The 112139-nt window shown below is 70.2% G+C and carries 110 protein-coding genes and 2 pseudogenes (2 of these 112 cut by a window edge); 40 read left to right on the plus strand and 72 right to left on the minus strand.

Annotated elements, in window-relative coordinates:
- The 8 genes in view from nuoH to AB0G52_RS20245 are tightly spaced (at most 13 nt apart) and all read right to left on the minus strand, a layout consistent with a single transcriptional unit that may run on beyond the window.
- Nucleotides 1–1016: the 5' portion of an NADH-quinone oxidoreductase subunit NuoH gene (nuoH, locus tag AB0G52_RS20210; RefSeq protein ID WP_132890273.1), read on the minus strand. 349 nt of this gene lie to the left of the window's left edge; only the first 1016 of its 1365 coding nucleotides appear in the window; the start codon lies at nt 1014–1016; its stop codon lies off the left edge, out of view.
- On the minus strand, nt 1013–3517 hold the full coding sequence (locus AB0G52_RS20215) for an NADH-quinone oxidoreductase subunit G (RefSeq protein ID WP_361337625.1): 2505 nt from the start codon (nt 3515–3517) through the stop codon (nt 1013–1015). The genes nuoH and AB0G52_RS20215 overlap by 4 nt, the downstream gene beginning before the upstream one ends.
- Nucleotides 3514–4863, minus strand: a complete 1350-nt coding sequence (gene nuoF / locus AB0G52_RS20220) for an NADH-quinone oxidoreductase subunit NuoF (protein ID WP_207921788.1) — start codon at nt 4861–4863, stop codon at nt 3514–3516. The genes AB0G52_RS20215 and nuoF overlap by 4 nt, the downstream gene beginning before the upstream one ends.
- Nucleotides 4860–5726 carry an NADH-quinone oxidoreductase subunit NuoE gene (gene nuoE, locus AB0G52_RS20225; RefSeq protein ID WP_132890276.1) on the minus strand — a complete coding sequence of 289 codons (867 nt, stop codon included), beginning with the start codon at nt 5724–5726 and terminating at the stop codon, nt 4860–4862. Before nuoE ends, nuoF begins: the two co-directional genes overlap by 4 nt.
- On the minus strand, nt 5723–7045 hold the full coding sequence (locus tag AB0G52_RS20230) for an NADH-quinone oxidoreductase subunit D (RefSeq protein ID WP_132890277.1): 1323 nt from the start codon (nt 7043–7045) through the stop codon (nt 5723–5725). The genes nuoE and AB0G52_RS20230 overlap by 4 nt, the downstream gene beginning before the upstream one ends.
- Complete coding sequence (locus tag AB0G52_RS20235; protein WP_132890278.1) at nt 7042–7785, minus strand: NADH-quinone oxidoreductase subunit C; 744 nt, start codon at nt 7783–7785, stop codon at nt 7042–7044. Before AB0G52_RS20235 ends, AB0G52_RS20230 begins: the two co-directional genes overlap by 4 nt.
- Nucleotides 7782–8336 (minus strand): NADH-quinone oxidoreductase subunit B, encoded by a 555-nt coding sequence (locus AB0G52_RS20240; protein WP_055635348.1) that lies wholly within the window; start codon nt 8334–8336, stop codon nt 7782–7784. Before AB0G52_RS20240 ends, AB0G52_RS20235 begins: the two co-directional genes overlap by 4 nt.
- Nucleotides 8337–8349: 13 nt before the next feature.
- Nucleotides 8350–8709: an NADH-quinone oxidoreductase subunit A gene (locus AB0G52_RS20245; protein ID WP_007383963.1), complete on the minus strand. Its 360-nt coding sequence runs from the start codon at nt 8707–8709 to the stop codon at nt 8350–8352.
- A 766-nt stretch (nt 8710–9475) separates the two neighbouring features.
- Between AB0G52_RS20245 and AB0G52_RS20250 the strand changes: the two genes are divergently transcribed.
- A complete protein-coding gene (locus AB0G52_RS20250; protein ID WP_132890279.1) occupies nt 9476–10282 on the plus strand; it encodes a C40 family peptidase in 807 nt (268 codons plus the stop codon).
- 282 nt (nt 10283–10564) lie between these two features.
- The gene (gene def / locus AB0G52_RS20255) at nt 10565–11191 is read left to right on the plus strand and encodes a peptide deformylase (protein WP_361337628.1); all 627 of its coding nucleotides are present in this window, start codon (nt 10565–10567) and stop codon (nt 11189–11191) included.
- 21 nt (nt 11192–11212) lie between these two features.
- Here def and AB0G52_RS20260 read toward each other — a convergent pair whose 3' ends face one another.
- Nucleotides 11213–12547 carry a geranylgeranyl reductase family protein gene (locus AB0G52_RS20260; RefSeq protein ID WP_132890281.1) on the minus strand — a complete coding sequence of 445 codons (1335 nt, stop codon included), beginning with the start codon at nt 12545–12547 and terminating at the stop codon, nt 11213–11215.
- Nucleotides 12548–12595: 48 nt separating this feature from the next.
- Between AB0G52_RS20260 and AB0G52_RS20265 the strand changes: the two genes are divergently transcribed.
- Nucleotides 12596–13123, plus strand: a complete 528-nt coding sequence (locus AB0G52_RS20265; RefSeq protein ID WP_132890282.1) for a GNAT family N-acetyltransferase — start codon at nt 12596–12598, stop codon at nt 13121–13123.
- A 120-nt stretch (nt 13124–13243) separates the two neighbouring features.
- Complete coding sequence (locus AB0G52_RS20270; RefSeq protein ID WP_132890283.1) at nt 13244–13552, plus strand: PASTA domain-containing protein; 309 nt, start codon at nt 13244–13246, stop codon at nt 13550–13552.
- 15 nt (nt 13553–13567) lie between these two features.
- On the opposite strand, the gene AB0G52_RS20275 is transcribed toward AB0G52_RS20270, so the two are convergent.
- The 4 genes from AB0G52_RS20275 to AB0G52_RS20290 are packed head-to-tail and all read right to left on the minus strand — an operon-like array spanning nt 13568 to nt 18174.
- The gene (locus tag AB0G52_RS20275; protein ID WP_132890284.1) at nt 13568–14263 is read right to left on the minus strand and encodes a demethylmenaquinone methyltransferase; all 696 of its coding nucleotides are present in this window, start codon (nt 14261–14263) and stop codon (nt 13568–13570) included.
- A gap of 24 nt (nt 14264–14287) precedes the next feature.
- Nucleotides 14288–15517, minus strand: coding sequence for an acyltransferase (locus tag AB0G52_RS20280; protein WP_361337632.1), 1230 nt, complete (start codon nt 15515–15517; stop codon nt 14288–14290).
- A complete protein-coding gene (locus AB0G52_RS20285) occupies nt 15517–17760 on the minus strand; it encodes a glycosyltransferase (protein WP_361337634.1) in 2244 nt (747 codons plus the stop codon). Before AB0G52_RS20285 ends, AB0G52_RS20280 begins: the two co-directional genes overlap by 1 nt.
- Nucleotides 17761–17781: 21 nt before the next feature.
- Complete coding sequence (locus AB0G52_RS20290) at nt 17782–18174, minus strand: hypothetical protein (protein ID WP_361337636.1); 393 nt, start codon at nt 18172–18174, stop codon at nt 17782–17784.
- A gap of 353 nt (nt 18175–18527) precedes the next feature.
- On the opposite strand from AB0G52_RS20290, the gene AB0G52_RS20295 reads away from it, so the two are divergent.
- Entirely contained in the window at nt 18528–19454 is a 927-nt protein-coding gene (locus AB0G52_RS20295) for a chitinase (RefSeq protein ID WP_361337637.1), read from the plus strand.
- Between the two features lie 49 nt (nt 19455–19503).
- On the opposite strand, the gene AB0G52_RS20300 is transcribed toward AB0G52_RS20295, so the two are convergent.
- The 5 genes from AB0G52_RS20300 to AB0G52_RS20320 all read right to left on the minus strand — a co-directional run bounded on the left by AB0G52_RS20300 (nt 19504) and on the right by AB0G52_RS20320 (nt 25504).
- On the minus strand, nt 19504–19953 hold the full coding sequence (locus tag AB0G52_RS20300; protein WP_361337639.1) for a hypothetical protein: 450 nt from the start codon (nt 19951–19953) through the stop codon (nt 19504–19506).
- 7 nt (nt 19954–19960) lie between these two features.
- The gene (gene mqnC, locus AB0G52_RS20305) at nt 19961–21175 is read right to left on the minus strand and encodes a cyclic dehypoxanthinyl futalosine synthase (RefSeq protein ID WP_132890288.1); all 1215 of its coding nucleotides are present in this window, start codon (nt 21173–21175) and stop codon (nt 19961–19963) included.
- Nucleotides 21176–21247: 72 nt separating this feature from the next.
- Nucleotides 21248–21991, minus strand: coding sequence for an A24 family peptidase (locus AB0G52_RS20310; protein ID WP_361337642.1), 744 nt, complete (start codon nt 21989–21991; stop codon nt 21248–21250).
- A complete protein-coding gene (locus AB0G52_RS20315) occupies nt 21988–24999 on the minus strand; it encodes a BTAD domain-containing putative transcriptional regulator (RefSeq protein ID WP_361337644.1) in 3012 nt (1003 codons plus the stop codon). The genes AB0G52_RS20310 and AB0G52_RS20315 overlap by 4 nt, the downstream gene beginning before the upstream one ends.
- 154 nt (nt 25000–25153) lie before the next feature.
- Complete coding sequence (locus AB0G52_RS20320; RefSeq protein WP_132890291.1) at nt 25154–25504, minus strand: SsgA family sporulation/cell division regulator; 351 nt, start codon at nt 25502–25504, stop codon at nt 25154–25156.
- Between the two features lie 201 nt (nt 25505–25705).
- Between AB0G52_RS20320 and AB0G52_RS20325 the strand changes: the two genes are divergently transcribed.
- Nucleotides 25706–27160 carry a sigma-70 family RNA polymerase sigma factor gene (locus tag AB0G52_RS20325; RefSeq protein WP_361337646.1) on the plus strand — a complete coding sequence of 485 codons (1455 nt, stop codon included), beginning with the start codon at nt 25706–25708 and terminating at the stop codon, nt 27158–27160.
- Between the two features lie 24 nt (nt 27161–27184).
- Here AB0G52_RS20325 and AB0G52_RS20330 read toward each other — a convergent pair whose 3' ends face one another.
- The 9 genes from AB0G52_RS20330 to AB0G52_RS20370 form a co-directional block, all read right to left on the minus strand.
- A complete protein-coding gene (locus tag AB0G52_RS20330) occupies nt 27185–27646 on the minus strand; it encodes a pilus assembly protein TadG-related protein (protein ID WP_361337648.1) in 462 nt (153 codons plus the stop codon).
- A complete protein-coding gene (locus AB0G52_RS20335; RefSeq protein WP_361337650.1) occupies nt 27643–28071 on the minus strand; it encodes a TadE/TadG family type IV pilus assembly protein in 429 nt (142 codons plus the stop codon). Before AB0G52_RS20335 ends, AB0G52_RS20330 begins: the two co-directional genes overlap by 4 nt.
- A 2-nt stretch (nt 28072–28073) precedes the next feature.
- Nucleotides 28074–28520 (minus strand): TadE family protein, encoded by a 447-nt coding sequence (locus tag AB0G52_RS20340; protein WP_132890295.1) that lies wholly within the window; start codon nt 28518–28520, stop codon nt 28074–28076.
- Nucleotides 28521–28548: 28 nt separating this feature from the next.
- The gene (locus AB0G52_RS20345) at nt 28549–28815 is read right to left on the minus strand and encodes a hypothetical protein (RefSeq protein WP_361337652.1); all 267 of its coding nucleotides are present in this window, start codon (nt 28813–28815) and stop codon (nt 28549–28551) included.
- Between the two features lie 66 nt (nt 28816–28881).
- Complete coding sequence (locus tag AB0G52_RS20350; RefSeq protein WP_165939421.1) at nt 28882–29802, minus strand: type II secretion system F family protein; 921 nt, start codon at nt 29800–29802, stop codon at nt 28882–28884.
- On the minus strand, nt 29799–30797 hold the full coding sequence (locus AB0G52_RS20355; protein WP_361337655.1) for a type II secretion system F family protein: 999 nt from the start codon (nt 30795–30797) through the stop codon (nt 29799–29801). The genes AB0G52_RS20350 and AB0G52_RS20355 overlap by 4 nt, the downstream gene beginning before the upstream one ends.
- 6 nt (nt 30798–30803) lie before the next feature.
- Nucleotides 30804–32111 carry an ATPase, T2SS/T4P/T4SS family gene (locus tag AB0G52_RS20360; protein WP_132890297.1) on the minus strand — a complete coding sequence of 436 codons (1308 nt, stop codon included), beginning with the start codon at nt 32109–32111 and terminating at the stop codon, nt 30804–30806.
- A complete protein-coding gene (locus tag AB0G52_RS20365; RefSeq protein WP_361337657.1) occupies nt 32108–32947 on the minus strand; it encodes a hypothetical protein in 840 nt (279 codons plus the stop codon). The genes AB0G52_RS20360 and AB0G52_RS20365 overlap by 4 nt, the downstream gene beginning before the upstream one ends.
- A gap of 17 nt (nt 32948–32964) precedes the next feature.
- Nucleotides 32965–33714, minus strand: a complete 750-nt coding sequence (locus tag AB0G52_RS20370) for a hypothetical protein (RefSeq protein ID WP_361337659.1) — start codon at nt 33712–33714, stop codon at nt 32965–32967.
- Nucleotides 33715–34231: 517 nt separating this feature from the next.
- On the opposite strand from AB0G52_RS20370, the gene AB0G52_RS20375 reads away from it, so the two are divergent.
- Entirely contained in the window at nt 34232–34900 is a 669-nt protein-coding gene (locus AB0G52_RS20375; protein WP_361337661.1) for a hypothetical protein, read from the plus strand.
- Between the two features lie 18 nt (nt 34901–34918).
- Nucleotides 34919–35485 (plus strand): hypothetical protein, encoded by a 567-nt coding sequence (locus AB0G52_RS20380; protein ID WP_361337663.1) that lies wholly within the window; start codon nt 34919–34921, stop codon nt 35483–35485.
- 16 nt (nt 35486–35501) lie between these two features.
- Here the strand turns inward: AB0G52_RS20380 and AB0G52_RS20385 are convergent, their stop codons facing one another.
- From AB0G52_RS20385 to AB0G52_RS20410, 6 genes are all read right to left on the minus strand, one after another.
- Nucleotides 35502–36347: a hypothetical protein gene (locus AB0G52_RS20385; protein WP_361337664.1), complete on the minus strand. Its 846-nt coding sequence runs from the start codon at nt 36345–36347 to the stop codon at nt 35502–35504.
- A 43-nt stretch (nt 36348–36390) separates the two neighbouring features.
- Nucleotides 36391–36987, minus strand: a complete 597-nt coding sequence (locus tag AB0G52_RS20390; RefSeq protein ID WP_361337666.1) for a hypothetical protein — start codon at nt 36985–36987, stop codon at nt 36391–36393.
- Complete coding sequence (locus AB0G52_RS20395; RefSeq protein WP_361337668.1) at nt 36987–37640, minus strand: hypothetical protein; 654 nt, start codon at nt 37638–37640, stop codon at nt 36987–36989. The genes AB0G52_RS20390 and AB0G52_RS20395 overlap by 1 nt, the downstream gene beginning before the upstream one ends.
- On the minus strand, nt 37637–38476 hold the full coding sequence (locus tag AB0G52_RS20400; RefSeq protein ID WP_361337670.1) for a hypothetical protein: 840 nt from the start codon (nt 38474–38476) through the stop codon (nt 37637–37639). Before AB0G52_RS20400 ends, AB0G52_RS20395 begins: the two co-directional genes overlap by 4 nt.
- Before the next feature lie 66 nt (nt 38477–38542).
- Entirely contained in the window at nt 38543–39952 is a 1410-nt protein-coding gene (locus AB0G52_RS20405) for a hypothetical protein (protein ID WP_361337672.1), read from the minus strand.
- Complete coding sequence (locus tag AB0G52_RS20410; protein WP_361337674.1) at nt 39949–40269, minus strand: type VII secretion target; 321 nt, start codon at nt 40267–40269, stop codon at nt 39949–39951. The genes AB0G52_RS20405 and AB0G52_RS20410 overlap by 4 nt, the downstream gene beginning before the upstream one ends.
- Nucleotides 40270–40612: 343 nt before the next feature.
- On the opposite strand from AB0G52_RS20410, the gene AB0G52_RS20415 reads away from it, so the two are divergent.
- From AB0G52_RS20415 to AB0G52_RS20450, 8 genes are read left to right on the plus strand one after another with little or no spacing between them, the layout of a single operon-like run.
- On the plus strand, nt 40613–41275 hold the full coding sequence (locus tag AB0G52_RS20415; RefSeq protein ID WP_132890308.1) for a hypothetical protein: 663 nt from the start codon (nt 40613–40615) through the stop codon (nt 41273–41275).
- On the plus strand, nt 41260–42324 hold the full coding sequence (locus AB0G52_RS20420; protein ID WP_361337676.1) for a hypothetical protein: 1065 nt from the start codon (nt 41260–41262) through the stop codon (nt 42322–42324). Before AB0G52_RS20415 ends, AB0G52_RS20420 begins: the two co-directional genes overlap by 16 nt.
- Before the next feature lie 60 nt (nt 42325–42384).
- Nucleotides 42385–42687 carry a hypothetical protein gene (locus AB0G52_RS20425; protein ID WP_132890310.1) on the plus strand — a complete coding sequence of 101 codons (303 nt, stop codon included), beginning with the start codon at nt 42385–42387 and terminating at the stop codon, nt 42685–42687.
- A gap of 58 nt (nt 42688–42745) precedes the next feature.
- Complete coding sequence (locus AB0G52_RS20430) at nt 42746–43888, plus strand: enoyl-CoA hydratase/isomerase family protein (RefSeq protein WP_361337678.1); 1143 nt, start codon at nt 42746–42748, stop codon at nt 43886–43888.
- 9 nt (nt 43889–43897) lie between these two features.
- Nucleotides 43898–44566 (plus strand): hypothetical protein, encoded by a 669-nt coding sequence (locus AB0G52_RS20435; protein ID WP_132890312.1) that lies wholly within the window; start codon nt 43898–43900, stop codon nt 44564–44566.
- Nucleotides 44567–44602: 36 nt separating this feature from the next.
- Complete coding sequence (locus tag AB0G52_RS20440) at nt 44603–45493, plus strand: hypothetical protein (RefSeq protein WP_132890313.1); 891 nt, start codon at nt 44603–44605, stop codon at nt 45491–45493.
- 27 nt (nt 45494–45520) lie between these two features.
- On the plus strand, nt 45521–45655 hold the full coding sequence (locus AB0G52_RS20445; protein ID WP_361337680.1) for a hypothetical protein: 135 nt from the start codon (nt 45521–45523) through the stop codon (nt 45653–45655).
- On the plus strand, nt 45652–46353 hold the full coding sequence (locus tag AB0G52_RS20450) for a hypothetical protein (protein WP_361337682.1): 702 nt from the start codon (nt 45652–45654) through the stop codon (nt 46351–46353). Before AB0G52_RS20445 ends, AB0G52_RS20450 begins: the two co-directional genes overlap by 4 nt.
- Nucleotides 46354–46522: 169 nt before the next feature.
- Here the strand turns inward: AB0G52_RS20450 and AB0G52_RS20455 are convergent, their stop codons facing one another.
- The 6 genes from AB0G52_RS20455 to AB0G52_RS20480 all read right to left on the minus strand — a co-directional run bounded on the left by AB0G52_RS20455 (nt 46523) and on the right by AB0G52_RS20480 (nt 50376).
- Nucleotides 46523–46963: a hypothetical protein gene (locus AB0G52_RS20455; protein ID WP_361337684.1), complete on the minus strand. Its 441-nt coding sequence runs from the start codon at nt 46961–46963 to the stop codon at nt 46523–46525.
- A 104-nt stretch (nt 46964–47067) separates the two neighbouring features.
- Nucleotides 47068–47769, minus strand: coding sequence for a hypothetical protein (locus AB0G52_RS20460; RefSeq protein ID WP_132890315.1), 702 nt, complete (start codon nt 47767–47769; stop codon nt 47068–47070).
- Nucleotides 47766–48338: a hypothetical protein gene (locus AB0G52_RS20465; RefSeq protein WP_132890316.1), complete on the minus strand. Its 573-nt coding sequence runs from the start codon at nt 48336–48338 to the stop codon at nt 47766–47768. The genes AB0G52_RS20460 and AB0G52_RS20465 overlap by 4 nt, the downstream gene beginning before the upstream one ends.
- A 13-nt stretch (nt 48339–48351) precedes the next feature.
- Nucleotides 48352–49626 carry a putative T7SS-secreted protein gene (locus AB0G52_RS20470; RefSeq protein ID WP_361337686.1) on the minus strand — a complete coding sequence of 425 codons (1275 nt, stop codon included), beginning with the start codon at nt 49624–49626 and terminating at the stop codon, nt 48352–48354.
- Complete coding sequence (locus AB0G52_RS20475; protein WP_132890318.1) at nt 49623–49943, minus strand: hypothetical protein; 321 nt, start codon at nt 49941–49943, stop codon at nt 49623–49625. The genes AB0G52_RS20470 and AB0G52_RS20475 overlap by 4 nt, the downstream gene beginning before the upstream one ends.
- Before the next feature lie 130 nt (nt 49944–50073).
- Nucleotides 50074–50376, minus strand: a complete 303-nt coding sequence (locus AB0G52_RS20480) for a WXG100 family type VII secretion target (protein WP_132890319.1) — start codon at nt 50374–50376, stop codon at nt 50074–50076.
- Nucleotides 50377–50631: 255 nt separating this feature from the next.
- Between AB0G52_RS20480 and AB0G52_RS20485 the strand changes: the two genes are divergently transcribed.
- Nucleotides 50632–55203 carry an FtsK/SpoIIIE domain-containing protein gene (locus tag AB0G52_RS20485; RefSeq protein WP_361337689.1) on the plus strand — a complete coding sequence of 1524 codons (4572 nt, stop codon included), beginning with the start codon at nt 50632–50634 and terminating at the stop codon, nt 55201–55203.
- Nucleotides 55204–55216: 13 nt separating this feature from the next.
- On the opposite strand, the gene AB0G52_RS20490 is transcribed toward AB0G52_RS20485, so the two are convergent.
- A complete protein-coding gene (locus AB0G52_RS20490) occupies nt 55217–56902 on the minus strand; it encodes a serine/threonine-protein kinase (protein WP_361337690.1) in 1686 nt (561 codons plus the stop codon).
- 62 nt (nt 56903–56964) lie between these two features.
- Nucleotides 56965–57813 (minus strand): menaquinone biosynthesis protein, encoded by an 849-nt coding sequence (locus AB0G52_RS20495; protein ID WP_132890322.1) that lies wholly within the window; start codon nt 57811–57813, stop codon nt 56965–56967.
- A gap of 292 nt (nt 57814–58105) precedes the next feature.
- On the opposite strand from AB0G52_RS20495, the gene AB0G52_RS20500 reads away from it, so the two are divergent.
- The gene (locus AB0G52_RS20500) at nt 58106–58309 is read left to right on the plus strand and encodes a cold-shock protein (RefSeq protein ID WP_003992177.1); all 204 of its coding nucleotides are present in this window, start codon (nt 58106–58108) and stop codon (nt 58307–58309) included.
- 231 nt (nt 58310–58540) lie between these two features.
- Here AB0G52_RS20500 and AB0G52_RS20505 read toward each other — a convergent pair whose 3' ends face one another.
- Nucleotides 58541–59383, minus strand: a complete 843-nt coding sequence (locus tag AB0G52_RS20505) for an NAD(P)H-binding protein (RefSeq protein ID WP_361337692.1) — start codon at nt 59381–59383, stop codon at nt 58541–58543.
- Nucleotides 59384–59483: 100 nt separating this feature from the next.
- Between AB0G52_RS20505 and AB0G52_RS20510 the strand changes: the two genes are divergently transcribed.
- Entirely contained in the window at nt 59484–60182 is a 699-nt protein-coding gene (locus tag AB0G52_RS20510) for a TetR/AcrR family transcriptional regulator (RefSeq protein ID WP_361337694.1), read from the plus strand.
- 93 nt (nt 60183–60275) lie between these two features.
- On the opposite strand, the gene AB0G52_RS20515 is transcribed toward AB0G52_RS20510, so the two are convergent.
- The gene (locus tag AB0G52_RS20515) at nt 60276–62180 is read right to left on the minus strand and encodes an AMP-binding protein (RefSeq protein WP_361337809.1); all 1905 of its coding nucleotides are present in this window, start codon (nt 62178–62180) and stop codon (nt 60276–60278) included.
- A 283-nt stretch (nt 62181–62463) separates the two neighbouring features.
- A complete protein-coding gene (locus AB0G52_RS20520; RefSeq protein ID WP_361337696.1) occupies nt 62464–63747 on the minus strand; it encodes an acetyl-CoA C-acetyltransferase in 1284 nt (427 codons plus the stop codon).
- Between the two features lie 76 nt (nt 63748–63823).
- Here AB0G52_RS20520 and AB0G52_RS20525 point away from each other — a divergent pair, with 76 nt between their 5' ends.
- A complete protein-coding gene (locus AB0G52_RS20525; protein WP_361337698.1) occupies nt 63824–65134 on the plus strand; it encodes a 3-oxoacyl-ACP reductase in 1311 nt (436 codons plus the stop codon).
- A gap of 16 nt (nt 65135–65150) precedes the next feature.
- On the plus strand, nt 65151–65993 hold the full coding sequence (locus AB0G52_RS20530) for a MaoC/PaaZ C-terminal domain-containing protein (protein ID WP_361337700.1): 843 nt from the start codon (nt 65151–65153) through the stop codon (nt 65991–65993).
- Nucleotides 65994–66090: 97 nt separating this feature from the next.
- Here AB0G52_RS20530 and AB0G52_RS20535 read toward each other — a convergent pair whose 3' ends face one another.
- From AB0G52_RS20535 to AB0G52_RS20550, 4 genes are all read right to left on the minus strand, one after another.
- On the minus strand, nt 66091–66777 hold the full coding sequence (locus AB0G52_RS20535; RefSeq protein WP_361337702.1) for a TetR/AcrR family transcriptional regulator: 687 nt from the start codon (nt 66775–66777) through the stop codon (nt 66091–66093).
- Nucleotides 66778–66825: 48 nt separating this feature from the next.
- The gene (locus AB0G52_RS20540; protein ID WP_358981206.1) at nt 66826–67131 is read right to left on the minus strand and encodes a DUF4229 domain-containing protein; all 306 of its coding nucleotides are present in this window, start codon (nt 67129–67131) and stop codon (nt 66826–66828) included.
- A gap of 80 nt (nt 67132–67211) precedes the next feature.
- Nucleotides 67212–67736 carry a GNAT family N-acetyltransferase gene (locus tag AB0G52_RS20545; RefSeq protein ID WP_132890331.1) on the minus strand — a complete coding sequence of 175 codons (525 nt, stop codon included), beginning with the start codon at nt 67734–67736 and terminating at the stop codon, nt 67212–67214.
- 26 nt (nt 67737–67762) lie between these two features.
- Nucleotides 67763–68422, minus strand: coding sequence for a UdgX family uracil-DNA binding protein (locus AB0G52_RS20550; protein WP_361337704.1), 660 nt, complete (start codon nt 68420–68422; stop codon nt 67763–67765).
- 80 nt (nt 68423–68502) lie between these two features.
- Between AB0G52_RS20550 and AB0G52_RS20555 the strand changes: the two genes are divergently transcribed.
- On the plus strand, nt 68503–69237 hold the full coding sequence (locus AB0G52_RS20555) for a hypothetical protein (protein WP_361337706.1): 735 nt from the start codon (nt 68503–68505) through the stop codon (nt 69235–69237).
- Nucleotides 69238–69316: 79 nt separating this feature from the next.
- Here AB0G52_RS20555 and mqnE read toward each other — a convergent pair whose 3' ends face one another.
- From mqnE to AB0G52_RS20585, 6 genes are all read right to left on the minus strand, one after another.
- A complete protein-coding gene (gene mqnE, locus AB0G52_RS20560; RefSeq protein ID WP_132890334.1) occupies nt 69317–70480 on the minus strand; it encodes an aminofutalosine synthase MqnE in 1164 nt (387 codons plus the stop codon).
- A gap of 65 nt (nt 70481–70545) precedes the next feature.
- Complete coding sequence (locus AB0G52_RS20565; protein WP_030640941.1) at nt 70546–71001, minus strand: Lrp/AsnC family transcriptional regulator; 456 nt, start codon at nt 70999–71001, stop codon at nt 70546–70548.
- 62 nt (nt 71002–71063) lie between these two features.
- A complete protein-coding gene (locus AB0G52_RS20570) occupies nt 71064–71711 on the minus strand; it encodes a UbiX family flavin prenyltransferase (protein WP_361337708.1) in 648 nt (215 codons plus the stop codon).
- Between the two features lie 55 nt (nt 71712–71766).
- Nucleotides 71767–72339: a Uma2 family endonuclease gene (locus AB0G52_RS20575; protein WP_132890335.1), complete on the minus strand. Its 573-nt coding sequence runs from the start codon at nt 72337–72339 to the stop codon at nt 71767–71769.
- 46 nt (nt 72340–72385) lie between these two features.
- A complete protein-coding gene (gene mqnP / locus AB0G52_RS20580; RefSeq protein ID WP_132890336.1) occupies nt 72386–73288 on the minus strand; it encodes a menaquinone biosynthesis prenyltransferase MqnP in 903 nt (300 codons plus the stop codon).
- Nucleotides 73285–74742: a menaquinone biosynthesis decarboxylase gene (locus AB0G52_RS20585; RefSeq protein ID WP_132890337.1), complete on the minus strand. Its 1458-nt coding sequence runs from the start codon at nt 74740–74742 to the stop codon at nt 73285–73287. The genes mqnP and AB0G52_RS20585 overlap by 4 nt, the downstream gene beginning before the upstream one ends.
- Nucleotides 74743–74806: 64 nt before the next feature.
- Between AB0G52_RS20585 and AB0G52_RS20590 the strand changes: the two genes are divergently transcribed.
- Together AB0G52_RS20590 and AB0G52_RS20595 are read left to right on the plus strand one after the other, a co-directional pair.
- On the plus strand, nt 74807–75364 hold the full coding sequence (locus AB0G52_RS20590) for a TlpA disulfide reductase family protein (protein ID WP_361337712.1): 558 nt from the start codon (nt 74807–74809) through the stop codon (nt 75362–75364).
- 24 nt (nt 75365–75388) lie between these two features.
- Complete coding sequence (locus AB0G52_RS20595) at nt 75389–75655, plus strand: PLD nuclease N-terminal domain-containing protein (protein ID WP_132890338.1); 267 nt, start codon at nt 75389–75391, stop codon at nt 75653–75655.
- 18 nt (nt 75656–75673) lie between these two features.
- On the opposite strand, the gene AB0G52_RS20600 is transcribed toward AB0G52_RS20595, so the two are convergent.
- A complete protein-coding gene (locus AB0G52_RS20600) occupies nt 75674–76024 on the minus strand; it encodes a helix-turn-helix domain-containing protein (RefSeq protein WP_132890339.1) in 351 nt (116 codons plus the stop codon).
- 133 nt (nt 76025–76157) lie between these two features.
- Between AB0G52_RS20600 and AB0G52_RS20605 the strand changes: the two genes are divergently transcribed.
- The 3 genes from AB0G52_RS20605 to AB0G52_RS20615 all read left to right on the plus strand — a co-directional run bounded on the left by AB0G52_RS20605 (nt 76158) and on the right by AB0G52_RS20615 (nt 78708).
- Nucleotides 76158–76808, plus strand: a complete 651-nt coding sequence (locus AB0G52_RS20605) for an NAD(P)H-dependent oxidoreductase (protein WP_132890340.1) — start codon at nt 76158–76160, stop codon at nt 76806–76808.
- 113 nt (nt 76809–76921) lie between these two features.
- On the plus strand, nt 76922–77164 hold the full coding sequence (locus tag AB0G52_RS20610) for a chaplin (protein WP_132890341.1): 243 nt from the start codon (nt 76922–76924) through the stop codon (nt 77162–77164).
- A gap of 149 nt (nt 77165–77313) precedes the next feature.
- Nucleotides 77314–78708 carry a cytosine permease gene (locus AB0G52_RS20615; protein ID WP_132890342.1) on the plus strand — a complete coding sequence of 465 codons (1395 nt, stop codon included), beginning with the start codon at nt 77314–77316 and terminating at the stop codon, nt 78706–78708.
- On the opposite strand, the gene AB0G52_RS20620 is transcribed toward AB0G52_RS20615, so the two are convergent.
- Together AB0G52_RS20620 and AB0G52_RS20625 are read right to left on the minus strand one after the other, a co-directional pair.
- Nucleotides 78705–79709, minus strand: a complete 1005-nt coding sequence (locus AB0G52_RS20620) for a CorA family divalent cation transporter (RefSeq protein WP_361337715.1) — start codon at nt 79707–79709, stop codon at nt 78705–78707. The two genes, AB0G52_RS20615 and AB0G52_RS20620, sit on opposite strands and share 4 nt — an antisense overlap.
- Before the next feature lie 107 nt (nt 79710–79816).
- Nucleotides 79817–81166, minus strand: a complete 1350-nt coding sequence (locus AB0G52_RS20625) for a PucR family transcriptional regulator (protein ID WP_132890346.1) — start codon at nt 81164–81166, stop codon at nt 79817–79819.
- Between the two features lie 110 nt (nt 81167–81276).
- Here AB0G52_RS20625 and AB0G52_RS20630 point away from each other — a divergent pair, with 110 nt between their 5' ends.
- The 4 genes from AB0G52_RS20630 to AB0G52_RS20645 all read left to right on the plus strand — a co-directional run bounded on the left by AB0G52_RS20630 (nt 81277) and on the right by AB0G52_RS20645 (nt 86442).
- Nucleotides 81277–81735 carry a nucleoside deaminase gene (locus AB0G52_RS20630; protein ID WP_132890347.1) on the plus strand — a complete coding sequence of 153 codons (459 nt, stop codon included), beginning with the start codon at nt 81277–81279 and terminating at the stop codon, nt 81733–81735.
- Nucleotides 81728–82711, plus strand: a complete 984-nt coding sequence (locus tag AB0G52_RS20635) for a 2-oxoglutarate and iron-dependent oxygenase domain-containing protein (RefSeq protein ID WP_132890348.1) — start codon at nt 81728–81730, stop codon at nt 82709–82711. The genes AB0G52_RS20630 and AB0G52_RS20635 overlap by 8 nt, the downstream gene beginning before the upstream one ends.
- 93 nt (nt 82712–82804) lie before the next feature.
- Nucleotides 82805–84895 (plus strand): hypothetical protein, encoded by a 2091-nt coding sequence (locus AB0G52_RS20640; protein WP_132890349.1) that lies wholly within the window; start codon nt 82805–82807, stop codon nt 84893–84895.
- Nucleotides 84895–86442: a hypothetical protein gene (locus AB0G52_RS20645; RefSeq protein ID WP_361337718.1), complete on the plus strand. Its 1548-nt coding sequence runs from the start codon at nt 84895–84897 to the stop codon at nt 86440–86442. Before AB0G52_RS20640 ends, AB0G52_RS20645 begins: the two co-directional genes overlap by 1 nt.
- 72 nt (nt 86443–86514) lie before the next feature.
- Here AB0G52_RS20645 and AB0G52_RS20650 read toward each other — a convergent pair whose 3' ends face one another.
- From AB0G52_RS20650 to hemL, 8 genes are all read right to left on the minus strand, one after another.
- Complete coding sequence (locus AB0G52_RS20650; RefSeq protein ID WP_361337720.1) at nt 86515–86865, minus strand: SRPBCC domain-containing protein; 351 nt, start codon at nt 86863–86865, stop codon at nt 86515–86517.
- A gap of 25 nt (nt 86866–86890) precedes the next feature.
- Nucleotides 86891–87991, minus strand: coding sequence for a c-type cytochrome biogenesis protein CcsB (gene ccsB, locus AB0G52_RS20655; protein ID WP_361337722.1), 1101 nt, complete (start codon nt 87989–87991; stop codon nt 86891–86893).
- A complete protein-coding gene (locus AB0G52_RS20660) occupies nt 87988–89721 on the minus strand; it encodes a cytochrome c biogenesis protein ResB (protein ID WP_132890353.1) in 1734 nt (577 codons plus the stop codon). Before AB0G52_RS20660 ends, ccsB begins: the two co-directional genes overlap by 4 nt.
- Nucleotides 89722–89724: 3 nt before the next feature.
- On the minus strand, nt 89725–90498 hold the full coding sequence (locus tag AB0G52_RS20665; protein ID WP_361337724.1) for a cytochrome c biogenesis protein CcdA: 774 nt from the start codon (nt 90496–90498) through the stop codon (nt 89725–89727).
- Between the two features lies 1 nt (nt 90499).
- Nucleotides 90500–91090, minus strand: a complete 591-nt coding sequence (locus tag AB0G52_RS20670; protein ID WP_132890354.1) for a TlpA disulfide reductase family protein — start codon at nt 91088–91090, stop codon at nt 90500–90502.
- A gap of 66 nt (nt 91091–91156) precedes the next feature.
- Nucleotides 91157–92410: a hypothetical protein gene (locus tag AB0G52_RS20675; protein WP_132890355.1), complete on the minus strand. Its 1254-nt coding sequence runs from the start codon at nt 92408–92410 to the stop codon at nt 91157–91159.
- 133 nt (nt 92411–92543) lie between these two features.
- Nucleotides 92544–93227 carry a histidine phosphatase family protein gene (locus tag AB0G52_RS20680; RefSeq protein ID WP_132890356.1) on the minus strand — a complete coding sequence of 228 codons (684 nt, stop codon included), beginning with the start codon at nt 93225–93227 and terminating at the stop codon, nt 92544–92546.
- Nucleotides 93224–94552, minus strand: a complete 1329-nt coding sequence (hemL, locus tag AB0G52_RS20685; protein WP_132890357.1) for a glutamate-1-semialdehyde 2,1-aminomutase — start codon at nt 94550–94552, stop codon at nt 93224–93226. The genes AB0G52_RS20680 and hemL overlap by 4 nt, the downstream gene beginning before the upstream one ends.
- Nucleotides 94553–94829: 277 nt before the next feature.
- Here hemL and AB0G52_RS20690 point away from each other — a divergent pair, with 277 nt between their 5' ends.
- Nucleotides 94830–95504: a hypothetical protein gene (locus tag AB0G52_RS20690; RefSeq protein WP_207921793.1), complete on the plus strand. Its 675-nt coding sequence runs from the start codon at nt 94830–94832 to the stop codon at nt 95502–95504.
- 261 nt (nt 95505–95765) lie between these two features.
- Here the strand turns inward: AB0G52_RS20690 and AB0G52_RS20695 are convergent, their stop codons facing one another.
- From AB0G52_RS20695 to AB0G52_RS20705, 3 genes and pseudogenes are all read right to left on the minus strand, one after another.
- The gene (locus AB0G52_RS20695; RefSeq protein WP_361337728.1) at nt 95766–100775 is read right to left on the minus strand and encodes a hypothetical protein; all 5010 of its coding nucleotides are present in this window, start codon (nt 100773–100775) and stop codon (nt 95766–95768) included.
- A gap of 101 nt (nt 100776–100876) precedes the next feature.
- Nucleotides 100877–102200: pseudogene (locus AB0G52_RS20700) on the minus strand (tyrosine-type recombinase/integrase).
- A gap of 19 nt (nt 102201–102219) precedes the next feature.
- Nucleotides 102220–102519 (minus strand): helix-turn-helix domain-containing protein, encoded by a 300-nt coding sequence (locus tag AB0G52_RS20705; RefSeq protein WP_361337730.1) that lies wholly within the window; start codon nt 102517–102519, stop codon nt 102220–102222.
- A 466-nt stretch (nt 102520–102985) separates the two neighbouring features.
- On the opposite strand from AB0G52_RS20705, the gene AB0G52_RS20710 reads away from it, so the two are divergent.
- The 4 genes and pseudogenes from AB0G52_RS20710 to AB0G52_RS20725 all read left to right on the plus strand — a co-directional run bounded on the left by AB0G52_RS20710 (nt 102986) and on the right by AB0G52_RS20725 (nt 107558).
- A complete protein-coding gene (locus AB0G52_RS20710; RefSeq protein WP_361337732.1) occupies nt 102986–103219 on the plus strand; it encodes a helix-turn-helix domain-containing protein in 234 nt (77 codons plus the stop codon).
- A gap of 667 nt (nt 103220–103886) precedes the next feature.
- Entirely contained in the window at nt 103887–105059 is a 1173-nt protein-coding gene (locus tag AB0G52_RS20715; RefSeq protein WP_361337811.1) for a DUF3631 domain-containing protein, read from the plus strand.
- Between the two features lie 188 nt (nt 105060–105247).
- Nucleotides 105248–105865, plus strand: a complete 618-nt coding sequence (locus tag AB0G52_RS20720; RefSeq protein WP_361337734.1) for a plasmid mobilization relaxosome protein MobC — start codon at nt 105248–105250, stop codon at nt 105863–105865.
- Nucleotides 105862–107558: pseudogene (locus AB0G52_RS20725) on the plus strand (mobilization protein). Before AB0G52_RS20720 ends, AB0G52_RS20725 begins: the two are co-directional and overlap by 4 nt.
- On the opposite strand, the gene AB0G52_RS20730 reads toward AB0G52_RS20725, so the two are convergent.
- Genes AB0G52_RS20730 through AB0G52_RS20745 form a run of 4 tightly spaced genes read right to left on the minus strand, consistent with a single transcriptional unit; the run spans nt 107559 to nt 110581 of the window.
- A complete protein-coding gene (locus AB0G52_RS20730; protein WP_361337736.1) occupies nt 107559–108119 on the minus strand; it encodes a flavoprotein in 561 nt (186 codons plus the stop codon).
- Nucleotides 108116–108910, minus strand: a complete 795-nt coding sequence (locus AB0G52_RS20735; protein WP_361337738.1) for a WbqC family protein — start codon at nt 108908–108910, stop codon at nt 108116–108118. The genes AB0G52_RS20730 and AB0G52_RS20735 overlap by 4 nt, the downstream gene beginning before the upstream one ends.
- The gene (locus tag AB0G52_RS20740; protein WP_361337740.1) at nt 108852–109541 is read right to left on the minus strand and encodes a YdcF family protein; all 690 of its coding nucleotides are present in this window, start codon (nt 109539–109541) and stop codon (nt 108852–108854) included. Before AB0G52_RS20740 ends, AB0G52_RS20735 begins: the two co-directional genes overlap by 59 nt.
- Nucleotides 109538–110581, minus strand: coding sequence for a hypothetical protein (locus tag AB0G52_RS20745; RefSeq protein ID WP_361337742.1), 1044 nt, complete (start codon nt 110579–110581; stop codon nt 109538–109540). The genes AB0G52_RS20740 and AB0G52_RS20745 overlap by 4 nt, the downstream gene beginning before the upstream one ends.
- Nucleotides 110582–110700: 119 nt before the next feature.
- Here AB0G52_RS20745 and AB0G52_RS20750 point away from each other — a divergent pair, with 119 nt between their 5' ends.
- The 4 genes from AB0G52_RS20750 to AB0G52_RS20765 all read left to right on the plus strand — a co-directional run.
- Nucleotides 110701–111117 carry a hypothetical protein gene (locus AB0G52_RS20750; RefSeq protein WP_361337744.1) on the plus strand — a complete coding sequence of 139 codons (417 nt, stop codon included), beginning with the start codon at nt 110701–110703 and terminating at the stop codon, nt 111115–111117.
- 35 nt (nt 111118–111152) lie between these two features.
- Nucleotides 111153–111530, plus strand: a complete 378-nt coding sequence (locus tag AB0G52_RS20755) for a hypothetical protein (protein ID WP_361337746.1) — start codon at nt 111153–111155, stop codon at nt 111528–111530.
- Nucleotides 111527–111763, plus strand: coding sequence for a hypothetical protein (locus AB0G52_RS20760; protein WP_361337748.1), 237 nt, complete (start codon nt 111527–111529; stop codon nt 111761–111763). The genes AB0G52_RS20755 and AB0G52_RS20760 overlap by 4 nt, the downstream gene beginning before the upstream one ends.
- A 228-nt stretch (nt 111764–111991) precedes the next feature.
- Nucleotides 111992–112139: the start of a radical SAM protein gene (locus tag AB0G52_RS20765; protein ID WP_361337750.1), read on the plus strand. The gene runs 1013 nt beyond the window's last position; the window shows 148 of its 1161 coding nt (coding positions 1–148); its start codon is at nt 111992–111994; its stop codon lies off the right edge, out of view.

Genomic DNA, 112139 nt, shown 5'->3' on the forward strand with positions numbered 1-112139 from the left:
ACCGGGATGAGGACCTTCCAGCCGAGCTTCATCAGCTGGTCGTAGCGCACGCGCGGGAGGGTGCCGCGTACCCAGACGAAGACGAACAGCAGCACGACGACCTTGGCGACGAACCAGAGCATCGGCCACCAGCCGTGGTTGGCGCCCGCCCAGACGGTGCTGATCGGCCAGGGGGCCCGCCAGCCGCCGAGGAACAGCGTGGTCGACACGGCGGAGACCGTCACCATGTTGACGTACTCGGCGAGCATGAACATCGCGAACTTGATCGACGAGTACTCGGTGTTGAAGCCGCCGACCAGGTCGCCCTCGGACTCCGGCATGTCGAAGGGGGCGCGGTTGGTCTCGCCGATCATGGTGACGACGTAGAGGAGGAACGAGACCGGCAGCAGCAGGATGTACCAGCGGCCCTGCTGCTGGTCGACGATCGTGGACGTCGACATCGACCCGGAGTACAGGAACACGGAGGCGAACGCGGCGCCCATGGCGATCTCGTAGGAGATCATCTGCGCGCAGGAGCGCAGGCCGCCGAGGAGCGGGTAGGTCGATCCGGAGCTCCAGCCGGCGAGCACGATGCCGTAGATGCCGACGGAGGCGACCGCGAGGATGTAGAGCATCGCGATCGGCAGGTCGGTGAGCTGCATCGTGGTGCGGTGGCCGAAGATCGACACCTCGTTGTCGGCGGGGCCGAACGGGATGACCGCGATGGCCATGAACGCCGGGATGGCCGCAACGATCGGCGCCAGGACGTACACGGCCTTGTCGGCGCGTTTGACGACCACGTCTTCCTTGAGCATCAGCTTGATGCCGTCGGCGAGCGACTGGAGCATGCCCCAGGGGCCGTGCCGGTTGGGGCCGACGCGCAGCTGCATCCAGGCGACGACCTTGCGCTCCATGACGATGGAGATCAGTACGGTCACCATCAGGAAGGCGAAGCAGAAGACGGCCTTGATGACGACCAGCCACCACGGGTCGCGGCCGAACATGGAGAGGTCTTCAGCGGCGAGGAACGGGCTCATGCCTCCACCTCCTTGGGTGCCTCACCGGCGGTGGCCGCCGGGCCGATACGGACGAGGGCGCCGGGCTGCGTGCCGGTGTCGGAGGCGACACCGCCGCCCACCGAGTTCAGCGGGAGCCAGACCACGCGGTCGGGCATCTCGGTGATCATGAGGGGGAGTTCGACGGTGCCGGAGGTTCCGGTGACGGCGACGAGAGCGCCGTCCGCGACGCCCGCCTCGGCGGCCGTCGCGGCGGACAGGCGCGCGTGGGCCGCGTGCCGGGTGCCGGCCAGTGCCTCGTCGCCGTCCTGGAGGACGCCCTGGTCGAGGAGGAGCCGGTGTCCGGCGAGCACGGCCTCCCCGGCGGCCGGCCGCGGCAGCGGGGCGCCGGTCTCCAGCGGTGCGGAGGCCTTCGGCCCGTCCCAGCCGCCGAGCCGGTCCAGCTCCGCGCGCGTGGTGCGCAGGTCGGGCAGTCCGAGGTGGACGTCCATGGCGTCGGCGAGCATCTGCAGCACGCGCGCGTCGGTGGGTGCGAGCCGCCGGGTCATCTGGTCGGGCTTGACGGCGGCCTCGAAGAGGCGGGCCCGTCCCTCCCAGTTGAGGAAGGTACCGGCCTTCTCGGCGACCGCGGCGACCGGCAGGACGACGTCGGCGTGTTCGGTGACCTCGCTGGGCCGCAGCTCCAGGGAGACCAGGAAGCCGACGGCTTCGAGCGCCTCACGCGCGCGTGCCGGGTCGGGCAGGTCGGCGACCTCGACACCGGCCACCAGCAGGGCCGACAGTTCGCCGCGGGCGGCGGACTCGATGATCTGGCCGGTGTCCCGGCCGTGGCCGGGCGGGAGTTCCGACATGCCCCAGGCGGCGGCGACCTCCTCACGCGCGCGCGGGTCGGTGGCCGGGCGGCCGCCCGGCAGCAGCGACGGCAGCGCACCCGCCTCGATCGCGCCGCGCTCCCCGGCCCGGCGCGGGATCCACACCAGCTGCGCGCCGGTGGCCGCGGCGGCCCGTACGGCGGCGGTGAGTCCGCCGGCGACCGACGCCAGCCGCTCTCCGACGACGATGACCGCGCCGTCGGTGCGCAGTGCCTCGGCGGCCAGGGTGCCGACCTCCTCCAGGCCGACGCCGCCGGCGAGGGCGTCCAGCCACTCGGTCTCGGTGCCGGGCGCGGCCGGCAGCAGGGTGCCGCCGGCCTTCTGCAGGCCGCGCGTGGCGTGCGTGGCGAGCGCGTACACCTTCTGCTTGTGCTTGCGCCAGGCCTTGCGCAGCCGCAGGAAGACGCCGGGTGCCTCCTCCTCCGACTCGAAGCCGACCAGCAGGACGGCGGGCGCCTTCTCCAGGGTGGTGTAGGTGACGCCCGTGCCGTCGAGGTCCCGGCCGCGTCCCGCGACGTGTGCGGCCAGGAAGTCGGCCTCCTCGCCGCTGTGCACGCGCGCGCGGAAGTCGATGTCGTTGGTGCCGAGCGCCACGCGCGCGAACTTGCTGTACGCGTAGGCGTCCTCGACGGTGAGCCGGCCGCCGGTGAGGACGCCGGCCCGGGAGCGGGCGGCGGACAGGCCCCGCGCGGCGGCTTCGAGGGCCTCCGGCCAGGAGGCGGGTTCGAGGACGCCCTGGGCGCTCCGGACCAGCGGGGTGTCCAGGCGGTCCTTCTGCTGCGCGTACCGGAACGCGAAGCGTCCCTTGTCGCAGATCCACTCCTCGTTGACCTCGGGGTCGTTGGCGGCGAGCCGCCGCATGACCTTGCCGCGCCGGTGGTCGGTGCGGGTGGCGCAGCCGCCCGCGCAGTGCTCGCACACGGACGGCGAGGAGATCAGGTCGAAGGGGCGGGAGCGGAAGCGGTACGCCGCCGAGGTCAGTGCGCCGACCGGGCAGATCTGGATGGTGTTCCCGGAGAAGTACGACTCGAACGGGTCGCCCTCGCCGGTGCCGACCTGCTGGAGCGCGCCGCGTTCCAGGAGCTCGATCATGGGGTCGCCGGCGACCTGGTTGGAGAACCGGGTGCAGCGCGCGCACAGCACGCAGCGTTCGCGGTCCAGCAGCACCTGGGTGGAGATCGGGACGGGCTTCTCGTAGGTGCGCTTCCTGCCGTCGAAGCGGGACTCGGCGTTGCCGTGCGACATCGCCTGGTTCTGCAGCGGGCACTCGCCGCCCTTGTCGCAGACCGGGCAGTCCAGCGGGTGGTTGATGAGCAGCAGCTCCATCACCCCGTGCTGGGCCTTCTCGGCCACGGGCGAGGTGAGGTGGGTCTTCACGACCATGCCGTCCGTGCAGGTGATCGTGCAGGACGCCATGGGCTTGCGCTGGCCCTCGACCTCGACGATGCACTGCCGGCAGGCGCCGGCCGGGTCCAGCAGGGGGTGGTCGCAGAAGCGGGGGATCTCGATGCCGAGCTGTTCGGCGGCGCGGATGACGAGGGTGCCCTTGGGCACGCTGATCTCCACGCCGTCGATCGTCAGCGTGACGAGGTCCTCCGGCGGGACCGCCGCCGTTCCCCCCGAGGAGGGGGAACTCGTGGTCACGGTCATGCGTTCACCTCCGGGCGGTCCGCCCAGGCCGTCGACTTGGCCGGGTCGAAGGGGCAGCCCCGGCCCGTGATGTGCTGTTCGTACTCCTCGCGGAAGTACTTCAGCGAGGAGAAGATCGGGGACGCTGCGCCGTCGCCGAGGGCGCAGAAGGACTTGCCGTTGATGTTGTCGGCGATGTCGTTCAGCTTGTCCAGGTCGGACATGACGCCCTTGCCGGCCTCGATGTCGCGCAGCAACTGCACGAGCCAGTAGGTGCCTTCACGGCAGGGGGTGCACTTGCCGCAGGACTCGTGGGCGTAGAACTCGGTCCAGCGGGTGACGGCGCGCACCACGCAGGTGGTCTCGTCGAAGCACTGCAGGGCCTTGGTGCCCAGCATGGAACCGGCGGCGCCGACGCCTTCGTAGTCGAGGGGGACGTCGAGGTGCTCGTCGGTGAACATGGGCGTCGAGGACCCGCCGGGCGTCCAGAACTTGAGGCGGTGGCCGGTGCGCATGCCGCCGCTCATGTCGAGGAGCTGACGCAGGGTGATGCCGAGCGGTGCCTCGTACTGGCCGGGGCTCGCGACGTGGCCGCTGAGGGAGTAGAGCGTGAAGCCGGGCGACTTCTCGCTCCCCATCGACCTGAACCATTCCTTGCCCTTGTGCAGGATGGCGGGAACCGAGGCGATGGACTCGACGTTGTTCACCACAGTCGGGCAGGCGTAGAGCCCTTCGACGGCAGGGAAGGGGGGACGCAGCCGCGGTTGGCCGCGGCGGCCTTCGAGCGAGTCGAGCAGCGCGGTCTCCTCACCGCAGATGTACGCGCCGGCGCCGGCGTGCACGGTGAGGGTGAGGTCGAGGCCGCTGCCGAGGATGTTCTCGCCGAGGTAGCCGGCCGCGTAGGCCTCGCGCACGGCCTCGTGCAACCGCCGCAGGACGGGGACGACCTCGCCCCGCAGATAGATGAAGGCATGCGACGACCGGATGGCGTAGCACGCGATCACGATGCCCTCGATGAGGCTGTGCGGGTTCGCGAAGAGGAGCGGGATGTCCTTGCAGGTCCCGGGCTCCGATTCGTCGGCGTTGACAACAAGATAGTGCGGTTTGCCGTCTCCCTGCGGGATGAACTGCCACTTCATCCCGGTCGGGAAGCCCGCGCCGCCGCGGCCGCGCAGTCCGGACTCCTTGACATAGGCGATCAGGTCGTCCGGCGACATGGCGAGCGCCTTGCGGAGCCCCTCGTAGCCTTCGTGCCTTCGGTAGACGTCGAGCGTCCACGACCGGTCCTCGTCCCAGAAGGCCGACAGCACGGGTGCGAGCAGCTTCTCGGGGCTGGTGTCCTTGAGGTCGGGTACCACCGTCATCACTCCCCCTCCTCGGCGGCAGGCCCTGCCGGGTGCGACGGGTCGGAGGCCGAGGTCTCCTGCGGTGCGTCGTGGGAGCTGAGGTGTTCGGTCGGGGACGGCTCGTGCACCGTCCGGTCCGGCACCTCCTCCGGACCTCCGCGCGGGTGGACCACGCGCGCGGGCGCGGTCTCTCCCCTTGCCAGGCGGAGGCCCACCAGCGACGCGGGCCCCGCGCTGCCGCTCTCCTCGACGGCACCGGGCCGCTCGTCGGGGAAGCCGGCCAGGATCCGGGCGGTCTCCTTGAAGGTGCAGAGCCGGGCGCCGCGTGTGGGTTCGACGTCCCGTCCCGCGCGCAGGTCGTCGACGAGGCGCTTGGCGCTGGCGGGGGTCTGGTTGTCGAAGAACTCCCAGTTGACCATGACGACCGGTGCGAAGTCGCAGGCCGCGTTGCACTCGATGTGCTCCAGGGTGACCTTGCCGTCGTCGGTGGTCTCGCCGTTGCCGACGCCCAGGTGCTCCTGGAGGGTCTCGAAGATCGCGTCGCCGCCCATGACCGCGCACAGTGTGTTGGTGCAGACGCCGACCTGGTAGTCGCCGGAGGGCCGGCGCCGGTACATGGTGTAGAAGGTGGCGACGGCGGTGACCTCGGCGGTGGTGAGGTTCAGCATGTCCGCGCAGAACTGCATCCCGGTGCGGGTGACGTGTCCCTCCTGCGACTGCACGAGGTGCAGCAGCGGCAGCAGGGCGGACCGGGAGTCGGGGTAGCGGGCGATGACGTCGCGCGCGTCGGCCTCCAGCCGGGTCCGGACGTCGTCCGGGTACGCGGGGGCGGGCAGCTCGGGCATGCCGAGGCTGATGCCGCGCTCCGAGGAAGAGGTGGTCACCGGTCGACGCCTCCCATCACGGGGTCGATGGACGCGACGGCGACGATGACGTCGGCGACCTGGCCGCCCTCGCACATCGCCGCCATGGCCTGCAGGTTGGTGAAGGACGGGTCGCGGAAGTGGACCCGGAAGGGGCGGGTGCCGCCGTCGGAGACGGCGTGCACGCCGAGTTCGCCCTTGGGGGACTCGACGGCCGCGTAGGCCTGGCCGGGCGGCACCCGGAAGCCCTCGGTGACCAGTTTGAAGTGGTGGATCAGGGCCTCCATGGAGGTGCCCATGATCTTCTTGATGTGGTCGAGGGAGTTGCCGAGCCCGTCGGGGCCGAGGGCGAGCTGGGCGGGCCAGGCGATCTTCTTGTCGGCGACCATGACCGGTCCGGGCTGCAGCCGGTCCAGGCACTGTTCGATGATCCTGAGCGACTGGCGCATCTCCTCCAGGCGGATCAGGAAGCGGCCGTAGGAGTCGCAGGTGTCGGCGACGGCGACGTCGAAGTCGTAGGTCTCGTAGCCGCAGTAGGGCTGGGTCTTGCGCAGGTCGTGCGGGAGGCCGGTGGAGCGCAGGATCGGTCCGGTGGCGCCGAGGGCCATGCAGCCGGACAGATCCAGGTAGCCGACGTCCTGCATACGGGCCTTGAAGATGGGGTTGCCGGTGGCGAGCTTGTCGTACTCCGGGAGGTTCTTCCGCATCTTCTTCACGAACTCGCGGATCTGGTCCACGGCGCCGGGCGGCAGGTCCTGGGCGAGTCCGCCGGGGCGGATGTACGCGTGGTTCATGCGCAGGCCGGTGATGAGTTCGTAGAGGTCGAGAATCATTTCACGATCACGGAATCCGTAGATCATGATCGTGGTGGCGCCGAGTTCCATGCCTCCGGTGGCGATGCACACCAGGTGGGAGGAGAGCCGGTTCAGCTCCATGAGGAGCACCCGGATGATCTTGGCGCGCTCGGTGATCTCGTCCTCGATGCCGAGGAGCTTCTCGACGGCGAGACAGTAGGCGGTCTCGTTGAAGAAGGACGTCAGGTAGTCCATGCGGGTCACGAACGTGGTGCCCTGCGTCCAGGTGCGGAATTCGAGGTTCTTCTCGATCCCGGTGTGGAGGTAGCCGATGCCGCAGCGGGCTTCGGTGACCGTCTCGCCGTCGATCTCCAGGATGAGCCGGAGCACTCCATGGGTGGACGGGTGCTGGGGACCCATGTTGACGACGATGCGTTCGTCGTCCGCGCGGGCCGCGGACTGGACGACCTCGTCCCAGTCGCCGCCGGTGACCGTGTATACGGTGCCCTCGGTGGTCTCGCGGGGGGAAGCCTGTGACGTGCTCACGAGTACGACCTCCGCTGGTCCGGAGCCGGGATCTGGGCGCCCTTGTACTCGACGGGGATGCCGCCGAGCGGGTAGTCCTTGCGTTGCGGATGGCCCTGCCAGTCGTCCGGCATCATGATCCGCGTCAGGGCCGGGTGACCGTCGAAGACGATCCCGAAGAAGTCGTAGGTCTCGCGCTCGTGCCAGTCGTTGGTCGGGTACACGGAGACCAGGGACGGGACGTGCGGGTCGGCGTCGGGGGCGCTGACCTCGAGCCGGATCAGCCGGTTGTGGGTGATCGACCGCAGGTGGTAGACGGCGTGCAGCTCGCGGCCCTTGTCGTGCGGGTAGTGGACGCCGCTGACGCCGGTGCACAGCTCGAAGCGGAGCGCCGGGTCGTCGCGCAGGGTGCGGGCGACGCGGACCAGGTGCTCGCGTTCGATGTGGAAGGTGATCTCACCGCGGTCGACGACGGTCTTCTCGACGGCGTTGTCGGGGAGCAGGCCCTGCTCCTCCAGAGCGCCCTCCAGCTCGTCGGCGACCTCGTCGAACCAGCCGCCGTAGGGGCGGCTCGCCGGTCCGGGAAGGCGGATCGAGCGGACCAGTCCGCCATAGCCGGAGGTGTCGCCGCCGTTGCCGGCGCCGAACATGCCCCGCTGGACGCGGATCTCCTCACCGCCCTGCCCCCGCTGGCCGGGGAGGTTGTCGGCGGCCAGGTCCTTCTCGGGGTTGACCCCGTTGTGGCCGTTGGCGTCGCTCACCGCAGCAGCCCCTTCATCTCGATCGTGGGCAGGGCCTTGAGCGCCGCCTCCTCCGCCTCGCGGGCCGCTTCCTCGGCGTTGACGCCGAGCTTGGAGTTCTGGATCTTGTGATGGAGCTTGAGGATGGCGTCCATCAGCATCTCGGGGCGCGGGGGGCAGCCGGGGAGGTAGATGTCCACGGGGACGATGTGGTCGACGCCCTGGACGATCGCGTAGTTGTTGAACATGCCGCCCGAGGAGGCGCAGACGCCCATGGAGATCACCCACTTGGGGTTGGGCATCTGGTCGTAGACCTGCCTCAGTACCGGTGCCATCTTCTGGCTGACCCGGCCGGCGACGATCATGAGGTCGGCCTGGCGGGGCGATCCGCGGAAGACCTCCATGCCGAAGCGGGCCAGGTCGTAGCGGCCGGCGCCGGTGGTCATCATCTCGATGGCGCAGCAGGCGAGGCCGAAGGTGGCGGGGAAGACGGAAGCCTTGCGCACCCAGCCCGCGGCCTGCTCGACGGTGGTCAGCAGGAATCCGCTCGGCAGCTTTTCTTCGAGTCCCATGTCTAAAGGCCCCTCAGTCCCATTCCAGGCCGCCGCGCCGCCATACGTACGCGTACGCGACGAAGACGGTGAGCACGAAGAGCAGCATCTCCACGAGCCCGAAAACACCCAGGGCGTCGAAGGTGACGGCCCACGGGTAGAGGAAGACGATCTCGATGTCGAAGACGATGAAGAGCATCGCCGTCAGGTAGTACTTGATCGGGAAACGCCCGCCGCCGGCCGGCGTGGGGGTCGGTTCGATACCGCACTCGTAGGCTTCGAGCTTGGCGCGGTTGTACCGCTTCGGACCGATCAGCGTGGCCATGACCACGGAGAAGATCGCAAAGCCTGCCCCGAGGGCTCCCAGTACGAGGATGGGCGCATAGGCGTTCACCGCTCCTCGCTCCTCTCAGTCGGCACTGACTGGTGGCGGTTCGGCTGGGCTCACCTGCCTCGTCCGTCACACGAACCCCGCGCGTCCCGGGCGAAGATCGCGAACATGTGAAGCAGGTCACAAGCCCAACTGCCTCGCATCTTATGCCCGACGCTCTGTGATCTGCGACACGGGGTATTGCACAAGCTTTGTGATCTCCACCACCTGACGATCGATCATGAAGTCGGATGAGTAGTGATCTTCACACCCGAAGCGTTCACCTGATCACCAGAAGTGACATTTTCGCCCGTCGGCGCAGGCGGGAGGGGGTCCGAAGCGAGCGTCTCTATATCAAGAGAGTTCCCCTGCATGCAAATTGGCGATGGACCGAGCGTCCTGATAGAGGGCCGCGTTCACACATCAGAGGGAGGGGCGGAGCCCGGTGTGGACGCGTGCGCGCGTTCACGAACTCGGGCGGGCATCACTCCTGCCCCGATCCCCGCGCGAGACGCACCCCTCCCGGTGACCGTTCCGTGACCTCCGCCACATCGATGAGAGGGGTCCGAGAACGGGGGTTGGCCAACGACCCCAACCGATGGTAGGTCGCGGGCAATTCGGGCGTAATGGCGAAAGAACGTGATCACAGGCCTGATCACAGGCGTCCGCAATGTCCGTTACGGCGTCAATAAGGAAGGACACGCGGGTGATTTGGGGCCCCGATTGAACAACTGTGGCGCAGCACACGTTTCTTGTAGATATGAAGGAGCCCCTGATACCGGTTGTTCCCATGTCCCACACCGCTCACATACGCAGCCACCGGAAGCCCCGCCGCAGCGCGACGACGAACATCGCCGTGCGCGCCGGAGTTGCCAGTGGCGTCCTGGGCATGGCAGCGGCGGGCGCGGCGTCGGCGAGTGCCGCCGAACCCGTGACGCAGACGCTCGAACTGCCCATCCTGACGGCCGATGTGGCCACCCAGGTGGCCCAGTCCGCCGACGCCACGCAGCAGGCAGCCGCGAACTACTCCCTCCAGGCCGAGCGCGACGCGGCCGCCGCGAAGGCCGCGAAGCAGGCCAAGGCGGACCTCGCCGAGGCGAAGCAGAAGGCCGAGGCCAAGAAGAAGGCCGAGGAGGCCCGCAAGGCCGCCGCCGAGCAGGCCGTTTCGCGCAGTGCCGAGCGGACCACCCTCAGCGCCACCGCCGCGAGCTCCAGCAGCTCCACGAGCACGTCCACGGCGACCGGTTCGGCCGCCGCCGTGGTCGCCTTCGTGAAGGCGCAGATCGGCGACGCCTACGTCTCCGGCGGCACGGGCCCCAACTCGTGGGACTGCTCGGGCCTCGTGCAGGCCGCCTTCAAGTCGGTCGGCGTCAGCCTGCCGCGCGTCTCCCAGGACCAGTCGACGCAGGGCACCCAGGTCTCGCTGAGCAACCTGCAGCCCGGCGACATCCTCTACTGGGGCAGCGCCGGCAGCGCGTACCACGTGGCGGTGTACGTCGGCGACGGCATGTTCGTCGGCGCGCAGAACCCCTCCAGCGGCGTCGGGGAGCACCCGCTGTCGTACGACCCGCCGACCGGCGCGGTGCGGGTGCTCTGACCGACCCGAGCCAGCCGGACAACCCGAACGACTCGGGCATTTCACAAGCACGGTGAGGGCCGCAGCCGCTCGGGGGCAGCGGCCCTTCCGGCTTGTCCGCACGGGCCCCTGAAGGGGGCTCGCCCTGAGGGGGCTCGTCGCGTTCCCCGCGCGTCTCCCCCGGTTCTCCACAGGTGCCTCGCGGGGTTTTCCACAGGCCCGCCCGCGATCCCTCGTCTCCTGGGATCCTCGATGCGGGCCGCTCGCACGGAGCGGCCCGGGATGCGAGAAGGAGACACCGCGATGCCACGCGTCTTCGTCCAGGGCAACCCCGTGGACCACTACCCCCGGCACGCCCCCGAGGCCCGGCGCGGTTCGGTGCGCCGGATCACCGAGACCGGTGAGGACGTCCTGCACAAGCCGTGCCGGGACGTCACCGAGTTCGGGCCCGACCTCGCCGCGCTCGTCGACGACATGTTCCTCACGATGTACGTCGCCGACGGAGCAGGCCTGGCCGCCAACCAGGTCGGAGTCGACCTGCGGCTGTTCGTGTACGACTGCCCCGACGACGACGGTGTCCGGCATGTCGGACACATCGTCAATCCCGTCCTGGAGGACCAGGACCCGGCCGAACGGCGACTGCTGGACGACAGCGAGGGATGCCTGTCGGTGCCGGGTGCCGTCATGGAGGTGCCTCGGCCGGACCGGGCGGTCGTGCACGGGCAGGACAAGGACGGCAATCCGCTCACCGTCGTGGGAACGGGGTATTTCGCCCGCTGCCTCGCGCACGAGACCGACCATGTGAACGGACGCGTGTACCTCGACCGGCTCTCCCGGCGGGAGCGGAAGGAAGCGCTGCGGCAGATGGCGGACCGGCGCCAGGACGTCCACGCCCGCCGGTCCGCCGCCATCGAGGCGCTCGGTTCCTAGGGCCTGCCGACCTGGGCGCGGTCAGGCCTTGGGGGCCACCTTGCTCAGGCCGTTGATGATGCGGTCCATCGCGTCGCCGCCGGTCGGGTCGGTGAGGTTCGCCAGGAGCTTCAGGGTGAACTTCATCAGCAGCGGGTGGGTCAGGCCGCGCTGGGCCGCGATCTGCATGACCTTCGGGTTGCCGATGAGCTTCACGAAGGCGCGGCCGAGCGTGTAGTAGCCGCCGTAGGTGTCCTTGAGGACGCGCGGGTAGCGCTGGAGGGCGAGTTCCCGCCCGCCGGGCGTGGCCCGCGCGTGCGCCTGGACGATGACGTCGGCGGCGATCTGGCCGGACTCCATGGCGTAGGCGATGCCCTCGCCGTTGAAGGGGTTCACCAGGCCGCCGGCGTCGCCGACGAGCAGCAGGCCGCGCGTGTAGTGGGGCTGGCGGTTGAAGGCCATGGGGAGCGCGGCGCCGCGGATGGGGCCGGTCATGTTGTCCGGGGTGTAGCCCCAGTCCTCGGGCATGGATGCGCACCAGGCCTTGAGGACCTCGCGCCAGTCCAGTTCCTTGAAGGAGTCGGAGGTGTTCAGGACGCCGAGGCCGACGTTGGAGGTGCCGTCGCCCATGCCGAAGATCCAGCCGTAGCCGGGAAGGAGGCGGTCCTGGGGGCCGCGGCGGTCCCAGAGTTCCAGCCAGGACTCCAGGTAGTCGTCGTCGTGACGGGGGGAGGTGAAGTAGGTCCGGACGGCCACGCCCATCGGGCGGTCCTCGCGGCGGTGCAGGCCCATCGCCAGGGAGAGCCGGGTGGAGTTGCCGTCGGCGGCCACCACGAGGGGGGCGTGGAAGGTGACTTCGCGCTTCTCCTCGCCGAGCTTGGCGTGCACGCCGGTGATCCGGCCGGTGCGGTCGTCGATGACCGGGGCACCGACGTTGCAGCGCTCGAAGAGCCGGGCACCGGCCTTCTGGGCCTGGCGGGCGAGCTGTTCGTCGAAGTCGTCGCGCTTGCGCACCAGGCCGTAGTCGGGGAAGGAGGCGAGATCCGGCCAGTCCAGCTGGAGGCGGGTGCCGCCGCCGATGATGCGCAGGCCCTTGTTGCGCAGCCAGCCGGCCTCCTCGGAGATGTCGATGCCCATGGCGACGAGCTGCTTCACGGCGCGCGGGGTGAGTCCGTCGCCGCACACCTTCTCGCGCGGGAACTCGGTCTTCTCCAGCAGGAGGACGTCGAGGCCGGACTTGGCGAGGTGGTAGGCCGTCGTGGAGCCGGCTGGCCCCGCGCCGACGACGATGACATCGGCGGTGTTTTCGGAGAGGGGCTCGGTCACGACGGGGTCTCCCCAAGGCTCGAAATCTGCGTGCCGACGGGCACTGGACATGGGCAGTCTATTCAGCGGAACTGATCACCCGGCTGAAGGGCTGCCCCTGTGAACCGAGCTCTCCCCGCGGTACGGCTGCGTGTGCCCACGCACGAGGACGCGTTCGCCTGGCACCGGGCGTTCGACGACCCGGAGGTCATGGAGTTCTACGGCGGCAGGTCCGCGGAGCTGTCCGTCTACGAGGAGCTCACCGCGCGCCAGCGCCGGCACGACGCGGAGCTGGGTTTCTGCCTGTGGACACTGACCGGTGAGGCGGGGGAGGTCATCGGCTTCACCGGTGCGCAGCCGTGGGCGCCCGGCTGGGGACCGACGGGCGAGATCGAGATCGGCTGGCGGCTCGGGCGGGCCCACTGGGGGAAGGGGTACGCGACGGCGGCGGCGCTGCTGACCCTGGAGCGGCTGCGGGCGGCCGGTGTGCCGAGGGTGGTGGCGATGGTGCGGCCGGGCAACGAGCGGTCGGTCGCGGTCACCCGGCGCCTCGGGATGGAGCCTGCCGGGTCCTACCCGCATCCGCGGCTGCCGGAGGACGCGCTCTGCTTCCGGCTCGACCTGCGGGCGGCACCGCAGGGTCAGTGACGCAGAGTAACGATCTGTCACAGAAAGACACTTGGTGCTTCCGGCGGCCGCGAGTGGAGAGTTACCCTTCCAGTACCGCTGGGGGTGACATCTGTGTACATAACGCGCAAAACACCCGAAGTGCGTGTGCCACGGCTGGTCGGCCTGATGGCCGTGGACGCGCGCGAGACCGCCCAGGCGCGGGGGCTGTCCCTCCACGCGCCGGACCGGCCGGACTTCCACCTCACGGTCGTCGACTACGTCGTGCGCCAGTTCCCGCAGCCCGGTGCCGAGGTGCCGCGGGACTCGATGGTGTACGTGTGGTTCGACTTCGGTGAGGGCGAGGGCGGCGGGGGCGTGCGCGAGCCACGCGTGCCACGGCCGCCGAGCGGCGGGCTGCAACGGGAGCTGGACCGGCCGGGGGACGCCTTCGAGGTGAGCAGCCCCTGAGGCGCCGACCGCGGCTCAGGCCTCCTTGAAGCCGCGGTGCAGGGCGACGATCCCGCCGGTGAGATTGCGCCAGGCCACCTTCGACCAGCCCGCCCCGCGCAGCCGGGCGGCCAGTGCGGGCTGGTCGGGCCAGGCGCGGATGGACTCGGCGAGGTAGACGTAGGCCTCGGGGTTGGAGGAGACCGCGCGGGCCACCGGCGGCAGCGCCCGCATCAGGTACTCGGTGTAGACGGTCCGGAAGGGTGCCCAGGTCGGGTGCGAGAACTCGCAGATCACCACCCGTCCGCCGGGCCGGGTCACCCGGTACATCTCGCGCAGGGCGGCGTCGGTGTCCTGGACGTTGCGCAGCCCGAAGGAGATCGTCACGGCGTCGAAGGTGCCGTCCTTGAACGGCAGCCGGGTCGCGTCCCCGGCGGTGAAGGGCATCCAGCCGGTGCGCTTCTTGCCGACCTGGAGCATCCCCAGCGAGAAGTCGCAGGGCACGACATAGGCACCGGCCCGGGCGAACGGCTGGGAGGAGGTGCCCGTGCCGGCCGCCAGGTCCAGGACCTTCTGCGCGGGCCGCGCGTCGACGGCCCTGGCGACCTCCTTCCGCCAGTGCCGGTCCTGGCCGAGCGACAGGACGTCGTTGGTCAGGTCGTACCGTTCCGCCACGTCGTCGAACATCGAGGCGACTTCGTGCGGCTGCTTGTTCAGGGAGGCGCGGGTCACGCCCGCCATTCTTGCAGCACGCCCCTACGGCAGGAGCTTCGGCTTCTTCTTCGCGGCCACGTCCTCCACCCAGCCGCACAGCAGGACGAAGACCGCGATCAGGATCCAGCCGACGCCGAACATGAACCACTGGCTGTCCAACGGGAGCCACTTCTCGAACGCGGGCACGTTCCACATCTGGTCGATCAGCGGGACCGCGAGGATCAGGGCGATCTCGTGCCAGAGGTAGATCGTGACCGCCCGCGCGTTGAAGACGGTGACGGTGCGGTCGAGCCGCCTGAAACGGGTCAGCCAGGCGAAGTCGATGCGGAAGTACGCCTTCGCCCACATCAGCAGCAGCACGAACCCGGCCGACCAGAAGGCCTGGGCGAGGGGGTTCTCGTCCAGGTCGTAGGTGCCGAAGTCGGCCTGGTGCGAGAAGGCGTACCAGCCGCCGTACCCGAGCGCGGCGAGCGCGCCGACGACCACCGGGACCGGCTTCATCCGCCGGAGCACGCCGTCGCGGTGCGCGAAGCCGAGGATCCAGCAGAAGAGGTACGTCGACAGGTCCCACAGGGCGCTGCCGAAGCGGTTGTCGGGGCCGGCCCACAGGAAGTTCAGGACCAGGATCGGGGCCGCCGAGGCCAGCAGCACCGGGACCGGGGCCTTGCGGAAGATCCACAGCAGCGCCGGGGAGAGGAGGACGAACCAGAGGTACGTCCTCAGGTACCAGAGGATCTCCCAGGCCTGCTCGCCCCACGCGTTGCCCGGGGGGTCGCCGAGCGGCACGATCCAGTAGACGATCTCCCAGCCGGGCATCCAGTCGTGGATCAGCATCGCCAGGACGACGAAGAGACCCCAGAACCAGAACGGGGGCAGCAGGCGGCGCAGGCGGCTCTTCACGACCCTGGGCGCCGGGCGTTCCAGGGACTTCGCCATCAGGGTGCCGGCGAGGCCGAACATGATGCCCATGGAGGGGAACACCATGCCGCACCAGGCCCAGCCGAAGGTGTGGTACGTGACCACGCGGACGAGGGCGACGGCGCGGAGGGTGTCGAAGTAGCGGTCCCTCGTGGGGGGCCCGGGCCGAGGGGCGGTGTCCCTGGCGTCCGTCGCCTCGGCGCCCGGCGCAGCGGTCGCGGCCGGTTCCAGCTCCGGCTCCGGTTCCGGGTCCACCAGGGGGGTGTAGCCGTAGCCCTGCTGGTACGGGTGCCCCTGGTACAGGTCCTGCTGGTACAGGTCCTGCTGGTACGGGTTCTGCTGGTCCCAGGTCATCAGCCGCTCGCCCCCGCCGGGGTGCCGACCTCGCCGGTGCGCTTGAGTTTCTGCCAGCGCAGGCGGCCGCCGGTGAGGGCCGTGATGCAGGAGTGGATGAGGACCAGGTACATCATCTGACGGTAGGCGATCTGCTGGAGCGGCATCATCAGGAGGTAGCGGTACCGCTCCTTGTCCAGGCGGAACGCGTAGGCCGCGCAGACCAGTTGGACGCCGAGGACGGCGAGCCAGGCCAACAGGGCCGCCTCGAAGTCGACGAAGATCATGGAGTAGACCGTGAACACGTCGATGAGGGGAGCGAAGACCGGCGTGATGATCTGGAAGAGCACCACCAGGGGCATGCCGACCCGGCCGAAGCGCCCCGACGGCCCCTTGTCCGTCAGGGACTTGCGGTGCTTCCACAGGGCCTGCATGGTGCCGTACGACCAGCGGTAGCGCTGGGACCACAGCTGCTTCAGCGAACCCGGTGCCTCCGTCCAGGCCTTGGCGTGCTCCTGGTAGACGACCCGCCAGCCCGCGCGGTGCATGGCGATGGTGATGTCGGTGTCCTCGGCGAGGGTGTCCTCGCTCATGCCGCCGACCTGGAGCACCGCGTCCCGGCGGAACGCCCCGATCGCGCCGGGGATCGTCGGCATGCAGCGCAGCAGGTCGTACATCCGGCGGTCCAGGTTGAAGCCCATCACGTACTCGATGTGCTGCCAGGCGCCGATGATCGTGCCGCGGTTGCCGACCTTGGCGTTGCCCGCGACCGCGCCGACCTCGGGGTCGGCGAACGGCTGCACCAGCTGGTGCACCGCGTCCGGCTCGAAGACGGTGTCCCCGTCCATCATGACGACGATGTCGTACGTCGCGTTGCGGACGCCGTTGTTGAGGGCGGCGGGTTTGCCCGCGTTCTCCTGGCGGAGGACCCGGACGTTGGTCATGCCCAGTTTGTCGGCGGCGGCGCGGGCGATCTCGGAGGTGCCGTCCGTGGAACCGTCGTCGACGACGACGATCTCGATCGGGTGGGTGCTCTGCGCCAGCGACTCCAGGGTGTTGGCGATGCACTCCTTCTCGTTGTACGCCGGGACGATCACGCTCACCGGCCTGTTGACCGCCGTACCCCAGCTGAAGCGGCGTTTGTTGCGCTGTCTGTGGTGGCGCCGGGCGATGAGCAGCATCATCCCGAAGCGGCCCAGCACCGCGATGCCGACGACGAGGAGCAGGTAGGAGAGGACGGGCAGGGCCCATTCGGCGATCGCGACGGCCACGATGAGCGCCTCGCCCTCGTAGAGGGTCATGCCGGTGGCCGTGCGATGGGCGGCCTGGAGGGGCCGGACGGCGGTGTTCGGGGCACTCGCGTCGGCAGCCGCACGGTTCGCGGCGTTCTGCTCGATCACACCGCTGATGGTGGTGAAGGTGTAGCCCTTCGCCTTCATCTTCTCGATGTACGCCGGCAGCGCCGTGATCGTCTGCGAGCGCTCGCCACCCGCGTCGTGGAACAGGACCGACGCGCCCTCGTCCTTAGTCGGCGTGGCCCACTTGATGATCTTCGAGACACCCGGCCTCTTCCAGTCGTCGCTGTCGGTGTCGACGAAGACGCTGGTGTAGCCCTCCTTGCCGAGCCTCTGGTAGACCGGCCAGCTGTAGTTGTCGATGGCGTCCGTCTCCGAGGAGTACGGCGCGCGGAAGAGCGTGGTCGTGATACCGGCCGCGCCCGCCAGGGCGAGTTGGGTCTGCTGCATCTCGCGGTCGACCCGGGCGTTGCTCTGGTACGACAGGTCGACGTGCGTGAAGGTGTGGATGCCGACCTCGTTGCCCTGCTCCACCATCGACTTCACGATGCCCGGATAGCGCGACACCATTGAGCCGACCAGGAAGAACGTGCCCGGTACGTCGTACCGGTCGAGGATCTTGAGGACCTGCGGGGTCCAGGTGGGGTTCGGGCCGTCGTCGAAGGTGAGCGCGATCGTCTTGGAGGGGACCGAGACGGTGGTCGCCCGGCCGCCCCTGAAGGTGAGGATCGGCCCGCCGTCGAGGATCTTGTCGGGCACCTTGCTCGCGCCGGCGCCGGTGCGGACCCGCTGGTCGCCGCCGACCTCTGCGCGCAGATAGCCGTCGAGCAGCATCACGCAGGTCAGCGCCAGCAGGAGCAGCAGGGCGAGGATGACACGTGGTTTCTGCAGCGCCGCGGCCCTGCCCGCCGCCCGGTCGATACGGGAGGGGGCGCGCCTGCGGCCGCGTACGGACGTCGGTGTGGTCATGGGGAGAGGCCTGCGTTCCGGTCAGTTGGCGGTGGCGGAGGCGGTGGCGGAAGCCGAAGCGGAGGCTGAGGCTGAGGCCGAGGCGGAGGGCAGTGCCGAGGGGCGTCCGGTGGGTGCGCCGACCTGACGGCCGACGCCACCCTGCGGGCGTTCGCCGCCGGGGGCGTCGGCGCCGCGCGCGAAGTCGGGGATCAGCGAGGGGGTGAGCGAGGTCCCCCAGCCCATGAAGGCGGCGCCGAGCACTCCCGTGTAGGCGAGGCAGACGGCACCGAGGAGAAGGCCGAGACGGCGCAGCACCCTGGACCGGCGTCCGGAGGAGTCGACGAACACGGGCCCCTCGGGCGACCCGTTGCCCTGTTTGCGACGGCGACCCCGCCCGGCGGCGCGGCTTTCGATGACAGGCTCGGATTGCATTCCGCGGATATTAAGGAGGCTTTATGTGACTGCCTTCAGGGTTCTTGTGAGGCGCCCATGAGAAACACCCTCACCTGTCATTCCACTGAGAGATTCCACGAAATGCCACGGAGGGCACCAGGGAGAGCAATGCACCTCAACGTCCTTTTCATGACGCCCCGTTCATCTGTTTCGCCTGCTTCATTCCATGAGTTTTCCATGTAAGGGCCGAGTCGTTGAACACCACGTGCATGTGAGACGTTTTCCTTTCGAATCAGGCTCTGTTTCGAGCCTGAGACACACATCACGAAAGCGGGTGCGTCTTCATGCGGGGTTTCCTGAGGCCGACGGCCGGGTTCGCTCTCCTGTTTGCCATGGCAGTCACGGGATGCTCCACGGGCACATCGGCGACATCGGGCACGTCCGGCACGTCGTACGCGCCCTACGTCAGTGCGACGGAGGCCGCCGCCACCGACGGCTCGGGGTCACCGTCGACGTACAACCTGGCCTTCGTGATCGCCGGTGGCAGTTCCTGTACGCCGAAGTGGAACGGGACCGCGGCGATGGGGAGTTCGGCCGTCACGTCACGGATCTCGAAGCTGACTGAGGGCGGCGCGACGGTCCGGGTCTCCTTCGGCGGAGCCTCCGGTGAGGAACTGGCGACGACCTGCTCCAGCGTGACCGAGCTGGCCGCGGCGTACGGCGCCGCCCTGGACGCCGCGGGGTCCAGCCAGGCCGACTTCGACATCGAGGGCACCACGCTGACCGACTCGGACTCGGTCGCCCTGCGCTCCGCGGCGATCGCGTTGCTCCAGAAGCGACGGCCGGACCTGGAGGTCACCTTCACGCTGCCCGTGATGCCGTCGGGGCTCGACTCCGACAGCCTGGCGCTGCTGGAGTCCGCGAACAAGTACGACGTGCAGGTCTCGACGGTCAACATCATGACCATGAACTACGGCGAGTCCTACGACGGGGACATGGGCGACTACGCGGTCACCTCGGCGAAGGCCACGCACAAGCAGCTGAAGGAGGTGTTCGGGCTGTCGGACGCGGGCGCGTGGGGCGGGATGGCGCTGACCTCGATGATCGGGGTGAACGACGTGGACGGGGAGACGCTGACGCTGGCCGACGCCGAGGAGGTGCGGGCGTTCGCGGCGGAGGAGGGGGTGGCGTGGGTGTCGATGTGGTCGACGTTTCGGGACGTGCCGTGCGCACGTGGTTCGGGTGCGGCGGACGCCGCGACGAACTGCAGTGGGGTCGCGCAGAGTTCGGGGGCGTTCGGGAAGGCGTTCGCCGGCTGAGTGGCGTCTTGCTGGCCCGTGGGGTGTCCCGCGCCCCCGACGGGGCGCTTCACCTGCGCCTGTGGACGAGGCGGCCCGCGCACACCGTCGCGATGCACGCGCCCGTCTCGTCGAACACCGCCAGGTCGGCCCGGCCCGCCGCCACCAGCACCGGTGTCCCGGCCGTCCCCCGCAGCACCGCCACGTCGTTGCGCTCCGCCGCCGTTCGCAGGTCGGGCGAGTCGGCGTACCGTTCCAGGACCGCCGTCGCTCCCAGCTTCAGTACCTCGTGCACGCGTTCGCGCGGGCTGGGGGCGGCCGGGAGGGGGCCGTCGTGGACGCGGGCCGGGCCGAGTACGCCGGGCCAGTTGCGCACCCGGGCGGTCGGGAAGCGGTCCCGCAGGTCCGCCAGGGTCCCCACCGCGGCGATCCGGCCGCCCTCGACGACGACGGCGCCGTCCTCCAGGGCGGCACCGTCCCAGTCGTGCCGGACCTCGTCCGCCGCGTGGATCGTCAGCACGGCCGCGTCAGTTGGCGCTGAGCAGCTTCAGCTCGGGGTGGGCCGTGCCGCCCGCGATCGCCGTCGAGGAGATGTGCGACATCACGCGCTCGTCGACCGGGTCGTTCGCCGGGTCGTCGTGGACGACGAGGTGCTCGTACGTCGTGGCGCGCTGCGCCGGGACCCGGCCCGCCTTGCGGATCAGGTCGATGATCTCCAGGCGGTTGGAGCGGTGCTTGGCGCCCGCCGACGAGACGACGTTCTCCTCCAGCATGATCGAGCCGAGGTCGTCCGCGCCGTAGTGCAGGGAGAGCTGGCCGACCTCCTTGCCGGTGGTCAGCCAGGAGCCCTGGATGTGCTGGACGTTGTCGAGGAAGAGGCGGGCGATCGCGATCATCCGCAGGTACTCGAACAGGGTGGCCTGGGTGCGGCCCTTCAGGTGGTTGTTCTCGGGCTGGTAGGTGTACGGGATGAAGGCCCGGAAGCCGCCGGTGCGGTCCTGGACGTCCCGGATCATGCGCAGGTGCTCGATGCGCTCGGCGTTGGTCTCGCCGGTGCCCATCAGCATGGTCGAGGTCGACTCCACGCCCAGCCTGTGCGCCGTCTCCATGATCTCCAGCCAGCGCTCGCCGGACTCCTTGAGGGGCGCGATGGCCTTGCGGGGGCGCGCGGGAAGGAGTTCCGCGCCGGCGCCCGCGAAGGAGTCCAGGCCCGCCTCGTGGATCCGGGTGATGGCCTCCTCGACGGAGACGCCGGAGATCCGGGCCATGTGCTCGACCTCGGACGCGCCGAGGGAGTGGATGACCAGTTGCGGGAACGCGTCCTTGATCGCCCTGAAGTGCTTCTCGTAGTACTCGACGCCGTAGTCCGGGTGGTGGCCGCCCTGGAACATGATCTGGGTGCCGCCCAGCTCGACCGTCTCCGCGCAGCGGCGCAGGATGTCGTCGAGGTCGCGGGTCCAGCCCTTGTCCTTGTCCTTGGGGGCCGCGTAGAAGGCGCAGAACTTGCACGCCGTGACGCACACGTTCGTGTAGTTGATGTTCCGCTCGATGATGTACGTCGCGATGTGCTCGATGCCCGCGTACTTGCGGCGGCGTACGGCGTCGGCGGCGGCGCCCAGCGCGTGCAGCGGGGCGTCGCGGTAGAGGACGAGCGCTTCCTCGGGGGTGATCCGCCCACCGGCTGCGGCCCGGTCGAGGACGGCTGTGACATCAGAAGAGGTGAGGTCGGCCTTCTCGGTCACCGGGGCGTCCCTTTCGTCAAGGGTTGTGGACGGACCGAACCAGCCTACGCCAGCCTCCCGCGCCGCCCGACGTCAGGCTGTGCAGGCGCCGAGCAGCAGCCCCGCGAACGCGCCCGCGACGAGGAACGGCCCGAACGCGATCGCCGTCTTGCGCCCGGCCCGCCGTACGACGACGAGCGCACCGCCGTACAGCGCGCCGAGCAGGAAGCCGGCGAAGGTGCCGAACAGCACGGTGGGCCAGCCGTACCAGCCGAGGACGGCGCCCGCGCCGAGCGCCAGCTTGACGTCGCCGAAGCCCATGCCGCCGGGGTTGACGAGGAAGAGGACCAGGTACCCGGCGCCGAGCGCGAGCGCCGCGTACAGGGAGGTGAGCCAGTCCCCGGCGTGCTCGGGGAGCAGGGCGGCCACCCCGAGGAGGGCGAGCGCGGCGGCTGCCAGGGGGAGGGTGAGGGGGTCGGGGAGGCGCTGGACGCGGAAGTCGACGACCGCGAGGAGGACGCCGACGGGCGCCAGCAGCAGCCAGACCGCCAGTTCGGGGCGGGTGCCGGTGGCGAGGGCCAGGGCACCGCAGACCACGGCGGTGGCCACGGACAGGGGGGCGGTGCGGGGGCCGTGCGCCGCCTGCTCCGGCGCGCACCGTCCGCACCGGCCGCGCCCCACCCACCCCTTGACCGGATGGCCCGCCGGGCACTTCGTGCGCCACTCCTCCCCCGCCGGTGCCGAGAAGCGGTACGCGGCGCGCGGGAGCAGGGCGCCGGCCGCCGCGCCCCAGAGGGCGGCGACGGCCGGCAGGGCGAGGTCCGCGGTGGTGGTCATCCGGTCGCGGCGGCGCCCTCGCGCCAGGTGGGGAGCAGTTCGTCGAGGAGGGCCTCGGTGCGCGGGGGCAGGCCGCGCGCGCCGCTGCGGGTGACGAGTTCGGCGGCGAGGGCGCGGACGCGGTCCGGGTCGCCGGTGGCGTGCGTGGCGCGCAGCAGCTCGTTCCACAGGCGTTCGTCCGCCGGGGCGGTCCGCAGGGCCGCGCCGAGCGCCTCGATGGCCTTCTCCGCCCGGTCCTTCTCCAGGTGGAACGCGGACAGGGCGAGGCCGATGTCGGCGACCAGCAGCGGCAGCTGGGCGTCGATGATCTCGTGGGTGAGCCAGCCGTACCGGCCCTCAGCGCGGTCGGCGAGCAGCGGACCGCGCACCAGGACGAGCGCGTCGGTGAGGAGACGGCCGCGGACCACGCGGCTGTCGACGCCCTTGCCCTGGGTGGCCTCGTGGTAGAGGGAGCGCAGCACGTCGAGGTCGGACACGACCGACTTGGCGAGCACCAGCCGCCCGGTCGCGTCGGTCACCAGGCGCGGGCCGCCGTCCGGGTCGGTGCCGAGCCAGCCGCGCAGCCGCTCCAGCAGGGCGTCGCGGACGTCGTCCGTCACCCCGCGCGGCCACAGCGCGGACGACAGCACGCGCGGATGGACGCCCTCGCGGTGCAGGAGGAGCAGCGCGAGCGCCTCGTGGAGCAGGGCGCTGCGGTCCCCGTCCGGGGTGTCGAGGCCGATGATCTCGTACGGCCCGACGAGTCGCGCGTACACCGCGGGGCGGCCCTGTTCGCTGATGTCGACCAGGAACGGCGGGGTGGTGGTGGGCCCGTCCGGGTCGTGCTCGGGGTCGGCCTCCACGAACAGCTCGACGACCGCCCGCTGCTGCACGGCGGGCAGCAGCTGGGCCTGGAGTTCGAGGCCGAGCAGCGGGGCGAGCAGCCTGCCGTCCGGGGTGATCTCCATGGCCCAGGCGGCGCCGGGCAGGTCGCCGCTCTCGGTGCCGACGAGGTAGCCGATGCCCAGCCGGGCGGCGTCGGCGGCGAGTTCGGCGAGGCGCACCGCGTCCTCTGCGGACGGCTGGGTGGCGAGGAGCACCAGGTTCGGCGCCCAGCGGGTGTGCTGGGCGGGCCCGGTGCGGCCGGTGAGCACCGACTGGTGGTCGGCGGCGCCGAGCGCGCCGCGGCGCTGCCGGGTCTCGGCCTCCATCGACTCGAACAGGGCGTCCACGTCGTCGAGGTGGCGCAGCCGGCTGGGGGCGAGCGGGGTGAGGTCCGCACCGAAGCCGACCAGGGTGATGGTCATACGGTCGGACCAGCCGTTGGTGGCGAGTTCGGCGGCGACGGAGGCGAACAGGGCGGCCCGGTCGGCCTCCCGGCCGCTCAGCGAGACGATGCCGGGCACGGCCTCCAGGTTGAGCAGCAGCCGCGAGTCGTCCATGGTGCCGAGGCTGACCAGACCCGGGTACGGCGCGGCCGCGTCGGTGTCCTCGTAGCGCTCGGCGTCCGCGCGCGACAGCGTCCAGAACGTCTGGTCCTGGCCGAGCTGCCAGGGCGCGGGGGGTTTGCCGGCCGGCTGGGCCAGTTGCAGGTGCAGGTCGCCGTGGCTGAGCCAGGCCGCGTAGACGACCGGCAGCGAGCGGGACTCGGCGGTGAGGGCGGCGGACAGTCCGCGCAACGACAGGTCGAGCAGCCGTACGCCCTCCGGGTCCGCGCCGACCAGCAGGGCGTCCTGCACGTCCTGGGCGTCGCCGGTCGGGGTGGGCGGCTCCATGCCGCGCCGGCCGCCGACGGCGCCGAGCGCCGACTGCCACAGGGCCTGCCGGCGCCGGCGGCCGAGGGCGGCGAGCAGGCCGGCGGCGAGGAGGGGGGCGCCGAGGAGGGCCTCGGGGAGCCCGAAGGAGTGGTCGGAGGAAGAGGCGGAGGAGGAGGCGGCGGATGAGGAGGCGGAGGGGCTGCCCGACTCCTGTGCGGCGGGAGTCGCCGCGTCACCGGACGCACGGGGGCTCGGCACGGCGATCCGGGCGGTGGCGCCGTCCTGGTCCGCGTGCTGCCCGCCGCCCTGCTCCTGGTGCTGCTGCTGGTGCTGTTGCTGGGCGTGGTCGCCGGTCCTGGCGTAGTCGCCGATCTGCTGCCGGACCTCGGGCGAGACGTGCGCGTCGGGGTTCTCGACGAGTTCGCCGCCGTGCGCGTCACCGGGCATCTCCATGATCCAGCCGGGCCGGATCAGGCTGGCCTCGGAGAGCCGGGAGCCGTCGGGCTGGACGCGGTCCTTGTTGAGTTCGTAGATCTCCTTGTACCGGCGGCCGTCGCCGAGGTGGCGCTGCGCAATCTCCCACAGCGAGTCGTGGTGGCGGCCCTCGGGCGGCTGGATCCTGTAGTACTTCGTGCTGCCGTGCGCACCCGTGCCGCCGTGCTCCGCCCGGGCCGCGGCGTGGCCGGCCTGCTCGGCGAGCGCGGCAGCGGTGCTCTTGGCCTGCTCCTGCTGCTGGGCGAGGATGCCGGGGGTCGCCTGGGCGGCGGCGACCGTGCCCTTCTGGTTGCCCTCCAGGCTGTGGCCGAGCTGCGACAGACCCGGGGTGAAGCTGGCGGCGGTGGCGCCCACCAGGAGCAGCGCGGCGACGAGTTGCCGGGCGAGCAGCTGGCTGGGGCCGGCGCCGGGGACCCGGCCGGGCAGGCCGACGCCGGAGACGGCGGCCTTGATCTCCACCAGCACGCAGGCCGTGAACTGGGCCCAGGCCAGCCACACGATGACGGTCAGGGCGTTCAGGAAGGTCCCGACGCCGATCGGCTGCGACAGCCAGTCCATGCTGGGGGCGCTGGTCGGCAGGGGCCAGCCGACGAACACGGCGAGGGCGCCGGGGACGCCGACGACGAGGACGAGCAGCACCACGAAGGCGAGCAGCGCCTTGACGAGGTCCCCGGCCGTACGCCTGCGCACCCGCACCGGCTGCGGGGTCCGGTTCCGCGGACCCGACGGGTTCCCGGTCGGTCTTCCCGTCGAGCCTGATGTGCTGCGTCGCGCCATGGCGGGTGTCCTGGGGTCGTGTGCGGACAGAGTGGGCCGGGGGCGCATCGAGCCTGTCGAGATCCCCTTGACGATCCTATTGACTGGTACCGACGGCGTCGAAGGGGGAGAGCGCGGAACCACCGCTTCCTCCGCACGTCCCGCACAACTCCCGTCAGCCGTCGACCCGCAGGGCGGACAGCAGGAAGCGGGTGAGGGCGGAGGTGGGGAAGGTGACCGCCGCCACGCCCTCCTCCGCCCTCAGCTCCACCACCGTGCGCGCGGTTCCGTAGGGCCGCACCTGGACGTTGCCGAGCGCGGCCGGGGCCGCCAGGCCCTCCTGGAGCAGGGCGCGGGCGAAGGTCCAGGTGACCTCCTCGCCGTCCAGGGAGATCCACGGCGGGAAGACGAAGTGCACCGCCTGCGGGTCGGCCGAGGTGTAGCGGAGCGTCGCGGGGACCGCCACCTCCTGCTCGTCGGCGGTGAGCAGGCGGGCGCCGGTGGGCTGTTCGACGGTGATGGACACAGGTGCTCTCCCGGGGTGCGGTGCGGTGGTGGGCCGTCCTACTCCTCTGAGCGCCTTCGGCCCGTCTCATTACGCGTCGGCCACAGGGAAGTTGAGTGACGTACGTCACCAATTGAGGCGCAGGAAACTTTGTTTGAAAGTTTTGTCATCTACGCTGGCGAATCCTTCCCAGCCCCTGGCCGGCAACTGGAGCGTTCCGCCATGCCCGACGGTTCCTCTGCAGTCATCAGCACCACCGATTACGCCCGGATCTACGAGGAGCAGCAGCCGCGGCTCGTCGCGTACGCCCGCTCCCTCACCAGGAACGCCTGGGTCGCCGAAGACCTGGTCGCCGAGGCGCACTTCCGGGTCTGGCGGCGGCTGGCCGAGGGCCACGAGATCGACAACGTGGCGGCGTACCTGACGACCACCGTCCGGCACCTCGCCTACGCGGCGGGCAGTGCCGTGCGCGAGACGCCCAGGGACCCTCACGCCGACGAGCAGGCGGAGGCCGGCCGCCACGGCGACGACCCGGCCGAACAGGTCTCCTCCGTCGACCTCCTGGTACGGGTCCTCGCCCAACTCCCCGAACGCTGGGTCAAGGCCCTCTGGCTCGCCGAGGCCGAGGGGCAGCCGCTCGCGCAGATCGGACCGCAACTGGGCACCAAGGAGGGCGCGACCGCGGTACTGCTGCACCGGGCCCGGGAAGGGATGCGGCAGGCCTTCCTGCGCACCCAGACCGGGGCGCCGGACGACCCCGCCTGCCAGGTGCACTGGAGCCGGATGCCCGCGTACGTGCGCGGGGCCGCCACCGGACGGCAGTCCGACCGGCTGCTCGGGCACGTGGACGACTGCGCGGACTGCCGGACCCGGCTCGCCGCCCTGATGCGCGCCAACGACCGGCTCCCCGCCCTCGTCGGCCCCGCCCTGCTGGTCTTCGCGGTCGGCGGCACGGCCGGCCGGTTCCTGCTCACCCTCACCGCCGCCGGGGCCTCGGCGGGCGGACACGGCAGCGGGAGCGGGCCGCTGCACGGGGTACGGCAGGCCGTCGGCTCCGTGGGCACCAAGGGGCCGTTGGCCGTCGCCGCGGGCGCGGTGACCGCCGGCGCCACGGCACTCGTGCTGCTCCTCGGCCCCGGCCACGCCTCCCCCGTCCCCGCCCCGCGCACCCCGGTCGCCGACGCACCGCTCGCCCAGGCCCCGGTGACCGGCGCACCGGCGGCACCGGCGGCACCGGCGGCACCCAGGAACGGGGACGACGGAGACGGCACGAGCACGGGTGCGGCCGCTGCGGCCCGTACGGCGGTGACCACGGCCGGGCACGGGGCGGAGAACGGGAAAGGGGCCGGGAACAGGGCCGGGAACGGCACTACCGCACGGCCCGAGACGACCGAACCGACGCCCCCTGCAACGCCCTCGCCCGCACCGCCCGAGACGACCGAGCCGACCCCGCTCGCCTCCCCCGACCCCGCTCCCACTCCCCCGACGGACCCCACCGAACCGACCGACCCCGCGCCCGTGGAGACCCCGCCGACAACTGACCCCTGTCCGCCCCCGCACGGCGACGGCAACGGCAACGGCAACGGCGACCGCGACCGCGACCGTGGCAAGGGGCACGGTCCCGGTCACGGTGAACGGCGCCCCGGTCAGCGACAAGCGCAAGCCTTCGCGTCGTGACCCGCTCGCCGCGGCCGGTCCCGGTCAGCCGACCTCGTTCTCGGCGGTCGCCTGGCCGTGCACCACGATCGCGCCGCCGTAGAACATGCCCGTGAAGACCGGCTCGTACGTCAACTGGACCTCGACCTGCACCTGCTGCGCGTCGGCGGCGGTGCAGTGGGTGCCCGCGACGTCCGCGGCGGACATGTCCATCTCGCGGGCGAAGGTCTTCACCCGGGCGTCGCAGTCCTGGAAGTTGATCGGCGCGGTGCCCTGCCCCTCGTACAGCGCGTCCAGGTCGATGTCCTGGGCGGCGTAGCGGGCGGCCTGTTCGGCGATGTCGGCGGCACGTTCGCGCTTGGAGATGGACAGGCCGCCGTCGATGACGAACGCCGAGAGCGAGAGGAAGACCAGGGCGAAGATGATGACCGCGCCGGCACCCGAACCCCGGTCGTCCAGACGGAGCCGCCGTGCGGTCCACCAACTGCGCAGCACGGCGAGGATCATGCCGCCCTCCGGAACGGGTCGAGCGGGGAGGAGAAGCGCGCGGTGAGCGTCGTGGGGATGTCCAGGCCCAGCATGGCGAGCCCCCTGACCTGGCAGCTCACCTCGACGGTGAAGATGCTGTCGGGTGCGAACCCCGCACTGGTCTGCACGACGGAGACCGGTCCCGAGCAGACGTCCGACAGGTCCGCGTCGGCGGCCTTCTGCGCCTCCGACATGGCGGTGGCGTGGTCCTTCTGGATGGACCCGGCACGCGCCGCGTCACGGGCCGCTCCGTCGATCGCGCCCCGGCCGTCGACGAGTTGGCCGAAGGCGACCAGTACGAGGATGAAGAGGATCATGACCGGGGCGAGGATGACGACCTCGACGGTCGACAGCCCCCGGTCGTCCGGCGCTCCGTCCGCTGCGGAGGTCGTCGTCTCGTCCACCACTAGTTGTCCTCCACGAACCGCTCGACCGGCCCCGACGACTGCGCGTGCACCGTCAGGTCCAGGCCCGGGAACACCGTCGGGATGCGGGCGGAGATCTCGACGCCGACCGTGTGCTGTTCCGGCTGGATCATCGTCACGTTGGGCGACAGCACGAGTTGCGGCCCGAGTTGGCTGATGTAGGAGTCGACCACGGCCTGGGCCTCGCCGCGCCAGGCGCCGGGTTCCGCGTCGGCGGTGGCACGGGCCTTGCGGGCGCCCGCCTGGGCCGCAGCCTGGGCCACGTGGTCGGCGAAGAAGTACAACGCGAACTGCACGGTCGCGAAGATCATGAAGAAGAGGACGGGGGTGAGCAGCACGAACTCGATGGCCGTCATGCCCGAGTCGCCGCGCGCGGCGGCGGCCCGGCGGCGCAGCCAGGCGTTCACGTCCACAAAGACCCCCGTCATCCCCGTTCAGTCCCCGTCGCCGACCCGGTCAGCAGGTCCCGCTCGCGCTGGCACCCTTGATGCAGTCGCCGACCTTGTTGGCGCCGTCGCTCAACGCGGCGTTGATGATGGCGGCGACGACGCCGACGATCGCGACGACGACCGCGGAGATGATGACCCACTCGACGGCGGAGGCACCGCGGTCGAGCTCGCCGGAGCGGGCCCGCTCCACCCGGGCCTGGAGGAAGGTGACGAGGAAGTCCATCGCCGGGATGCCGGTGCTGAAGCTCCGCCCGGTCAGGTTACGTCCGTTCATGGTGGGTTCTCCCGTTGCGTTGGTCGTGCGATCGAATCAGCAGTTGTCGAAGGTCTCTGGAACAGCTCACACCTGGAACACCCGCATCGCCGCCGGGAAGATCAGGAAAACCAGGAAGCCGGCGCACAGCAGCAGCTGGGCGACGAGCATCGACTGGGACTTCTCGCCCGCGCTGCCCTCGATCTCGGCGAGTTCGCGGTGCCGCATGGTCTCGGCGCGGGAGGCGAGGGACTCCCGCACCTTGGCGCCGTCGTCCGCCACGAGGGCGAGGGAGGCGGAGAGGTCCTTCAGCTCCTCCACGCCCAGTTCCTCGCCGAGCGCGCCCAGCGCCTGCCACTGGCTGACGCCGGTGATCCGGGCGTCGGCGAGGGCGTTGCGGATGCGCTGGTTGGCCCAGCCGTCGGAGACCTCGGCGGCGGCCATCAGGGCCTCGGGCAGACCTCGGCCGCCCGCGAGGCTCATCGACACCAGGTCGAGGTAGGCCCCGATGACCCGCCTGAGGTCCCGGCGCTTCTCGGCCGCGTCCCGTCGTACCTCCAGGTCGGGCAGGAAGAAGAACAGGGCCGCGCAGACCAGGGCCAGCCAGACCGGGACGACCGGGCTGCGGCCGAAGCCCATGGTGTAGACGACGGCGAACAGGAACGGGCCGAAGACCAGACCGGCCGCGGCGAGCAGCACCTTGGTCGCGAGGAACTTCTCCCAGCCGCGGTCCAGGACGGCGAGGTCGGCGCGGAGCGAGCGCTGTTCCCAGCCCTGCTGCCGGTAGAACTCGGCGACCCGGTCCCCGACCTGGGCGCGCAGGGCACCGAACCTGCCGGTCTCCTGGGTCCCCCGGGCCGACTCGTGGGCGGCGCCGCGGGCCCGCATGGCGTCGATCCGGGCGACCTGGGCGACGGCGCTGCGCTTGCTCGGCATGAGGGCGCGGATCAGGGCGTAGACGCCGAGCCCCAGGGTCACGCCGACGACGATCGGCATCGTGAGGTTCACCGGCGCACTCCATCCTCGGTCGGCAGCGTCTGGGGACCGCTCTGGCCGGGCCGGCCGCTCTGGCCGGGGGCGGTGCGGGGCGGTCGTACGAACTGGACGGAGGACTGGTCGCGGACCAGGAACCGTTCCGGGGTCTCGATGGTGGACAGCTTGCGCAGCCACCAGAAGCCGAGCGCGAACAGCGCGCAGACCAGGGCGAGTACGAGCTGTCCGACGGCGGTGCCGTACGGCGCCACGAACGCGCGGTTGAAGACGGACAGGCCGAGGACGAACGCGATCGAGACCGCCACGACGATCTGCACCGAGCGGCGCGTGGAGGCGCGTTGGGCCATCACGCGCTGGCGCATGTCGACCTCCTCACGCGCCGACTTGGCGAGCGCGCCGAGCACCTGGCGCAGACCGGGGCCGCGCAGCCGGGCGTTGAGGATGAGGGCGGCCACGATGATGTCGGCCGACGCGTCGTCGATCTCGTCGGCGAGGTGCTGGAGCGCGTCGGGCAGCGGGGTGCGGGCGCGCAGCCGGTCGACGAGGGCGTCGAGGTGCGGCCGCAGCACGGGCGCGGCGGCCCGCGCCGACGCCGGGATGGCCTGTTCCAGGCCGACCGCGCCGGCGATGGTGTCGCGCAGCGACTCGGTCCAGGAGGCGAGTGCCTCCACCCGCTTCATCGCGGCCCGCTCCTCGGCGGCACCGCCGAACAGCTTGTCCCAGAAGAAGACGAGGACACCGGCGGCGATGCCGGCCACCGCCCAGCGGGTCAGCAGCAGCACGACGAGCCCGATGATGGCGGCGAGCGAACCGCGCCGGCCGGCGAACCGGAGGAGTTCGGCCGCCCGTTCGTTGGCCTTCTGCTTCTCGTGGTCGGGTCTGGCCGGGAGTCCGCGGATCGCCAGGACCAGCAGCGCCAGTCCGCCGCCGACGGCGACTCCGCAGCCGAGGCCGTAGAGGACCGGGGTGGAGAAGAGCCCGCCCATGGAGCCCAAGGAATCCAGGTTCATGTCACGTCACCCCCAGGCCCCGTGCGGCTGGTAGCCGTGGGCCATCAGGTCCTCCAGACAGGCTATGGGCGCATGCGGTACGACCCGGCCGTCGTGGGCCTCCGCGAACACCTCGCTGGACAGCACCCGGCCGTCGACGCCGTTGACCTCGCGGACGGAGGTGACCATGCGCTGGAGGCGGCCGCCGGTCTGGTAGTTGTTGCGCCGCTGGATGAAGACGACGAAGTTCACCGCGCCCGCGATCAGCATCTGGCTGGCCTCGATGGGCAGCCGCTCGGAGGCCTGGAGCGCGTAGGTGGAGATGCGGTTGAAGACCTCGCTGGAGCTGTTGGCGTGGATCGTGGACAGCGAGCCGTCGTTGCCCTGCGACATCGCGTTCAGCATGGTGACGATCTCGTCGCCGAGAACCTCACCGACGATCACCCGAGAGGGGTTCATGCGCAGGGAGCGCCGGACCAGCTCCGCCATGCTGATGGTGCCCTGCCCCTCGGAGTTGGGCAGCCGCTCCTCGAACGCCACGACGTTCGGGTGCAGGTCCGGGAAGGTGTCCAGCCCGAGTTCCAGGGCGCGTTCGACGGTGATGAGCCGCTCGTGCGGCGGGATCTCGTTGGCGAGGGCGCGCAGCAGCGTCGTCTTTCCGGCGTTCGTCGCCCCCGCGATCATGATGTTCTTGCGGGCGCGGACGGCGCAGGCCATGAAGTGCGCGACCTCGGGCGTCAGGGTGCCGTTGCCGACCAGGTCGGAGATGAAGACCTTGCCCATGCGGGCCCGCCGGATGGACAGCGCGGGCCGCCGGGTGACGTCCATGACGGCCGACAGACGCGACCCGTCGGGGAGCCTCAGGTCGAGCTGCGGGTTGGCCGAGTCGAACGGCCGGGACGACAGGCCGGAGTACGCGCCGAGCACCTGGATCAGCTCGATGAGTTCCTCGTCGGTCTCCGCGACGGGATCCCCCTTGACCTCCCGGCCGTCGCTGTAGCCCACGAACACCTGGTCGCACCCGTTGATGTCGATGTTCTCGACCTCGGGGTCGTCGAGCAGCGGCTGCAGCCGTCCCACGCCGAACAGCGCGGCGTGCACGGCGGCGGCGTACTGCTCCTCGGTCTCCGCGTCCAGCGGGGTGCGCCCGGCGTTGATCTCGGAGCGGGCGTACTCCTCCAGGATCTGGGCTATGACCGCGCGGGCGTACTGGCGTTCGTCCTCGGTGGACATCGGCGTGACGCCGGACGCCTGGTCCTGGCGGCGCTGCTCGGCGATCCGGTCGCCGGCGTCCTGCCGGAACCGCTTGACCAACTGGTGGTCGACAGCGGTCATCGGCCGGCCCCCGCGTGCGGCGGCTGCGCCGGTACGGTCCAGGAGGCGCCGTACTGCTGCTGGAGGTCGGCGGTGACCTTGCGGGCCGAGCGGATGAGCAGCGACTTGTCGAGGCGCCCGCGCTTGCGGCCGGCCAGCTGGTCGGCGCCGGCCGGGTCGTCGGCGATGGTGCCGACGACGCGTGCCCCGGTCTGGGCGTGCACGAGCATGTCGTTGACCTGGTTGACCAGCTTGCCGGAGCCGGCCGGGTCGGCGATCAGGACGACGCCGATCAGCGGGGTGGCGAGGGCCACGGCGCCGCGCGGACCGCCGTGCAGCTTCTGTGCGAGGGCGGCGGCACGGTCCCGGACCCGGGCGAGCGACTCGGGTTCGGTGCGCGAGACGAGCAGGACCAGGGCGGCGTGCGGGAACAGCTCCACGGCCGGGGTGTCGCCGCTGATCCGGCCGCAGTCGGCGATGACGTCGGCGGGGGCGTTCGGGGAGTCGGCGAGGGCGGCGAAGGCGTGCCCGAGGGTGGGCCACAGCCCGGCGAGACCGGCGGCGTGCTCGGCGATGCCGAGCCCGACCAGCACCTCCAGGCCACCGCTCAACGGCTGCACGTGATCCCAGAGTTGGTCGGGCACGAGCCCTCGTCGCGCGGTGGCGGCTATGGAGAGCATGCCGGTGTTCGGGTTCAGCGGGCCGCCGTGCGCGGCGGCACTGCGGTAGACGAGGTCGCCGCCGGCCGGGTCGGCCTCGGCGAGCAGGACCCGGCGCGGCCAGACCGCGGCCAGCGCGACGGCCGCGGTGGTGACGCCGGGGGAACCCTTGTCGGCGGCGATTGCGATGAGCGCCATGGGGTGCGGTCCGCCTTCTAGTTGCCGTTGCCGGACACGCCGGGAACACGGACGAGGGCGACCGAGCCGGTGGCGGCGGCCTGGGCCAGCGCGGCGGCGTCGTCGCTGTTCACGGTGAGGGTGACGGCGAAGTTGGTGCTGCCGACGAGGTCGCCGCTCTTGTCGGGGCCCGGCACATAGCTGACGGTGGCCCGGCCGACGATCGGGGAGCCACCGCTGCCCGACGAGGAGGACGAGGAGGACGAGGAGGACGAGTTGCCGGTCGAGGAGCCGTTGCTGCTGACGCGGTAGGCGGCGACGACGTCACCCATCTTCAGCCCGACCGGGTACTGGCCCTCCTTGAGGGAGAGGCCCACCACGGCCTTGCCGGCGGCGAGCGTGCTGCCGCTGCCGAACATCTCACCGACGGCGACGGCGCCCGCCGGGATGGTGTTGAGGGCCTTCAGCTTCTCCAGGCTCTCCAGCTGCGACCACTTGACGTAGTGGATGCTGTCGTCGTCCGCGACCATCACGGAGGTCACGTTGCTGCTGTTCACCGAGGACCCGGCGGGAATCTCCGCGGTGATCTTCACGACCTCGATCCGGTTGCCGGCCTGCAGCACGAGCGTCGTCGCGCCGAGCGCGCCGAGCAGGATCAGCAGGACCGCGAGCGCGGCCAGCGCGGGCTTGCGCTCGCGGGGCGCGGTGGGAAGGCGGTCACCGACCGAAGGCTGAGCCGGACCGGCGGAACGACCGGCGCCCGCCCCCGTACGCTCCTGGATCTTCACGCAACCGCTCCCCGTTACACCCAAGACATTGTCTGTCGAGAACTCTGAAACTCTGTCGACGCTTCGAAAACCCTGTCAGCGCTTCGAAAGCGGACACTCCACACCAACCACCCCGACTCGGCCGAATACGCGGCCACAGGGCGAGTGTCAAGCGATCGCACCGTATCAGCCGCACATAAGCCCCTCAAGGCGCGTCCGGACTCCTTGACCTCACCGAAATCGTCGTTGCGATCTGCAACGACGGTGCTACGTGAGGCGGTTGGGAGCAGCGGGGCGGCAAGGGGCGCCGAACTGTGCGCGGGTGAATCCCGGACGTCCCGCCCGCGCCGCGCCGTCGCCCGGCATCCTCACCGGGCACCCACGAGGCCTGCACGAACCGCTCACGTGGGATTGACCGAGGCAGGGCGCGGGCCTTAACGGCCTGCGATTACACGCCTGTTGCCGATGAGGCGGCCCGAGTAGGATCACCCGGCAGGGTGAAGCTTCACTGCCGTGAACGACCAGGAGAGGCCAGGCCATGACCGTGCCGCAACGCCATGCCTGGAAACCCCCGGCGGGCGAGGAACTCGTGGCACGCGCACCGGTGTCCTTCGCGACGGGGGCCGCGGACCGGGTCAAGGGACGCCGCTGGTTCCGCGACCCGGAGCGCCGGGACATACAGGGCGAGTTGCCGGGTTGGCCGGCGGGCCCGACATATCGGCTGAGATCGAGATTCGGACCCATCGCCTGGGCGGTGCTGACGGCCGCGTTCCTCATCGGGCTCTTCGCGCTCGTCGTGGCCTCCGGAAGCAACACTCCGAGCGGCGGCTTCGGCGGCTCGGACTCCCTCGGTGGCAGTGAGGACCCGGAGAACGAGGAAAAGGACTTCCCGGTGCTGTGGGCCGCCCCCGGCACGATCGCCCGCACCCTCCCCTGGGAACTCGACCCGGCCCGCCGCCCCGAGACCGACGTCACCCACCTCGTCCTGACCGACCGCCGGCTCCTGGTCCTCGGCGGCCTCAGGGATCCCAGGAACCCCTGGGAGGAAGTCCTCTGGGAGACCGACCTGAGCACGGTCGCCACGGTGGAACGCCGCCCGTTCAGCATCGCGGGCCGGGACTTCCGGATCACCTTCACGGACGGCTCCTGGTGCCGCCTGACGTCCCTGGAGGGCGAGCCGCTGCTTCGCCATCTGACCGCCGGCTGACCGAGAAAGAGGTACACCGTGGGCGGATCGGCCAAGCCCAGGCGTCCGAGGGCCGCTCCGGCCGCGTCGCGGGTCCGGGGAGCCGGTGTCAAGGAGGCGAAGAAGGACCGGGACGCTCTCTTCGGGTGCCTGATGTTCCTCGGTATCGCGGGCGGGATCGTCCTGATGGCGCTGGGCACCATGCTGTGGGGCGACGACGCCTGGCAGTGGGCGGCACGGAACTGGCCGGGCGGGGCGTACGCCTTCGCGGTGTGTCTCGGCATGGCCGCCCCGCTCCTGGGCGCCCTCCTTCTCCGGGCACTGGAGGGCGTGGACCGCAAGGCGTGGGGGTCCCGTCCGGCCCTTGCCCTGGGCCGGACCGTCCTCGCCGTCCTGGCAGTGGCGTCACTGTTGGCCTTCCTGTCCCTGGCCTTCGACGCGATGGACAGCGGCAAGCGCAAACGCCGTTCGGTCGGGCCGAGCTGGGTGTTCGCCCATTACCCCTGGCTGTGGGCGGTGGGCATCGCCTCGACGCTCGCTTCGGCGGTGCTGCTGGTGTGGCTGCTGGTGGTCCTGAGCCGGCGAGCCGACGCGGCCGAGGCGTGACCGGTACGGTCGCCGTCTACAACCTGCGTCGCCCCCTGACGACGACCGTCACCGGTGCCAGTAGGAGCACAACGGCAGCGCCCAGGCAGACGTACGCCCCGAGGAGGCCGCCCATCTCGGGCGTGGTGCCGAGGAAGGGCTTGTAGTGGCCTGCCGGATCGACGACGGCTGTCGTCGTCCACCCGACCCGCTCACCGCAGTTCTCCTTGTTGTCGACCACCTCGTGCACGGACCCGTCCCTCAGCCGGACCCGGCAGTACGTCTCACGGGTGCCGTGCGTCCACTGATGGGTCGGCGTGGCGATGGTGACCGTCTGCTCCACCCCGCGTAGCCGCAGATACCAGACGTTGGCGATGTTCGTGCCGACCAGTACCAGTACGAGATAGGTGGTCACGGTGACATACCGGGCGACGGGGGCCCCTCGGGATTCACGGGTCCTGAAGGCCACCCGGAGCACCGGCAGCCCTAGCAGCAGGCCGACGAACGCCGCCGCCTTGCCGATGAACACGCTGGAGAGCAGACAGACGCCGACCGAGGCGACGGCCACCAGGAGCAACCGGGCCCATGGCCACACCGGCGTTGCGCCGCCGTACACCGTCCGTGTGGGCCGAGAACCGGTGCCGGCCTGCGAGAACTCGGCGAGGATGGCGCGTGCCCGTCGCATGCCGTCCGGGCCGGCCGCGATCCGGCGCAGGTCCGGCAGCCCCATGCCCACCTCTTCCAGCGTCCGCTGCCACTTCTCCGGGAGTTCCGCGAACAGTTCGTCGACAGACCGCTCGTCCTCGTTCGCCACGTGATCCTTGCTCTCCGCTCTGGGGTCCCGGACGGCCGACCGGGTCAGCCGCTGATGCTCAAGTGCCACATGCGCAACGGTGTTCTTGGCCTGACCCGGCGGAACGACGCTGCTAGGACGTGACCCGGACGGTCTTGGCCAACTCGTCGGTCAGCTCGCACAGGGTGTCCGTGTGGGCCAGCGCCTGCCAGGAAGTCAGCAGGACCAGCCCCCACGTCTCGTCGGCCCTGATGCCGTACGCGCACGTCTCCAGCACCGTCCCCAGCCCGTCCCGGCCGACGTCCCGGACATACGCGTGCCGGACGCGCACCGCGGGCCCGGCGGGCAGGGTGCGCAGCTCCGCCTCGGGCGGCCGGTAGGAGTCGGCGGTGGGAGCGGCGAGGTGGCTCCGGAGGAGGTCGACGGTCACCTCGGGGTACGTGTCGTCGGCGACCAGCGCCGACAACTCGATCCGGGCGAGCTCACCGAGGCGCGGCTCGGGGACGTACGACAGCGCCGTGATCGGACCGCGCTCGCGGGAGTCGGCGGCGGCCTCGCGGAGTTCGGCGGCGAGGGCGTCGAGCAGCTTCGGCTCGTCGTCGTCCCGGCCGACGAGCCCCCGGGCCGTCTCCGCAGCCCACGCGCGCAGATCCACGGACGACCGCACGGGCAGCACGACGGCGTCCTCCGGCGAACGCAGACGAACGGTGGCGGCGGCGAACTCGGGCATCAGGCCATCCATTGCAGGGTGCGGGCGACGGAGTCGAACAGCGTGACCAGGGCCTCCACCAGCGGCTCCAGCGGCGGTGCCGTCGGCGTCGAGAAGGAGAGCAGCAGTCGCCGGTCGCTCTGCGGGACGGCGAGGTAGACGTCCAGGTGGGCGACGGCGAGCTTGTTGCCGTCCGGGTCGTCGGCCGCGGGTCGGCGGAGGTAGCGGTGGCGTACGGCGGGGCCGGCGGGGAGGTCGACGAGGGTGACGTCCTCGATGCCGGCGTCCTTGGTGTCGGCGCGGAGGGCGAGGGAGCGGGCGATGTCGCCGAGGTCGCCGGGTTCGGTGCCGGGCGACGGCCGCAGCACCGTCACGACCAGACCGGCGGAGACGGGGACCTGGCCGAGGACCTGGTTGACGACGTACATCTCCACGCCGCCGTTGGCCTGCGCGGCCTTGGCCTGCGCCCGCATCCGCTCCGCCAGCGCGGCCTCCAGCTGCGGGGTGGCCTGCGTCCGCCGCAGCCCCCGCTTGACCAGCTTGTCGATGCGGTGGGTCCAGCGCTCGGGGCTGTCCAGCACGATCCGCTCCCAGCCTTCGGGGACGGCCAGGCGGTAGTCGGAGGGGGGCGGGGCTGAGGCTGCCGCGACAGGGGATTCGGTGCGGTCCGTCATACGTCCGTTCCGCCCGCCCGGCGGTCCGGGCCGCCCTGTCGGCCGCGCCGCTCGTTCGACCGGCTCATCACGGCGGCGGTCAGGGGGGCGACGACGAGGACGGCGGCCGCACCGAGGCAGCCGTACCCGGCCGCGATCCCGCCGACGGCGGACTTGCCTCCGAGGACCGGCCGGTAGTGATCCGACGGGTCGATCACCGCACGTGTCCTGGCGCCGGCCATGGTCTCGTCCGTACACCACTTGTCGTTCTCGAACACCCGGCGGACAGCTCCGTCCGGGAGAGTGACGCGGCAGTACGTGACACGAACGCCGTGCGAAGCCTGCTCGTGCAGAGGCTTCGCGTAGGCGACCGTGGTCTCCTGCCCCCGCAGCTGCAGGTACCACTCGTCGGCGGCGTACGAGCCCACCCAGATCAGCGCGACATAGGTGACCGCGACGAGGCCGCAGGCCACAAGTCCTCCGAGGGACCTGCGCGTCCTGAACCCCGCCCAGGCCACGGCCACACCGCAGGCCGCACCGACGAGGAGCGCCGAGGAGCTGAGGACGTAGGTGGACAGCAGGCACAGCACCACGCCGATGACGGCGACCAGGAGCAGCCGTATCCACGGCCACACCGCTCTGCCCTCGTCGGTGCCCCGATCGCCGTCGAAATCCCACCGGCTGGAGGGGCTGGAGTGTTCCGCGAGGATGTGCTGCACGGCCGGCTCGCCGCCCTGCTCAAGGGCGATTTCGCGCAGGCGCGGCAGACCGAGCCCTTTCGCTTCGAGTTCGCGCTGTCGGCTTCTCGGGAGCCGGGCGAACTGCTCGTCGACGGTCCGACCGTCTCCAGGTGCCACTTTCCTCGTTCTCTCCTCGCCCTTGCGGGCCTCGCCATGATCCGGCAGCGGTGCCGGCGGACGCGTTCAGCCGCCGGAGACCTTCCAGTTCCAGTTGTAGAAGGGAATGCCGTTCGCCCCGAGGGGGGCGATGTGTTTGATGCCGTCGAACTGGTTGCGCTCGATGGAGGTCGGTTCCCAGCCCGCCGAGGGCGCCAGGTTCACGATGCCCGCGCCCAGCGGCAGCACCTGGCTCGCGGCGTACAGGCCACCGGCCGACCACGCCTTTCCCTTGAACACCGAGTCGGAGAGACCGCGCCACTTGGGCAGTTCCTTGGTGAGGATCGGGTCCTCGGCTCCTCGCTCGGCGACGGCCGTGCGGATGTCGCCGAAGTACGCCTTGAAGTTGACACACTCCTTGACGATCGACTTCATCCTGGGCAGGACGCTGTCCGGTCCCTTCGCCAGGGCTTCGGCGATCTTGCCCGCCTTGACCCCGGAGTTCGCCTGGGCGATCTCTCCGGCCAGCTTCTCGCCCACGCCCAGCCCGCGCAGGTTCAGGAACTCCCTGAGCGCCGACGACCCCCGGGCGGCCGTGGCCGCCTCTTTGAAGGTCGTCCCGAGGACCCGGCCGGCGCCGAAGGACAGCACGCCGACCACGTCGATGGCGACGTCCAGCCAGGTGCCCTTGCCGTCCAGCGCGGAGACGGTGTCGCAGACGAGAGCGACCACGGAGGCGATCAGAGCCAGCGCTCCCAGCACCTCACCGAGGATGGGGACCCAGCTCAGGCACAGGGCCAGCACGCAGAGCACTCCGGCGATCGCCCCCGCCCAGTGGCCGATGGTGGCGACCCAGTCCTTCCAGTCGTCCCACCAGTGATGCTTGGGATCCTTCAGCCCGTCGTGGTCGATGGCGTCCCGGATGGCCTTGGCGGCGTACCCGGCCTGCGTGTCCCGGTACTCGAGCGCGGCCCGCAGCTCCCGCTTCGCCGCGTCGAGTTCCCCGTCGGAGGCTTCCTTCTGCCGCTTCAGCTTCTGCTTGTCGGGATGGTTGTCGTCCCCGGACGGATGCTGATCGATCTGCTTCTGGTAGTTGCTGCTGTCGGCGTCGGCCGCGGCGGCCTTCTTCAGCGCGGCGCGCACCCTGTTCTGCGCGTGGTTGAGAGCGGTGGCCCAGCTCTCCCGCACGGTGTCGGCGATGGGCTCGTACGGCACGGAGGAACCGAGCGCCGCCCCCGCCGCCGCATACCGCTGGTGCGACTGGCTCAGCAGCTTGACGGTGTCCCCGGTCTTCGCGGCGAACGCCTTCCCGGCGTCCGAGTCCCACCCGTTCCCGTCGACAAGGTTGTTCAGCTTGCCGGCCTGTTCCTCGATCAACCTGGCGGTGTCGGAGATCCGCTTCCCGAGCCGGGCCACCTCGTACGGGTCGCCCGGTGTGAACTCCTTGTCGTCGTACCGGGCCGTCTGCCAGTCGACCCCGGAGAAGTCGTCGCTCACTTGTCCCCCGACTGCGCCTTGAGCAACGCGTCCGCGAGATGCTGATCGACCCCGTCGTAGGCCTTCGCCGCCTCACCCGCGGTCTTCCCGAGGAACTCCAGTCCGTCACAGAGCTGCTTGCGCTTCTTCTTCCAGTCGTCGGCGAAGTCACCGAGTGCATCGGCCACCTCGCCGGACCCGATCTCGGAACCGTACGAGTCGACGAGATCCTTCGCATGTTCAAAGGTGGACTTCAACTTCACGAGGGATCTACTGATCTCCCGCAACTCACTCGTGGACACCTTGACGTGATCCGCCACAACTACCCCCGTGAACACCTGCCTGCCGACCGCCCCGCGAGACGCAGAGGGCCAGGGTCACTCTCTGTCGAGGGTTTTCGGGCCTACAACCAATGGACCGCAAAGGGAGCACCAAGGAGGGGGACAGGGCCCAGCGCGATCCGCACCCGCTCACGCCACGCCCGCGCAACCTTCACCAAGCTCCCGCGAACGGCCCGGGACAGGGGAGCTCCACGCCACCACGCCGGGGCCGCCCCCGTCAGAGCTCCTAGAATGCGTCTCGATCACCACACTCACAGCGACGTTCGCGGTGGCGAAATCGGAGACCTCACGGATACCGTTTTCGCTTCTGCCGAACTTCATTCTCACGGGGGAGTCCACAGTGACGCGCCGCACCTTGCCCGTCGCCGCCGCGCTCGCCGCGACCGCAGCCCTGCTGCTGACGGCATGCGGAGGCGGGGACGACAGCTCCAAGGACAAGAACGACAAGATCGCGGGGGCTGGTACGGAAGCGTCGGCTTCCCCTTCCCCGTCCGCGTCCGCCTCGGTCGACAAGAACGCGCCGACATTCGCGTTTCCGTCGGACATCACCGTGACGGTGGACCGGCAGTCGACGGGAGACGCCACGAAAGACGCGATCCTGCGAGACGTGGCGTACTCGACTCAGGCCAATATCGAAGCTTTCGGCAAGGGGGATGGCAAGACCAGCAACATGAGCCGCTACTTCGGCGGGGCTGCCTTCACCTACTGGTCCCAGCGTGTTGCGACCCTCAAGAAGCAGGGCCTCACGCTCACGGGTCACTACCGGTACTACGACTTCGAGGTCACCGACGTCGCGAACGGCAAGACTGCGGCGGCCCGCTACTGCGAGGACCAGAGCAAGGCGTACGGCAAGGAAGTCAAGACGAACAAGGTTCTGCGTACCAAGCCGAGCAACAAGGACTTCGTCCTGTACACGCTTCAAGCAGCCCGGGACTCGGCCGGCGACTGGCAGGTCACACAGCAGAACTGGAAGAAGGGGGACGCGGCGTGCGTCCAGGGCTGAGGTTCGGCGCGGTTCGGGCCGGCGTCCGGACGGCCGTGGCCGCAGGCCTCCTCGTGGCGCTGGGAACTGGATTGCCGGCCTACGCCGGTGACCCCAAGACAGGTGATGACACGGGGACCGGCGGGCAACCGCCTGCCGACCCCAGCGGGAACTCAGGGGCCAACTCCGGCGACGATTCCGGTGGCACCTCCGGCAGCGGCACCATCGGCGCCCACATCCGCATCAACCAGAAGACCACCGGCTCGTCCACCTCCACGGCGACCGCAACTTTTTCGAACGCCAACTGGAAGCCTCCCGTCTGCTGGTACGAGCCGATGTACACGCCGGACGAGTACGAGGAGTTCATCAAGTCCTCGTACAAGGGCGCCCAGGAGCCGGCCGCGAGCTACGCCAAGGAACGTGCCGAAGAGGACTACCACAAGGGCGACAAAGGCCTCTGGTGGCAGGTGCAGTTCCGCAACGACAGCTACACCGACGCCTGTCCCGTGACCCCCGCCAACTGGGAGATCTGGGTCCCGCCCGCCCAGCCGAAGGCAGACCCCAACCAGCTGACGCCGGAGATCCTGTCCGGACTCGCCTACAACTCCACGAAGTTGCCGAAGCCACCCGTGGTCCTGAGTCCCAGCCCCGACCGGCTCAAGGTGAACCTCGATACGCGCGTGAAGCTGGACGGCGACTTCGACCGGGTCTGGACGACCGCCAGCATCAACTACAAGGGCGTCCAGATGGCCGCGACGACCGTCGCCACCCCCGTTGCCCTCGAAGTCGACGCGGGCACGGCGGACGCCGATCCGGAGACCTGCACGTACGACCTGGTGAAGGGCGACAAGGGCTACACGGTCGACAGCAAGGACGCGGCCTGCAACATCACCTACCGTCGCTCGTCCGGAACCGGCACGTACCCCTTCAAGGCGTCGATCACCTGGAAGGTGACGTGGACGGACTCGGCCGACCCGGACGGCCCCGCCCGGCAGCCGGCCCTTCCCGACGGTCTGTCCACGTACGAGCAGAACGTGTCCGTGAAGGAAATCCAGGCGGTCAACCGCTGACGAGACGTGAGCGGCCCACGGAGTCACGTCTCCGACCGCTCGGGGAGACCGGAATCCGACATGAGTGACCTACGCCTCGAAGACACGATCTTCCAGGACCTGAAGAAGACCTTCTCGTCGATCAGCGACCGGATGGAGGCAACCCGCCGCACCCTCCGCAGCGCGGACGCCTCGGCAGTCGGTGAGAAACAGCTCATCGAAGACGTCCAGGACTTCGCCGACGACTGGGGCTACGGCATCAAGCAGCTCGGCAAGCACACCCAGGGCGCCGTGAAGATGATCAACAAGATCGGCGAGAGCTTCGGCAAGCTCGACCTGGACCTGGCCGAGTCGCTCAAGGCTCCGCAGCAGAAGGGCAAGTGACGTGGCTGGGCAACGGCCTGCCTTCCCCCACATAGGGTGGGACCCCACACCCGGAAGCGTGGAGGACACCCGAGACCTCGCCAAGCAGCTCGGCAAGCTGGCCGGCGAGCTGGGTACGGCACTGAGCGAGCTGGAACGCATCGAGACCGGTGCCTGGAAAGGCAAGACCGCGATCGCCTTCCGCGAGTACGTCGGCCAGGACGTCACCCCGCTCATCCGCAAGAGCCACGAGTCCTTCGACAAGGCCTCGCGTGCCCTGCACCGCTGGGCAGGCGACCTCCAGGACTTCCAGGACCGCGCGGACCGGCTGGAGAAGAGCGCCGGGGAAAAACTCGATGCCGAGTCGCAGGCCAAAGCAAAGGCCGGCAGCAATGGCAGCACGGATCTCGCGAAAGCCTCCAGCGCGGTGGACGGAGTCATCCAGAAGGTCCACGAGCTGGAGGCGGACTACCGTGCGGCCGCCCGTCAGGTCAGCAAGGAACTCGACAAGGCCGCCGACATCGCGCCGGACGAGCCCGGCTTCTGGGACAAACTCGGCAAGGGTATCGAGGGTGCCTGGGACGCCACCGGCGACTGGATCAAGGATCACGCGGACGTCTTCAAAGCGATCGGCGACCTTCTCAGCCTGGCCAGCGGTGTACTGGGACTCCTCGCCATCATCACCGCCCCCTTCGAACCCATAGGCGCCATCTTCGCCGCCGCAGCGATGATTACGAGTGGCGCAGCCCTCCTGACCCATCTGGTCGCCAAAGCAGCCGGCGCGGACGTCAGTTGGACTGATATCGGATTCGACGCCCTCGGCGTCCTGCCGGGCGTCAAGGGGCTCACGGGCAGCGCAGAACTCGCGAAGGGCGCAAACGCGGCCGCACGGGCCGCAGAGCTCGGCGAGGGCTACCGCGGCGTAACCAGCGTCGGGAAGGCATTTGTTCTCTTCGGTCCCATCAAAGCGGTGCCCATGGTGAAGCTGGGTGAAGGCGGCAGCCGACTGACCTTGGCGGTCGAAAGCGGATTGCAGAATATTCGCAAGGGTCAGTTTCTCGGCACGCAGGGCATCAACTTGGTGTCGGGTTTGAAGTTCATCAAGGGGGCCGACGCAATCGCCCCCATCGGCAGAGCGGGCCGTATCATCGATGGTTCGATCAAGGGCGCCCTCGACGCCTACAAGGTGCATACCATCGCAACAAATGACTTTGGGGGCTGAGCGCCGTTCATGAACACCCCTGAGACACTCCAGGATCTGACCATCGAGGGCGCCGTGCTGCCCCCGATGGCCTTCCGGCTACCCGACGGTATGCACGCGATCGAGGTTTCACTCGATGCTGACGAGCGGGCACAGGCGGCCCAGCAACTCGTCCGCGAGATCTATCCACGTGGTGAAGTACCCCTGTGGGAAACCATGGGTGCGCTGTACAGCGCCATGGCCGATCAGATGCTCGCGAGCGGGGTCGGTTTCTTCGGTATCGGACTCTACGGGCTGGAGGACGACAGAGGCGTAGCACACTGCTCGCTCACCATCGCGGCCTTCGAGTCCGGTGAGACGGATCAGGAAGTCGTCGCGCAGGGCATCAAGGCACTCTTGCTCCGGGACCCCTTGCGCGAGGTGACCTGGCTGGATCTCCCGTGCGGGCCGGCGGTCTGCGGAGTCAGCTTCCAGAAACTTGTCGTGGACGGCGGATACACGAAGTCCGGCCAGGACGAGGAACTCATCATGGGACAAATCCAGGTACACATCCCGTTCGCAACCGGTCCGTACACCGCTGTGTTTACCCTGGACACGGCTTCAGTGGAACAGTGGGATGAGTTCGCACACGCCGTCGCGGGAATCGTCGGCTCGGTGGAATTCCCGCCCTCGACCGCTCCTGCCGGTCTTCCCGACTGACCGAGTTGTGTTCCTCCGTGGAGAGATGACGTACTGATGGACTGGTATCCCGAAGCCGACGAGGATCTGCTGATCAGGACCGCGGCCACATTCGCCACCGGCATCTCACCGGCTGTCTCCGGATGCCGCTGGTTCAGGGATCTCGATCGCAACGACATTCAGCAGGAACTGCGGGACTGGCCTGCGGGTCCGAGCTACACCATGCGTACGACTGGCGACCGTGTCGCGCAACGCACCGGCCGCGCCTTCGCCGTCGGGATTCCACTGATCGCCAATCTCATCGCGAACCTCGGTGGAGCCGCCGGCTCGCCCTTCGGCGATGTACCCGTGCGCGGAAGGCCGGAGGAACCGGAGAACGAGGTCGAGGACTTTCCCGTCATGTGGGCCGCGCCCGACACTCTGGCGCGGACCGTGCCCTGGCAACTGGATCCAGCGCGCCGCCCCAAGGGCTATGCCACCGACCTCGCCCTGACGAGTCGGCGTCTGCTCTTTCTCGGTACCCGAACAGGCACATTGGACAAAGCCGACGTGCTCGCGGAATTCCCTCGCGATTCTCTCGCCGGAGCAAGGCGGATGACATACAGCGAGGCCGAAGCGGACGTACGGCTCAGCTTCGTGGACCAGTCCTGGATCCGCCTGTTCACGGGCAATCCCGACAGCGCCGAGCGGCTGTGCCAGCTACTCTCGGGAGCCGTCCGCACCGTCACCGAAAGCGAGTTGTCCCCAGGCCAGCGTGCCCGGCTGACGCGATTCCTCGGCGAGCTCCCCAGCCGTTCCCAGCCCCCGGTCATCACCCGGCTCCGGAGCGGGATCGTCATGGTGGAGGTGAGTGTGCCCTCGAAGGCAGCCAAGGACGTTCACGAGACCCACTCCATCCTCATGGGTCCCTCCGGGGAAGCAGCGGCGCCGAAGCCGGGCGATCTGTAACGCGGTAGCATCCGAGGGGAGTTCACTGTGAAGCGCCGTACTTTGCCCGTCAATGCCGCACTGGTGGCAACGGCAGCACTGCTGTTGACCGGCTGCGGCAACGGGAACGACAAGGCCAGCGACAACGACAAGATCGCCGGCCCCGGTCTCTTCCGCACATGAGCAGAAAGACCCTGGCCGAGCGAGTACGGGACCGTCTCGACGTTCCTGCGGACGCTGCCGCCTGGTGCAGGATCGGGAAGATCCCGACACCTCCGGAGGACGTGCACCGGGCGGCAGGTGGCGGACCGCTACGGCCCGCCGTCATACGCCCGCTGGGCGCGCTCGGCATACTGCTCGGCGGCCTCTTCTACCCTCTGCTGATGCTTCTCATCTTCCTGTCGGTACTTGAGGAGAGGATGGAGCGGCTGCTGGGCCCGGAGTCGGAGCGAGCCAGGGCACGGGGCAAGGACCGCGAGGCCAAGGAGGGAAAGGCAGCCCTCCAGGCTCACGGCCTCGACCAGATCTTCGACGGCGACTGGACCGGGTCGGCCGGCCAGTTCCTGCTCTCCTGGTACAGCCATTCTCCGCACCACAACCGAGTCCTCGTCCTGGCCCAGGGCCGCATCGTCCTGATGGCCCCGCCCAAGCGCGTGTCCGTCCGGCAGGAAGCGCGGTTGCGTGTCGTCGCCGAACTCCCGACCGCAGAGGCAGTGGTGGAGGATCCCCTTGCCGGATCGCATGCGACTGATCGACTGCGCATCCGGTTCAGCGACGGTTCATGGCTCGTGGTCATCACCGAGGAGACCCGTAGCGACGTGCACATGCACGTGACGCGACGGCCTCGGCCAGGCAGCCGACGACGCGCATCCGCTGACTAGGCCACCGAACCCTGCCGTAGGCCCGTTGCAGCACAGGATGCTTCGTGGGCGCGGACGACCGCCGGGCAGTCCGCCGTCGGTTCCGTACACGGAAGAAGAACGGCGCGAGGCTGACCGACTGGTCGTGGACGCCGAACTGACCCAGAACCTGAGGCTCGGGAGGTGCGTCTCACACCCACCGCAGCGAGTGGGCCATGGCCTCACACAGTTCGCCCATGGGCCCCTCGGTGCCGCTCAGCGGCAGGGCGAAGGCAAGTTGGAGGTAGCCCACACCAGCGGGCATGCGGACGTGGAAGTTCAGATTCGTTGCCCTGTGAACGCGGACCGCCCGGCCCGCGGGCAACACGACCGCCTCCACGCCGGCTTCCCCCTCGGGCCGTCGGGACAGCACCTGGGCCAAGTCGTCAACCGTCGGCGCCAGCCCGGGCGGCGTAGGTGCCATGGAGATCAGCAAGGAAGCGGGAAGCGCCGAGCCGCCGGGCGCCTCGGTCTTGAGAAAGAACTCCAACGCCCCGTTGTTGATCGCGTGTTCGGCAGTATTCCGCAGGCTTGTCCAGACACTGCGGGAGACCTCCGCCGATGTACCTCCGATCGCCGCCTCCTTGTCCACGAAAGTCTTCAGCTGGTGGCGCCACCGCTCCCGGGTGAGGTCGACCCGGAACCAGTCACGTGGTACGAGGAGCCTGTAGTCCGACGGTGGTGTCTCGGTCGGAGTCACTCCCCGGCCTCGGAAGTGATCAGACGTGAGCCGTCGGCCCTGAAGAGCCGCAGACTGCTGACGGTGTTTCCGAACATGGTGGAGAAGACCTCCCATCCGGCCATTGTGGGGGTCTGCATCTCCATGATGACCATGCTGTCGTTCGGAAGCGGGACGTAGACACGGATGTACCAGGTCGGGAAGTCGGTGGGCTCTCCCTCATCGGTCAGTTGGCCGGTGAGTGTCGTGTTCCTGGTGCCGATGCACGTCACGGCCCGGCCACAGGGCAGTTCGACCTCTGTCACCTCGTCCGTCCCTGTCCGACGGAGTCCTGAGGCGATTGCCTTGGTCGCGCCCCTGACGCCACCAGGCGCTTCCGGGCTGTCGGTGAGGGAGACGAAAACCGTGGCCGTGCACAATGCCTCGTCGACCGCGGTCACACAGATGCTCGCGTAGTCCACGGTGGCAGCCATGAGGTCACCTGTGGACAGCGCGCAGATCACCGCGAGCCGTGTCCGGTCCTCTTCGCTCGCCCCCGGAAGCGCCTTGTCCGCGAGTTCTTCCAAGAGCCGTACAGCCTCGTCCTCATCCGTTTCCTGAACGGGGAGGTCGTGGAAAATCTCGGGCATCACCCAGCGAACGTTGATGTCGTCCGCGTGGATCGCCGGCGAAACGGCGTGGGTCGGTACGAACTCGGGCAGTTCGGTGTCGGTGGTCACGCGGGCCGTTCCTGATCGGGGATGGAGCGTTCGGCTGCCTCGGGGAAGAACTTCCGCGACGACGCGTACATCCCGTAGTAGGGGTAAAGAGACGGGATGTCGGCTCCTCCCCGGCGGGCGATACCGACGATCTTGCGGTAGAGGCGGACCCGGCAACGCATGTTGCGCACCGTGTGGTCACGGAGATCAGGCAGGCGGAGCAGGAAGAGTCCGACCGAAAAGGCGATCAGCAGCAATGCGTCAACGGCGATGAAAGCAATCTGGAAAGAACGGGATTTCTCAGAGGCCACCAGGTCCCAGAACGGCCAGGCACCGAACCCCAGAACAAGGATCGGGATCGCGAGGAGGCATCCGAGAACGCTGCCTCTCTCCGTGTCCTCACGTCTCTGGAAAAGCAACCAGTGCACGGCCCGGTCGTCGAGGAAGTCGAACCGCACCTCCCGGCCGTACTGCTCGGCAGCGGCCCTGGCCGCGGGAACCGCGGCGATGACCGTCGACGGAATCATCTCCCGAACAGTCCCCGAGTCGTCGACGAATGTCGCGGAGTCAAGCGCGTTGTAGTCACCCACGAGTCGGTTCTCCTCATCCAACGGGTGCCAAGGCGGCATGGAACGACGTCGAAGTGGGGCTTGGCTGCGCGGCCTTCGGCATGGACGGCGGTGCACTGCTGGAGGGTCTGGGCGTCGGCCCCGGGCTGGGACTGGGCTGGGGCTGCTTCCCGCTGGGCGGGGTGGCCTGGTCGTCGCCCTCGCCGCCAAACGCCGCGATGCCGAGCTGGACGCCAAGGTTGCCCACCGCACCACCCTTGATGAATCGGGTGAGCACCTCCGGTTCGAAACCGGCCTCCGGAAGGAGGTTGATGCCCCTCTTCGAAAGAATCTTGGAGGCCATCGTCACGCCCTTGTTGATGTTCTTCACGGCGAAGCCGTTGGTGAAGGCCGTCCAGATCCCTTCCCTGGCGGCCAGCAGACGCAGCCCCTTGGCCGCCTTGAGGCCCTTGAGCGCACCGAGGCCGGGGAAGATGCCAAGGGCATCCATACCGATGGCCAGATAATCGATCTTCCCGCCACGTGCGAAAACGTCGTAGAGACGCGCCGTCAGGGCGGTGGCACTCAGTGCGGACGCCATGGCGATGAGCAGGACGGCCAGGGTGCCACCCGACAGGACGACTGCCGCGAGCAGGGCCAGAGCGCCCACGATCGTGGCTGCTGTGGAGATCCAGTCCGCATGGTCGGCAAGCCAGTTCATGATCCCGCCGGGGTCGTGAACCTTGTCGTGCCAGATGACGTTCTTGATTCTTCTGGAAGCCCGGCTGGCGGCCTCGTTGCGTATGACAGTCGCCTGCATGATCTTCTTCGCGGCCTGGGTCATGAGCTCCGAAGCATCGTCCTGCTTCTTCTGCTGCTTACTGTGTTCCACCGCGTCATCGCCGGTGAGCACCTTTCCCCTGTTGGGGTCCAGGATCTTCCCGGCGGCCTTGTAGTCGGCCTCGTGCTCCCGGTACTCCTGCAGTCCCCGGTCGGCCAGGCGCTGGGCCCGGTGCAGTTCACTGGCGTAATCGTCCGACTCGCCGTCGTCTTCGCGAACCTTGGTACCGACCGCGCTCGCCGCCGCGTCATAGCGGTCGTACACCTGCTTCAGCCGCCCGGCGGTGTCACCGGCGATCTCGTGGAAGGCTCGGCCGGCGTCGCTGTCCCACTCCTCGACCGACGCCAGCGCCCGAATGTTGCGCGCCTGTTTGTCGATCTCGTCAGCCATACCCCGGAGCTTCTTACCGAGCTTCGCGATCTCGTACGGGTCACCGGGTACCGGATCGGAGTCGTACAGCGGCGACCAGTCCTTCGGACGGGCTGTCACGACTGCTTCTCCTTCTTCCCGCCGCTCTTCTTGGCGCCGCGGAGGGCTTCCGCAAGCTTGTGGTCGATGTCCTCGTAAGCCTTGGCCGCCTCGGCGGTGTACTTGGCGAGGCTTTCGATGTCCTTCATGAGTTTCTTGCGACTCTTCTTCCAGTTGTCGGAGAAGTCGTCGAAGGCGTCACGCAGGTTTCCGACGCCGAGTTCGTCACCGTAGTCCTCTGCGGGGTTGCCGTGCTCCTTGAACTCCTGGTGGATCCGGTAGAGAGAGTTCGAGCACTCCTTGATCAGGTCAAGGTCGTATCGCGTCCTGTCCGCCACTGGCCCAGACTTCCTGCCTACTCGGTCACCCAGGAAAGCTGACGCTCCCCACAAGCCGACAAAAATGCGAGTGTGATGGGGTGCAGAGGCACCCCATCACACTCAAGTCCCACGTCAGAGACGGACTTTACTAACCCTTGGCCTGCTTAGCCAGCTGGTCGTCCAGCTGCTCGTACGCTTCCTTCGCCTTCTTCAGGAAGTCCGAGAGGCCGTGCAGGCCCTGGATCGTCTTGGTCGCGCCCTTGGTGAAGTCCTTCATGGAGTCGTCGTACGCTCCCGAGGCCTTCTGGGTGGTGAAGCCGTTCTCCACCAGGGCGCTGACCCGCTTCTCCACGTTCTTGATCTTGTCCTCAAGCTCGTGCATGTCCTTGATCAGGTCGCCCGCGACCTTCTCCATCTCGGCATAAGTGAGATCCGTGTCCTTACCGGCCATGACGGCCCCCTCCCGTTCGTGTGGCCGCAGGGCCTGCCCCCGTGGCACCGATCGCGCGGAACCGTGGCCATGGCTTGGCCGTCCGCACGAGCAAAGATCCTACGGGTGGGAGACGGGTGGCCGCAGGGGCCTTGTGCGAGGGAATCGTGAACCGGCGTACTCCCGTTGCACCCGGGAAAGCCCCTCTTGCCGAGGTCCGGCTAGGGTCCGGCTAAGGTCACTGCGGATGTGCCGGGCCTGCGAGGGGGAGACAACGTGCGCCTGAGTCTGACGGTCGTCGATCCGGTCGGCGGCGCCACCGCCGACGTCGTGCTCGACGCGGATCCCGAGTCGACGGTCGGTGACGTCGCCCGGGAGCTGGCCCGGCAGGTCGGTTCCGGGTTCCCGGCCGCCGACGAGGGCGGCGCCCAGGTCATCCCCATCGGCGCGCACCGCGGACAGGCCGCCCCCTTCCAGGTGTCCGGCCCGCAGGCCTACGTCGACGGGTACGCCCTCGACCCCGCAGCCACCGTCGTCGGCTCGCCGCTGCGCGACGGTGTCGTCGTCTCCCTGCACGATCCGGCCGGCTGCCTGATGGGAGAGCCCACCGGCATCGTGGAGTTCCGGGTCGCGGGCGGACCGGGCGCGGGTGCCGTGCACCGGCTCGGCGTCGGGCGGTACGACATCGGCACCGGGGCCGCCTCCCACCTCCGCGTCGAGGACCCCGAACTCGCGGCCCGCGCCGCCACCCTCTCCATCGCCATCGACGGCACCTGCAAACTCCAGGTGCACACCGCGGACGCCAAGCTGGACGGGGAGGAGTTCAAGGGCGAGGGCGACTGGCCGCTCGACGCCCAACTCGCGCTCGGCAACAGCCTGTTCGAGATCACCGCGTACGCGCCCCCGAACGCCGCCCTCAAGTGGTCCGACGACGGGGCCGGGCTCGACTACAACCGGCCCCCGCGGCTGCGCCCCGCCGACCGGCAGACGCACTTCGCGCTGCCGAACCCGCCCGGCGACTACGAGGCCCGGCCGCTGCCCTGGCTGATGGCGCTGCTGCCGCTCGTCGGCGCCGTCGTCTCCGTCCTCATGTTCGGGCGCTGGTACTACCTGATCATGGCGCTGATGAGTCCGGTCATGCTCTTCGGCAACTACTTCATGGACAAGAAGCACGGCCGGAAGTCCCACGCCAAGCAGCTCAAGGAGTACAAGGAGCACAAGGCGCGGATCGAGGGCGAGGCGCAGGAGGCCCTCGTCGCCGAACGGTCGGAGCGGCGCGCCGCGGTGCCGGACCCGGCTGCCGTGCTGACGTACGGCACCGGGCCGCGGACCCGGCTGTGGGAGCGGCGCCGTACCGACGCCGACCACCTGCTGATCCGCTTCGGCACCGGGCGCGTCCCCTCCGAGGTCGAGCTCGACGACCCCGAGCAGGACGAGCACAAGCGCAAGGTCCGCTGGTACATCGAGGACGCCCCGGTCGGCCTGTCGCTGCGCGACCTCGGGGTGATCGGCGTCGCCGGACCCGGTGACTCGGCGCACGCGCTGGGGCGTTGGGCCGTGGCCCAGACCGCCGTCCTGCACAGCCCCATGGACGTGCAGTTCTACGTGCTCACCGACCACGACGCCGGCACCCGCTGGGACTGGGTGCGCTGGCTGCCGCACTCCCGTCCCGGCGGCGGCCAGGACGTCAACGTGCTCATCGGCACCGACTCGGAGACCGTCGGCGCCCGCGTCGGCGAGCTCACCCAGCTCCTCGACGGCCGGCAGAAGGCCCTCAAGCAGGGTGGCCGAGGCAAGGCGGACGGCCCGGCGTTCTCCGACCCGGACATCGTCGTCGTATGGGACGGGTCCCGGCGGCTGCGGTCCCTGCCCGGTGTCGTACGGCTGTTGCGGGAGGGGCCGGGGGTGGCCATCCACTCCATCTGCCTCGACGAGGAGGAGCGGTTCCTGCCCGGGGAGTGCCAGGGCGTCGTCGTCGCCGAGCCGGTGGCGGGCAAGGAGCCGGTCGTGGCGGCCGTACCGCAGCAGGCCGCCGGTGGCTTCCCCTCCTTCCAGGCCTGGCATCCCCAGGTCGGCACCGGCGAGGAACGGGCGCCGCAGGACCTGGAGTTGCGGCTGCGCGTCGAGCAGAGCGGGGCGCTGCGCAAACGGAACGTACGGCCCGACTTCGTCTCCGCCGCCTGGTGCGCCCGGCTCGCCCGCTCCCTCTCCCCGCTGCGGGACATCAGCGGGGAGAGCGAGGACTCGGCGCTGCCCGCCGCCAGCCGGCTGCTCGACGTGCTCCAGCTGGAGCCGCCCACGCGGGACGCGATCGCCGCCCGGTGGCGGATGGGCGGGCAGTCTACCATGGCCGTCATCGGGGAGTCCTACGACGGTCCCTTCGGCATCGACCTGCGGCGCGACGGCCCGCACGGGCTCATCGCGGGTACCACCGGTTCCGGCAAGTCCGAGCTGCTGCAGACCATCGTGGCCGCGCTCGCCGTCGCCAACACCCCCGAGAACATGACCTTCGTCCTCGTCGACTACAAGGGCGGTTCGGCGTTCAAGGACTGTGTGAAGCTGCCGCACACGGTGGGCATGGTCACCGACCTCGACGCCCATCTGGTGGAGCGGGCCCTGGAGTCCCTGGGCGCCGAGCTGAAGCGGCGCGAGCACATCCTCGCCGCCGCCGACGCCAAGGACATCGAGGACTACCAGGACCTGGTCAGGCGGGACCCGTCGCACCCGCCGGTGCCCCGACTGCTCATCGTCATCGACGAGTTCGCGTCCATGGTGCGCGATCTGCCCGACTTCGTCACGGGACTCGTGAACATCGCCCAGCGCGGGCGGTCCCTCGGGATCCACCTCCTCCTCGCCACCCAGCGGCCCTCCGGCGTCGTCTCCCCCGAGATCCGCGCCAACACCAACCTCCGCATCGCGCTGCGCGTGACCGACGCCGGTGAGTCGACCGACGTCATCGACGCGCCCGACGCCGGGCACATCGCGAAGAGCACGCCGGGCCGGGCGTACGTCCGGCTGGGGCACGCCTCGCTGGTCCCGTTCCAGTCGGGGCGGGTCGGTGGCCGGCGGCCGGGTGCCGCCGATCCGGCCGCCCTCGCCCCCTGGGCCGGGGCGCTGACCTGGCAGGACCTCGGGCGGGCGGCACTGCGCAAGCCCAAGTCCGAGACGAAGGAGGACGACGAGATCACCGACCTGAAGGTGCTCGTCGACGCCGTGCGGGAGGCCAACACCGCGCTCGCCATCCCGCCCCAGCACTCCCCGTGGCTGCCCGCCCTCGACGACACCCTCCTGCTGGACGACGTGCCGCCCGTCCGGGCGCAGGGCGCGCTGCCCGCCGCCCCGTACGGTGTCGAGGACCTGCCCGCCGACCAGGCGCGCCGTGCGGTCGCCGTGGACTTCGCGACCTTCGGGCACCTCATCGTCGCGGGAGCCCCGCGCACCGGGCGTTCGCAGGTGCTGCGGACCATCGCCGGTTCGCTGGCCCGCACCAACTCCTGTGCCGACGTCCACCTCTACGGCATCGACTGCGGCAACGGCGCGCTGAACGCGCTGACCCGGCTGCCGCACTGCGGTGCGGTCGTCGGCCGGAACCAGACCGAACGCGTCCAGCGGCTCATGGCACGCCTGTCCGGTGAGCTGTCGAGGCGTCAGGAGATGCTGGCCGAGCGGGGGTTCGCGGACATCGGGGAGCAGCGGGCGGCCGTCGCGGAGGCGGAGCGGCTGCCGCACATCGTGCTGCTGCTCGACCGCTGGGAGGGCTGGCTGCCGACCCTCGGCGAGCTGAACCACGGCGACCTCACCGACCAGATCATGGTGATGATGCGGGAGGGCGCGAGCGTCGGCATCCATCTCGTCCTCACCGGTGACCGGCAGATCCTGGCCGGGCGGATCTCCTCCCTCACCGAGGACAAGTACGGGCTGCGGCTCGCCGACCGCGCCGACTTCTCCATGCTGGACATCAACTCGCGCAAGGTGCCCGAGGAGATCCCGCCGGGCCGCGCGTTCCGCAGCGAGACGGCCGCGGAGACGCAGTTCGCGCTGCTCTCCGCGGACACCACCGGGCAGGGGCAGGCCGCCGCGATCGTCGCGATCGCCGAGACGGCCGAGGCCAGGGACGCGCAGGTGCCGCGCGCGCGGCGGCCGTTCCGGGTGGACGTGCTGCCGGGCCGGATCTCCTTCGAGGAGGCCTGGGCGATGCGGGACCCCGCCGCGACGGCCTCCAAGCTGTGGGCGCTGGCCGGTGTCGGCGGTGACGAACTGACCGCCTTCGGACCGGACCTCGCCCAGGGCGTGCCGGCGTTCGTGATCGGCGGCCCGGCCAAGTCGGGCCGCTCCACAAGCCTGTTGGGCTTCGCCCGCTCCTACCTCGCCAACGGCGTACGGATCGTGATCGCCGCGCCCCGGCAGTCACCGTTGCGTGAACTCGAGGGCCGGGAAGGGGTCCTGAAGGTCTTCACGGGACGCGATGTCGACGAGGACGAGCTGGAGGAGCTCGTGAACACCGCCACCCCGGCCGATCCGGTCGTGGTCCTCGTGGACGACGCCGAGGTGCTGGACGACTGCGACGCCGAGGACGTCTTCAAGCGGATCGTGGAGCGGGGGGCCGAAGAGGGCCTGGCGGTCGTCATCGCGGGTGACGAGGACGAGATCTGCGACGGCTTCTCCGGCTGGCAGGTCGACGCCAAGAAGGCCCGCCGGGGCATCCTGCTCTCCCCGCAGGAGTCCGGCTCCGGCGAGCTGATCGGCATCCGCACGACCCGCGCCATGGTCGGCGGCCCCGTCCAGCCCGGCAAGGGCATGCTGCACCTGGGCACCGGCGAACACGTCACGGTCACGACACCGCAGTAGGACGGGAACGGGGTCAGCCGGACGTCTTCGTCAGCACGGCCACCGGGTTGCCCTCCGCCGAGCTGTCCGAGGTGTAGACCAGGGTGTCGTGGTCCGGGGTCAGGTAGACGGTGTTCGTGGCGGGGTCGCAGCCGTCGTGGTTGCCCTTGGCGCCCGTGGAGGAGGCGACGAGCCTCGTCCTCGTCACCGACTTCAGGGTGAGCACGTCCGTGCAGACCCCGCCCAGCTGGTCGGTCTGGCGCAGCCGGCCCAGCTCCGCGCCGACGGCCGCCTGTACGACGGTGAGCCGGAAGGTGCCCATGGGGAGGTTGCCCTGCAGGGCGGTGGCCGTGCCCTCCCAGGTGCCGAGGTAGGACGCCGGGACCGCGCCCCCGGACGCCGTGGCGCCCCCCGAGGAGACGGGAGGGGAGGCCGCCTGGCCCGACCCCGCGCTGCTGCCGTCGTCGCCGTGGAGCCACGGCCGTGCCAGGTAGCCCAGTCCGACCGTCGCCACGGCCAGCGCGCCGGCCACGGCCAGCGCCACCGTGCAGCTGACCCGGCGCCCGCGCCCGCCCTCCCCGGGTACGGCGGTCGCCGCGACGCTCACCGACACCTTTCCGGACGACGGGTCCACAGCGGTCCCAGCGGCCTCAGTGACCTCAGCAGCGGCCCCAGCGGCCTCAGCAGTCCCGGAGGTCACAGCGGCGAGGGGCGGTTTCGGCGGCGGTGGGCCGAACTCCCCCACCGAGGGACTGCTGAACCCCACCGGCCCCGACCCGGACACCGCCGCCGCGTCCCCCGCCACGCCCGCCGCCGCGTCCGCACCCGCGTCGAGGTTCAGCACCTGTACGGCGCTGCGGCTCACCCGCTCCACCAGCGCCCCCGGCAGCCACCCGCCGGTCACCAGCCGCGCGGCCCCCTGCGGAGCCAGCCGCCGGGCCAGCTCCGCGGGCCCCGGCCGCTCCCCCGCCTCCTTGGCCAGACACGTCTCGACCACCGCCCGTACCTCACCGCTCAGGGGGCCGAGTTCCGGTTCCTCGTGGACGACCTTGTAGAGCAGCGCGGCCGACGAGTCGCCCCGGAAGGGCGGCTCCCCGTTCGCCGCGTACGCCAGCACCGCGCCCAGCGAGAAGACGTCCGCGGCGCCCGTGACGCCCTTGCCGAGGATCTGTTCGGGAGCCATGTATCCCGGTGAGCCGATCGAGACCCCCGTGGACGTCAGCGACGCGGTGCCGTCGGTCGCCCGGGCGATGCCGAAGTCGATGAGCAGCGGGCCGTCCAGGGTGAGCAGCACGTTGGACGGCTTCACGTCCCGGTGCACCAGGCCCAGTTCGTGGACGGCGGCCAGCGCCTCCGCGAGCCCCGCGCCGAGCGCCCGTACCGTGTGCGCGGGCAGCGGACCGCCGTCGGTGACGGCGGCCGTCAGGGAGGGTCCGGCCGCGTAGGCGGTGGCGACCCAGGGCACCGGCGCGTCCGGGTCGGCGTCCAGTACGGAGGCGGTCCAGGCGCCGCCGACCCGCCGGGCGGCGGCCACCTCGCGGCGGAACCGGGCCCGGAACTCCTCGTCCGGCGCGAAGTGCGGGTGCACGATCTTCACCGCGACCGTACGGCCGCCCGCCGACCGGCCGAGGTAGACCCGGCCCATGCCGCCGGAGCCGAGCCGGCCGAGCAGCCGGTAGGGCCCCACGGCCGTCGGTTCGTCATCCGCGAGCGGCTGCATGCGTCCCCCACCCCCTGAGAGAGTCCGGACCCCCCGGAGTCCACGCAGCAGCCTATTGCCTGTCAGGGTTCCAGCAGAGCGACCTTCACGTCCGCCGGGAACCCGGTCGTCGGGCCCACCCTGCGGGCGAACTCGGTGACCGCCGCGAGCTGCGGCGCCCCGAAGCTGAAGTCGAGGGTGGTGAAGTACTGGGCCAGGGTCGCCTCGTCGAAGTCCTCCCAGCGGGCGGCCTGTTCGGCGACCTTGGCGACCTCCTCCAGGGAGAGGTTGCGGGAGTCGAGGAAGGCGGTGTGCACGTCACGCGTGATGCCCGGCTCGCGCTCCAGGTAGTCGCGGCGCGCCGCCCAGACCGCGAAGACGAAGGGCAGCCCCGTCCACTCCTTCCACAGTGCGCCGAGGTCGTGGACCTCCAGGCCGTAGCGCGGGCCGTCCAGCAGGTTGGCGCGCAGGGCCGCGTCGCCGATCAGTACCGCCGCCTCCGCCTCCTGCATCATCAGGCTGAGGTCGGGCGGGCAGGTGTAGTAGTCGGGCTGGACGCCGTAGCGCTCGGCGAGCAGCAGCTGGGCCAGGCGGACCGAGGTGCGCGAGGTGGAGCCGAGGGCGACCCGGCGGCCGTCCAGCTGGTCCAGCGGGACCTGCGAGACGATCACGCAGGACATCACGGGGCCGTCGCAGCCGACGGCGATGTCCGGGAAGGCGACCAGGTCGTCGGCGTTGCGCAGGAACTCGACGAGGGTGATGGGGCCGATGTCGAGGTCTCCGCGCACCAGTCGCTCGCTCAGCTTCTCCGGGGTGTCCTTCGTGAGCTCGAAGTCGAGGAGGGTGCCGGTTCTCGCGAGCCCCCAGTACAGGGGCAGGCAGTTCAGGAACTGGATGTGTCCGACGCGCGGCCGGGTGCGAGAATTGTCCACATCGCGAGACTAGACCCCATGGGGTACGGTGCTGAGACCGCCCCCGCCGTCAAGGCCCCAGGGATCATTCAAACGTCCGGGTGACGTGATCTTGGCCTCTGTTGCATTCGGCTGCCCACATGCTAGGCTCGCCGCAAGTTGCAGTTTGGTTTCCCTTGCAGTACAGAGCCTGCGGAGCATGTAACCGCGGGCTCTCGTCGTTTTCAGACATATGCAGTTGTGCGGCACTTAGTTTGTTTTCACACTTGCAGGTTCTGGAGCAGGGCGACCCTTTTGAGCCCAAGGAGGGCTTATGGCTACCGGAACCGTGAAGTGGTTCAACGCCGAAAAGGGCTTTGGCTTCATCGCCCAGGAAGGCGGCGGCCCCGACGTCTTCGTCCACTACTCCGCGATCAACGCCAGCGGGTTCCGCTCCCTCGAGGAGAACCAGCAGGTGAGCTTCGACGTCACGCAGGGCCCGAAGGGTCCGCAGGCGGAGAACGTCACCCCCGTCTGATCCCAGACAAACCAAGTCTGATCGCAGACTGAGTGCAGTACCCAAGGAGCCCCGCGCCATCCGGCGACGGGGCTCCTGCCTTTTCCCGCGGCTCCTGTATGCAATTCCGCGTTTCCCTTGCGGCTGCCCGGCGTCTTCTTGCCGTCCGTCTGGAGTCTTCTCAGCCCCTCCCGGGTGCCTTGTCAGCACTTCTCGGCGTTTTCCGCCGTAATGCGCCTGATGGGCGCCCCCTCACCCGGCCAGGCGTTCGCGCAGCAGTGTCCGCATGGAGACGGGTTCACGGCCGAGCAGGTCCGCCAGGGCGGGGTCGGCGGTCGCGAACTCCTGCTCGCGGGCCGCGGTGAAGATGCCGAGCAGGTGTCCGGCCGTCTCCTCGGGGACCCCGCCGCCGACCAGATGGCGGACGAACTCCTCGTCGGGGACCGTGGTCCTGGTCGCCCCGGCCAGTTCGGCGAGGTCGGCGAAGGTGAGCGCCTCCGAGCCGGTCAGCGGGGGCGTCGGCCCCTCGAAGCGGCCCTCGTCGGCCAGCACGACGGCGGCCGCCTCCGCCAGGTCGTCGTGGGCCGTCCAGCAGACCGGGCCGTCGGCGGGCAGGGCGACCTGCCCGGACGCGAGGCCCTGGGCCAGGAAGTCGAGCCCGCTGGCGGCATGGAAGCCGTTGCGCAGGGAGGTCCAGGCCAGGCCGGAGTCGGCCAGGTCCCGCTCGGTGGCCGCGTGGTCGCGGCAGGCCTGGAAGCGGGAGGTGGGACTCGCGCCCATCTGGGCGGTGTAGACGACCCGGCGGGCGCCGGCCGCGGCCGCGGCCTCGATGGCGGTGCGGTGCTGCCGTACGGTCTCCTCACCCATCCGGTCGACGGAGACGAGCAGGATCTGGGACGCGCCCTCGAAGGCGTGCGCGAGCCCTTCCGGCTCGGTGAAGCTGCCCCGGCGCACCCGCACCCCCCGGTCGGCGAGGGCCCGCGCCTTCTCCGGGTCCCGGACGCTGACGCCGACCCGGTCGGCCGGCACCCGGTCCAGCAGTCGCGCCACGATCCGGCTGCCGAGCTGCCCGGTCGCTCCGGTCACGATGATCACGATGTCCCTCCACAGGGTTGATATCAGCGATAACGAAGTGAGCGTAACACTGATACTAACGATGGAAGCAAGGGAGCGATATCGGCGATATCATCGCTGCATGCCCTCGGAGCCACGTGACACGGACACCCGCCGACGCGTCGTCGACGCCGCCATCGCCCTGCTGGAGCGCGACGGACGGGACGCCGTCACCACGCGCGCGGTGGCCGTCGCCGCGGGACTCCAGCCCCCGGCCATCTACCGGCTGTTCGGCGACAAGGAGGGGCTGCTGGCGGCGGTGGCCGAGCACGGCTTCGCCACCTTCCTCGCGAGCAAGAAGGTCGACCCCGACCCCGAGGACCCGATCCAGGACCTGCGGGACAGCTGGGACCTGGCGGTCCGGTTCGGTCTGGAGAACCCCGCGCTGTACTCCCTGATGTACGGCGACGTCTCGCGCCGGGACTCGCCCGCCTTCCGGACGGGTCTGGAGATCCTCCGCGGCCGGGTACGGCGGCTGACCGTCGCCGGGCTGTTGCGAGTCGGCGAGACGCTCGCGGCCGACGTCATCCACGCCACGGCCCGCGGCGCCGTCCTCACCTGGCTGTCCATGCCGGAGTCCGACCGCGATCCGGCGCTGCTCGGCACGCTGAGGGAGGCGATGGTCACGGCGATCACCACGGAGGAGCCGGCGGTGCGGGCCGCGGGGCCGGCCGGGGCGGCGCGGGCGCTGCGGGCCGGGCTTCCCGAGCAGACGGTGCTCAGTGGGGCGGAGCGGCAGTTGCTGGGGGAGTGGTTGGACCGGCTGGCCGAGGAGGGGTGACCCCCCGCGGGGTGGTTCTACGGGTGCGGGAGCGTCGTGGTTGCTCGCGCAGTTCCCCGCGCCCCTATCGGGGCGCTGCCTGAGCAGGGCTTATTACTTGGCGTACAAGCTCTCGATCTCTGGTGCGAAGTCCTTCATGATCGTGTCGCGGCGGAGCTTCATCGACGGGGTCAGGTGGCCCGCCTCCTCGGTGAAGTCGACGGGGAGCACGGTGAAGCGGCGGATGGACTCGGGGCGGGAGACGAGCTTGTTGGCCTCGTCGACGGCCCGTTGCAGGACGGCGCGCAACTCCTCGTCGTCCAGGAGGAGTTCCGGCGGCACCGGGTGCTTGCCGTTCATCTGCCGCCAGTGGGTGAGTCCGTCCCGGTCCAGGGTGATCAGCGCGCTGACGTAGGGCAGTCCGTCGCCGACCAGCATCACCTGGGAGATCAGGGGGTGCGAGCGCAGCCAGTTCTCCAGCGGGGCGGGGGCCACCGACTTGCCGCCGGCGGTGATGAGCATCTCCTTCTTGCGGCCGGTGATGGTGAGGTAGCCCTCGTCGTCGAGTTCGCCGATGTCGCCGGTGGCCAGCCAGCCGTCCCGGGTGGCGGGGACGACCCCGCCGGCCGCCGGGTCCCAGTAGCCGCGCAGGACGTGGTCACCCGCGATCAGGATCTCGCCGTCGGCGGCTATCCGGACCTTGGTGCCGGGCATCGGCCAGCCGACCGTGCCCAGCCGGGGTTTGAGCGGCGGGGTGCAGGTGGCGGCGGCGGTGGTCTCGGTCAGGCCGTAGCCCTCGTAGATCTCGATGCCCGCGCCGGCGTAGAACGCGGCGAGTCGGCGGCCCAGCGGTGAGCCGCCGCAGATGATGTGGCGGACCCGGCCGCCCATGGCGGCGCGGATCCGGCGGTAGACGAGCGGGTCGTAGAAGGCGCGGGCGGTCTTCAGGGCGCGGCCGGGACCGCTGCCGGTGCCGGTCTGGCTGGCCTCCAGTGCCTCGCCGTAGCGCTGAGCGATGCCGGTGGCGCGGTCGAAGACGGCGACCCGGCCGCCCGCCTCGGCCTTCGCCCGGGCGGTGTTGAAGACCTTCTCCAGCATGTACGGGATGGTGAGCAGGCAGGTCGGCTTGAAGGCGGCGAGGTCCGGGAGCAGGTCCTCGGCCTTGAGGCTGGGGGCGTGGCCGAGGCGGACCCGGGCGCGCACGCAGGCGATCGCCACCATCCGGCCGAAGACGTGGGACATGGGGAGGAAGAGGAGGATGGAGAGTTCCTCGTCGTTGCGGGCCTTGAAGATCGGGTAGAGGAGTTCGATCGCGTTGTCGACCTCGGCGAAGAAGTTGCCGTGCGACAGGGCGCAGCCCTTGGGGCGGCCGGTGGTACCCGAGGTGTAGATGAGGGTGGCGAGGGTGTCGGGGCCGAGCATGCCCCGCCGGACCCCGACCTCGGCGTCCTGGACGTGGCCGCCCGCCTCCGCGAGCCGGTCCACGTGCCCCTTGTCCATCACCCACAGGTGCCGCAGGTCGGGCAGCCGGTCGAGTTCCGGGCCGAGTGCGGCGGCCTGCGCGCTCGTCTCGGTGACCAGCGCGACCGCGCCGGAGTCGTGCAGGATCCAGCGGGTCTGGAAGACGGAGGAGGTCGGATAGATCGGGACGGTGACCAGGCCGGCCGCCCAGGCTGCGAAGTCGAGCAGGGTCCACTCGTACGTCGTGCGGGCCATGACCGCGATCCGGTCGCCCGGCATCAGGCCCTCCGCGATCAGCCCCTTCGCCACCGCCAGCACCTGTTCGGCGAACTCCGCCGCCGTCACGTTGGCCCAGCGCCCGCCCTCGGGGTCGGTCTTGCGGCTGAGCACCACCGCGTCCGGCTCCCGCTCGGCGTTCTCGAACGGCAGGTCGGCGAGCGAGCCGTGCCGTATCGGCGGTGCGAACGGCGGTACGTACGCCTCCCGCACGGCCCCGTCCAGCCGCTGGACGTGCGGCTCGACCAGGATCGGCTTCCCGTCGTAGTCCGTGGCGTTGATCGTGACACCGGAGGAGACCGGGGCGGCGTTCTGGAAGGAGGAAGTGGACACGGGGCGGCTCCTCGGGCGTGCAGCGGTGAACTGCTTGCTGCATCACGTACGTGCCTCATGCGGCGAGGCGTTCACCGGGGCCGGACCTCCGAAAGGGGTTACCGGCGGTTGGACGGAGAGCGTACGGCTCCGCTGTGGCGGCGTTGTGGGGTTTCCGGGATGGTACGGGGCCAAGCCTGTGCAATCCCGGAGGTTACGTGAGGGTCTCTCACATCAGCCCCTCACGGGCGGGTCACGGTCGTTCCAGGACGGCCGTCACCCCCTGACCGCCCGCCGCGCAGACGGAGATCAGCCCCCGCCCCGGACTCTCCCGTTCGGCGAGCGCCTTGGCAAGGGTCGCGACGATCCGGGCCCCGGTGGCGGCGAACGGGTGCCCGGTGGCCAGCGACGAGCCGTTGACGTTCAGCCGGTCCCGGTCGACGGCCGGCAGTCCCCGTTTCTCCCAGGCGGCCAGGGTGGCCAGCACCTGGGAGGCGAACGCCTCGTGGATCTCGATCAGGTCGAAGTCCGCCGCGAGGTCGAGGCCCGCCCGCTCCAGCATGCGCGGCACCGCGTACGCGGGCGCCATCAGCAGCCCGTCCTCGCCGTCCGCGACGTCGCCGTGCACGAAGTCGACCGCGGCGGTCTCGTAGGCCGTCAGGTACGCGAGCGGCCGCAGGCCGCGCTCGGCCGCCCAGTCGTCGGAGGCCAGCAGCACGAGCGCGGCACCGTCGGTGAGCGGGGTCGAGTTGCCCGCCGTCATCGTCGGGTCGGGGTCCGCGGTGCCGAACACCGGCTTGAGGCGGCCGAGTTTCTCCACGGTGGAGTCCGGCCGCAGGTTCTGGTCCCGCGTCAGGCCGCGGAACGGGACCACCAGGTCGTCGAAGAAGCCGCGTTCGTACGCGGCCGCCAGGCGCTGGTGGCTGGCGGCCGCCAGTTCGTCCTGCGCCCGCCGGTCGATCCCCCAGGCCCGTGCGGTCACCGCCGCGTGTTCGCCCATCGAAAGACCGGTGCGGGGCTCGGCGTTGCGCGGGATGTCGGGGACGAGGTGGCCGGGCCGGATCCCGGCGAGGGCCGCGAGCCGGCCGCCGAGGGACTTCGCCCGGCGGGCTTCGAGCAGGATCCTGCGCAGCGCGTCGTTGACGCCGAGGGGCACGTCGCTCGCCGTGTCCGCGCCGCCGGCCACGGCCGACTCCGTCTGCCCGAGGGCGATCTTGTTGGCGGCGGCGACGATCGCCTGCAGCCCGGTGCCGCAGGCCTGCTGGATGTCGTAGGCCGGGGTGCGCGGGTCCAGCTTCGAGCCGAGGACGGTCTCACGGGCGAGGTTGAAGTCCCGGCTGTGCTTGAGCACCGCTCCGGCGACGAACTCCCCCACCGCGCCGGGCTGTTCCAGCCCGAAGCGGTCGGCGAGTGCGTCCAGGGCCGCGGTCAGCATCTGCTGGTCGGAGGCGGTGGCGTACGGGCCGTCGGAGCGGGCGAAGGGGATCCGGCTGCCGCCGACCACCGCGACCCGGCGAGGGAACCTCACAACGCTCATCTCGACCTCTTCCTCCCCGGTGACATAGGATTACCTCCGGTAACCTTACTCCAGAGTAAGCACATGGGGGCTGGGCATGGCAGACCGTTATCTGAGCTTCGCCGGATCCGCGCCCGGCCGTTTCCTCACCCGGCGGCTCGGGCTGCCGCAACCGGCCGAGCTGATCCGCTGGTCGCCCGAACACCCCGGCTTCACCGGAGAGTTGCTGCACCTGACCGCCGGCAAGCCGGATCTGGACGCGCAACTGGCGCCGGTGCTGGCCCGCACCGGCCTGCGGCCCGGCGCCGGCTCCCCCGTAGCCGTCGTCCTCGACGCCACCGGCGTCCGGGACGTCGAGACGCTCGGCGAGGTGCACGCGGCCCTGCACCCCGTCGTGCGGTCGGTCGCCGCGAGCGGCCGCATCGTCCTGCTCGGCGCCCCGCTCGACCACACGGACCACCACCAGTACGCCGCACAGCAGGCGCTGGAGGGGTTCGTCCGGTCCCTGGGCAAGGAGGCGGGGCGGGGCAGGACCGTCAACCTCGTCCGGATCGCCGGGGACGCCCGGTCCGCCGAGTCCACCCTGCGGTTCCTGCTCTCCCCGCGGTCGGCGTACGTCAGCGGGCAGGTGATCGAGGTCGGCGCGGGCCCCTTCGCCGTACCGGACGACTGGGAACGGCCGCTCGCCGGGCGCACCGCGCTGGTCACCGGGGCCGCCCGCGGGATCGGCGCGGCCGTCGCCGAGACGCTGGCACGGGACGGGGCGCGGGTGGTGGTCCTCGACGTACCGGCGGCCGAGGCGGAGGCCCGCGCGGTCGCCGAGCGGCTCGGCGGCCGGGCGCTCACCCTCGACATCACCGAGGCGGACGCGGGGGCGCGGATCGCCGACGCGCTGCCGGCGGGGCTCGACGTCCTCGTCCACAACGCGGGGATCACCCGGGACCGGCGGCTGGTCAACATGCCGGCCGAGCGGTGGGGTTCGGTGCTCGACGTGAACCTGGGGAGCGTGCTGCGCACGACGGACGCGCTGCTGGAGCGGAGGGCGGTCAACGCCGGCGGGCGGATCGTGGGCACCGCGTCCATCGCCGGGATCGCCGGCAACGCGGGGCAGACGAACTACGGCGCGAGCAAGGCGGGGATCGTCGGGCTGGTGCGGGGGCTCGCGCCGCGGGCGCTCGCCGAGTACGGGGTGACGGTGAACGCCGTCGCGCCCGGCTTCATCGAGACGAGGATGACCGCTTCGATCCCGCTGTTCATCCGGGAGGCGGGGCGGCGGATGAACTCGCTGAGGCAGGGCGGGACGCCGGGGGACGTGGCGGAGACGGTGGGGTGGCTGGCGCAGCCGGGATCGGGCGCGGTCAACGGGCAGATCGTGCGGGTCTGCGGGCAGAGCCTGCTGGGCGCGTAGCGGAAAGGCGAACACCGTGACAGTCCTGACCGACCCGCCCGCCCTCGGGCCCCTGTTCGTGCGAGGGGCGTTGCTGTCGCCCTTCAAGAGGCCCGCCTCCGACGCGGCGTTCCCCCGCGCCCCGCTCGTGCTCCCCGGGCTCCGCCCCGACCTGTCGAGGCTCGCCGCCTACGAGCGCGTCTGCGGGTTCGCCACCGGGGCCGAGGGGCTGCCCGTCACCTACCCCCATGTCCTGGGGTTCCCGCTGGCCATGAAGCTGATGAGCGCCCGGGACTTCCCGCTCCCGCTGCTCGGGCTGGTGCACACGTCCATCGAGATCTCCCGGTACGCGGAGCTGCCCGCGGACGCGGTGTACGAGGTCTCCGTCCGCGTCGAGGGGCTGGGCCCGCACCGGCGCGGAACCGAGGCCGCCGTCGTGACCGAGATGCGGATGGGCGGGGCCGTCGTGTGGGAGTCGCGGAGCACCTATCTCGCGCGGCACCGGACGTCGTACGACGGTGCGGAACCGCGCGCGGCGCACGAGCCGCTGCCCGTCGTCGACGAGTGGCGGATCGCCGGCGACGTCGGGCGGCGGTACGGGGCCGCCTCCGGGGACCGCAACCCCATCCACCTCTCCGCGCCCACCGCCCGGCTCTTCGGCTTCCCCCGCGCCATCGCGCACGGCATGTGGACGGTCGCCCGCTGCCTCGCCGCCCACGGGGTGCCCGAACGGGCCCGGGTGACGGCGGAGTTCCGGGCGCCGGTGCCGCTCCCGGCGACGGTGCTGTACACGGCGGACGGCACCGGCCGCTTCGCACTGCGCGGCCCGGACCGGGACCGGGTGCACGTCCGGGGCCGGGTGTCCGCCCGGGAGGCCTGACGAGAGGCCTGAGCAGGCGGGCCGGGCGGGGTCCAGGCCGGTGACCGGGAGAGTTCGCAGGAGCGGGGAGGCGTGCGCCGGTGGTCGGGGTGGGCGGTCAGCGGGGCGTTCCTGGGCGGCGGCCGGCCGGATCGGGGGCCGTCGGGTGGGGCGGGGACCAGGGGCGCCCCTCCATCAGGTCGCCCAGGCCCGCCCAGGCGAAGTTCATCAGGGTCGTCGCGGCCTGCTTGGCGGTCACCCCCGGCGTGGCGTTGGCCCAGGCGGCGAGGGACTCGGCGGCGCCGACCAGGGCTTCCGCGAGGCCCGCCACCTCCGCCTCGGCCAGGTCGGGGTCACGGTGCGCCTCCCGGGCGGCGACGGCGATGAGCTGGGTCACGAACGCGACGAGTTCCTCGCGCATCGCCGCCACCACGGAGGCGAACCGCTCGCCGTGCGTACGGGCCTGGATGTGCAGCACCGACCAGCCGTCGGGGTGGGCGGCGGTGTGCGCGAAGAACGCCTGGAGCCCGTCCCAGAGCTGGCGGTCGGCGGGCAGCTCGCGGCGGACACCGGTGCGGACCGCCTCGGTCAGCGCGTCGGCCTCACGGCGGATGCACGCCGTGAACAGGTCTTCCTTGGAGTTGAGGTAGAGGTAGACCAACGGCTTGGAGACCCCGGCGAGTTCGGCGATCTCGTCCATGGACGCGGCCATGTAGCCGCGCTGTCCGAAGGTCCGCACGGCGGCGTCGAGCATCTGCTGCTCACGGACCGCCCGCGGCATCCGCTTGGTCTTCACGGCACCCATGGGCCAAAGCCTAGTTGCGGCGCCGGGGTTGGGAGCCGCCCGTGCGGTTCAGGAGGTCTGGCTCCGGGCCGGGGCGGCGGCCTCGTCGGCCACGTCGTCCTCCTGGCTCCGGTTGGCCTCGATGTTGGCCTTCATCCGGTCGACACGCTGCGAGACCTGGACCGACGCGCGGTCCCGCTCCTTGCGCAGCACGACGAAACTGATCGGCGCCGACAGGACGAGGGACAGCAGCAGGATCCACAGCGGGTTGGAGTCGCCGAAGCCGCGGGGGAACGCACCGGCGTAGACGAGGCCCCAGACGACGAGGAGGCAGCCCGCGAAGATACCGAGGCGCATCAGCGTGTAGCGGAGCATCTCAATCCAGTCTTCCGACGACGAAAAGGGGCACCGTCCAGTGAAGCACGACGTGGGGCCGATCTTGCAGTGGGGTCGGGTCAGGCCAGGGAGAGCAGCATGGTGATGTCGTCACGGTCGTCGCCGGGGGCGACCCGGATCGCGCCGGGGACCCGGCCGACCTCCTGGTATCCGCAGGAGCCGTAGAAGCTCTCCAGTCCTTGGCCGCCGCGGCAGGTGAGCCGTATCGCGGTCGTGCCGTCGAACCCGCGGGCCGCGTCGGCGGCCGCAGCGAGCAGGTCCCGGCCGTGGCCCTGCCCCTGGAGCTTGGGGTGCACCATCACCGTGTACAGCCACACCCAGTGCTTCATCAGACGGTGGGTGTTGAAGGCGAAGAAGGCGGTGGCCGCGACGGTGCCGGACTCGTCGTGGCCGACGAGGAGCCGGTGGCGGCCCTCGGCCATGGCGACGAGGTGCCGGACCAGTTCCGGACGGATGTCCTCCGGGGTCACCGGGGCGACGAAGCCGACGGCCCCGCCCGCGTTGGACACCTCCGTCCACAGGTCGAGGACGCCGTCACGGAGGGCGGGGGTGATGTCGGGATCGAGAGTGAAAGTAAGAGGCACTCGCGCAGTGTAGCCATTACCGACGGCTATGACGACAGGGTCCGGGCGGCGACTTCGAGATCGGCGACGAGGCCCTGGTAGGCCTGCGCACGATCGTCCGACCGCAGGACGGAGGACGGGTGGACGGTGGGGAGGAGGCGCTCGGGGCGGCCGTGTATCTCCCGTTCCAGCACGGTCCCGCGCACCTCGCCGACCCGGAACGACGATCCCAGCAGGGCCTTTCCGGCGGTGGCGCCGAGTACGACGATCAGCTCCGGGGCGACGACGGCCAGCTCCGCGGCGAGCCAGGGGGCGCAGGCCGACATCTCGCGGAGGGAGGGGGTCCGGTGGATGCGGCGCTTACGGGGTCCGGTCCGGGTGAACTTGAAGTGCTTGACGGCGTTGGTCACGTAGGCGTCGGCCGGGTCGAGGCCGGCGTCCGCGAGAGCCCGGTCGAGGAGTTTCCCGGCCGGGCCGACGAAGGGCTCGCCCTGCCGGTCCTCCTGGTCGCCGGGCTGCTCGCCGACGAGCATGACCCGGGCGTGCGCCCTGCCCTTCCCGAAGACGGTCCCCGTGGCGTCCCGGTGCAGCGGGCACCCGCGACAGCCGGCGGCGGCCCGCCGGAGCGCGGTGAGGCTCGGCTCCCGGCCGTCGGGGAGGAAGGGGGTCGCGGTGTACGCCTCCTCCGGGGCACCGGTGGTGGACATGGGGGCCGGGTACCCACCGCGGGGGGTACGGATTCGTCTCCGGGTGCGGCGGGGACCTCGACCACGGAGCCGCCGTCGGCATGTTCCTCCACCTCGAGGTGGATGCCGCGGTCTCCACCCCCGCCCCCACATCTCCACCCGTCACCGACCCCGAGGCCGATGGCAGGACCGGGCGCCGCGGCGAGAGTGGCTGCATGACAACGAACATCGTGATCATGCAGCTGGCGATCCTGGCCGTGGTGCTCGAGTCCGACCTCGGCCGCCGCAAGATCGGCTGGTTCAGGGTGGGACGGCCGATCATCGGCGTCGTCCTCATCGTGCCGTTCTTCTTCACCTCGCTGCCCACCGGCGAAAACGATCTTCTGCTGCAAGGGTCCGGCGCGCTTGCCGGGGCGGCGCTCGGCCTGTTCTCGGTCTGCCCGCTGCTGGTGTCAGTCGAGTACCACCCGAATGGGCGAAGCCGGCGGCGGGCCTCGTCCCACGGAGCCAAACCCGCCGCGGTCAGCCGCTCGGGGGTCGGCTACGCGGCGATCTGGATCGGCGTCACCGCCGCCCGCCTCGCCTTCGCCTACGGCGCTCAGCACATCTTCCCTGTGGGGCTCGGTGTGTTCCTGGCCACCGACCACCTGAGCGACACCGGGCTGACGAACGGCTTCATCTTCCTGTCCGTGACCATGAGTCTGTTCCGAAGCCTGGGGCTGTGGATACGGGGACGTGCGTGCCTGGCCCAGGCCGGCCACTCACAGGCCATCGTGTACGCGCACCGGCACGGCATCGGCGCCCAGGGGAATGATCAAGCTCAGTGGAACGGATGACAGGTGGGCTCTTCGGCCAGCCGTGCACGCCGCGGCGGTGCCGGCCGCACCCGCACCCGGGAACGCACCGTCGGTGCCCTCACAGCCGCATCGGCTGGGGGGAGTCCCTGCGGGCCGGGTCCGGGCCGTCGTACTCGCGGATGATCTCGTAGCGCGTGTTGCGCTCCACCGGGCGGAAGCCCGCGTCGCGGATGAGGTCGAGGAGGTCCTCGCGGGTCAGCTTGTTCGGCGTGCCGTAGTTGTCCGCGTCGTGGGTGATCTTGTACTCGACCACCGAGCCGTCCATGTCGTCGGCCCCGTGCTGCAACGCCAGCTGCGCCGTCTGCACGCCGTGCATGACCCAGAAGACCTTCACGTGCGGGACGTTGTCGAACAGCAGGCGCGACACCGCGAAGGTCTTCAACGCCTCCGCGCCCGTCGCCATCTGCGTGCGGGCCTGGAGCCGGTTGCGGACCTTGCCGTCCTTCATGTCCACGAAGTCGTGCTGGTAGCGCAGCGGGATGAAGACCTGGAAGCCGCCGGTCTCGTCCTGGAGCTCACGCAGGCGCAGCACGTGGTCGACGCGGTGGCGGGGCTCCTCGATGTGGCCGTACAGCATGGTGCACGGGGTCTTCAGACCCTTCTCGTGCGCCAGGCGGTGGATCCGCGACCAGTCCTCCCAGTGGGTGCGGTGGTCCACGATGTGCTGCCGGACCTCCCAGTCGAAGATCTCCGCACCGCCGCCGGTCAGGGACTCCAGACCCGCGTCGATCAGCTCGTCGAGGATCTCGGAGGCGGACAGCCCGGAGATGGTCTCGAAGTGGTGGATCTCCGTGGCCGTGAACGCCTTCAGCGAGACGTTCGGCAGCGCCGCCTTCAGTTCCCTGAGCGAGCGCGGGTAGTAGCGCCACGGCAGGTTCGGGTGCAGGCCGTTCACGATGTGGAGCTCGGTGAGGTTCTCGCCCTCCATCGCCTTCGCGAGCTTCACCGCCTCCTCGATGCGCATCGTGTACGCGTCCTTCTCGCCCGGCTTGCGCTGGAACGAGCAGTACGCGCAGGACGCCGTGCACACGTTCGTCATGTTGAGGTGGCGGTTGACGTTGAAGTGGACGACGTCACCGTTCTTGCGGGTGCGCACCTCGTGGGCGAGACCGCCCAGCCAGGCCAGGTCGTCCGACTCGTACAGCGCGATGCCGTCCTCGCGGGTCAGCCGCTCACCGGCCCTGACCTTCTCCTCCAGCTCACGCTTGAGCCCGACGTCCATTCCCACACCTCTCTCGGAAGACTTCCCCCGGAAGACTCCCCCGGAAGACTCTGACAACCGTACGGCTAGACCTCTTCGGGCAGCTCCCCGACCCGGTTCTCCCACTTCGTGGACAGCACGATCGTGGTACGGGTCCGGGACACGCCCTTCGTGCCGGACAGCCGCCGGATCGTCTTCTCCAGGCCGTCGACGTCCGTCGAGCGCACCTTGAGCATGAACGAGTCGTCGCCGGCGATGAACCAGCAGTCCTCGATCTCCGGCAGGTCCCGCAGCCGCTGCGCCACGTCCTCGTGGTCGGCCGCGTCGGAGAGGGAGATGCCGATCAGAGCGGTCACGCCGAGCCCGAGCGAGGCCGCGTTCACGGTCGCCCGGTAGCCGGTGATGACCCCGGCCGCCTCCAGCCGGTTGATGCGGTCGGTGACGCTGGGTCCCGACAGCCCGACGAGACGGCCCAGCTCAGCGTACGAGGCCCGGCCGTTCTCCCTCAGGGCCTGGATGAGCTGCCTGTCCACGGCGTCCATGCGATCGAAGCCTTCCGCTGAAAGTTCCGGAGTGGATGAGAGATGGTGCTGATGAGGTACCGCTACTGGCCCGCGCCGCCGCCGAGGTCGCCCTGCCAGCGGCGGTAGAGCCGGTGCCCGACGCCCGCGGCGTCCAGGACGCGTCCGGCGACGAAGTCGACCAGGTCCTGGATGTGGGTGGCGCCCGCGTAGAAGGCCGGCGAGGCGGGGAGGACGACCGCCCCCAGGTCGTCCAGGGTGACGAGGTGGCGCAGGGTCTGACCGCCCAGGGGGGTCTCCCGGACGGCCACGACGAGCGGGCGGCGCTCCTTGAGGGTGACGGAGGCCGTCCGCTGGAGCAGGTCCTTGGAGAGCCCGAGGGCGACCCCGGCGACGGCGGCGGTGGACGCCGGCACGATCAGCATGCCCTTGGCCGGGTACGACCCCGAGGACGGCCCGGCGGCCAGGTCACCGGCGCTCCAGTACCGCACCCGAGTCAGGTCCGTCTCGAAGGTGCCCGGCTTGCCGTCGGCGCCCCGCGCCAGCCACTCCCCCAGGTCCCGGCGCCAGTGCGCGTCCCGGAAGGAGATCCCGGTCTCGTCCAGCAACGTGAGCCGAGAGGCCCGGCTGACCACCAGGTCGACGCTCTCCCCCGCGTCCAGCAGGCCGCGCAGCACGGCGGCGGCATAGGGCGTACCGGACGCCCCGGACACCCCCACGATCCAAGGCACGCGCTGCGTTTCTCCTGCGTTCACACCTTGAGCGTACCGGCGCGCCGACCGAGGCTCAGGCGGGGTGGGGCGCCTTCGGGTCGACGGGGAGGCGCGAGGTGGGCAGGGTGAGCTTGCCGAGCGACGAGACGACGGTCAGCTCGGGGCCGTACGGAATGGTGTCGCGCCCCTGATAGCCCTCACCACTGGGGTTCCACATCGTGACGACGTGCCCCTTGAGGGGGTCGAAGAGGAGGTAGTTGGCGATGCCCCGGGAGGCGTACCAGCGGGGCTTGACCTCGTAATCGCGGCGGATGCTGCCCTGGGAAACCACTTCGACGACCAGCTCGATGAGATCCGGGGAGTACGCGCCCTCGTTCTTCGCGGTCTCGGAAGCCGGAATGACGGCCAGGTCGGGGCAGAACTCATTGGCTTCGTCGAAGGGGAACGCGACATCGCTGGTGAAGTCCCATTCCGAGCCGAGTTGTGCCGCGAGGTCGTTCCAGACCAGGCGGATGGTCTTGGCGTGGTGGGGCTTGACCGGACTCATCATGATGTTGCCCTCGACAATCTCCATGCGATAGCCGGGGAACATGTCCTCGAACCGGCTGAGCTGCGAGTGCAGGCGATCAAGGTCCGAGACGGTCACTGCGTCCTCCCTGGGGTCCTGCCCTCGATGGTAGGCCGCACGGTATTCAGACGGTCAGACCCCGCACCAGGAGATCGAGCAGTGCGCACACGAACAGGGCAATGCCGATGAACCCGTTGACGCTGAAGAAGGCGCGGTTGAGGCGGGAGAGGTCGTGCGGGCGGACGATGGAGTGCTCGTAGAGGAAGGCACCGGCCACGATCACCAGGCCCAGCCAGAAGAAGGCACCGGCGCCGGTGACGACCGCGTACCAGACGAACAGGCCGGTCACCACCGCGTGGCAGACCCGGGCGCCCCAGATCGCGGCCGGGATGCCGAAGCGGGCCGGGACCGACATGACGCCGATCTCGCGGTCGGTCTCGACGTCCTGGCAGGCGTAGATGAGGTCGAAGCCGCCGATCCAGACGCCCACGGCGAGGCCCAGGATCACCGCGTCCCAGGACCACTCGCCGGTGACCGCGAGCCAGCCGCCGATCGGGCCCATGGCCTGGGCGAGGCCGAGGATGGCCTGCGGGAAGTTCGTGAACCGCTTGCCGTAGGGGTAGACGACCATCGGGATCACGGCGACCGGTGCGAGCGCCAGGCACAGGGGGTTGAGCAGGGCCGCCGAACCGAGGAAGACCGCCACCGCGATCAGCGCGCCGGTCCAGGCGTGCCTCACGCTCATCGCGCCGGTGACCAGCTCGCGTTGGGCGGTGCGCGGGTTCCGGGCGTCGATCTCGCGGTCGATGATCCGGTTGACCGCCATCGCGAACGTCCGCAGGCCGACCATGCAGACGGTGACCAGGAGCAGCCGGCCCCAGTGGATGTTCCGGTCCAGCTCGAACATCGCGGTCAGCGTGGCGATGTACGCGAAGGGCAGCGCGAAGACCGAGTGCTCGATCATCACCAGGCGGAGGAACGCCTTGGTGCGTCCCGGCTGCGGGAGTGCTGCGGAGGCGGAGCTCACAGGCCGTACTCCTTCCAGCGGCGGTCGACCTTCGCCGCCGTATCCGGGTCCGACAGGACCATGTCCGGCCAGCCGCCGTCCCTGGTGTAGCCCTCCTCGGGCCACTTCTTCGTGGCGTCGATGCCCGCCTTGCCGCCCCAGAACTGCTGGTAGGAGGCGTGGTCGAGGTGGTCCACCGGGCCTTCGACGACGGTGAGGTCGCGGGCGTAGTCGGTGTTGCCGAGGGCCCGCCAGGCGACCTCGTGCAGGTTGTGGACGTCGCAGTCGGCGTCGACGACCACGATCAGCTTGGTGAGCGACATCATGTGCGCCCCCCAGACCGCGTGCATGACCTTCTGCGCGTGCTTCGGGTACTTCTTGTCGATCGAGACGATCGCGCAGTTGTGGAAGCCGCCGGACTCGGGGAGGTGGTAGTCCACGATGTCCGGGACGATGATCTTCAGGAGGGGGAGGAAGAAGCGTTCCGTGGCGCGGCCGAGCGGGCCGTCCTCCGTCGGGGGGCGGCCGACGACGATCGACTGGAGCAGGGGGCGGCGGCGCATCGTCACGCAGTCGATGGTCAGCGCCGGGAAGGGTTCCTGCGGGGTGTAGAAGCCGGTGTGGTCGCCGAAGGGGCCCTCCGGCAGCATCTCGCCCGGTTCCAGCCAGCCCTCCAGGACGACCTCCGCCTGCGCCGGGACCTGGAGCGGGACGGTCTTGCAGTCGACCATCTCGATCCGCTTGCCCGCGATGAACCCGGCGAACAGGTACTCGTCGATGTCGCCGGGCAGGGGTGCGGTGGAGGCGTAGGTCACGGCGGGCGGGCAGCCGAAGGCGATCGCGACCGGAAGGCGCTCGCCGCGCCGCGCCGCCACCTGGTAGTGGTTGCGGCTGTCCTTGTGGATCTGCCAGTGCATGCCGATGGTGCGCCGGTCGTGGCGCTGGAGGCGGTACAGACCCAGGTTCCGGATCCCGCTCTCCGGGTCCTTGGTGTGGGTGAGCCCGAGGTTGAAGAAGGAGCCGCCGTCCTGCGGCCAGGTGAACAGGGCCGGCAGCTGGTCCAGGTCCACCTCGTCGCCCTTCAGGACGACCTCCTGCACGGGCGCGCTGTCGGACTTCACCTTCTTCGGCGGTACGTGCGCCATCGAGCCGAGCTTGCCGAACGCCTCCCGCACCCCGCCGAACCCGTGCGGGAGTTCGGGGCGCAGCAGCCCGCCGATCTTCTCGGAGATCTCGCCGTACGACTTCAGGCCGAGGGCCTTCAGCAGCCTGCGGTCGGTGCCGAAAACGTTCATCGCGAGCGGCATGGCGGAGCCGCGGACGTTCTCGAAGAGGAGTGCCGGGCCACCGGCCTTCTGGACCCGGTCGACGATCTCCCCGACCTCCAGGTACGGGTCGACCTCGGTCTTGACACGCTTGAGGTCTCCCTCGCGCTCCAGTGCCCGGAGCAGGGAGCGAAGATCGTCGTAAGCCATGTGTCCCAGTATCGGCCACCCGGGGTGCGGACCCGGTCACCGCCCCCTGCGATACTCGTCGGCCGTGACAGTCCGCCGCTGGTTACCGCTGCTCGTCCTGCTGATCGCCGTCCCGTCGGCCGCGTGCTCGCCCCCGCGGGAGTCCGGCGCCTCGCCCGTCTCCCCGCTGATCCGGGTGGCGGCCGCCGACCGGCAGACCGCCCCCGACCTCACGGGCGAGGACCTGGACGGCCGCCCGGTCCGGCTCGCCGACTACCGGGGCAAGGTCGTCGTGCTGAACGTCTGGGCGTCCTGGTGCAGTCCCTGCCGGGCCGAGGCGCCCGAACTGTCGCAGGCGCAACGGGAGCTGGCGGCCGAGGGCGTCCAGGTGCTCGGCGTGGACATGGACGCCCGGCGGGAGAAGGGGCGGGCCTTCCAGGAGCAGCACCGGCTGTCCTACCCGAGCCTGCACGATCCCGCGAGCCGTCAGCTGCTCCGCCTGCCCCGGGGGTACAAGGCGCAGGCGCTGCCGTACACCCTCTTCGTGGACCGCGACGGGAAGATCGCCGCGCGGTACCTGAGCCCGCTCACCGCGGCCGGCGTCCGGAGGGTCGTCGGGCCGTTGCTCGCCGGGAGGCACTGAGCCGCACCCGCTACCCTGGCCGCCATGCTCAGGTATCTGCCTTTCCTGCTGGTCCTCGCGCTGTGGATCTACGCCTTCGTGGACTGCCTGAACACCCCCGAGGACGAGGTGCGCGTGCTGCCGAAACTGGCCTGGGTGGTGGTCATCCTGGTCTTCGGTGAGGTCCTGGTCGGCCCGGTGGCCTGGCTCGTGGCGGGGAAGACACGGCAGCCCCGCGCACGGTGGGTCGCGCCGGACGACAACCCGGAGTTCCTGAAGTCCCTGAAGCCGGACGACCCGCACACGGACTGAGAGGGCCGTGCCCTCCCGCTAGCAGGGGCTCTCCGGCAGGTGTTCCTTCGCCCACTCGCCCAGTTCCCTGAGGGAGGGTTCGAGGGCCGCGCCCGCCGGGGTCAGGCGGTAGGCGACGCGCAGCGGCGGCCCCTCGTCGACCTCGCGCAGGACGAGCCCCGCGGCGCCGAGTTCGGCCAGGCGGTCGGAGAGCATGCGTTCGCTGATGCCGGGGATGGCGCGGCGCAGACTGGCGAAGTAGGTCGGCCGGTCCATCAGGACGGACAGGATCGGGCCGTTCCAGCGCTTGCCGAGCACCTGGAAGACGCGTGTGATGCCGACGTCCACACCTTGGCACCGCTCCGGGTCATGGGCCTGCTCCACCGACATGGGATCAGAGTACAGCCCCGCCATGGGACGGGACTGAGAAAAAGTAAGTACCTGTGCTATCTATAGTTCAGTACTAATCCTCAGCCCCCGCGGCCCTGCGTCGGGCTGCTGTCCTGTTTGTCTGGAGTGCCCCATGGCCACCCTTCTCCACATCGACTCCTCGCTCCTCCCCGGCGAGATGTCCGCCTCCCGCGCCGTCACGAACGCGTTCCGCGCGGCCTGGCAGGAGCAGCACCCCGACGGCACGGTGATCTACCGCGACCTGGCGGCGGACCCGGTGCCGCACATCACCGCGGCCACCCACCTCGCCGGTTTCACCGACCCCGCCACGCACTCCCCCGAGCAGGCCGAGGCCTTCGCGGCCCGCGTGCGGCTGATCGAGGAGCTGGAGCAGGCGGACGCGGTGCTCATCGGCGCCCCGATGTACAACTTCACGATCCCCTCGACGCTCAAGGCGTGGCTGGACAACGTGGTGCTGTTCGGCCGCACGGGTGGCGAGAACCCGTCCGCGAAGGGCACCCCGGTCACCGTCGTGGCCAGCCGCGGCGGCTCGTACGCGCCGGGCACCCCGCGTGAGCCGTTCGAGTACGTGCAGAACTACCTGACCGCGCTCCTCGGCGAAGCGCTCGGCCTGGAGGTCGACTTCATCGTGCCGGAGCTGACCATGGCCCCGCAGAACCCGGCGATGGCCGAACTGGTGCCGCTGTACGAGGCGTCCCGCGACCGCGCCCTCCAGGAGGCGGCCACCAAGGCGAAGAGCCTCGCGGAACGCCTGGCAGCGTAGGGCGCCGGGCGCCCGGCGCGGGGCCGTTGCACCGATCGGCCCAGCAGCGCATGCGGGTTCGGCGGTGGGCGGTTGTGATGGACGCGTTCCCATCCGACGCCCAGGAGGCAGTCATGCGCATCCGTTCCCTCGCCGTCACCGGTGCCGTCGCCGCGGCCCTCGCCCTCGGCGGTGCCACCGCCGCCTTCGCCGACAACGGCGCCGACGCCAGCGGCACCGCGTCCAACAGCCCGGGCGTGCTGTCGGGCAACGTCGTCGAGGTCCCGGTCGACATCCCGGTCAACGTGTGCGGCGACAGCATCAACCTGATCGGCCTGCTCGACCCGGCGGCCGGCAACACCTGCACCAACGGCTGACCCGGGCCGCAGGAAACCCCAGAGGACTTCCGGAGGACGACGCGCCCTCCGGAACTTCTCTGTGCGTGCAGGTTGTACGCCGGTGAGCCGTCCGAAACGGACAGTGCGCCCCTGGGCCGCAGCGGGGGCGAACCCGACACTTACCTCGTATGACGACAGCTCCCGCCGGTTCCACCACCAGTATCGCCCCCGCGTACGGCGACCGGGTCATCGCCGTGGAGGCGGCGGGCTCGGAGCCGATCCCCGACGCCGAACGCCACGGCAGCCCCCTGCAGTTGCTGTGGACCTGGGCCTCACCCAACATCGAGTTCGCGACCGTCTACATCGGCGTGATCGCGGTCCTCTTCTTCGGCCTCGACTTCTGGACGGCGACCGCCGCGATCCTGCTGGGCACCGCGCTCGGCGCCCTCACGCAGGGCATCCTGTCGCTGGACGGCCCGCGGTTCGGCGTCCCGCAGATGGTGATCGGCCGCCTCTCCTTCGGCCGCCTCGGCAACATCCTGCCCGCCGCCGCCAACGGCCTGCTCGCGGGCGTCGGCTGGTTCGCGGTGAACAGTGTGAGCGCGGCCTTCGCCCTGAACACCCTGACCGGCCTGCGCCCGCTGCCCTGCCTCCTGCTCGTCGTGGTGGCGGAGATCCTGATCGGCTTCATCGGCCACAACTTCGTGCACACCTTCGAGAAGTACGCGTTCCCGGCGCTCGCGGTCGTCTTCCTGCTCGCCGGGGTGTGGACGTTCAAGGACGCCGACCTCGGCGGGGGCGGCTCCGGCGGCGGCGTCGGCGGCTTCCTGCTCGCGTTCAGCGCGGCCTGGGGATACGCGGCCGGCTGGAACCCGTACGCCGCCGACTACGCGCGCTATCTCCCGCGCACGGCGAACAAGGTGCGGACCGTCCTGTGGCCGGCCGTCGGCCTGTTCGTGTCCGTGTCGATCGTCGCCGTCATCGGCGCGGCCTCGGCCACCGTCGCCGCCCCGAAGGGCGCCACCCCGACGGCGGCCTTCACCGGTCACCTGCCCGGCTGGCTGGGCGACCTGGTGCTGATCGCCATCATGCTCGGCGGGATCTCGGCGAACGCCCTCAACGTGTACTCCGGGGCGATCTCCATCGCCTCCTTCGGCCTGCGGCTGCCCACCTGGCTCAGCCGCAGCGCGCTGGTCGTGGTGTCGGGCGTCGCCGGTACGGCGGCGGCCTGGGCCTCGCTGGACGACGCGGGCGCGGCGTACGAGGCGTTCCTGCTGGTCATCGCGTACTGGGTGGCGCCCTGGCTGGGCGTGGTCCTGGTGGAGCGGTTCTTCCAGGGCCGTACCGCGACCGACGAGGAGCTGGCCGCCCGGCTGACCGACCCCACCTTCACCAACTGGCCGGGGCTGGCAGCCCTGTTGGCGGGCGTGGCGGTCTCCGTCCCGCTCTTCTCCAACCAGGAGGACTACGTGGGTTACGTCCCGGAGCACTGGCCGTCCTTCGGCGACATCACCCCCCTGGTCGGCTTCGCGGTGAGCGCCCTCCTGTACACGGCCCTGCGCGGACGCGCCCGGAACGCCTAGTCGTCGTCCCGCAGCCGGCGCCAGATCCGGCTGCGGTGCAGCAGGAAGAGCGAGCCGACCACGGCGAGCAGCTGGAGGCCCACGGCGAGCAGCCAGAACTCGTCCCTGGTCTCCAGCCGGTTCGTCAGGAACTCGAAGTTCATGCCGAAGAACCCGGTCAGGAACGACAGCGGCAGGAAGATGACGGACACGATGGCTAGCCGGTTGATCACGCCGTTCTGTTCGCCCGCGACCAGGGACCCGTAACTGGCGAAGGCCCGGCGGGTGGCGTCCTGGAGGGACTCGATGTCCGCGAGGACCAGGCGCCCCGCCCGCTGGAACTCCTGGGCGAGCCGCTGCCGTTCCACCGGGAAGTCACGGCTCATCATCCTGCGGGTGATGACCTCGTCGACGCCCTGGAGGTAGGGCAGCAGCGCGTGGTGCAGGACGGCGGAGTGGCGGCGCAGCTGGGACAGCCGGTAGACCTGCTCGGGACGCCGCGCCTCGAACATGTCGTCCTCCAGCTCCTCCACCTGGAGCAGCGCGTGCACCGCGGCCCGGCGGAAGGTGGTGAGCGCCTCCTGGAGCATCAGGAACAGCGTGGCCACGGCGTCGTGCGGGCGTTCCCGCCGCACCTGGGCGGTGACGGACCGCTCCAGTCCGGCCCGGCGGCCCCAGTGGACGATCACCAGGTGGCGCTCGGAGGCCAGGGCGTGCACGTACGCGACCCCGCCCTCGTGGACCACCGGCACGACGAACCCGGCGGTGTCGCCCAGGAACTCGGCCCGCGGCGAGGCGTCCTGCCGGCCGAACCACTCCAGGTCGGTGTCGTCCAGGCCGAGCCGCCGGAGCACCGGATCCGGCGCCGGCCCCTCCTCCTCGGGCAGTTCGACCCCGAGGAGCAGGAACGGCTCCGCGGCGAGGCGGTGACGTGCCTCGGCCACGGAGATGCGCGCGGTGTCCCCGTCCGGCACCGCCACCACCGTCACGATCATCGCGTCACCGCCGGTCCCGTGGCCCACGCTCCCAGCGTGTGCGCGGCGGCCGCCCCCCGCACCCGCATGCCCTCGGCTGCCGCGCACGTCTGCCTCGAACGGGTGAGGTTCCGGACCGGTCCCTGTCGGGTCCCTCAGGCCACCGTGCGCAGGCCCCGTGGGCGGGCCGCGCTCGTCCCCCGTACCACCCGGTGGGCGCAGGCCGCCGTCAGGAGTTCGCCCAGCAGGTCCGGGTCGTCGATCTCCAGGCCGAGCAGCGACTCGATGCGTTCCAGTCGCTGGTAGAGGGACTGGCGGCCGATGTGCAGGAGGGCGGCCGTGCGGGTCGGGGAGCAGCCGTGCCGCAGGTGCACCTCCAGGGTGCGGACCAGGTCGCTGGCGTGTGCCGCCTCCCAGGCCAGCAAGGGTCCCAGGGTGTGCTGGACCAGGGCGGCGAGGCGCTCCCGGTTGGCGGCGATCCCGCCCCGGGTCAGCTCGCGCTCCAGGGCCAGGGCACGGGCGGAGGTCACCGACGGGCCGTCCGCCGCACCCGGTTCGGCGGGCGGCACGGTCAGCGCGAGCTCCAGGGTCGTGCGGGCCGCGCGCAGCGTCTCGCTCCAGTGCAGCCAGCCGCCGTCGGCCTCGACGGCGTGACCCACGGCGACGGTGAGCCCGAGACCGGCGGCCGTGCGAAAGGCCTCCTGGACGGCGCGGACGGGGTCGCCGATGCCGGGCCCCGCGCCCCTGCCCACCGGTCCGGCGCTCCCCCGGCCACCGTCGGCGCCACCGCCTTGGCCCCGGCCCCCACCTCCGCGGCCCCCGGCGGCCGGCAGTGCCAGCAGGGCCAGGACGTCGCCGGGAAAGGCGGCCCGGAGCACCGGGACCCCGCCCAGCAGTCGTACCGCCCGGTCCACGGCGCCGGTCTCCCGCGGTCCGTGCACCGACACCCCGAGCAGGCGCGCCCCGGGCCCCGGCCGGAACCCGGCGAGCGCCGCGCGGGCGTCCACCTCGGGCTGGTTGAGCGCGGCCCGGTCGGCCAGGTCGGCCAGCAGGGCCGCGGTGTGGTCGTCGCCCCGAGGCCGGCCCGCCGACCACCCGGACAGCCCGCGCGCGACGATCGCGCGGTTGGCGGCCTCCGTGATCCGGACGAAGGGCACGACCCGGTGCAGGGCCAGCAGGGGCAGGCCGAGCCGGCGGGCCTCGTCGGTCACCTCCGCGGGCATGGCCGGCAGGGCCCGGCCGACCTCCACCGCGAGACCGGCCGCGCCGCGTGCGGCCAGTTCCCGGACGTAGCGGCGGCGCACCTCCTCGGCCGCGTCGGTCAGTCCGAAGCCGTTGGTGAGCAGCAGTTCACCGCCGTCCAGGAAGTTGGCGCCCTCGTAGACCTCGCTGGAGTGGACCCAGCGGACCGGCCGGTCGAGGGCGTCCTCCCCGGCGAGCAGTTCGGGGCGGGCCGCCAGCACCAGATCAAGGGCCAGGACTTCGCGGAGGGTGAGTGCGGGCACGGGGCCTCCAGGGCGCGGAGAGCGGCGCTGACATTTCGTCCGGCTGCGGATGGCCCGGAGAGTACTTTCCGCACGTTGCCCCGGTGTTTCGGCCACTGGAGAGTGAAGTCATGAAGCCTTTGGACCAGGAACAGGCCCGCGCCTGGCTCGGCACCGCGGTGGCCGAGGCCCGCGCCGGGCTCGCCGAGGGAGGCATCCCCATCGGGGCGGCGCTCTACGGCGCCGACGGCGAGCCGCTCGGCCGCGGGCACAACCGGCGCGTCCAGGACGGCGACCCGTCCATGCACGCCGAGACGGCCGCCTTCCGCGCGGCGGGACGGCAGCGGACGTACCGGGGCACCACCATGGTGACCACCCTGTCGCCCTGCTGGTACTGCTCCGGCCTGGTCCGCCAGTTCGGCATCTCACGGGTCGTGATCGGCGAGGCGGCCACCTTCCACGGCGGCCACGACTGGCTCGCCGAGCACGGGGTGGAGATCGTCCTGCTGGACGACCCCGAGTGCGTCGCACTGATGCGTGACTTCATCGACACCCACCCGGCTCTGTGGAACGAGGACATCGGTGAGTAGCACGAGTTCCGGCTCCGGCCCCCGCATCCCCACCATCGACCTGCGGCCCTGGCGGGACGGCGACGAGGCCGGCCGCCAGGAGATCGCCCGGACCGTCGACACGGCCCTTCAGACCGCCGGCTTCCTGCTCGTCACCGGGCACGGGGTCGCCCCGGAGCTGCGCGCCGCGGTACGGGCGGCCGCCCGCGCGTTCTTCGCGCTGCCCACCGAGGCCAAGCAGCGGTACGAGGCGAAGGTCGGCGGACGCGGCTGGCTCGGGCCGGGCGCGGAGGCCAACGGCTACTCCGAGGGCACCGCGACCCCACCGGACCTGAAGGAGTCGCTGACCTTCGCGACCCACGAACCCTTCGCGGACCCGGCGGTCAACGCCGAGTGGTACGCGCCCAACGTGTGGCCGGCCGAGATCCCCGGACTGCGGGCGCTCTGCGAGGAGTACCTGGAGCGGATGGCGGAGCTGGAGAAGGAGCTGCTGTCCCTGCTGGGGTACGCGCTCGGGCTGGAACGGGACTTCTTCTCCCGGCACATGGACCATCCGACGTACGGCTTCAACATCAACTGGTACCCGGGGACGGACGTCGTCGGCGAGCCCCAGCCGGGGCAGTTCCGGATCGGCCCGCACACCGACTTCGGCACGGTGACCATCCTGGACCGGCAGGCCGGCAAGGGCGGACTCCAGGTCCACACCGACGCGGGCGGCTGGGAGGACGCCCCCTACGACCCGGCGGCCTTCACCATCAACATCGGCGACCTGATGGCCCGTTGGACCGGCGACCGCTGGCGCTCCGGCCGCCACCGGGTGCTCCCGCCGCCCGCCGACGCCCCCACCGAGGAGCTGATGTCCCTCGTCTACTTCGGCGAGTGCACCCCGGGCACGATCGTCGAGTCCGTTCCGGCACCGGTCGGACGGGTGACCTATCCACCGGTGGACTCGCACGTCTACCTGAGGGACAAACTCGACTCGATCACCGTCGGCTGATCCCACAGTGCCGGTTTCGTGACCCAACAGCCACCACGCGATCTGGCCTGAAGCAACTTCCCCTTTCTACACTTGCGTCGAGGGGGGACTGCCTTGCACAGACGGTTGCACGGGCGTGGAGCGCTGTTCGACGTCGAGCCGGCCGGGCTCGTGCCGAGAATCGTCGGGTTACGGCCGTACCACCACCGTGCCCATCCCGTCGAGGACCCCGGCGAGCTGCCGTTCGTCGTGCTGACCGGGGCGCGCGGGCTCGGCAAGAGCGCGGTGCTCGCCGAGTTGCGCGACGCCTACCAGGGGCACACCCCGGTCGCGCTGGCCGACTGCGCGGACCCGCAGTTCGCGGCGCCGCCCGCCGATCGGCCCGCCGAGTCCTGGTCGCCGCTCGCGCAGGCGCTGCTGGTCGTCGCCGAACAGCTCGCCGAACCGGTGACGGGCGCCGGCCGGATCACCTTCCCACGGCTGATGTCCGGCCTGGTCGCGGTGGCCGCCGGGGGCTGGGGCGACGCCGACTCGGAGCGGATCAGGCGCGAGGTGGAGCGGATCCTGCTGCTGGGCGAGAGCGGCTCGTGGATCAGCGGGTTCGCGGGGCGGTGGGCCGGGAAGGTCGCCGCGAAGGTGGTCGCCGCCGCGACCGGCACCGGACCGCTGGTCTCCGGGGCCATCGAGGCCACCCTGGAGTCGGTCGCCGAGGGCTTCAGCAGCCGCCGCCACCAGAAGGCGTCCGTCTGGTACCGCGCCTACCCCAACGCGGGCGGGAACGCCCAGCGCGGGCTGATCCTGCTCTCCGGGCACTTCCGGGCGGGCGGCACCTCCCGCGAACACGCCGAGCGCTATCTGGTGCGCGCCCTGCTCGCCGACCTGACGGAGGCCTACGCGGGGGTGCTGCCCCGCATGCGGCGGCTCGGCCGCCCGCTGGTGCTGCTCGACAACGTGGGGACCGGGCCTGGACCCGGCCTGCTGGACGCGGTGCTGCGGGACCGCGCCGACGGCGTCACCGACCACGTGGCGTTCGTCGCCGGACTGCGCGGCGACGGCCGGGAGCTGCTGCGCAACGGCGCCCGACGGGAGCTGGCGGAGGTGGCCCGGCGCACCGGATGGACACCGGACGCGGCCGCGCCGTCCTCCCGGGCGCTGCTGGTCGCCCTCCCGCCGCTCACCGCCGACGACACCCTGCACCTCGTGGACACCCCGGCCGCGCCCCGGCTCCCGCAGGCCGTGCACCGGCTGACCGGCGGCAACCCGCTGGGCGTCACCGTGCTCGCCGAGACCGCGGCACAGCACCCGGACCGGACCGGCGCGCTCGGCGAACTGCTCACCGCCGACGTACGGCTGACCGACGAGGGCCCGGCCGCCCCCGCCTACCTCCAGCTCCTCGACCGGCTGGTCCCCGCCGACCGCCTCGACGAACTCACCGTCCTGGCCGCCGCCCACGACCACGACTCGGCCTGTGCGCTGGCCGCCGCGCTGCTCCCGGACGACTTCGGTCCCGCGGACGTACGGGCGTTGCAGAGCCGGCTCGTCCTGGAGGGGCTGCCCGTCGTACCCGGCCAGTTCGTCGGCGACCCCTTCGTGCGCACCCTCCTGCTGCTGCGGCTGCACCTGCGGGACGCCGACCACGCCGCCTGGCGCACCGCCCACACGACGCTGGCCGGGCACTACGCGGAACTCCTCGGCACCGACCGCCTCGCCCGCTTCCGGCTGCACCACCAACTGGCCCTGGGCAGGACGGAGCCCGCGGTCGCCCACCTCCGCGACGGCTTCGCGCTCCTGGACGCCCGCGACTGGCTGGAGAGCCTGCGCTTCATCGCCTCCGCGCCCTACTTCCACGCCCATGACGCCGAGGGCCGCGACTTCACCGGCCACGCCGACCGGCGCACCGCGGTGGCCCTGGGCCGCACGGACGCGGACCAGCGGGTGCCGGACGGCGTGGACGCCGTACTCCACCTGCGGGTACGGCGGTTGCTGCACGCGGTGTGGCAGCTCGCCGATCCGCTGGTGCTGCCCGACCCGAAGGTGGCCGACCGGCTCCGCTTCGAGCTGGAGCAGCTGTCCAACCTGCGGCCGGCCGGCAACGCGCTGCTGTGGCGGGCCTCCCGGGACTGGCCGGCCGCCGCGCTCGCGGGCCGCCCGCTCGCGGAACCGGACGACGACGAGGCCGACGACGAGCGGAGCGGGGTGGCGTGATGGCGGGGCGGGGCGTGGGCACGTGGTTGCGTGAAGGTGTCTGGGAGATACCGCTGCGCCGCTATCTGGCCCTGCTGGTGGCGGCCGGACTGGTCGCCGCCCTGGTCGTCGGGGTGCGTACGGTCACCCACGACGACCGCTCCTGCGCACCGGGGGTGGCCAGGCCCGAGGGCAGCACCGAGTGCGTGGGCGTGGCGACGACCGCGTACGACTTCGGGCACCCGCAGCTGCGGCCCACCGTGCGTGCCATCGCCCGCGAGAACGCCCGTCTGAAGGCCGGGAGTTACGTCACGGTCGCGGTGATGCTGCCGTACACCTCGACGGCGGCGGCCAGTCTCACCGACATCCAGCACGAACTCCAGGGCGCCTACCTCGCCCAGTACCAGGCCAACCACGACTCCAACGGCGAGGCCCCGGGCATCCGGCTGGTCCTCGCCAACCCCGGCGCCACCAGCCAGTACTGGAAGCAGATGGTGGACCGGCTGGCCGGCATGACCGGCGGCACGGACCGGCTGCGGGCCGTCGCGGGCGTCGGACAGAGCACCGACAACAACAAGAAGGCCGTCAGGAAGCTGACCCGGCTCGGCATCCCGGTGGTCGGCTCCTCCATCACCGCCGACGACCTCGCCAACGGGCAGGGCGGCAAGGACCCCTACCCCGGTCTGGCGCGGGTGTCGCCGACCAACACCGACGAGGCCCGTGCGCTGGCCTCGTTCGCGAAGGTCAGCGCCGGGCGGGCGCTGCTGGTGTACGACAGGCCGGGCGACCCGTACACCCGCACCCTGCAGAAGTCCTTCCTGACCCTGCTCAAGGGTTCGCCGTACGAGCCGCAGCCGTTCACGCCGCCGGCCGACCGCAGCCAGGAGGGGACGACCGCGAACACGTTCCGGCAGATCACCAACCTGATCTGCGACACCTCGCGGGCCACCGACACGATCCTTTTCGCCGGGCGGCACACGCAGCTGCGGCAGTTCATCAACGCGCTGGGCGGACGGGGCTGCCAGGACCGGAAGTTCACGGTGCTGACGGGGGACGAGGGGTCGTACCTGACCGGGGAGGCCCGGCTGGACCGGGCCGCCCTCGGACCCACCCTGTCGGTGCGCTACACCGCCCTCGCCCATCCCGACGCGTGGGGCGCGGGCAGCCCGAGGACGGGCGGTTCGGCCACCGACATGGCGACGCTGGACGCGCTGCTGAAGAGCGCGGAGAAGGCACCGGTGGGGCCGATCGGGCCGGTGGCGCTGGAGGACGGGCAGCTGATCATCGCGTACGACGCGATGCGGCTCGCGGTGCACGGGATCCGGGAGGCGGTGCCGGAGGGGCGGGCCGTGCCGGCGCTGGCCGACGTGGGGTTGCAGTGGCCGCAGGTGAAGGGGTCGCTGCGGGTGGACGGGGCGAGTGGGTGGATCTGCCTCGACGTGCACGGGAATCCGTACGACAAGGCAGTACCGATCGTGGAGTTGCGGGCGGTGGGTGGGTCGCGGTTCGTGACCGTGGCCTGGCCGGAGGGGAAGCCGCCGGGTTCTGAGTGTTTGCCGCCGTCCTAGGCTGCGGGCCCGGTGGGGGCTGGTCGCGCAGTTCCCCGCGCCCCTGAAAACTCGGCGCTTCGCGCCCTGTTTTCATCCCAGGGATGCACCCAGGCGCTCGAAACGGTCCCGCCAGCCCTGCTCTGTCGGCGCCTCTCCCTGGACTTCGTGGGTGAAGCGCAGGACGCTGCCTGTCTCTCCGTCGGGTTCCAGGTGGAAGCGGATTCTGCCGCCGGGGTCGACCGTGTACTCCGCGACGCGGTCGACGTCCCAGGCCGTGACCGTGCCGGTGCCCAGGTCGCCCAGGGTGACCGTGCCGCCCAGCCTCGGTTGCAGGACGTCCGTGGGGGTGAACCAGGCGGCCAGGCCCTCCGGGGTGGAGAGGCTCGGCCAGACCTGGTCCATCGGCCTCGGCAGTCGGATCAGCAGCTGGAGGACGGCCATGGGACCAGTGTGGCCCCTCGGCGGCTCAGACGCCCGCGTACGAGTGCTTGCCGGTCACGAAGATGTTGACGCCGTAGTAGTTGAACAGCCAGCAGCCGAAGGCGATCATCGCCAGGTAGGCGGCCTTGCGGCCCTTCCAGCCCGCGGTGGCACGGGCGTGCAGGTAGCAGGCGTAGGCGACCCAGGTGATGAAGGACCAGGTCTCCTTGGGGTCCCAGTTCCAGTAGCGGCCCCAGGCGCTGCCCGCCCAGATCGCGCCCGCGATGATCGTGAAGGTCCAGAGGGGGAAGACCGCCGCGTTGACGCGGTACGCGAACTTGTCGAGGGACGCCGAGGCGGGCAGGCGCTCCAGCACCGAGCTGGCGAAGCTGCCGGGCTTGCCGCCGTTCTCCAGCTTGTTCTCGTAGGAGTCCTTGAAGAGGTAGAGGATCGTGGCCACCGCGCCCACGTAGAAGACCGCGCCGCAGAAGATCGCCGTCGAGACGTGGATGTACAGCCAGTACGAGTGCAGCGCCGGGACCAGCGGCTCGCTCGCCGTGTAGAGGACGGTGACCGCGAGGCCGAGGTCGAGCAGGACCGTGGTGATCAGGAAGAGGCCGAGCCAGCGGACGTTCTTCTTCAGGGCCAGCAGGGTCAGGTAGACGGCGACCGCGACCGTGGAGAACGTGATGTTGAACTCGTACATGTTGCCCCACGGCGCCCGCTGCACGGAGGCCGCCCGGGTGATCACACCGGCCAGCTCCACCAGGAAGGCGAGGACCGTGAGGGAGATCGCGATCCGGCCGTAGAGGTCGCCCTGCTCGTCGCCGCCGTGGGCGCCGGGGCCGTCCGGGACGTCGCGGGAGCCGGCCGCGGCGCGGACGACCACCTTCGGGCGCTCCAGCACGGCGGTGCCGCCGGCCTGCTTGACCGTGACGGCGGGGCCGGTCCGCTTGGTCTCCGCCGTACTCGTGAGCGCGTTGGCGGTGCGCGCCACCCGGCTGCGGCTGCCGAGCAGCCACTCGAAGATGTAGGCGAAGAAGGCCAGCGTGTAGACGGCCATCGAGGAGTAGACGAGCGTGTTGCTCATGCTCGCGAGATGCTCGTTGGTCGCGCTGGCGAGCACGGTTGCGGCGGCTGAAGTCATCGCTTCTCAGGCCCTTCGGCAGGTACGACTTCGGGGTCGGGGGATGTGACGGGGGCGTCGTCCTCGGGGTCGGGGGCCCCGGACGTCTGGTCGTACAGGAGGTTGGCGAGGTCGCCCAGCTCCTCGGGCACCTTCGCGGACTCGCTACGGCCGAGACCGGCCATCTCGACCACGGTGACGCCGTCGGGGCCCGGCACCGCGCGCACCCACACGCGGCGTCGCTGGATGAACAGCGAGGCGGCCAGGCCGAAGATCGCGGCGAGGGCGCCGGCGAGCGCCCAGCCGCTGCCGGGCTCCTGGACGATCTCGAAGCCGGCCCATTCCTTGACGCCCTTCTCGAACGTCACGGAACCGGCGCCGTTCGGCAGCCGCATGGTCTGGCCGGGCCTGAGGTTGTCCCGGAACTGGGCCCCCTTGGAGTCCTTGAACTCCTTCATGTGGGACTTGTCCAGCTGGTACACGCTCTGCGGGATGCCCGAGTCGACCCCGAGGTCGCCGTGGTACGGCGTCAGGTTCAGCACCGGGTTGTCCAGCGCGGGGAAGCTGGACAGGACGGAGGAGCCGCCGCCGTAGGTGGGCAGGAAGAACAGGGAGATGCCGAGCTGCTCGCTGACGTTCTGCGCGTTCTTGTAGCCGTCCATCACCTTGAGCACGCCCTGGGAGGTGATGTTGCCGTCCAGCGGGAGCAGCGGCACCGCGTCGCGGTAGACGACGTCGCCCCTGCCGTCGCGGACCGTGATGACGGGCGCGTAGCCGTGGCTGACGAGGTAGACCTTGGCGTCGTCGATGTGCAGCGGCTGGTTCACCTTGATGGTGGTCCGCTTCGACTTGCCGTACGCGCCGTCGACGTAGTCGATGTCGGCGCTGAAGGTGGTCGGGGTGCCCTTGCTGGGTCCGCTGGTCTGGTAGCCGGCGCTGAAGTTCCGCAGGTGGAAGCTGAACGGCACCAGGTCGTCGGTGCTGAACATCGAACCGGACTTGAAGTCGTCGTACTGGATGATCGAGTTGGCGAACCCGTCGCCCTCCACGACCAGCTTGGTGCCGTCGGACTTGTACATCTGGCCGGAGGCGAAGGCGATCAGGAGCACGATCAGCGCGACGTGGAAGACCAGGTTGCCGAACTCGCGGACGTAGCCCTTCTCGGCGGCGACCGCGTCCCCGGCGACGTGCGCGCGGAAGCGCCGCTTCTTCAGCAGCGCGAGCGCGGCCTCGCGGACCTGCTCAGGCTCCGCGCCGGTACGCCAGGTCGTGTACGCGGGCAGCCGGTTCAGCCGCTTCGGGGCGCCCGGCGGACGGCCGCGCAGCTGGCCCACGAACTGCCAGGCGCGCGGGATGATGCAGCCGACGAGGGAGACGAACAGCAGGATGTAGATCGCCGAGAACCACACCGAGCTGTAGACGTGGAAGAGGCCGAGCTTCTCGTAGATCGGCGCCAGCGTCTTGTGGGCCTTCTGGAAGTCGGCCACCTTGTTGATGTCGGCGCCGCTCTGCGGGATCAGCGAGCCGGGGATCGCGCCCAGCGACAGCAGCAGGAGCAGCAGCAGGGCGACGCGCATCGAGGTCAGCTGGCGCCAGAACCAGCGGGCCCAGCCGACCGGGCCGAGGCCGGGGACGACGGGCGGCTCGACCGGGGCGGTGGAGAGCTGGGAGCCCGCCTCGCCGAGGTCCGGCTCGGTGTTCTTCCCGGTGTGATCGGTGTGGTCGGTGTGCTCGGTGTCGGTCTTGCTCATCGATCAGATCCCCACAGTGAAGCCGTCGGACCAGCCCTGCATCTCCTGCACGAGGCTGTCCCAGGCCCCGGTCAGCAGCAGCACACCGGTCACGATCATCATCGTGCCGCCGATGCGCATCACCCATACGTAGTGCCGCTTGACCCAGCCGAAGGCGCCGAGCGCCTTGCGGAAGGCGACGGCGGCCACGACGAAGGGCACGCCGAGCCCCAGGCAGTAGGCGACCGTCAGTATGGCGCCACGTCCCGCGCTCGCCTGGTTGAAGGAGAGAGCCGTGACGGAGGCCAGGGTCGGGCCGATGCAGGGAGTCCAGCCGATCCCGAACAGCGCGCCGAGTACCGGCGCCCCTATCAGACCGGTCACCGGCCGCTTGTGGAAACGGAACTCGCGCTGGGTGAACCAGGGCATCAGGCCCATGAAGAACACGCCCATCGCGATCATCAGCACACCGAGCACCTTAGTGAGGGTGCCGGACTGCTCCTGCAGGGTCTGGCCGAAGTAGCCGAACAACGCTCCGCCGGACACGAAGACGGCGGTGAAGCCGAGCACGAAGAGGCCAGCACCGGCCGCCATCCGGCCACGCCGGGCCTCACCCAGGTCGGTCCCGGCGACCCCGGTGACGTAGGACAGGTAGCCGGGGACGAGGGGCAGTACACACGGGGAGAAGAAGGAGACAAGTCCTCCGAGCAACGCCACCGGCAGGGCGATCAGCAGGGCACCGCTGAACACCGTCTCGTTCTTGCCCGTCTCCGCCGCGAGCGTCAGGAGTGCGCTCACGTCACTTCTCCGCGACGACCGGCTTGAGCATCTTCAGCAGGTTGTCCTCGCTGAGCGCCGCCAGTGAGCGCGCCGCGACGTTCCCCTGCCGGTCGAGTACCAGGGTGGAGGGGATGGCCTGCGGGTTGAGCGTGCCCTTCTTGAAGCGGAGCATCAGCTTGCCCGTCGGGTCGTACAGGCTCGGGTAGTCGATGCCGTTCTGCTTCTCGAAGGCGACCGCGGCACCGGTGCTGGTGTCGCGGGTGTTGATGCCGACGAACTGGACGCCCTTGTTCGCGTACGCCTTGGAGACGGAGGCGAAGTAGGGGGCCTCGGCGCGGCAGGGGCTGCACCAGGACCCCCAGACGTTGATGACGACGACCTTGCCCTTGTAGCTCGCGACGTCCAGGGTCTTGCCGTCGATGGTCTTGCCGGACAGGTCGGGGGCCGCCGCGCGGTGGCCCTTCGCGACCGTGTCGATGCCGTTCTTGCCGGTGACGAAGTTGGTGTTGCCGCCTCCGCCGGAGGTGCCGCCGTTGCCGCACGCGGACAGGGTCAGGGCCGTCGCGGCGGCCACGGCGCCGAGCAGGAGGGCGCGGCTACGGGTACTCATGTGAAAAGTTTCGCATGCCCGTTCTGGGGATCTTGCGCACCCCCCTTGGTCCGGGAAAGGCCCTTTTCAGGCGGCGGTTCCCTGCTTGAGGAAGCCCTTCCAGCCGCCCGCGGGGCGCTGCCCCACGTCCAGGGTGCGCAGCTTCGCCAGGACCTCGGGCTTCTGTACGTCGATCCAGTCCACGAACTGCCGGAAGGAGACCATCCGGACGTCGGCGCCCTTCTCCTTCTCCCGGGCGATGTGCTTGAAGGCCTCCTCGACGGAGTCCATGTAGATGCCGCCGTTCCAGTGCTCGAAGTGGTTGCCTATGAAGAACGGCGCCCGGTTTGTCGTGTATGCCCGCTCGAATCCCGCTATGTACGCCTGGGCCGACTGCTTGCGCCAGGCCGGGTAGTTGTAGGCCGGAGCCTTGGTCGAGTTGACCGACTGGTTGGCGAGCATGTTGTAGTCCATGGACAGCACCTCGAAGCTGCGGCCGGGGAACGGCACCTGCTGGAGCGGCAGGTCCCAGATGCCGAGCTTCTTCTCGGGCCACACCTGGCGGCCGCCGGGCGAGGAGGCGTCGTAGCGCCAGCCCAGCTGGCGGGCCGTGGGCAGCAGGTTGTTCTGGCCGAGGAGACAGGGCGTACGGCCGCCGACCAGCTCCTTGTCGTAGTCGAAGGGGAGTGCGGGCAGGTCGGTCCAGCCGGTGTTGGTCCGCCATTCCTTCACGAACGCCTTCGCCTGCCGTATCTCACTGAGCCACTGCTTGGGCGTCCAGTTGCCGACGGTGCCGTGGCCCGAGCAGAAGTGGCCGTTGAAGTGGGTGCCTATCTCGTGCCCTTCGAGCCAGGCACGGCGGACGTTGGTGAGGGTCGCCTTGATGTGGTCGTCGGTGAGGTAGCCGATGTCGGAGGCGCCGCGGGGGTTGTTCGGGGGGTCGTAGAGGCGCTTCTTGGACTCGGGGAGGAGGTAGAGACCCGAGAGGAAGAAGGTCATGGACGCGCCGTGTTCCTTCGCCAGGTCGAGGAAGCGCGGGAAGAGGCCGTTGCCGACCTCGCCCGCGCCGTCCCAGGAGAAGATCACGAACTGCGGCGGGGTCTGGCCGGGTTCCAGCGGCTCGGGGGCGGCGGGCTGGTGGGGCTGCTTGCCCGTGCGCGAGGTGGAGCCGTCGCCGATGGGGTGGGCGGTCGCGGTGGGCTTCTGCGAGGGCTGCCCGCCGGAACCGCCGGCGTGGTTCTTGCCGTCCGACGGTGCCTGCGTGCCGCAGCCGGTGAGGCCGAGTCCGGCCGCGGCGCCCGCGCCGACGCCGAGTACTCCCCTTCGGGTGAAGGTTCGCATGGTTCCCCGATTCGTCACGTCCTCTGGTGGTCACCCACTCAGAGGGCGCGACGAACGGGACGGTTCCGAAACGAACCGCATATTTTAAGACTAATTTCATGCAGCAAGGTTTGAGGGCTTGTGCACGGACGCCTCACGCACCGAAGGCCTTGCCCTGCCCCTGCCCCGGCTGGGCCCCGGCCCGCAGGTGGACCGGCACCAGGTCGATCGCGGGCTCGCTGTACCCGACGGAGATGATCCGGTCGCCCTCGTACGTGAACGTCGTCAGGGAGGCCAGGGTGCACTGCCGCTTGCGCGGGTCGTGCCACAGCCGGCGCTTCTCCACGTACGACCGCAGGATCCAGATCGGCAGCTGGTGGCTGACCAGCACGGCCTCGTGGCCGCGCGCCCGGTCCCGGGCCGCGTCCAGCGCGCCCTTCATCCGCACGACCTGTTCGACGTACGGCTCGCCCCAGGACGGCCTGAACGGGTTGACCAGGTACTTCCAGTTGGCGGGGTTCTTCAGCGCCCCGTCGCCGACCCCGAAGGTCTTGCCCTGGAAGATGTTCTCCGCCTCGATCAGCCGCCCGTCGGTGGCCAGGTCGAGCCCGTGCGCCTTGGCGATCGGGGTCGCGGTCTCCTGCGCGCGCTCCAGCGGGGAGGCGACGACGTGCACGACGTCCCGGGACGAGAGGTGCTCGGCGACCCGGTCGGCCATCTGCCGCCCCAGCTCGGAGAGGTGGTAGCCGGGAAGTCTCCCGTACAGCACCCCCTGCGGGTTCTCCACTTCGCCGTGCCGCATCACATGGACGACGGTGATGTCCTGCTGCTCGCTCATGCTGCCGTGGCCTCCGCGGCCGCTCGGGCCGCCGCCGGGAGGGCGTCGGCGATCTTCTGGATGGCCCGCTCGTCGTGGGCCGTGGAGACGAACCAGGACTCGAAGGACGACGGCGGCAGATAGACGCCGTCGGAGAGGAGGGAGTGGAAGAACGCCGTGAACCGGAAGGACTCCTGGCGGCGCGCGTCCTCGTAGTTGCGCACCGGGCGGTTGGTGAAGAAGACGGAGAACATGTTGGAGGCGGTCTGCACCTGGTGCGCCACGCCCTCCTTGCTCAGCGCCTCGGTGACCAGCGCCTGGATCTGCTCGGAGACGGAGTCGACCTTGGCGTAGGCCGCGTCGTCGAGCAGCCGCAGCTGGGCGAGCCCGGCGGCGGTGGCGACCGGGTTCCCGGAGAGGGTGCCGGCCTGGTAGACGGGCCCGGCCGGGGCGAGGTGCGCCATGACGTCCGCCCGGCCGCCGAACGCGGCCGCCGGGAACCCGCCGCCCATCACCTTCCCGAAGGTCATCAGGTCGGGGACCACGCCGTCTACCCCGAACCAGCCGGCCCGGCTGGTGCGGAACCCGGTCATGACCTCGTCGGAGATGTAGAGCGCGCCGTTCTCCCGGCAGGCGTTCTTCAGCCCCTGGTTGAAGCCGGGCCCGGGCGGCACGACGCCCATGTTCCCCGGCGAGGCCTCCGTGATCACGCAGGCGATCTCACCGGGGTGCCGGTGGAAGGCCTCCTGGACGGCTTCGAGATCGTTGTACGGGAGCACGATCGTGTCCCCGGCCTGCGCACCGGTGACACCGGGCGTGTCGGGGAGCGCGAAGGTGGCCACGCCGGAGCCGGCGGCGGCGAGGAGGCTGTCGACGTGTCCGTGGTAGCAGCCGGCGAACTTGATCACCTTGGTGCGCCGGGTGAAGCCGCGGGCGAGCCGGATGGCCGACATGGTCGCCTCCGTGCCGCTGCTGACCAGCCGCACCTGCTCCAGGGGCTCGATCCGGGCGACCATCTCCTCCGCGAGGGCGACCTCGCCCTCACCGGGCGTGCCGAAGGAGGTGCCGCGGGCGACGGCCTCCTGGACGGCGGCGATGACCTCGGGGTGCGAGTGCCCCAGGATCATCGGCCCCCAGGAGCACACGAGGTCGACGTACTCCCGCCCGTCGGCGTCGGTGAGGTAGGCGCCCTTGCCGGACACCATGAAACGGGGGGTGCCGCCGACGGCGCGGAAGGCGCGCACCGGCGAGTTCACGCCGCCGGGCGTGACGGCGGAGGCGCGGTCGAAGAGCGCCTGTGAGACGGGCGCGTCGTAGGGATAGGGCGTTTCGCTCTGTGCACTCATGACGTGCGACTTCTCCGACTTCTCGGACTCCGGTTGCTCGTGACCTCCTCAGGGTAGGCCGAGGTGGCCGTTCTCCCCGCAGTGGTCGGGGCATCTGCGAGACTGTGATCCGATACACCCAGCTCATCCGGTACGCAGGTGGCCGGGGGCTGTAAAGATCCTGCGGACTGGTGTTTCGACGCACGTTTCGGCGGGCGGCCGTGGGGGAGGTCACTGACACGATGATCGGGTTGCGCGGCGGGGGCCACGCGTCCTAGAAAAGCAGTCGGGTGGAGATATGCATCGCGGTGGCGGACTGGGCGAGGGGACGGATGACCTGGGTCCTCGACGTGCCCGGCAGGGAAGGCACCGGCGCGACGCGGAGGAAGCGGCGGAAGCAGCACGTCGGGAACAGGGCGGCGTACCGGGTGAGTCCGATCGGCGTGATCGACGTATGGATCAGCGGGACCAGAGGGCCCGGCGGATCGATCGTGGAATCGACCGTCCCGAGACCGGGAGCAGGAATGGTGGTCGGGTGGGGGTGACGTACAAATACTTCGGCGCACCGGACGGCGCGACCGCGGCCCGTGTCCCGATCTCCATGCGTCCCGAGGAACTCGGCGGCGACGAGCTCGGCATGAACGGCATGTTCACGAAGATCAAGCCGGAGACGATGGCCGCGATGGTGCTGACGGGCATCGAAGGCGTGCCGCTGCACAAGGTGCCCCCGCTGGAGCTGGTCGTCCTGCACCCCGACTACGCGGTGGTCAAGCTCCCCATGACGGTGGTGGACCCCCTGCGGGGCGTGGGCGAGGAAGCGGTCGGCGCGGCGGCCTTCATCTGGTCGACGGTCCCGGACCGGGGCGGCCCGAGGGACGCGTTCAACGTGTATCAACTGCTGCACGAGTGGCAGGACTTCAGCCATCGGCTGCATGAGGCGGGGCATCAGCCGTACTGCTTGGTGTGGCCCTGATCGGCTCTGAGCTGGGGTTTCTTGCGGGTTGGGCGGGGTCTTCGGGCCTCGCCCTTTTGGTGCCGGAGGGGGGCCGTCAGGCGGCCAGGGCACATTGAGGGCACATTGGTTTTGCTGGGGGTGCTGATGTGCCCTGGGCGGCGGGTGGGTCGCCGTCGTCTTCCGCTTCCGCCTCGGCTCCCGGTTCCGTTTCCGTGAGGGCGTCGTCGATCGCCTTGCGGCGCGCGGCTACCTGCCTCCGGAGAGCGTCGACTCGGTGGTTCATTCCTCGATTCGTTGCAGACTGGCTGCCCGGTGATCGCCTGCAGCCGCCAACCCGTCCACAAGGCGGCGCCAGCGTGCGATTTGATCCGGCTGCATCTCCTCGCGTGAGTGCAGTGTTCTGAGCCAGTCGGTGAGATACCAGCACTTGTTGGCGATGGCGCGATAGTTGCCGTCGGTCAGTTGCTCGGCCCAGGTCAGCCCCGTGTTCCGCTGCCACATGAGCGGAGCGCACTTGCCGAGATTCGCGAGCGCGTCAAGAGCCTTCGGTTCCTGGCGGGCGATCCTCATCCAGCAATCCACGAGGCCGGCAATGGTGTCCGGGTGCAGCCAGCCTTCTCGCGCGCGGGCCAGGGTCGCGTCGATGTCGGCGTCGCTCGCGTCGATGCCCGGGGCGGGAAGGAGCGCCCCTAGCGCGTCGTCGGCCCAGTGACGGTCTCCGTGTAGTTCGGTGCCGTCTCCGATGGCGTCGAGGGCCGCCTCCATGGCGACAGACCACACGTCCGACAGAGACGGGCGCAGGTCATCGTCGTACGTGAACAGAACGGCGAGGTCACGGAAGAATTCGTACAAGGCACGACCGTTGGCGGCGAACCGCTGTGCATGCGCCTTTAGCGGCCCGGTGTCACCGCGGAGCGCCAGGGTGACGATGACGCGAGCGCTGTCCTTGCTATGCCGATTCTCGTACCCTTCCCTCGCCCAGTGATCTGTGGCGCGGGCGTGGGCGTCCAGCAGGACCTCGACAAGTCCCTTCGCCTGGTCCGCCACGCAACTGTCGCTGAGAGACGCGGCACCAGCGGCGACAAGTGGCGGGATCAGAGACGTCAGGTAGAGCCGTTCCGCTTCGACCTCGGGCAAGGTCTGCTCGTAGGGACCGTCGAGCCGGGGACGGGCGTGTTTGCCGCTCTCTGGGTCCCAGTCGCCGAGGCGACAGTCCTCTAGTCCCGCCCGCACGGCGTTGAGCGCTACTTCATGGCGGCACGGGCCAGATCGCTGGTCGGCGTCGCACGGCGCAGCCCAGACCCGGCCGAGAGCTCGGGCGAACGCCATGCGCACCTCATCGAAGTGGTTCGTGGTGCAGCGGTCCAGGACACCGACGATTGCCTGCCTATCGAGCTCGATGTCATCTGATGCCACAGCCAGGAGCGCCGGCAGACCGGTCGCCGCTGACCGGTCTGCACCCAGCGAGTAGAAGGAGGAGGCGACGTACTCGGTATGGCTCGGTTCGGTGATCGCCTCGATCAGGAGACCTGTCGCCCAACGCAAGTCGTCGACCGGCACGTCGATACGGCCGTGGAGGTGTGCGACGGCAGCGGCAGCCGCGACGGCGGCGATCGGGTCAAGCCGGTTGAGAGCGGAGTCAGGCAGGTCGTTGCCGAAGGACCGCGCCAAAGCGATGTCAGCCAGGAGCGTGTCGACAGGGGTGACGCGGTCGTCGGATCTGGCGTAGGTGTTCTGCAAGCGCATCGCCTGGCTGGCACGGCTGAACATCTCGGCTTCGGGCCGCATGCGGGCCGCCAGCGGCTCCGGGTGCTGGTACTGCACGATCAAGTTTCCAGAGTCATCGGATTCCGGATGGAAGTTCTCCGGTTTGAACGTCGCCGCCCAGCCCTGTACCGAGGCGAGGAAGCGATCAGCCGCCGGGCTTCCCTGAGAGTCAGCGACTAGCTCCTCAGCTCGGCGGATAAGTTCCTCGCCCGTGGCCGCCAGCTCGCTCAGCCGAGTCTGGTCACCGGAGAGGGTCGCACCAATAGTGAGTTCGGCGGCGACGTCGCGCAAACTGCTCCGACGGCGCGAGAGACCGATTAGATCAGGTGCATCCGGGCCCTGGACGTAGAGCACTCCTTCACTGGCAGCTCGTGTGAATTCCAGTTGCCATACGTCCAGATCGCGCATCCAGGGATCGAGCAGATCACCCGCCTGCTCCAGGTGGCGCACAAGGAACCCAACCACGAGACCAGGCATGGCCAGGTTGTTGCAGTCGCGCAGCAGGAACTGCACGATCCGACCAAGTGGAACGTCAGCAATGACTACGAGCTGGTCCGCGAGCCGCTCGACGGCAAGTAGCGCACTCATACACGGGTAAGGGCCAACAGACGAACCTCGATACCACGCCCACACGTGTTCGTCTCCGACGCAGCGCCTGACACCGACCCCCGGAATATCTAGATCCACTCCGGGCAGTTCGTCGGGCGGCGCCTGAGTGTAGGCGTCGTGGTCCCCGACACGGATGGCCGCCGCGTGGTCGAGCATCCGGTTGATCAATGCCAGTGTCGGCACGAGCCGGACCCTCAGCAGCTGCCAGAAGGGGCCTCGGTACCACCCGGCCATCCGTTCAGTGATGCTTCCGCGGGCGCGGTGGTGCCGGATGCCATCGTCGAACGGATAAGAACCAGACCAGCCATAGCTGGCCGCCTCGGCGTCGTGCTGTTCGATGTAGTAAGACTCTGTCAAGGTCAGGAGCAGGTCTGGCTGATGTTTAGCCATCTCCGCCACTGGCCAGAAATTCTCCACGACAGGGTCGAGACGAGCTCCTCCATCGTCGGCGATTCCCCTGAGGAATGTCTCGGCCGCCCCATCAAGATCGGGGCCAAGCATTGCCAAGGCTTCAACCGCGAACTCGTCCCAATGCGGCGGCTCGGCTGCGAGGATACGGTCTCGCACCAACTGTCGAATCGGGTCGGACACGTCCGTCTCGGCTCTCGCCAGTCCGCGCAGCCAGGCCAGCACCAGCTCGCGGATCGATCGGCTCATGCCATCCGCAGCCCAGGAATCCTCGCCGGAATCGGCCTCGCGTTCGCGGCAGAAGCTCAGCTCGACCAGCGGCGCGAGCACCACGGGATCGCCGATGTCGTGGGGGGCGTAGCGCTGCATGGCCAGCCGGATCACGGTACGCAACCCGGCTTGCCGGTCCGCCTGTAGAGCAGGCCATGTCCGGCCTAGGATGTCACCGGCGGCACCGAGGGTGAGCACTGCCTCCCAGGGCACATCCGACCACCGCTCGCCGTGGTCGGATGCGATTTGGTCAAAGACGGCGCACAGGTGCGCGAGTGATCGCCTAACGTCGTCAGTGGTGAGCAACTGGGCCTGGCAGGCGACGCGCGCGGCACGTAGCGCCCAGCGCGGTGCCTCGGCAGCCGAGAGGAGACTGAAGCCGTCCGTGACGAGCACCCGCACGATGGCCATGTCCCGCACTAGATCACTGGCAAATCGATCAGACGGGTTCCAGGCGCTACTCGCAGTGCGCGGTGCGAGCAGACCGTCGGAACGCAACGAGGGCAGCGCGGCCGAATCAGGTGATACAGAGTTGTCGTACGGGAGCAGTTGGCGCCGGGCCAGTGCTCGAAGAGACTGATCCCGAGCGTCAGGAGAGGGTCCTCCCGGCGGCATCATCTCCCCGCAGCGCACCAAGTAATACCAGACGACTCGGAACAGGTCGGCCTCCGATGCTGCTCCCTCCGGCGCCGCCGCGTCCGGTCCTGCGCGCAAAAGCATGTCAACCAGACCCGGCCTGCCCAGCAACCACCGCGCCCGCTCGTCGGCAGCCCATCGCCGCAGCTGCGGGAACACCTCGATCAACTGCTCGATTTCGGCCGAGGTCAGATGAGGGACTTCATGCTCGCGGACAAGGCTCTCAACGGCCTCACCGCCTCGATCCACACCCCGCGCGGCTTGTATAAGCACGTCACGTGCGGCCCCGGAACCATCGGTGCGAGTTACTGCCACCACGCCGAGCCCCGCGGTCATCGCCGCTCGGGCAAGATCCGAGAGCAGTTGGGCACGGCCCTCCAGCACCGACTCCGCGCCATCGACGACTAGCAGACGGCCAGTACCCACTGCTGAGGCGCCCAGCACCGAGGTAATGCGGGCACCGAGCAACGCCTCAAATTCCGCCAGCCGTGCGGGTATCTCCCGAAGGTTCAGCACCATGACCGCCACACCATCGGCCCGCAGTCGCCTCGCAGTGCGCAAGGCCAGAGCCGACTTGCCGGCATCCGGCTCACCGGTAACGACCAGTGCGGTCGTCTGCGATGCAGCCGTGCTCATCTCGACAGCCAGAGCGTTCCCGGCTTCAGTCCGTTCCAACTCAAGATCTTCGTCGGCGCCGGTCAGGCGGAAACCCACGAGATTCTCGGCCGTCTCCGACAATGCGTCGAGAGCGCGCCACGCCGCGGCGTAAGAAGGGGAACGGCCAACCGCTGTACCGGAGATTTGTCTCCGCACCATGACTTCAGTGGCATGCGCCCCAGCCGGGGCGTAGTTCTGGGAGAGCCTCTCCAGAGCTTCAAATAGCGCGTCAGCCCCGGCTACCGAGGACTCGGGAACGATACTCCGCAGGCGGCCCACGACCGCCGTACGGTCAGACTCGTCGACGCCCTCCAGTCTGAGCTCCCACAACCGCAGTACGTGCAGAACTCGCCAGGTCAGCTCCGCGTCAGGCGTCTCAGTGCTCACCTTTTGGTTGGCCGCTGCCTGAGCGATCAGCGCATCCAGGTGGGTCAAACGAGTGCGAACAGCGTCGTTCGTACGTCCCGCCTGATCCACCGCTGCCCGGAACGACTCCTCGTCGGGCTGTCCACGAGCAATCACAGCCAGCTCACGCACCTGCTGCACGGCCGGGTTGGGACTGGCTACGGCAAGTGCCAGGCGCCAACGCCCCGCACTGGCTTCAGCCCAGTGATCGGTAACAACCCGTAGGTAGGACACGAGCAGGTCCGCCGTAGAGTCGTCACTGGCTGTGATACTCGGAGCCCGGCGCACTCCGATCGACAACCGCCGCTGTACGCCGTCAGCCGTGTCGCCGACGACGATCAGGTCGTCCACAGGGCTGAACCGACTGTCCTGGAAGCGCACTGCTACCGGCGTCACATCGTCGCCCAGTGCCGGGACCGGATCGCCTAGGAGGAGGTGAGCCAGCAGGACGGCTCCAAAGCGATGCTCCAGGACGGTGCCACCGCCACCCGTCGAGTACGGGCTGGCCACCTTCTCCGCTTTGTCGCGATCCACCATCTCTGCAGCATATGGCGAACCACCCTCACCCCAGGAGAGTGCATCGGTAACGTGAGGGCGAAGGGGAGGGCTCACCCCTCGTCATGCACCAGGTAGGGCGGTCAGGCGGCCAGAGCGCATTGCGGGCACAGTGGGTGGGGTGGGGTCGCTGATGTGTCGTGGGCGTCTTCGATGTCTTCGGGCTCCGTCTCCGTGAAAGCGTCGTCGATCGCCTTCCGGGTACGGGTCTCGCTGGACGGCAGCAGGTGCGTGTACGTCCGCAGCGTGAAACCCGGGTCCGAGTGGCCGAGGTACTCGGAGAGCGCCTTGATGCTCTCCCCCGCGTCCAGGAGCACGGAGGCGTAGGCGTGCCGGAGGGCGTGCATGCCGTTCTCGGGGGCCGCCTGGAGGTAACGTGCGCCCCGCTCTCGGGGAGGGATCACGCCGGCGGCGGCCAGGGCGCGCTTCCAGTCGCCCATGTTGAAGACGCTGCGGTTGTACGCCCCACTCTTCTTGTCGACGAAGAGGAGGCGGAAGGTCTTCGGCTCAACGTCCGGCTTGGCCCAGGGCAAGGTGACCGCGACCGGTGGGAACTCCTTCATGTGGGCCTTGAGGGCGGCGGCGAGCTGAGCCGACAGGGGCACTGACCGGATCCTGTTGCCCTTTGGCAGGGCGAAGACGGGCTTCGTGCCGACGAGCCGCACCTGCCGGTTAACGTGGATCCAGCCGCCCTTGAAGTCGATGTCCTCGACTGCGAAGCCGAACACCTCGCCCTGGCGGAGGCCGCAGCCGAAGGCGAGCTTGCCGCCTGCCTGGAAGCGCTTCGGGAGACCGGCTATTACGGCACGCACGCGCTTCAACGACCAAGGGATGATCTTCTTCTTGGTCGCCGTCGGCAGCTTGACCGACTTCGCCTTGCAAGGGTTCTTCGGCAGCAGTCCGTCCTCCACGGCCATACCCAGGATGCTGGAGAGGATGTCGAAGATGCCCTCGATCGTCGACACCTCCAGTTCGGCGTCCTGGAGGGTGCGAATCCAACCCTGAATGATCGAGGGCTGGTTGAAGGACCGCAGCTCGCGTCGGCCGAGGTGTCCGACGATGTGATTGCGAACGGTTGCCTCATAGCGGAGCGCGGTCGTCGGGCCGACGGAGTTCGCGTCTAGCCACTTCTGCGCGTAGGCGCCGAGCGTCTGCTTCGTCTCGGCCGGAACGACGTAAGAGCCGCGCCGGATCTCGACGTCGACCTCGGCGGCGCGGTTGTCCGCCTCGGCCTTCGTGTGGAAGTTCTCCTTGCGCTGATGGCCATCCAGGTCGCGGTAACGGACCTGCCAGCGCTTGCCGGTGCCGTGATCGGCGGTAGGGACCATCCGCTTCGTACGGCTCTTGTGATCGCCGCACTCGGCCTCGGCGGACTTGGGGGTGAGACTTGTGCCAGCGGTCGTACACGTCAGCCAAGAAGGGCCTCCTAGGTGGGGGTGAGGGGGTGGGAGGTGGCGTGGGACGCGCAGGCGTGCGCCGGCCACGGGAGCAGCAGGGCTGCGGGTGGGGCGCCGAGCGCAGCGGCGAGAGCGACGAGGTCGCCGATGTCGCATCGGCGGCGGGCGCGTTCGGTGCGGCTGAGGGCGGTGTTGGCCATCGGGCGGCCCAGTGCGGTGCAACGGGCGGCGAGCTGGTGCTGGGTCAGCCCGCGCAGGAGGCGTAGGTGCTCGATGGCGCGGGCGGCGTGAAGGCCGACGGGGCCTATTTCGACAGGTCGGTTGGGCATGACAGATAGCTGTAACTTGCAGACGACCGTTATGGCAAGAGTTAGTTCTTAAACTCTCCAAAAGTCGTTCGGGGGCGAAGTGGTGTTCGTCTCGTCGAATTCCGGCACATCGCGAGCCGTTTCAGCGGGGAGGTTGTGCTACCTTCCCTCCGCGTCAAAGAATTGGGCGATTTGAGCACCTATCGGATGGGGTGTCCGACGGGCTGGTCGCGCCACCCCTGACTGCTGGATACCGCACCTGAGCTGCCGAGGTACCGGATTCCGGCACCTCGGCAGGTTACTTCGCCGCAGAAAATTTCGGCTTCCGCGGGGGCGATTTCGGCAACCGGCGATCCACCCTTACTGTTTTGGTCTTCCCCGGCGACGCCGAGGGAAGTAGCCGGGAGTTTCAGAATTCACTCTGGACGCTTCCATGGGTGGTGTGGCTGTGTTGCCCACGCCTGCCATCCAAAACCCTGATTCCGATATGGAGACCTCATTGCCGAACCACTCCCCGCGCCTTGCCGGCGCCGAGCGTGACCAGCTCGCCACTCCCGCCGACGTGGCCGCGTACCTCGGGGTGCCGGTGAAGACCCTCTACCAGTGGAAGTACCGGGGCATCGGCCCCAACGTCCACAAGGTTGGCCGTCACCTGCGCTACCGCTGGCGGGAGGTGGACGCGTGGCTGGATGCCCAGACGTCGTACGACCTCACGGCCTGACCGCGCGTCTGGCACGGACAACGAAGCGACCCCCGGCGCGCCAACGCCGAGGGCCGAAGACTTCCCAACTGATCGCCCATCCCTGAACGAATGAGCTGGTGAGGGGCGGGACCTCGCCCGTCCTGCCTCTCACCAGAGAGGAACGCCTATGGAGGACTCTACGTCCCCCAGCTCCACGAACACCTCCCCAATCGGCTGGCCCACTCCCGCGGCCCCTGGCGACGGCGTCCCCTGGCGCCGCAGGGATCAGGCGGACACACGGTCCCCGGCGTCGGGGACCGTCGAGCACTCGGCGGATGTGGAAGCACACGGGGACCGTCCCCAGCCGTCTGCAGATGCCGCTGTTGGGGACCGTCCCCGCGAAATGCCCGCTGCTCGATCCCCGCACGTACCGGTCCCCGTATCGACATCCAGTGCAAACTCGCAGGTCAGCGACGGGAAATCGGGGACCGGTCCCCAAGAGGCTGCAGTTGCGCCAGGGGACCGCAATGGGGACCGTGATCACGGTCCCCGCCAGTTGACAGAGTCTGACAACCCCGCGGCGGGAACCGCCCAGCAGGAGGGGACCAGTTACGTCGACGCACGGGGACCGGATCACGGGACCGTCCCCCGGCCTCCTCGGGGACCGGCAGACCCTGGGGAACGGGATTCCGGTGAGGGTGCGGAACTGCTGGATGAGTTGCGGGCGGCGATCGGCAAGTACGTCGTACTGCCCAGTGACGAGGCACTGACAGCGGTCACCCTGTGGGTGGCGGCCACGCACATCCAGACCGTTCTGCAGCACGCGCCGCGTCTGGCGGTCGTAGGCCCGACCAAGGGCTGCGGCAAGTCCCGTGTTCTGGACGTGCTCCACGAGACCGTCCACCAGCCGATCATGACGGTGAACATGTCCACGGCGGTGCTCTTCCGCATCATCGGCAAGAACCCGCGCACAATCCTGGAGGCCGACACCATCTTCAGCAAGGCCGGCGACAACGAGGAACTGCGCGGCCTGCTGAACGCCGGACACCAGCGCAACCGGCCCGCCTGGCGCATCTCCGGTCCGGAGCACAAGCCGACCCCGTATCCGACCTTCGCCATGGCCGCACTGGCCTCGATCGGCGACCTGCCCGACACGATCACAGACCGGGCGGTCGTGCTCCGCATGCAAAAGCGCAAGCCGGGCGAGAAGGTGACCCCGTTCCGCTCGCGCTACGCCACACCGGAACTGAACGCACTGCGGGACAAGCTGGCCGCCTGGCTGGGACCGCTGCGCGCCACGGCCGGCCGAATGGCGCCGACGATGCCGGTGGAGGACCGGGCGGCGGACACCTGGGAACCGCTGGTCATCATCGCCGACCTGGCCGACGGCCACTGGCCCGCCAGCGCCCGTGCGGCCTGTGTCGCGATGACCCGCTACGAGGCCGTCCAGGACGAGCAGACCAACCTGAAGACAAGGCTGCTGCGCGACATACACCGCATCTTCCAGGCGCACGGCAACCCCGAAGCCCTGTCCTCCCTGGATCTGGTCACCACCCTGCTCCAGGACCCCGACGCCCCCTGGGCGGAACACGGCACCAAGGGACTCAGCGTCTACCACCTGGGCAGGCTGCTCCGGGACTTCGACATCCGCCCGGCCAACTACCGGTTCGACAAGGGCAGGCAGGCCAAGGGCTACGCCCGTAACCGGTTCCTCGACAGCTGGGCCCGGCACTGCCCCGACCTCACCGAGACGGCGCCTGCCACCGCGCACGACGCCACAACCGCGCGCCAGGTTCAGGGCACGCCGCCCGCCGCCCCGTCGGGTCAGCTGCCTATCGGCCCGCCCGGCGGCCCCGTCGGCCCCAAACGCGCCCGCTGACCCGCCTCCCGCTGGGTCCGTATCACTGCGTCGCATCCGTCCCCGCGCAGGTCAGCACGGGGACGGATGTCCTCACCGGGACGGACTTCTCCGTACCTGCCCGAGCGTCCGTACCTGTGCTGACCAGGCATGGGACGGATGCAACGCACGTGACACAGCCCCGCCCCTCTCACCACCGGAGCACCACCATGCACGGACAGCACCACGAACTCCCCACAGCTCAACAGCCGACGCACACCACCTCAGCCCCAGACAGCGCAGCAAGTTGTCGGGTAAGGAGTCCTTACCCGGCCTCCGCCCCTGGGACGGCGGAGGCAGCCGGCGCCGAGGGGGCGCCGGGGTCGGCCGGCCCGGGGGCGCCGACCGAGACGGGAGCCACCAGACCGTCGCCCCACGCCGCGCAGACGCCGAAGCCGCAGCGCCGCCTGCGTCAGCCGCGCCTGCGCGAGCGCCGCGTCCACCCCCGTTACAGCGACAGCGAGTTCACCGACCTCGCCCACGCCGCCGCGCGCAGCCGTATGCAGATCGGCGGCTACGTCGCCGAGGCGTCGCTCGCCGCCGCCCGCGCCGAGGACCCCACCGCCGCGATCGCCGACTACCGCGCCATGGTGAAGGCACTGATGGCCACCAACCGGCAGCTCGGCTGGCTCGGCAACAACCTCAACCAGCTCACCTGGCACCTCAACAAGGACGGCGCCTGGCCCGAGCCCGGCGTCGTCCACCGGCTCCTGGCCTGCGTCGAAACGTCGATCGCCGACGTGGACACCACCGTCGCCCAAGTCACCGAGGGGAGGCAGGACTGGTGATACCGAAGATCATCACCGGCAAGGGCAGCACCCGCCGTGTGATCGCCTACCTCTTCGGCAAGGGCGACGCCAACGAGCACGTCGACCCCCACCTGGTCGCGTCCTGGAACGACTTCGCCCCCGACCCCGGCCGCAGCCCACACCGCGGCCCCAAGGAGGTGGAGAAGCAGCTCCACACACAACTCGACCAGCCGGTGGCCATGCTCGGCTGCCAGGCTCCTCAGACGACGGTCTGGCACTGCCCGGTCCGCGCCTCCCCGGAGGACCCGATCCTGTCCGATGCCCAGTGGGCGGAGATCGCCCGCCGGATCGTGGCCGCCGCCGGCATCGCCCCCGCCGGGGACACCGAAGCCTGCCGCTGGGTGGCCGCCCGGCACGCCGACGACCACATCCACATCGCCGCCACCCTCGTCCGCCAGGACGGCCGCCGCCCCAAACGGGACTACGACATCCGAGCCGTCCAGCGCGAAGCCCGCCAGATCGAAGTCGACTACGGGCTCAGGCGGTTGAGGCCCGGCGACGGCACCGCCGCCAAACGCCCTACCAGCAAGGAACACTTCAAAGCCGAACGCCTGGCCCAGGACGCCACCGCCCGCGAGGTCCTGCGCATGCGGGTGCGCCGCGCGGTCGCCGCCGCGGCCGACGAGGCCGAGTTCTTCTCGCTGCTGGAGGCAACCGGCGTGGACGTACGCCTCAAGCTCGCTCCCTCCGGCGACACGCTCGGCTGCAACTTCGCCCTGCCCGGCAACGTGAACGAGGAAGGCAACCCGGTGTGGTTCGCGGGCTCCACCCTCGCCCCTGACCTCTCCCTGCCCAAGATCCGCGAACGCCTCGCCACCACCAGCCCCGAGCCGACCACCATCCAGCCTGGCAACCCGTGGCACCAGGCCACCGCCGCCACCGAACGCATCCCCACCACCTCGCGAAAGGCAACGAGCAGACGGCCCAAGGCCAACTCGTCGCGCTCGGCGCGACGCTGGACCTGCTGCCCGTCATGACACCGACCGCGGCGCAGGCCGAACTCGAACAAGCCGCCGCTGCCTTCGAGCGCGCCACCCGCTCCCGCATCGCCGCCGACCTCGACAGCACCCGCGCCCTGCGCCACAGCATCCAGACCATCTGGCGGGAGAGGCCACAGGACAGTGACGGCACCGGGTTCATCATGCTCCTGGACGCCGCACTCACCGCGGTCGCCTTCGGGCTGCACTGGCACCGCACCCGCCAGCACGCCCAGCAGGAGGCAGCAGCCGAACAGGCGCTACTCCACCTGCAGACCGCGTACGCGCAGACCGCCGAGCCCGTCCTGGTCGGCCTCGCCAGCCGGGCACCCGGCCCGCAGACCAAGCGCCGCTTCGCCCACCACCTTCAGGATGTGGTTCCGGAGCACGCCGAGCGCATCCTCAACGACCCCGCTTGGAACGCACTCGCCACCGTGCTCGCCCAGGCAGAGGCAGCAGGACACAACGCAGCCACCGTCCTCGGCCAAGCGCTGCACCAACGTGCCCTGGACGACGCCCACAGTCCCGCCCGCGCGCTGACCTGGCGTATCCGCCGCCTCGGCGAGCGCCACGTTCCCGGTCCTTGGGCCCAGGCAGCCAGGGCCCACAGTGCCATGCAACGGCCCAGCGCGCCGGTCCACCCTTCGGCAGCCATTGCTCGGCCACCGCAGGGGTCACCGACACGGCGGCGCTGATCAGGCCGGGGCGGACAGCTTGGGCGCGAGGAGCTCCAGGGCTTCCTCCCAGCGGTAGCAATCGGCCCCGTCGCCGGCCTTTGGCCGGTGCGGTTCGTACGAGCCGATCAGGACGCCCATCTCGCGTAGCCGTTCCAGACTCTGGCGGTACGCAGGGTGGGCGGCCTGGGCTGAGTTCAGGTACGGCAGCACGGCGACCGGGATGTCCATGGCGGGTGCTTCGCACAGGACCCCCAGGGCGAGATTGTCGGAGATCCCGGCGGCCCACTTGTTGACGGTGTTGAAGCTTGCCGGGGCGACCGCGATCGCATCCGCGGGTCGAGTCGGGCGCGGTTCACCTGGTGACCGCCATGCCGAGCGGATGGGGCGGCCGGTCTGCGCCTCGACCGCCTCCGCGTCGAGGAAGCCGAGTCCTTGTGGGGTGGCGATGACGCCGACGTCCCAGTGGTTTTCCTGCGCGGCGGTAATCAGCTTGCCTACGTCACCGGCGATGCCGCACGCACAGACGACTACGTACAGGAAGGGCTTCTTGGCCGGTTCCTTAGCGGTGGGCTCGGTCACGCGTGGGCTCCAGGATGGTGGGCTTCTCGTTGGGCAGCCAGCTGGTCGGCCAGCGCATCGGGCCCGATCTTGCTCAGGGCCCACAGGCTGCTGCATCGACGGGCCCACCGCCAGAGCGGGTCATCCACAGGGGTGTGGAAGGGCAGCACAGGAATGCCGTGGGTCTCGAAGGGACCGGCGTCGAGATAACGCAGACCACCGGTGCCGCACAGATAGTGGGTGCTGCCGGTGGCTGCCGCGAGGTCGGCGAGGCGCTGGGAGCGGCCTTGCCGGGTCGGGATCTCGCCGCTGTCCCGCGCCTTTCCCGACCAGCCGAGAGCGTTGAGCAGGGCGGTCGTCGATGTCCTCGCCAAGTCGGCCACACGGTCCGAGTCGTCGAGCGCGTCCAGTACCTCGGCCACAGCGCCCCAGTAGCGGCTGCGGCCGTAGTACTGGCGCATGAGCAGCTGCATCGTCCGGCGCGAGCGACGCGGATCAACGAGCCGTGCTTGGCTGATCAGCGTCGGGCGCCCGTAGGGAAGATGCGTCGGAAGCGTGAGCCACTGCTGTCTGGATGGATCGTCCAGGGCGGCGAGACGGGCGCGGTGCTGGTAGTCGCGCCGGGCGAACTGCACGTCGTCCAGAACGATCCAGTGGTCAGCGGAGAACAGCTTCGCCAGGGTGGACAGCCTGGGAAAGAGGTTGGGTTGGTGGATCGCGCACAGCCTGCCCGGCGCATCGGCGCTGGGCGGCTCAGGTGCTGATGAGGCGGCTGTCGAAGCCGGCGCCCAGGAGGCGCTCGTAAGCGTCATACACATCCCCCGGTACGTCCTGCTCGACGGCGAAGCCGAGCTTCGGGTACTCGATCACCCGTTGCAGGTCGCCGACGAGCATGTCGACGACGAGCTTCTCGTCGCCGATGGACTTGATGTAGTCGTCCAACTCCAGCGGCTCGGAGGCGCATACGACCTCGGCCTCGGGCCACAGCTTGCGACAGGTCGCGTACGAGCGGCGCTCCATGTACGGCTTGGAGATCAGCAGCAGCGACTGCACCTCCACCCCGGCCTGGGTCAGCAGCTCGCGGGAGAAGGTGATGTTCTGGCCGGTGTTGGCGGCCTTCGGCTCGACCAGGATCGCTTCGTCCGGCACGCCCAGGGTCAGCGCGTGCTCGCGGTAGTGCACAGCCTCGCCGCGCGGGAAGCGAGCGCGGGTGGTGGGGCTGTTGCCGCCGCTGAAGACCACGACCGGGAAGAGCCCGACGCGGTAGAGCTCGGCCGCCGCGGTGGCCACGCCCAGGTCGTGGCTGCCCAGGCCGATCGCCGCCGAGCAGGGCCGCAGCTCGTGCCCCATCTGGTGGTAATCCCAGATCAGCGTCGCGTCGTGGAACTGCTCGTCGGTGATCTGGCGCTGCTCGTGCTCCGGCACTGGCACTCCCTGGCTCATCCTTGCTGGCCCTTTCGGATGCCCTCAATACTGCGCAGCTGGTGGCTCAGCCCGTACTGCCGGGCCACCTGTGCCGCCTGATCGAGGACGGACAGCCCATCATTCCGGGTCGCCGCATCCGACAGAAGGATGTGCCCGTACGCGGTGTCCAACCGCACCCGCTGCATCGGGGAATCGACCGTGCCGGTGGTGCGCGCGATGTCGATGTAGTGCAGTGCCTGCTTCAGGTCGCCGGCACCACGATGGGCCAGGGCCAGCTTCTGGTGGGCGACCGACCAGTCCTCCGGCTCGCCCAGGTCTTCGAAGGCACGAGTGGCGGCCGTCATCGCGTTGGTGGCGTACTCGTTGTCGCCCTCCTTGCTCAGCGCCGTACCCACCCACAGCCGCGCCCTGGCACGGTCACGCGGGCTCAGGCGCTGGTCCCCGGCGAGGAGTTCGTAGTGGCGAGCGGAGGATTCCAACTCGCCCGACATCTCCTGAACGACGGCCAGGGACAGCTCGATCTGAGCCACCCGACGTGGGATGTCGAGCTCGGTGAACATGCCGCGGGCGGTCAGGTAGGAGTGGCGGGCGGAGAGTGGACCGAGGATCGCGCCCTGATCGCGCTGGAGGTCGCCCAGGAGCACGAGGGAACGGCCGTACAAATAGAGACCCTTGTAGTCCAACTGCTGGGGTACCCGGCTGCCCAACCAGCGGTTCAACAGGGTTGAGGCGAACGGGAAGTCCTGACGGCTGATGCAGACAACAGCGCGCTCGATGTCCTCGGTCCAGGTCTCGTAGTCCGCCGGCCGCGCGCTCTTCCGCTCAGGGAACAGCACTGCCTCGAAGCGGGCTTGGGCAGCGGAATCCGCCCGTGCGAGTGCGGTGTCGAGGATGGCCTGGGTGTCCGGTCGGGGCTGTGTCTCCGCGCCGAGGCTCTCCCACTTCGCAACCGTGCGCAGGGCGACACCGAGGTGCTCGGCGAAAGCGCGCGTGCTCATACGCAACGCGGCGCGCAGGGCGCTCGCCTCCCGACCTGTCCATTGCTGCACGCTGACCACGGATGACCTCCCTCCGACACGTATGGAAGCACTGTCGGTGACGACGTGCGGTGGGAAGTGCAACGGAAGTACAACAGCAGGTCATTTCGAGGCCGTTCACGACGGCCGACGCTGTGGGCATGGACGACGATCTCATCACCGAACGCCACCCCGTCGCCTTCCCCCAGGTCTTCGGCTACCTACGCCACGTCACCGGCGGGCGGCCCCGCCATGCGGCGCTCGTCGACTGCCTCATCGAGTACTGCGACCGGCACGAACTGGCCCTGTGCGGTGTCTTCACCGAACGCGACTCCACGGTGATCATCCGCTCCCCCGCCTTCGTCGGTCTGCTCGACGCGCTCGAACTCCCCGATGCCTACGGTGCCGTGGTGCCAGCTCTCAGCCACCTCGGCCCGAAGGGCCTCGGTACCGAGCGCAGGCGGCAGATAACAGCAGCAGGCGCTCGTCTGATCGTGGTCCGCCGCCTCACGCCCACCACCGAATCCACCTCTTCGCTCGGCGCGAGCCACAGCTTCCGGCCGCAGGGGGATGCGTGATGTCCGTGCGCGATGCGTTGCGAAGGGCTCCCTTGGTGAACGACGTGCCGGGGCTGCGGTTGCTGAAGGTCGGCGACGGCTGGGACGTCGTGCGCACCTCCGCCGAGATCGGCCTCCTAGCCCTGGCCTACCTGCGCTGCATCGGTACTTCCGTCGGCCCCGTGCTCTACGACAGGCCCAACCGGCGTCTCTACTACGCCGTCCCGACCGGCACCGCAACCGGCTGGGACGATCTGCCGGTACGGCTTCTCTCCACGAACTCCTGGCTCGTTGCACCCGGCCTGGAGCTGCTCGACGACTGGTTCGGCGGGTGGTGCGAGCTGCCTGACGACGACACCCTCACCGACACGGATGCCCTCCGCGCTGCTCTCCAGCACCCCTACGTCGCCACAGCTCTGGAGACGGTTCGATGACCAGCCGCACGATCTTGCGCCACCAGGAGTGGACCCTCCAGCCCGACCGGGAACCCGACGCAGAGCCCACCACGTACGCGATGCAGTGCGCGGTCTGTGGCGAGACCTCGCCGCCCGGCAGCGACTTCGCCGAACCGCAGAGCTGGGTGTTCACGCACGGTGGCCGCAATCCCTCGCACCATACGTACCGGGAGATCATCACCCGCCCGTGGAGGGGCTGGTGGAAGCCGTAAACGATCGTCTCACCGCCCAGGTCACGCAGGGTGCCCGCTACGCCGGACCACTGCTGATCGTGCTTGTGTCCGCCTCATAAGGCTTCGCGATCGACGTGACCGCCTCGACACGCACGGATCACACCCCTGACCCGCGCTTGGCGCGGGTTCCACCGGCTGAGCTGGCGGCCAACCTGATCGCCGCCCACTACCAAGCCCGACCGCTCATACCCAACCAGTGGAGATGCCATGACCGTGACGAACACCAGCGCGGAGAGGCGGGGGACCAAATCAGCTCCGCGGCTCGTGGCCAGCCCGTTTCTCGCTCAGTACCTCCTCGTCCAGCCCGGCCGGGCAGCCGGCGTGCGTATCCCGGAGGTCCGCTACAAGGAGCTGC

Origin of the sequence: Streptomyces sp. NPDC021562 (assembly GCF_040640875.1) — a bacterium.
Lineage (GTDB): Bacteria > Actinomycetota > Actinomycetes > Streptomycetales > Streptomycetaceae > Streptomyces.

What these genes read in the sequence shown, in the direction of transcription:
- AB0G52_RS20315 (WP_361337644.1), bottom strand. Translation starts at nt 24,999, where the DNA reads ATGGCGCGACGCAGCACATCAGGCTCGACGGGAAGACCGACCGGGAAC.
- AB0G52_RS20535 (WP_361337702.1), bottom strand. Translation starts at nt 66,777, where the DNA reads ATGGGTGCCGTGAAGACCAAGCGGATGCCGCGGGCGGTCCGTGAGCAG.
- AB0G52_RS20280 (WP_361337632.1), bottom strand. Translation starts at nt 15,517, where the DNA reads ATGACCTGGGACCAGCAGAACCCGTACCAGCAGGACCTGTACCAGCAG.
- AB0G52_RS20540 (WP_358981206.1), bottom strand. Translation starts at nt 67,131, where the DNA reads ATGCTCCGCTACACGCTGATGCGCCTCGGTATCTTCGCGGGCTGCCTC.
- AB0G52_RS20720 (WP_361337734.1), top strand. Translation starts at nt 105,248, where the DNA reads ATGCACGGACAGCACCACGAACTCCCCACAGCTCAACAGCCGACGCAC.
- AB0G52_RS20565 (WP_030640941.1), bottom strand. Translation starts at nt 71,001, where the DNA reads ATGGACGCCGTGGACAGGCAGCTCATCCAGGCCCTGAGGGAGAACGGC.
- AB0G52_RS20695 (WP_361337728.1), bottom strand. Translation starts at nt 100,775, where the DNA reads ATGGTGGATCGCGACAAAGCGGAGAAGGTGGCCAGCCCGTACTCGACG.
- AB0G52_RS20630 (WP_132890347.1), top strand. Translation starts at nt 81,277, where the DNA reads ATGAAGCCTTTGGACCAGGAACAGGCCCGCGCCTGGCTCGGCACCGCG.
- AB0G52_RS20490 (WP_361337690.1), bottom strand. Translation starts at nt 56,902, where the DNA reads ATGCAGCCGCTCGCGGATGACGAACCGACGGCCGTGGGGCCCTACCGG.
- AB0G52_RS20660 (WP_132890353.1), bottom strand. Translation starts at nt 89,721, where the DNA reads ATGAGCAAGACCGACACCGAGCACACCGACCACACCGATCACACCGGG.
- AB0G52_RS20510 (WP_361337694.1), top strand. Translation starts at nt 59,484, where the DNA reads ATGCCCTCGGAGCCACGTGACACGGACACCCGCCGACGCGTCGTCGAC.
- AB0G52_RS20295 (WP_361337637.1), top strand. Translation starts at nt 18,528, where the DNA reads ATGGCAGTCACGGGATGCTCCACGGGCACATCGGCGACATCGGGCACG.
- AB0G52_RS20595 (WP_132890338.1), top strand. Translation starts at nt 75,389, where the DNA reads ATGCTCAGGTATCTGCCTTTCCTGCTGGTCCTCGCGCTGTGGATCTAC.
- AB0G52_RS20690 (WP_207921793.1), top strand. Translation starts at nt 94,830, where the DNA reads ATGCATCGCGGTGGCGGACTGGGCGAGGGGACGGATGACCTGGGTCCT.
- AB0G52_RS20260 (WP_132890281.1), bottom strand. Translation starts at nt 12,547, where the DNA reads ATGTCCAGTGCCCGTCGGCACGCAGATTTCGAGCCTTGGGGAGACCCC.
- AB0G52_RS20325 (WP_361337646.1), top strand. Translation starts at nt 25,706, where the DNA reads ATGCCCGACGGTTCCTCTGCAGTCATCAGCACCACCGATTACGCCCGG.
- AB0G52_RS20650 (WP_361337720.1), bottom strand. Translation starts at nt 86,865, where the DNA reads ATGGCCGTCCTCCAGCTGCTGATCCGACTGCCGAGGCCGATGGACCAG.
- AB0G52_RS20555 (WP_361337706.1), top strand. Translation starts at nt 68,503, where the DNA reads ATGTTCCTCCACCTCGAGGTGGATGCCGCGGTCTCCACCCCCGCCCCC.
- AB0G52_RS20740 (WP_361337740.1), bottom strand. Translation starts at nt 109,541, where the DNA reads ATGAGCCAGGGAGTGCCAGTGCCGGAGCACGAGCAGCGCCAGATCACC.
- mqnE (WP_132890334.1), bottom strand. Translation starts at nt 70,480, where the DNA reads ATGGACGTCGGGCTCAAGCGTGAGCTGGAGGAGAAGGTCAGGGCCGGT.
- AB0G52_RS20520 (WP_361337696.1), bottom strand. Translation starts at nt 63,747, where the DNA reads ATGAGCGTTGTGAGGTTCCCTCGCCGGGTCGCGGTGGTCGGCGGCAGC.
- AB0G52_RS20250 (WP_132890279.1), top strand. Translation starts at nt 9,476, where the DNA reads ATGTCCCACACCGCTCACATACGCAGCCACCGGAAGCCCCGCCGCAGC.
- AB0G52_RS20610 (WP_132890341.1), top strand. Translation starts at nt 76,922, where the DNA reads ATGCGCATCCGTTCCCTCGCCGTCACCGGTGCCGTCGCCGCGGCCCTC.
- AB0G52_RS20760 (WP_361337748.1), top strand. Translation starts at nt 111,527, where the DNA reads ATGACCAGCCGCACGATCTTGCGCCACCAGGAGTGGACCCTCCAGCCC.
- AB0G52_RS20375 (WP_361337661.1), top strand. Translation starts at nt 34,232, where the DNA reads ATGACCGTGCCGCAACGCCATGCCTGGAAACCCCCGGCGGGCGAGGAA.
- AB0G52_RS20355 (WP_361337655.1), bottom strand. Translation starts at nt 30,797, where the DNA reads ATGAACCTGGATTCCTTGGGCTCCATGGGCGGGCTCTTCTCCACCCCG.
- AB0G52_RS20615 (WP_132890342.1), top strand. Translation starts at nt 77,314, where the DNA reads ATGACGACAGCTCCCGCCGGTTCCACCACCAGTATCGCCCCCGCGTAC.
- AB0G52_RS20340 (WP_132890295.1), bottom strand. Translation starts at nt 28,520, where the DNA reads ATGACGGGGGTCTTTGTGGACGTGAACGCCTGGCTGCGCCGCCGGGCC.
- AB0G52_RS20585 (WP_132890337.1), bottom strand. Translation starts at nt 74,742, where the DNA reads ATGGCTTACGACGATCTTCGCTCCCTGCTCCGGGCACTGGAGCGCGAG.
- AB0G52_RS20330 (WP_361337648.1), bottom strand. Translation starts at nt 27,646, where the DNA reads ATGATCCTCGCCGTGCTGCGCAGTTGGTGGACCGCACGGCGGCTCCGT.
- def (WP_361337628.1), top strand. Translation starts at nt 10,565, where the DNA reads ATGCCACGCGTCTTCGTCCAGGGCAACCCCGTGGACCACTACCCCCGG.
- AB0G52_RS20500 (WP_003992177.1), top strand. Translation starts at nt 58,106, where the DNA reads ATGGCTACCGGAACCGTGAAGTGGTTCAACGCCGAAAAGGGCTTTGGC.
- AB0G52_RS20290 (WP_361337636.1), bottom strand. Translation starts at nt 18,174, where the DNA reads ATGCAATCCGAGCCTGTCATCGAAAGCCGCGCCGCCGGGCGGGGTCGC.
- AB0G52_RS20395 (WP_361337668.1), bottom strand. Translation starts at nt 37,640, where the DNA reads ATGACGGACCGCACCGAATCCCCTGTCGCGGCAGCCTCAGCCCCGCCC.
- AB0G52_RS20365 (WP_361337657.1), bottom strand. Translation starts at nt 32,947, where the DNA reads ATGGCGCTCATCGCAATCGCCGCCGACAAGGGTTCCCCCGGCGTCACC.
- AB0G52_RS20425 (WP_132890310.1), top strand. Translation starts at nt 42,385, where the DNA reads ATGAGTGACCTACGCCTCGAAGACACGATCTTCCAGGACCTGAAGAAG.
- AB0G52_RS20215 (WP_361337625.1), bottom strand. Translation starts at nt 3,517, where the DNA reads ATGACCGTGACCACGAGTTCCCCCTCCTCGGGGGGAACGGCGGCGGTC.
- AB0G52_RS20600 (WP_132890339.1), bottom strand. Translation starts at nt 76,024, where the DNA reads ATGTCGGTGGAGCAGGCCCATGACCCGGAGCGGTGCCAAGGTGTGGAC.
- AB0G52_RS20450 (WP_361337682.1), top strand. Translation starts at nt 45,652, where the DNA reads ATGAGCAGAAAGACCCTGGCCGAGCGAGTACGGGACCGTCTCGACGTT.
- AB0G52_RS20360 (WP_132890297.1), bottom strand. Translation starts at nt 32,111, where the DNA reads ATGACCGCTGTCGACCACCAGTTGGTCAAGCGGTTCCGGCAGGACGCC.
- hemL (WP_132890357.1), bottom strand. Translation starts at nt 94,552, where the DNA reads ATGAGTGCACAGAGCGAAACGCCCTATCCCTACGACGCGCCCGTCTCA.
- AB0G52_RS20645 (WP_361337718.1), top strand. Translation starts at nt 84,895, where the DNA reads ATGGCGGGGCGGGGCGTGGGCACGTGGTTGCGTGAAGGTGTCTGGGAG.
- ccsB (WP_361337722.1), bottom strand. Translation starts at nt 87,991, where the DNA reads ATGACTTCAGCCGCCGCAACCGTGCTCGCCAGCGCGACCAACGAGCAT.
- AB0G52_RS20525 (WP_361337698.1), top strand. Translation starts at nt 63,824, where the DNA reads ATGGCAGACCGTTATCTGAGCTTCGCCGGATCCGCGCCCGGCCGTTTC.
- AB0G52_RS20735 (WP_361337738.1), bottom strand. Translation starts at nt 108,910, where the DNA reads ATGACGCTTACGAGCGCCTCCTGGGCGCCGGCTTCGACAGCCGCCTCA.
- AB0G52_RS20435 (WP_132890312.1), top strand. Translation starts at nt 43,898, where the DNA reads ATGAACACCCCTGAGACACTCCAGGATCTGACCATCGAGGGCGCCGTG.
- AB0G52_RS20550 (WP_361337704.1), bottom strand. Translation starts at nt 68,422, where the DNA reads ATGTCCACCACCGGTGCCCCGGAGGAGGCGTACACCGCGACCCCCTTC.
- AB0G52_RS20310 (WP_361337642.1), bottom strand. Translation starts at nt 21,991, where the DNA reads ATGACCACCACCGCGGACCTCGCCCTGCCGGCCGTCGCCGCCCTCTGG.
- AB0G52_RS20605 (WP_132890340.1), top strand. Translation starts at nt 76,158, where the DNA reads ATGGCCACCCTTCTCCACATCGACTCCTCGCTCCTCCCCGGCGAGATG.
- AB0G52_RS20710 (WP_361337732.1), top strand. Translation starts at nt 102,986, where the DNA reads ATGGAGACCTCATTGCCGAACCACTCCCCGCGCCTTGCCGGCGCCGAG.
- AB0G52_RS20480 (WP_132890319.1), bottom strand. Translation starts at nt 50,376, where the DNA reads ATGGCCGGTAAGGACACGGATCTCACTTATGCCGAGATGGAGAAGGTC.
- AB0G52_RS20345 (WP_361337652.1), bottom strand. Translation starts at nt 28,815, where the DNA reads ATGAACGGACGTAACCTGACCGGGCGGAGCTTCAGCACCGGCATCCCG.
- AB0G52_RS20750 (WP_361337744.1), top strand. Translation starts at nt 110,701, where the DNA reads ATGGACGACGATCTCATCACCGAACGCCACCCCGTCGCCTTCCCCCAG.
- AB0G52_RS20440 (WP_132890313.1), top strand. Translation starts at nt 44,603, where the DNA reads ATGGACTGGTATCCCGAAGCCGACGAGGATCTGCTGATCAGGACCGCG.
- AB0G52_RS20670 (WP_132890354.1), bottom strand. Translation starts at nt 91,090, where the DNA reads ATGAGTACCCGTAGCCGCGCCCTCCTGCTCGGCGCCGTGGCCGCCGCG.
- AB0G52_RS20675 (WP_132890355.1), bottom strand. Translation starts at nt 92,410, where the DNA reads ATGCGAACCTTCACCCGAAGGGGAGTACTCGGCGTCGGCGCGGGCGCC.
- AB0G52_RS20705 (WP_361337730.1), bottom strand. Translation starts at nt 102,519, where the DNA reads ATGCCCAACCGACCTGTCGAAATAGGCCCCGTCGGCCTTCACGCCGCC.
- AB0G52_RS20285 (WP_361337634.1), bottom strand. Translation starts at nt 17,760, where the DNA reads ATGACCACACCGACGTCCGTACGCGGCCGCAGGCGCGCCCCCTCCCGT.
- AB0G52_RS20390 (WP_361337666.1), bottom strand. Translation starts at nt 36,987, where the DNA reads ATGCCCGAGTTCGCCGCCGCCACCGTTCGTCTGCGTTCGCCGGAGGAC.
- AB0G52_RS20680 (WP_132890356.1), bottom strand. Translation starts at nt 93,227, where the DNA reads ATGAGCGAGCAGCAGGACATCACCGTCGTCCATGTGATGCGGCACGGC.
- AB0G52_RS20240 (WP_055635348.1), bottom strand. Translation starts at nt 8,336, where the DNA reads ATGGGACTCGAAGAAAAGCTGCCGAGCGGATTCCTGCTGACCACCGTC.